Origin of the sequence: Paracoccus acridae (assembly GCF_014642735.1) — a bacterium.
GTDB classification, from domain to species: Bacteria; Pseudomonadota; Alphaproteobacteria; order Rhodobacterales; family Rhodobacteraceae; genus Paracoccus; species Paracoccus acridae.
This window is the reverse complement of sequence record NZ_BMIV01000001.1, coordinates 1-110,940: the sequence shown is the minus strand read 5'-3', so window position 1 is coordinate 110,940 and position 110,940 is coordinate 1. Positions and strand designations below refer to the sequence as shown.

The 110,940-nt window shown below is 67.6% G+C and carries 109 protein-coding genes and 2 pseudogenes (1 of these 111 only partly in view); 64 read left to right on the top strand and 47 right to left on the bottom strand.

The annotated features are described in order from the left end of the window. The 3 genes from recJ to IEX25_RS00545 form a co-directional block, all read left to right on the top strand. Positions 1–1,092, top strand: partial view of a single-stranded-DNA-specific exonuclease RecJ gene (recJ, locus tag IEX25_RS00555; RefSeq protein ID WP_188713602.1) — the 3' portion only. The gene continues 645 nt to the left of window position 1, outside the view; 1,092 of the gene's 1,737 nt are visible here — the last part of the coding sequence; its start codon lies off the left edge, out of view; it ends in the stop codon at positions 1,090–1,092. Between the two features lie 79 nt (positions 1,093–1,171). Then, on the top strand, positions 1,172–1,864 hold the full coding sequence (locus IEX25_RS00550; RefSeq protein ID WP_188713601.1) for a metal-dependent hydrolase: 693 nt from the start codon (positions 1,172–1,174) through the stop codon (positions 1,862–1,864). Next, on the top strand, positions 1,861–3,672 hold the full coding sequence (locus IEX25_RS00545; protein WP_188713600.1) for an aminopeptidase P family protein: 1,812 nt from the start codon (positions 1,861–1,863) through the stop codon (positions 3,670–3,672). The genes IEX25_RS00550 and IEX25_RS00545 overlap by 4 nt, the downstream gene beginning before the upstream one ends. 56 nt (positions 3,673–3,728) lie before the next feature. On the opposite strand, the gene IEX25_RS00540 is transcribed toward IEX25_RS00545, so the two are convergent. The 3 genes from IEX25_RS00540 to gltX form a co-directional block, all read right to left on the bottom strand. Further along, on the bottom strand, positions 3,729–4,379 hold the full coding sequence (locus tag IEX25_RS00540; RefSeq protein ID WP_188713599.1) for an SDR family NAD(P)-dependent oxidoreductase: 651 nt from the start codon (positions 4,377–4,379) through the stop codon (positions 3,729–3,731). Between the two features lie 88 nt (positions 4,380–4,467). Beyond that, positions 4,468–5,760: a citrate synthase gene (gene gltA / locus IEX25_RS00535; RefSeq protein ID WP_103173477.1), complete on the bottom strand. Its 1,293-nt coding sequence runs from the start codon at positions 5,758–5,760 to the stop codon at positions 4,468–4,470. A 77-nt stretch (positions 5,761–5,837) separates the two neighbouring features. Continuing rightward, complete coding sequence (gltX, locus tag IEX25_RS00530) at positions 5,838–7,244, bottom strand: glutamate--tRNA ligase (RefSeq protein ID WP_188713598.1); 1,407 nt, start codon at positions 7,242–7,244, stop codon at positions 5,838–5,840. A gap of 98 nt (positions 7,245–7,342) precedes the next feature. Here gltX and IEX25_RS00525 point away from each other — a divergent pair, with 98 nt between their 5' ends. Then, entirely contained in the window at positions 7,343–9,511 is a 2,169-nt protein-coding gene (locus tag IEX25_RS00525; RefSeq protein ID WP_229664973.1) for a ComEC/Rec2 family competence protein, read from the top strand. Positions 9,512–9,518: 7 nt separating this feature from the next. Here IEX25_RS00525 and IEX25_RS00520 read toward each other — a convergent pair whose 3' ends face one another. From IEX25_RS00520 to smpB, 3 genes are all read right to left on the bottom strand, one after another. After that, on the bottom strand, positions 9,519–10,700 hold the full coding sequence (locus IEX25_RS00520) for an amino acid aminotransferase (protein ID WP_188713597.1): 1,182 nt from the start codon (positions 10,698–10,700) through the stop codon (positions 9,519–9,521). Continuing rightward, the gene (gene sseA, locus IEX25_RS00515) at positions 10,701–11,555 is read right to left on the bottom strand and encodes a 3-mercaptopyruvate sulfurtransferase (RefSeq protein ID WP_188713596.1); all 855 of its coding nucleotides are present in this window, start codon (positions 11,553–11,555) and stop codon (positions 10,701–10,703) included. Positions 11,556–11,617: 62 nt separating this feature from the next. Beyond that, entirely contained in the window at positions 11,618–12,088 is a 471-nt protein-coding gene (gene smpB / locus IEX25_RS00510) for an SsrA-binding protein SmpB (RefSeq protein ID WP_103173481.1), read from the bottom strand. A 106-nt stretch (positions 12,089–12,194) separates the two neighbouring features. On the opposite strand from smpB, the gene IEX25_RS00505 reads away from it, so the two are divergent. The 3 genes from IEX25_RS00505 to IEX25_RS00495 all read left to right on the top strand — a co-directional run bounded on the left by IEX25_RS00505 (position 12,195) and on the right by IEX25_RS00495 (position 15,242). After that, positions 12,195–13,184: a P1 family peptidase gene (locus IEX25_RS00505; RefSeq protein WP_188713595.1), complete on the top strand. Its 990-nt coding sequence runs from the start codon at positions 12,195–12,197 to the stop codon at positions 13,182–13,184. 216 nt (positions 13,185–13,400) lie between these two features. Then, positions 13,401–14,873, top strand: coding sequence for an NAD-dependent succinate-semialdehyde dehydrogenase (locus IEX25_RS00500; RefSeq protein WP_188713594.1), 1,473 nt, complete (start codon positions 13,401–13,403; stop codon positions 14,871–14,873). 111 nt (positions 14,874–14,984) lie between these two features. Then, positions 14,985–15,242 (top strand): GlsB/YeaQ/YmgE family stress response membrane protein, encoded by a 258-nt coding sequence (locus IEX25_RS00495; RefSeq protein ID WP_103173484.1) that lies wholly within the window; start codon positions 14,985–14,987, stop codon positions 15,240–15,242. A 73-nt stretch (positions 15,243–15,315) separates the two neighbouring features. Here IEX25_RS00495 and IEX25_RS00490 read toward each other — a convergent pair whose 3' ends face one another. Further along, a complete protein-coding gene (locus IEX25_RS00490; protein ID WP_103173485.1) occupies positions 15,316–16,062 on the bottom strand; it encodes a DUF1013 domain-containing protein in 747 nt (248 codons plus the stop codon). A gap of 183 nt (positions 16,063–16,245) precedes the next feature. Here IEX25_RS00490 and IEX25_RS00485 point away from each other — a divergent pair, with 183 nt between their 5' ends. Then, entirely contained in the window at positions 16,246–16,881 is a 636-nt protein-coding gene (locus IEX25_RS00485; protein WP_188713593.1) for a ribonuclease T2 family protein, read from the top strand. A 235-nt stretch (positions 16,882–17,116) separates the two neighbouring features. Here the strand turns inward: IEX25_RS00485 and IEX25_RS00480 are convergent, their stop codons facing one another. Further along, positions 17,117–18,112 carry an NAD(P)H-quinone oxidoreductase gene (locus tag IEX25_RS00480; RefSeq protein ID WP_188713592.1) on the bottom strand — a complete coding sequence of 332 codons (996 nt, stop codon included), beginning with the start codon at positions 18,110–18,112 and terminating at the stop codon, positions 17,117–17,119. 14 nt (positions 18,113–18,126) lie between these two features. Beyond that, complete coding sequence (locus tag IEX25_RS00475) at positions 18,127–18,783, bottom strand: COQ9 family protein (RefSeq protein ID WP_188713591.1); 657 nt, start codon at positions 18,781–18,783, stop codon at positions 18,127–18,129. Between the two features lie 93 nt (positions 18,784–18,876). Between IEX25_RS00475 and rpsU the strand changes: the two genes are divergently transcribed. Together rpsU and IEX25_RS00465 are read left to right on the top strand one after the other, a co-directional pair. Next, on the top strand, positions 18,877–19,083 hold the full coding sequence (rpsU, locus tag IEX25_RS00470; protein WP_103173489.1) for a 30S ribosomal protein S21: 207 nt from the start codon (positions 18,877–18,879) through the stop codon (positions 19,081–19,083). A 268-nt stretch (positions 19,084–19,351) separates the two neighbouring features. Next, entirely contained in the window at positions 19,352–19,963 is a 612-nt protein-coding gene (locus IEX25_RS00465; RefSeq protein ID WP_188713590.1) for a DUF8692 domain-containing protein, read from the top strand. Positions 19,964–19,967: 4 nt separating this feature from the next. Here IEX25_RS00465 and IEX25_RS00460 read toward each other — a convergent pair whose 3' ends face one another. Together IEX25_RS00460 and IEX25_RS00455 are read right to left on the bottom strand one after the other, a co-directional pair. Further along, entirely contained in the window at positions 19,968–20,825 is an 858-nt protein-coding gene (locus IEX25_RS00460; RefSeq protein ID WP_188713589.1) for an alpha/beta hydrolase, read from the bottom strand. Position 20,826: 1 nt separating this feature from the next. Then, positions 20,827–21,288: an Lrp/AsnC family transcriptional regulator gene (locus tag IEX25_RS00455; RefSeq protein WP_103173147.1), complete on the bottom strand. Its 462-nt coding sequence runs from the start codon at positions 21,286–21,288 to the stop codon at positions 20,827–20,829. Between the two features lie 131 nt (positions 21,289–21,419). Between IEX25_RS00455 and ald the strand changes: the two genes are divergently transcribed. Continuing rightward, positions 21,420–22,538, top strand: a complete 1,119-nt coding sequence (gene ald, locus IEX25_RS00450; protein WP_188713588.1) for an alanine dehydrogenase — start codon at positions 21,420–21,422, stop codon at positions 22,536–22,538. Between the two features lie 19 nt (positions 22,539–22,557). Here ald and mscL read toward each other — a convergent pair whose 3' ends face one another. From mscL to IEX25_RS00435, 3 genes are all read right to left on the bottom strand, one after another. Then, positions 22,558–23,013, bottom strand: a complete 456-nt coding sequence (gene mscL, locus IEX25_RS00445; protein ID WP_103173127.1) for a large conductance mechanosensitive channel protein MscL — start codon at positions 23,011–23,013, stop codon at positions 22,558–22,560. A 120-nt stretch (positions 23,014–23,133) separates the two neighbouring features. After that, positions 23,134–23,754 (bottom strand): DsbA family protein, encoded by a 621-nt coding sequence (locus IEX25_RS00440; protein WP_188713587.1) that lies wholly within the window; start codon positions 23,752–23,754, stop codon positions 23,134–23,136. After that, the gene (locus tag IEX25_RS00435; protein WP_103173146.1) at positions 23,748–24,299 is read right to left on the bottom strand and encodes a DUF721 domain-containing protein; all 552 of its coding nucleotides are present in this window, start codon (positions 24,297–24,299) and stop codon (positions 23,748–23,750) included. The genes IEX25_RS00440 and IEX25_RS00435 overlap by 7 nt, the downstream gene beginning before the upstream one ends. Positions 24,300–24,384: 85 nt before the next feature. Between IEX25_RS00435 and IEX25_RS00430 the strand changes: the two genes are divergently transcribed. Continuing rightward, the gene (locus IEX25_RS00430; protein ID WP_370463817.1) at positions 24,385–25,410 is read left to right on the top strand and encodes an A/G-specific adenine glycosylase; all 1,026 of its coding nucleotides are present in this window, start codon (positions 24,385–24,387) and stop codon (positions 25,408–25,410) included. A gap of 70 nt (positions 25,411–25,480) precedes the next feature. Continuing rightward, positions 25,481–26,560: an alkane 1-monooxygenase gene (locus IEX25_RS00425; protein WP_229664972.1), complete on the top strand. Its 1,080-nt coding sequence runs from the start codon at positions 25,481–25,483 to the stop codon at positions 26,558–26,560. Here the strand turns inward: IEX25_RS00425 and IEX25_RS00420 are convergent. Together IEX25_RS00420 and ribA are read right to left on the bottom strand one after the other, a co-directional pair. Continuing rightward, positions 26,557–27,051, bottom strand: a complete 495-nt coding sequence (locus tag IEX25_RS00420; protein ID WP_188713585.1) for a L,D-transpeptidase family protein — start codon at positions 27,049–27,051, stop codon at positions 26,557–26,559. The genes IEX25_RS00425 and IEX25_RS00420 overlap by 4 nt on opposite strands. Then, the gene (gene ribA, locus IEX25_RS00415; protein ID WP_188713584.1) at positions 27,048–28,106 is read right to left on the bottom strand and encodes a GTP cyclohydrolase II; all 1,059 of its coding nucleotides are present in this window, start codon (positions 28,104–28,106) and stop codon (positions 27,048–27,050) included. The genes IEX25_RS00420 and ribA overlap by 4 nt, the downstream gene beginning before the upstream one ends. A gap of 136 nt (positions 28,107–28,242) precedes the next feature. Here ribA and IEX25_RS00410 point away from each other — a divergent pair, with 136 nt between their 5' ends. Next, positions 28,243–28,929: a response regulator transcription factor gene (locus IEX25_RS00410; RefSeq protein ID WP_103173122.1), complete on the top strand. Its 687-nt coding sequence runs from the start codon at positions 28,243–28,245 to the stop codon at positions 28,927–28,929. Positions 28,930–29,501: 572 nt separating this feature from the next. Here the strand turns inward: IEX25_RS00410 and IEX25_RS00405 are convergent. After that, positions 29,502–30,476: a glutathione S-transferase family protein gene (locus IEX25_RS00405; RefSeq protein ID WP_188713583.1), complete on the bottom strand. Its 975-nt coding sequence runs from the start codon at positions 30,474–30,476 to the stop codon at positions 29,502–29,504. 51 nt (positions 30,477–30,527) lie between these two features. Further along, positions 30,528–31,844: an MFS transporter gene (locus tag IEX25_RS00400; RefSeq protein WP_188713582.1), complete on the bottom strand. Its 1,317-nt coding sequence runs from the start codon at positions 31,842–31,844 to the stop codon at positions 30,528–30,530. A 149-nt stretch (positions 31,845–31,993) separates the two neighbouring features. On the opposite strand from IEX25_RS00400, the gene IEX25_RS00395 reads away from it, so the two are divergent. The 5 genes from IEX25_RS00395 (at position 31,994) to IEX25_RS00375 (ending at position 35,322) form a co-directional block, all read left to right on the top strand. After that, on the top strand, positions 31,994–32,779 hold the full coding sequence (locus IEX25_RS00395; RefSeq protein WP_188713581.1) for an exodeoxyribonuclease III: 786 nt from the start codon (positions 31,994–31,996) through the stop codon (positions 32,777–32,779). 150 nt (positions 32,780–32,929) lie between these two features. Next, on the top strand, positions 32,930–33,838 hold the full coding sequence (gene trxA, locus IEX25_RS00390; RefSeq protein ID WP_188713969.1) for a thioredoxin: 909 nt from the start codon (positions 32,930–32,932) through the stop codon (positions 33,836–33,838). Positions 33,839–33,842: 4 nt separating this feature from the next. Continuing rightward, complete coding sequence (locus IEX25_RS00385; RefSeq protein ID WP_103173117.1) at positions 33,843–34,469, top strand: LON peptidase substrate-binding domain-containing protein; 627 nt, start codon at positions 33,843–33,845, stop codon at positions 34,467–34,469. After that, positions 34,466–34,657 (top strand): Trm112 family protein, encoded by a 192-nt coding sequence (locus IEX25_RS00380; protein WP_103173116.1) that lies wholly within the window; start codon positions 34,466–34,468, stop codon positions 34,655–34,657. The genes IEX25_RS00385 and IEX25_RS00380 overlap by 4 nt, the downstream gene beginning before the upstream one ends. Then, on the top strand, positions 34,657–35,322 hold the full coding sequence (locus IEX25_RS00375; RefSeq protein WP_188713580.1) for a rhomboid family intramembrane serine protease: 666 nt from the start codon (positions 34,657–34,659) through the stop codon (positions 35,320–35,322). The genes IEX25_RS00380 and IEX25_RS00375 overlap by 1 nt, the downstream gene beginning before the upstream one ends. On the opposite strand, the gene IEX25_RS00370 is transcribed toward IEX25_RS00375, so the two are convergent. Then, on the bottom strand, positions 35,311–35,976 hold the full coding sequence (locus tag IEX25_RS00370; protein ID WP_188713579.1) for a DUF2268 domain-containing putative Zn-dependent protease: 666 nt from the start codon (positions 35,974–35,976) through the stop codon (positions 35,311–35,313). The two genes, IEX25_RS00375 and IEX25_RS00370, sit on opposite strands and share 12 nt — an antisense overlap. 208 nt (positions 35,977–36,184) lie before the next feature. Between IEX25_RS00370 and IEX25_RS00365 the strand changes: the two genes are divergently transcribed. Further along, positions 36,185–36,940 carry a YoaK family protein gene (locus IEX25_RS00365; RefSeq protein ID WP_188713578.1) on the top strand — a complete coding sequence of 252 codons (756 nt, stop codon included), beginning with the start codon at positions 36,185–36,187 and terminating at the stop codon, positions 36,938–36,940. An 11-nt stretch (positions 36,941–36,951) separates the two neighbouring features. On the opposite strand, the gene IEX25_RS00360 is transcribed toward IEX25_RS00365, so the two are convergent. The 4 genes from IEX25_RS00360 to IEX25_RS00345 form a co-directional block, all read right to left on the bottom strand. Then, complete coding sequence (locus IEX25_RS00360) at positions 36,952–39,522, bottom strand: DNA translocase FtsK (RefSeq protein WP_188713577.1); 2,571 nt, start codon at positions 39,520–39,522, stop codon at positions 36,952–36,954. Positions 39,523–39,527: 5 nt separating this feature from the next. Then, positions 39,528–40,736 carry an aminotransferase class I/II-fold pyridoxal phosphate-dependent enzyme gene (locus IEX25_RS00355; RefSeq protein WP_188713576.1) on the bottom strand — a complete coding sequence of 403 codons (1,209 nt, stop codon included), beginning with the start codon at positions 40,734–40,736 and terminating at the stop codon, positions 39,528–39,530. A gap of 164 nt (positions 40,737–40,900) precedes the next feature. Continuing rightward, positions 40,901–42,235, bottom strand: coding sequence for an amidase (locus IEX25_RS00350; RefSeq protein ID WP_188713575.1), 1,335 nt, complete (start codon positions 42,233–42,235; stop codon positions 40,901–40,903). A gap of 2 nt (positions 42,236–42,237) precedes the next feature. Next, positions 42,238–42,429, bottom strand: a complete 192-nt coding sequence (locus IEX25_RS00345) for a DUF1674 domain-containing protein (protein ID WP_188713574.1) — start codon at positions 42,427–42,429, stop codon at positions 42,238–42,240. Positions 42,430–42,516: 87 nt separating this feature from the next. Between IEX25_RS00345 and IEX25_RS00340 the strand changes: the two genes are divergently transcribed. From IEX25_RS00340 to IEX25_RS00300, 9 genes are all read left to right on the top strand, one after another. Then, entirely contained in the window at positions 42,517–43,755 is a 1,239-nt protein-coding gene (locus tag IEX25_RS00340; protein ID WP_188713573.1) for an RsmB/NOP family class I SAM-dependent RNA methyltransferase, read from the top strand. 188 nt (positions 43,756–43,943) lie between these two features. Further along, positions 43,944–45,533: a bifunctional phosphoribosylaminoimidazolecarboxamide formyltransferase/IMP cyclohydrolase gene (gene purH / locus IEX25_RS00335; RefSeq protein ID WP_188713572.1), complete on the top strand. Its 1,590-nt coding sequence runs from the start codon at positions 43,944–43,946 to the stop codon at positions 45,531–45,533. Then, positions 45,533–46,180 carry a signal peptidase II gene (gene lspA / locus IEX25_RS00330; RefSeq protein ID WP_229664971.1) on the top strand — a complete coding sequence of 216 codons (648 nt, stop codon included), beginning with the start codon at positions 45,533–45,535 and terminating at the stop codon, positions 46,178–46,180. Before purH ends, lspA begins: the two co-directional genes overlap by 1 nt. Before the next feature lie 30 nt (positions 46,181–46,210). After that, positions 46,211–46,729 carry a DUF3035 domain-containing protein gene (locus IEX25_RS00325; protein ID WP_188713571.1) on the top strand — a complete coding sequence of 173 codons (519 nt, stop codon included), beginning with the start codon at positions 46,211–46,213 and terminating at the stop codon, positions 46,727–46,729. Beyond that, positions 46,726–47,940 carry a cytochrome P450 gene (locus IEX25_RS00320; protein ID WP_188713570.1) on the top strand — a complete coding sequence of 405 codons (1,215 nt, stop codon included), beginning with the start codon at positions 46,726–46,728 and terminating at the stop codon, positions 47,938–47,940. Before IEX25_RS00325 ends, IEX25_RS00320 begins: the two co-directional genes overlap by 4 nt. A 67-nt stretch (positions 47,941–48,007) precedes the next feature. Next, on the top strand, positions 48,008–49,414 hold the full coding sequence (locus IEX25_RS00315) for a M16 family metallopeptidase (RefSeq protein ID WP_188713569.1): 1,407 nt from the start codon (positions 48,008–48,010) through the stop codon (positions 49,412–49,414). Further along, entirely contained in the window at positions 49,411–50,736 is a 1,326-nt protein-coding gene (locus IEX25_RS00310) for a M16 family metallopeptidase (RefSeq protein ID WP_188713568.1), read from the top strand. The genes IEX25_RS00315 and IEX25_RS00310 overlap by 4 nt, the downstream gene beginning before the upstream one ends. 42 nt (positions 50,737–50,778) lie before the next feature. After that, the gene (gene mutL, locus IEX25_RS00305; protein WP_188713567.1) at positions 50,779–52,599 is read left to right on the top strand and encodes a DNA mismatch repair endonuclease MutL; all 1,821 of its coding nucleotides are present in this window, start codon (positions 50,779–50,781) and stop codon (positions 52,597–52,599) included. Positions 52,600–52,646: 47 nt separating this feature from the next. Then, positions 52,647–53,018: a DUF3775 domain-containing protein gene (locus tag IEX25_RS00300; RefSeq protein WP_188713566.1), complete on the top strand. Its 372-nt coding sequence runs from the start codon at positions 52,647–52,649 to the stop codon at positions 53,016–53,018. A gap of 8 nt (positions 53,019–53,026) precedes the next feature. Here the strand turns inward: IEX25_RS00300 and IEX25_RS00295 are convergent, their stop codons facing one another. Then, entirely contained in the window at positions 53,027–54,226 is a 1,200-nt protein-coding gene (locus tag IEX25_RS00295) for a PQQ-dependent sugar dehydrogenase (RefSeq protein ID WP_188713565.1), read from the bottom strand. A 70-nt stretch (positions 54,227–54,296) separates the two neighbouring features. Further along, the gene (locus IEX25_RS00290) at positions 54,297–55,361 is read right to left on the bottom strand and encodes a saccharopine dehydrogenase (RefSeq protein ID WP_188713564.1); all 1,065 of its coding nucleotides are present in this window, start codon (positions 55,359–55,361) and stop codon (positions 54,297–54,299) included. A gap of 118 nt (positions 55,362–55,479) precedes the next feature. Here IEX25_RS00290 and IEX25_RS00285 point away from each other — a divergent pair, with 118 nt between their 5' ends. From IEX25_RS00285 to IEX25_RS00270, 4 genes are read left to right on the top strand one after another with little or no spacing between them, the layout of a single operon-like run. Continuing rightward, positions 55,480–56,262: an MBL fold metallo-hydrolase gene (locus IEX25_RS00285; RefSeq protein WP_188713563.1), complete on the top strand. Its 783-nt coding sequence runs from the start codon at positions 55,480–55,482 to the stop codon at positions 56,260–56,262. A gap of 39 nt (positions 56,263–56,301) precedes the next feature. After that, entirely contained in the window at positions 56,302–57,243 is a 942-nt protein-coding gene (locus IEX25_RS00280) for an ABC transporter permease (protein ID WP_188713562.1), read from the top strand. Beyond that, complete coding sequence (locus IEX25_RS00275) at positions 57,240–58,052, top strand: ABC transporter permease (protein WP_188713561.1); 813 nt, start codon at positions 57,240–57,242, stop codon at positions 58,050–58,052. The genes IEX25_RS00280 and IEX25_RS00275 overlap by 4 nt, the downstream gene beginning before the upstream one ends. Beyond that, the gene (locus IEX25_RS00270; protein WP_229664970.1) at positions 58,049–59,599 is read left to right on the top strand and encodes an ABC transporter ATP-binding protein; all 1,551 of its coding nucleotides are present in this window, start codon (positions 58,049–58,051) and stop codon (positions 59,597–59,599) included. The genes IEX25_RS00275 and IEX25_RS00270 overlap by 4 nt, the downstream gene beginning before the upstream one ends. On the opposite strand, the gene fnrL is transcribed toward IEX25_RS00270, so the two are convergent. Then, complete coding sequence (gene fnrL, locus IEX25_RS00265) at positions 59,596–60,345, bottom strand: transcriptional regulator FnrL (RefSeq protein WP_188713967.1); 750 nt, start codon at positions 60,343–60,345, stop codon at positions 59,596–59,598. The genes IEX25_RS00270 and fnrL overlap by 4 nt on opposite strands. A gap of 44 nt (positions 60,346–60,389) precedes the next feature. On the opposite strand from fnrL, the gene hemN reads away from it, so the two are divergent. Continuing rightward, entirely contained in the window at positions 60,390–61,745 is a 1,356-nt protein-coding gene (gene hemN, locus IEX25_RS00260) for an oxygen-independent coproporphyrinogen III oxidase (RefSeq protein WP_188713559.1), read from the top strand. A gap of 33 nt (positions 61,746–61,778) precedes the next feature. Here hemN and IEX25_RS00255 read toward each other — a convergent pair whose 3' ends face one another. After that, positions 61,779–62,708, bottom strand: a complete 930-nt coding sequence (locus tag IEX25_RS00255; protein WP_188713558.1) for a cation diffusion facilitator family transporter — start codon at positions 62,706–62,708, stop codon at positions 61,779–61,781. Then, positions 62,708–65,506 carry a DNA polymerase I gene (gene polA, locus IEX25_RS00250; protein WP_188713557.1) on the bottom strand — a complete coding sequence of 933 codons (2,799 nt, stop codon included), beginning with the start codon at positions 65,504–65,506 and terminating at the stop codon, positions 62,708–62,710. The genes IEX25_RS00255 and polA overlap by 1 nt, the downstream gene beginning before the upstream one ends. A 93-nt stretch (positions 65,507–65,599) precedes the next feature. Between polA and IEX25_RS00245 the strand changes: the two genes are divergently transcribed. After that, on the top strand, positions 65,600–65,776 hold the full coding sequence (locus IEX25_RS00245) for a DUF2256 domain-containing protein (RefSeq protein ID WP_188713556.1): 177 nt from the start codon (positions 65,600–65,602) through the stop codon (positions 65,774–65,776). On the opposite strand, the gene IEX25_RS00240 is transcribed toward IEX25_RS00245, so the two are convergent. Further along, complete coding sequence (locus tag IEX25_RS00240; protein ID WP_103173138.1) at positions 65,773–65,961, bottom strand: zinc-finger domain-containing protein; 189 nt, start codon at positions 65,959–65,961, stop codon at positions 65,773–65,775. The two genes, IEX25_RS00245 and IEX25_RS00240, sit on opposite strands and share 4 nt — an antisense overlap. Positions 65,962–66,115: 154 nt before the next feature. Here IEX25_RS00240 and IEX25_RS00235 point away from each other — a divergent pair, with 154 nt between their 5' ends. Together IEX25_RS00235 and IEX25_RS00230 are read left to right on the top strand one after the other, a co-directional pair. Further along, the gene (locus IEX25_RS00235; RefSeq protein WP_188713555.1) at positions 66,116–67,039 is read left to right on the top strand and encodes an ABC transporter ATP-binding protein; all 924 of its coding nucleotides are present in this window, start codon (positions 66,116–66,118) and stop codon (positions 67,037–67,039) included. Between the two features lie 16 nt (positions 67,040–67,055). Further along, positions 67,056–67,502 (top strand): GFA family protein, encoded by a 447-nt coding sequence (locus IEX25_RS00230; RefSeq protein ID WP_188713554.1) that lies wholly within the window; start codon positions 67,056–67,058, stop codon positions 67,500–67,502. Here the strand turns inward: IEX25_RS00230 and IEX25_RS00225 are convergent. After that, positions 67,499–67,882: a histidine triad nucleotide-binding protein gene (locus IEX25_RS00225; protein WP_188713553.1), complete on the bottom strand. Its 384-nt coding sequence runs from the start codon at positions 67,880–67,882 to the stop codon at positions 67,499–67,501. The genes IEX25_RS00230 and IEX25_RS00225 overlap by 4 nt on opposite strands. A 9-nt stretch (positions 67,883–67,891) precedes the next feature. Continuing rightward, positions 67,892–69,465 (bottom strand): annotated as a pseudogene (locus tag IEX25_RS00220) (DUF5928 domain-containing protein). A gap of 127 nt (positions 69,466–69,592) precedes the next feature. Between IEX25_RS00220 and IEX25_RS00215 the strand changes: the two are divergent. Next, positions 69,593–70,411: pseudogene (locus tag IEX25_RS00215) on the top strand (sulfotransferase family protein). Positions 70,412–70,418: 7 nt separating this feature from the next. On the opposite strand, the gene dps reads toward IEX25_RS00215, so the two are convergent. The 6 genes from dps to ndk all read right to left on the bottom strand — a co-directional run bounded on the left by dps (position 70,419) and on the right by ndk (position 75,737). After that, the gene (dps, locus tag IEX25_RS00210; protein ID WP_103173089.1) at positions 70,419–70,892 is read right to left on the bottom strand and encodes a DNA starvation/stationary phase protection protein Dps; all 474 of its coding nucleotides are present in this window, start codon (positions 70,890–70,892) and stop codon (positions 70,419–70,421) included. Between the two features lie 143 nt (positions 70,893–71,035). Continuing rightward, the gene (locus IEX25_RS00205; RefSeq protein WP_089387089.1) at positions 71,036–71,269 is read right to left on the bottom strand and encodes an acyl carrier protein; all 234 of its coding nucleotides are present in this window, start codon (positions 71,267–71,269) and stop codon (positions 71,036–71,038) included. Between the two features lie 147 nt (positions 71,270–71,416). Beyond that, the gene (gene fabG / locus IEX25_RS00200; protein ID WP_188713552.1) at positions 71,417–72,154 is read right to left on the bottom strand and encodes a 3-oxoacyl-ACP reductase FabG; all 738 of its coding nucleotides are present in this window, start codon (positions 72,152–72,154) and stop codon (positions 71,417–71,419) included. 41 nt (positions 72,155–72,195) lie between these two features. Then, positions 72,196–73,122, bottom strand: a complete 927-nt coding sequence (gene fabD, locus IEX25_RS00195; protein ID WP_188713551.1) for an ACP S-malonyltransferase — start codon at positions 73,120–73,122, stop codon at positions 72,196–72,198. Between the two features lie 123 nt (positions 73,123–73,245). Further along, positions 73,246–75,177, bottom strand: coding sequence for a potassium transporter Kup (locus IEX25_RS00190; RefSeq protein WP_188713550.1), 1,932 nt, complete (start codon positions 75,175–75,177; stop codon positions 73,246–73,248). Positions 75,178–75,314: 137 nt separating this feature from the next. Beyond that, positions 75,315–75,737 carry a nucleoside-diphosphate kinase gene (gene ndk, locus IEX25_RS00185; protein ID WP_188713549.1) on the bottom strand — a complete coding sequence of 141 codons (423 nt, stop codon included), beginning with the start codon at positions 75,735–75,737 and terminating at the stop codon, positions 75,315–75,317. A 131-nt stretch (positions 75,738–75,868) separates the two neighbouring features. On the opposite strand from ndk, the gene IEX25_RS00180 reads away from it, so the two are divergent. From IEX25_RS00180 to urtE, 15 genes are all read left to right on the top strand, one after another. Beyond that, positions 75,869–76,930, top strand: coding sequence for an AI-2E family transporter (locus IEX25_RS00180; RefSeq protein ID WP_188713548.1), 1,062 nt, complete (start codon positions 75,869–75,871; stop codon positions 76,928–76,930). A 59-nt stretch (positions 76,931–76,989) separates the two neighbouring features. Further along, complete coding sequence (locus IEX25_RS00175; protein ID WP_188713547.1) at positions 76,990–77,751, top strand: GNAT family N-acetyltransferase; 762 nt, start codon at positions 76,990–76,992, stop codon at positions 77,749–77,751. A gap of 129 nt (positions 77,752–77,880) precedes the next feature. Next, positions 77,881–78,696 (top strand): urease accessory protein UreD, encoded by an 816-nt coding sequence (locus IEX25_RS00170; RefSeq protein ID WP_188713546.1) that lies wholly within the window; start codon positions 77,881–77,883, stop codon positions 78,694–78,696. Positions 78,697–78,698: 2 nt separating this feature from the next. Next, positions 78,699–79,010 carry an urease subunit gamma gene (locus IEX25_RS00165; protein WP_188713545.1) on the top strand — a complete coding sequence of 104 codons (312 nt, stop codon included), beginning with the start codon at positions 78,699–78,701 and terminating at the stop codon, positions 79,008–79,010. Further along, positions 79,011–79,571, top strand: coding sequence for a HupE/UreJ family protein (locus IEX25_RS00160; protein ID WP_188713544.1), 561 nt, complete (start codon positions 79,011–79,013; stop codon positions 79,569–79,571). Positions 79,572–79,583: 12 nt separating this feature from the next. Further along, positions 79,584–79,889: an urease subunit beta gene (locus IEX25_RS00155; RefSeq protein WP_188713966.1), complete on the top strand. Its 306-nt coding sequence runs from the start codon at positions 79,584–79,586 to the stop codon at positions 79,887–79,889. Beyond that, positions 79,886–81,571 (top strand): urease subunit alpha, encoded by a 1,686-nt coding sequence (gene ureC, locus IEX25_RS00150; RefSeq protein ID WP_188713543.1) that lies wholly within the window; start codon positions 79,886–79,888, stop codon positions 81,569–81,571. Before IEX25_RS00155 ends, ureC begins: the two co-directional genes overlap by 4 nt. Positions 81,572–81,579: 8 nt before the next feature. Next, positions 81,580–82,065 carry an urease accessory protein UreE gene (locus IEX25_RS00145; RefSeq protein ID WP_188713542.1) on the top strand — a complete coding sequence of 162 codons (486 nt, stop codon included), beginning with the start codon at positions 81,580–81,582 and terminating at the stop codon, positions 82,063–82,065. Continuing rightward, a complete protein-coding gene (locus tag IEX25_RS00140) occupies positions 82,034–82,690 on the top strand; it encodes an urease accessory protein UreF (protein WP_188713541.1) in 657 nt (218 codons plus the stop codon). The genes IEX25_RS00145 and IEX25_RS00140 overlap by 32 nt, the downstream gene beginning before the upstream one ends. Continuing rightward, positions 82,687–83,322 carry an urease accessory protein UreG gene (gene ureG, locus IEX25_RS00135; RefSeq protein ID WP_188713540.1) on the top strand — a complete coding sequence of 212 codons (636 nt, stop codon included), beginning with the start codon at positions 82,687–82,689 and terminating at the stop codon, positions 83,320–83,322. The genes IEX25_RS00140 and ureG overlap by 4 nt, the downstream gene beginning before the upstream one ends. A 185-nt stretch (positions 83,323–83,507) precedes the next feature. Further along, positions 83,508–84,794: an urea ABC transporter substrate-binding protein gene (urtA, locus tag IEX25_RS00130; protein WP_370463816.1), complete on the top strand. Its 1,287-nt coding sequence runs from the start codon at positions 83,508–83,510 to the stop codon at positions 84,792–84,794. Positions 84,795–84,845: 51 nt separating this feature from the next. Then, positions 84,846–86,756 (top strand): urea ABC transporter permease subunit UrtB, encoded by a 1,911-nt coding sequence (urtB, locus tag IEX25_RS00125; protein WP_370463829.1) that lies wholly within the window; start codon positions 84,846–84,848, stop codon positions 86,754–86,756. Between the two features lie 4 nt (positions 86,757–86,760). Continuing rightward, positions 86,761–87,978, top strand: coding sequence for an urea ABC transporter permease subunit UrtC (urtC, locus tag IEX25_RS00120; protein WP_188713537.1), 1,218 nt, complete (start codon positions 86,761–86,763; stop codon positions 87,976–87,978). Next, entirely contained in the window at positions 87,975–88,715 is a 741-nt protein-coding gene (gene urtD / locus IEX25_RS00115; RefSeq protein ID WP_188713536.1) for an urea ABC transporter ATP-binding protein UrtD, read from the top strand. Before urtC ends, urtD begins: the two co-directional genes overlap by 4 nt. Positions 88,716–88,718: 3 nt before the next feature. Further along, a complete protein-coding gene (urtE, locus tag IEX25_RS00110; protein ID WP_188713535.1) occupies positions 88,719–89,426 on the top strand; it encodes an urea ABC transporter ATP-binding subunit UrtE in 708 nt (235 codons plus the stop codon). On the opposite strand, the gene IEX25_RS00105 is transcribed toward urtE, so the two are convergent. From IEX25_RS00105 to IEX25_RS00085, 5 genes are all read right to left on the bottom strand, one after another. After that, entirely contained in the window at positions 89,427–90,452 is a 1,026-nt protein-coding gene (locus tag IEX25_RS00105) for an acyltransferase family protein (RefSeq protein ID WP_188713534.1), read from the bottom strand. 72 nt (positions 90,453–90,524) lie between these two features. Further along, positions 90,525–91,874, bottom strand: a complete 1,350-nt coding sequence (locus IEX25_RS00100; RefSeq protein ID WP_188713533.1) for a PepSY-associated TM helix domain-containing protein — start codon at positions 91,872–91,874, stop codon at positions 90,525–90,527. Positions 91,875–91,931: 57 nt separating this feature from the next. Beyond that, the gene (locus IEX25_RS00095; protein WP_188713532.1) at positions 91,932–92,303 is read right to left on the bottom strand and encodes a hypothetical protein; all 372 of its coding nucleotides are present in this window, start codon (positions 92,301–92,303) and stop codon (positions 91,932–91,934) included. Positions 92,304–92,359: 56 nt separating this feature from the next. Beyond that, entirely contained in the window at positions 92,360–92,809 is a 450-nt protein-coding gene (locus tag IEX25_RS00090) for a DNA polymerase III subunit chi (RefSeq protein WP_188713531.1), read from the bottom strand. A gap of 4 nt (positions 92,810–92,813) precedes the next feature. Further along, entirely contained in the window at positions 92,814–94,394 is a 1,581-nt protein-coding gene (locus IEX25_RS00085) for a leucyl aminopeptidase (protein WP_188713530.1), read from the bottom strand. Positions 94,395–94,506: 112 nt separating this feature from the next. Between IEX25_RS00085 and lptF the strand changes: the two genes are divergently transcribed. Genes lptF through rsmA form a run of 6 tightly spaced genes read left to right on the top strand, consistent with a single transcriptional unit; the run spans position 94,507 to position 102,238 of the window. Next, positions 94,507–95,634, top strand: a complete 1,128-nt coding sequence (lptF, locus tag IEX25_RS00080) for an LPS export ABC transporter permease LptF (RefSeq protein ID WP_188713965.1) — start codon at positions 94,507–94,509, stop codon at positions 95,632–95,634. Then, the gene (gene lptG, locus IEX25_RS00075) at positions 95,631–96,740 is read left to right on the top strand and encodes an LPS export ABC transporter permease LptG (RefSeq protein WP_188713529.1); all 1,110 of its coding nucleotides are present in this window, start codon (positions 95,631–95,633) and stop codon (positions 96,738–96,740) included. Before lptF ends, lptG begins: the two co-directional genes overlap by 4 nt. Beyond that, complete coding sequence (locus IEX25_RS00070; protein WP_229664969.1) at positions 96,737–99,109, top strand: LPS-assembly protein LptD; 2,373 nt, start codon at positions 96,737–96,739, stop codon at positions 99,107–99,109. The genes lptG and IEX25_RS00070 overlap by 4 nt, the downstream gene beginning before the upstream one ends. Positions 99,110–99,159: 50 nt before the next feature. Continuing rightward, a complete protein-coding gene (locus tag IEX25_RS00065) occupies positions 99,160–100,422 on the top strand; it encodes a peptidylprolyl isomerase (RefSeq protein ID WP_188713528.1) in 1,263 nt (420 codons plus the stop codon). Beyond that, positions 100,419–101,387: a 4-hydroxythreonine-4-phosphate dehydrogenase PdxA gene (gene pdxA / locus IEX25_RS00060; protein WP_229664968.1), complete on the top strand. Its 969-nt coding sequence runs from the start codon at positions 100,419–100,421 to the stop codon at positions 101,385–101,387. The genes IEX25_RS00065 and pdxA overlap by 4 nt, the downstream gene beginning before the upstream one ends. Then, the gene (rsmA, locus tag IEX25_RS00055) at positions 101,384–102,238 is read left to right on the top strand and encodes a 16S rRNA (adenine(1518)-N(6)/adenine(1519)-N(6))-dimethyltransferase RsmA (protein WP_188713527.1); all 855 of its coding nucleotides are present in this window, start codon (positions 101,384–101,386) and stop codon (positions 102,236–102,238) included. The genes pdxA and rsmA overlap by 4 nt, the downstream gene beginning before the upstream one ends. 36 nt (positions 102,239–102,274) lie before the next feature. Here the strand turns inward: rsmA and IEX25_RS00050 are convergent, their stop codons facing one another. From IEX25_RS00050 to speB, 4 genes are all read right to left on the bottom strand, one after another. Further along, a complete protein-coding gene (locus IEX25_RS00050; RefSeq protein ID WP_188713526.1) occupies positions 102,275–103,114 on the bottom strand; it encodes a DUF4167 domain-containing protein in 840 nt (279 codons plus the stop codon). Between the two features lie 262 nt (positions 103,115–103,376). Continuing rightward, on the bottom strand, positions 103,377–104,201 hold the full coding sequence (gene prmC, locus IEX25_RS00045) for a peptide chain release factor N(5)-glutamine methyltransferase (protein WP_188713525.1): 825 nt from the start codon (positions 104,199–104,201) through the stop codon (positions 103,377–103,379). After that, complete coding sequence (gene prfA, locus IEX25_RS00040; RefSeq protein ID WP_103173062.1) at positions 104,198–105,250, bottom strand: peptide chain release factor 1; 1,053 nt, start codon at positions 105,248–105,250, stop codon at positions 104,198–104,200. Before prfA ends, prmC begins: the two co-directional genes overlap by 4 nt. 105 nt (positions 105,251–105,355) lie before the next feature. Next, a complete protein-coding gene (gene speB / locus IEX25_RS00035) occupies positions 105,356–106,315 on the bottom strand; it encodes an agmatinase (protein WP_188713962.1) in 960 nt (319 codons plus the stop codon). A gap of 149 nt (positions 106,316–106,464) precedes the next feature. Between speB and IEX25_RS00030 the strand changes: the two genes are divergently transcribed. The 5 genes from IEX25_RS00030 to bmt all read left to right on the top strand — a co-directional run bounded on the left by IEX25_RS00030 (position 106,465) and on the right by bmt (position 110,109). Next, positions 106,465–107,526, top strand: a complete 1,062-nt coding sequence (locus IEX25_RS00030) for a cytochrome-c peroxidase (protein ID WP_229664967.1) — start codon at positions 106,465–106,467, stop codon at positions 107,524–107,526. A 179-nt stretch (positions 107,527–107,705) separates the two neighbouring features. After that, positions 107,706–108,161: a 30S ribosomal protein S6 gene (gene rpsF / locus IEX25_RS00025; RefSeq protein WP_103173060.1), complete on the top strand. Its 456-nt coding sequence runs from the start codon at positions 107,706–107,708 to the stop codon at positions 108,159–108,161. 2 nt (positions 108,162–108,163) lie between these two features. Continuing rightward, a complete protein-coding gene (gene rpsR, locus IEX25_RS00020) occupies positions 108,164–108,391 on the top strand; it encodes a 30S ribosomal protein S18 (protein ID WP_103173059.1) in 228 nt (75 codons plus the stop codon). 12 nt (positions 108,392–108,403) lie between these two features. After that, on the top strand, positions 108,404–108,982 hold the full coding sequence (gene rplI, locus IEX25_RS00015; protein WP_188713524.1) for a 50S ribosomal protein L9: 579 nt from the start codon (positions 108,404–108,406) through the stop codon (positions 108,980–108,982). A 164-nt stretch (positions 108,983–109,146) separates the two neighbouring features. After that, positions 109,147–110,109 carry a betaine--homocysteine S-methyltransferase gene (gene bmt / locus IEX25_RS00010; protein WP_188713523.1) on the top strand — a complete coding sequence of 321 codons (963 nt, stop codon included), beginning with the start codon at positions 109,147–109,149 and terminating at the stop codon, positions 110,107–110,109. A gap of 79 nt (positions 110,110–110,188) precedes the next feature. Here the strand turns inward: bmt and IEX25_RS00005 are convergent, their stop codons facing one another. Continuing rightward, positions 110,189–110,767, bottom strand: coding sequence for a VPLPA-CTERM sorting domain-containing protein (locus IEX25_RS00005; RefSeq protein ID WP_229664966.1), 579 nt, complete (start codon positions 110,765–110,767; stop codon positions 110,189–110,191). Between the last annotated feature and the right edge of the window lie 173 nt (positions 110,768–110,940).

Below are 110,940 nucleotides of genomic sequence, written 5' to 3'. Positions count from 1 at the left end.
GGCCGCGTCTTGCGCGCGCAGGGGCGGCCGGAACCCAACCTGATGGCGATGCTGGATCTGGTGGCCCTGGCGACCGTGGCCGATGTCGCCCCGCTGGTCGGCGTCAACCGCGCCTTTGTCCGGCAAGGTCTGGCGATCATGGCCCGCAGGCAGCGGCCCGGCCTTGTGGCGCTGTCCGACGTGGCGCGTCTTGACGGCCCGCCAAGCGCCTTTCACCTGGGCTTCCTGCTGGGGCCGCGCATCAATGCCGGCGGCCGCGTGGGCCGCGCCGATCTGGGCGCGCTGTGCCTGTCCTGCCGCGACCCGCGCGAGGCCGGGAGGCTGGCAGCCGAGTTGGACCTGCTGAACCGCGACCGCCGCGCCATCGAAGCCGCCGTGCGCGACGAGGCCCTGGCCCAGGTCGAGGCCCGTGGCGATGCCCGCCTGTCCTGGGCGGCGGGCCCCGGCTGGCATCCCGGCGTCGTCGGCATCGTGGCTGCGCGCGTGAAAGAGGCCACCGACCTGCCCTCGGTCGTGATCGGCGTGGAAAACGGCATCGGCAAGGGCAGCGCCCGGTCGGTTCCGGGCGTCGATCTGGGCCGGGCGATCCACCGGCTGGCTGACGAAGGCCTGCTGATCAAGGGCGGCGGTCACATGATGGCCGCCGGCCTGACCGTGGCCGAGGCGATGATCCCCGCGGCCATGGCCCGCCTGTCCGACCTGATCGCCGCCGATCTGGCGCAGCGGACGGGCGCACGCGATCTGCGCATCTCGGGCCTGATGGAATGCACGGGGGCCACGCCCCAGATGTATCGCCGCCTGGAAGACGCAGGTCCCTTCGGGCAGGCTGCCCCCGCGCCGCGCTTTGCCTTTGCCGACCAGTTGATCGACAGCGCCTCGACCATGGGCGACAATCACCTGCGCTTGTCCTTCCGCAGCGCCGGCGGCCCTGCGCTGGAAGCCGTGGCATGGGGCGCCATGAACGGCCCGCTTGGCCCCGCGCTGATCGGCGCAAGGGGGCGGCGCTTCCATCTGGCGGGCAAGCTGGATCTGTCCACCTGGGGCGGTCGCGAACGGCTGCGCCTGCGGCTGGAGGATGCGGCCCCCGCGTGACCGTATCGGGCCTGACCCCCTCTGGTCACCGCCCGGACCCGCCGCTAACCTGCGCGCGACACTGGCAAAGGGAACCGCGATGAAACTAACCTGGCTTGGACATTCCGGCTTTCGCCTGGAAATCGAGGATGCCGTGATCCTGATCGACCCCTGGATTTCCGGCAATCCGGTCTTCCCCGAGGACCGCCGGGCCGAGGCGATCCAGGGCGCCACCCATGTCCTTCTGACCCACGGCCATGGCGATCATTCCGGCGACACGCTGGCCATCGCCAAGGAGCTGAAGATCCCCGTCGCGGGCATCTATGACCTGGTCAGCCACTGGTCCACGCACCACGACATCGAAGGGATCGGCTTCAACAAGGGCGGCACGGTCGATCTTGGCGGGGCGTCGGTGACGATGGTGAACGCCAGCCATTCCAGTTCGCTGAATGGGGCCGACGGGCCGATCTATGCCGGGCACGAATCGGGCTACATGATCGCGGGCGAAGGGCATGTGATCTATGTCTCGGGCGATACGGACATCATGGCCGACATGGCCTGGATGGGCGAATACCACCACCCCGACATCGGCATCCTGTGCGCGGGCGGGCACTTCACCATGGACATGAAGCGCGCGGCCTGGGCGGCCAGGAAGTATTTCGACTTCAAGACCGTGATTCCCTGCCATTACAAGACGTTCCCCTTGCTGGAACAATCCGCACAAGGGCTGATCGACGGCCTGCCGGGCGTGCGCGTGATCGAACCCCAGATCATGAAGGCGATCGAGCTGTGAGCTTTCAGAAATTCGACGACCCTGCGGGCGATGCGGATCACCCGGCACGACTGGCCCAATTGCGCGCGCGGCTTGCGGCGGATGGGCTGGACGGCTTTATCGTGCCCCGCGCGGATGCGCACCAGGGCGAATATGTGGCCGATGCCGATGCGCGGCTGGCATGGCTGACTGGCTTTACCGGCAGCGCGGGCTTTGCCATCGTCACGGCCGACCGGGCAGGCGTCTTCATCGACGGACGCTATCGCGTGCAGGTCAAGGCGCAGGTGGACCCCCACCACTTCACGCCGGTGCCCTGGCCCGAAACCAAGCCTTCGGACTGGCTGCGCGCGGCCCTGCCCGCCGGCGGGCGCCTGGGCTTCGACCCGTGGCTGCACACCCGCCAGGAAATCGAGACGCTGGAAAAGGCGCTTGCCGACAGTGGCATCGGGCTGATCGCGGTGGACCACAATCCGCTGGATGCGATCTGGACCGACCGACCTGCCCCGCCTGTGGGTCGGGCGCGCGCCCATGACGATGCCGTGGCAGGCGAGACGGCCGCCGAAAAGCGCGCCCGCCTTGCCGCGCAACTGCGCGAGGACGGTCAGGCCGCCGCCCTGCTGACCCTGCCCGACTCGATCTCGTGGCTGCTGAACATCCGGGGCAGCGACGTTCCCAAGAACCCGATCGTGCAATCCTTCGCCGTCCTGTCGGATGACGGCCATCTGGCGCTGTTCACGGATCCCGCCAAGTTCGACGATGCCCTGCGCGCCCATCTGGGCAACCAGGTCGCGATCCTGCACCCCGAAGGCCTGTCGCCGGCGCTTCTGGATCTGGAAGGTCCGGTCCGCATCGACCCCGCTTCGGCCCCCGAGGCCGCCTTCCGCCTGCTGGAAAGCGCGAACACCCAGATCGCCCGCGCGTCCGACCCGGCGATCCTGCCCAAGGCCCGCAAGAACGCGGCCGAACTGGACGGGATGCGCGCCGCTCATCTGCGCGACGGGGTGGCGATGGTACGGCTGCTGGCCTGGTTGGATAGCCAGGAACCGGCCGACCTGACCGAAATCGCCGTGGTCGAGAAGCTGGAAACCTTGCGCCGGGATGCGGGCATCACCGATATCAGCTTCGACACGATCTGCGGGGCGGGACCGAACGCCGCCCTTCCCCATTACCGCGTCACCCGCGCCACCAACCGCCGACTGGCGGCAGGCGAAGTCCTCCTGATCGATTCGGGCGGGCAATATCCCGACGGCACCACCGACATCACCCGCATCCTGCCCCTGGGCGATCCCTCGCCCGATGTCGTGGCCCCCTATACCGCCGTGCTGCGCGGCATGATCGCCATCAGCCGGGCGCGCTTTCCGCAGGGTGTGGCGGGTGCCCATATCGACGCCTTGGCGCGGCAATACCTGTGGTCGCAGGGCCAGGATTACGACCACGGCACCGGTCACGGCGTCGGCGCGGCGCTCTGCGTCCACGAAGGCCCGGTGCGCATCAGCCGCGTCAGCACCCTGCCCTTGGAAGAAGGCATGATCCTGTCCAACGAGCCGGGCTATTACCGCGAAGGCGCCTTCGGCATCCGCATCGAGAACCTGATCGTCGTCACCCCCGCCGAAGCCGAGCCGGGCCGCACCATGCTGGGCTTCGAGACCCTGACCCTGTGTCCCATCGACACAAGGCTGATCGACCTTGCGGCGCTGTCACGGGACGAGATCGCCTGGCTCGACGCCTATCACGCCCAGGTGCGTGACGCGCTGTCGCCGCATCTGGACACGCAGGACCGGGCTTGGCTGGATCGGGCAACCCGGCCGCTTGGCTCATCTTCTGTGTGACAATATCCTCTGGGGGTCCGGGGGGCGAAGCGCCCCCGGCCTCCGCGGGACGCAAATCATAATGCGTCCAGGATCCGCGCCGCCTCGTCCCGGCAAGGCGTCAGCGCCCCCCGGTCCTCGCCCGGAAAGAACCGCGCGCGGACGGCGGTGGGCATCGGCGCGGGTTCCGCAATGATCACGCGCGGGCCGACGGATGCGGCTTCGGCCTGCCAGCTGCGGGCAAGCGCGATCTGGCCAGCCTTGGTCGCGCCGTAAGCGCCAAAGAACTTCTGTCCCGCACGGGGATCATCGAAGAACAGCGCCGTCCCTTGCCGCGCGCGCAACAAAGGTTCCAGCAAGGCGATCAGCCCGCGCGTCACGTCCATGTTGACCAGAACCGATTTCGCCCAGTCCTTGCCATCCACATGCGGCGCAGGGGCCAGGGGCGCCGCGTGGACCGCCGCATGGGCCCACAGATCCAACCCGCCCCAGCGGCCCAGCACGGCTTCCGCCAACTGCTGCATCGCCGGCGCCTCGGCCACGTCCATGGGCGCAAGCGTCGCGCTGCCGCCCGCGCGGCGGATGCGGTCGTCCAGTTCCTCCAGCGCGCCCACCGTCCGGGCCACCGCCAGGACGTGATAGCCGCGCCCGGCCAGATCCTCGGCCAGGGCCGCGCCAAGGCCGCGCGAAGCGCCCGTCACCAATGCGATTTTCTGTGTCTCTGTCATGGCCGATCCCTTGCCACCGGCCCCGCGCCTTCGCAAGACCCGCCATGCAAAAGGGCCCCCGAAGGGGCCCCTGCGAAGCTGCGACCGATCAGCGCGCGCCGACCTCGATATAGTCGCGCTTGCCCTCGCCCACGTACAACTGGCGCGGGCGGCCGATCTTGGCCTGCGGATCGGCGATCATTTCCTTCCACTGCGCGACCCAGCCCACCGTGCGCGACAGCGCGAAGATCGGCGTGAACATCGAGGTGGGGAAGCCCATCGCCTCTAGGATGATGCCCGAATAGAAATCGACGTTGGGATAAAGCTTCTTCTCGATGAAGTACTCGTCCTCGAGCGCGATCTTTTCCAATTCCTTGGCGACCTGCAGCGTGGGGTTGTCGTGGATGCCCAGAAGCTCCAGCACCTCGTCGGCCGATTCCTTCATGACCTTCGCGCGCGGGTCGAAGTTCTTGTAGACCCGGTGGCCGAAGCCCATCAGCTTGAAGGGATCGGACTTGTCCTTCGCCCTGGCGATGTATTCCGGGATGCGGTCCACTGTGCCGATCTCGCGCAGCATCTCCAGGCAGGCCTGGTTCGCGCCGCCATGGGCCGGGCCCCACAGGCAGGCGATGCCGGCCGCGATGCAGGCAAAGGGATTGGCCCCCGACGACCCGGCCAGACGCACGGTCGAGGTCGAGGCATTCTGTTCGTGATCGGCGTGCAGGGTGAAGATGCGGTCCATGGCGCGGGCCAGGGCCGGATCGACATGATATTTCTCGGCCGGGACCGAGAAGCACATGTGCAGGAAGTTGCTGGCGTAATCCAGTTCGTTCTGCGGATACACGAAAGGCTGGCCGATCGAGTATTTATAGGCCATGGCCGCGATGGTGGGCACCTTGGCGATCAGCCGGATCGCCGCGACCTCGCGCTGCCAGGGATCGTTGATGTCGGTCGAATCGTGATAGAAGGCCGACATCGCGCCGATTACGCCCACCATGGTCGCCATGGGATGCGCGTCGCGGCGGAAGCCCCGGAAGAAGTTGTGCATCTGTTCGTGAACCATCGTGTGACGGGTCACGCGACGTTCGAAATCCACCATCTGCTCGGCCGTCGGCAGTTCGCCGTACAGCAGCAGATAGCAGACCTCCAGATAATGGGACTGGGCCGCCAACTGCTCGATCGGATAGCCGCGATACCACAACTCGCCCTTGTCGCCATCGATGAAGGTGATGGTCGAATCGCAGCTTGCGGTCGAGGTGAAGCCGGGGTCATAGGTGAACACGTCCGCCTGCCCATACAGCTTGCGGATGTCCAGGACATCCGGCCCCTGCGTCGGGCGAAGGATCGGAAGCTCGTATTCGGAGTCGTTGATCTTGAGTGTGGCGTTCGTCGCGTCGGCCATCCAAGGCGTCCTTTCCGGCTGGGCCGGGCCGACCTTCGATTGAACGGGGGACGACCCTGGCATGTAAGGGCAGGCCTTCAGCCTGCCAAATCCGTCTGGTCCTGCAACCGGGCCAGCGATTCCTCGCGGCCTAGCGCCGTCATCATGTCAAACACACTGGGGGTCGTCGTGCGGCCAGCCAAGGCTGCCCGCAAGGGTGCCGCAAGCTTGCCCAGGCCCACGCCGTTCTCCTCGGCAACCTGCTTGGCCGCCTGCTCCAGTTCGTCTCGGGTCCAGCTAACATGCTGCACTGCGGCAGTCAACGCGGACAGCATACCACGGGATACCGAATCCAGAGACTTTGATGCTTTTTCATCCGGTTCCACGGGCCGATCGATCAGGGCGAAGCGGGCCTGATCCAGCAGTTGCGGCAGGGTCCTGGCCTTTTCCTTCAGGGCCGGCAACGCCGCCGTGATCCGGTTCCGCTGTTGCGGGGTCAGGGGCGCGGCGTCCGTGTCGGCCAGGAATTGATCCAGAACCAACAGCAGGTCGTCGTCCGCCATGGTGCCGATATGATGGCCGCTGACATGTTCCAGCTTCTTGAAATCCAGCCGGGCCGGCGCGCGGTTGATCCCGGACAGGTCGAACCATTCCCGCGCCTGGGCGTCGTCGAACAGCTCGTCATCGCCATGGCTCCAGCCCAGGCGGGCCAGATAGTTGCGCATCGCCGCCGGAGGATAACCCAGGGCCGCGAATTCGTGCAGGCCCACGGCGCCGTGACGCTTGGACAGCTTCTTGCCGTCCTCGCCATGGATCAGCGGGATATGGGCAAAGACCGGGCGCGGCCAACCCATCGCATCGAAGATCTGGACCTGGCGGAAGGTGTTGGTCAGGTGATCGTCACCCCGGATCACATGGGTCACGCCCATGTCGTGGTCATCCACCACCACCGCCAGCATATAGGTGGGCGTTCCATCGCTGCGCAGGATGATCATGTCGTCCAGTTGGTCGTTGCCTACGCGGACCGTGCCCTGCACCGCGTCCTCGATCACCGTTTCCCCGTCGCGGGGTGCGCGCAGGCGGATGGCATGGGGCGCATCCGGCAGGTCCGTCGCGTCGCGCCAGGGGCTCTGGAAGGACTGGCGCGGGTTCGCCTCGCGCCACTGGGCGATCTCCTCGGGGGTCGAGAAGCATTTGTAGGCGGTGCCCGCCGCCAGCATCTGCAGGGCCACCTCGGCATGGCGATCCTTGCGCTGGAACTGGCTGACCGGTTCGCCGTCCCAGTCCAGGCCCAGCCAGGCCAGGCCCTTCAGGATCGCCTCGGTCGCCTCGGGCGTGGACCGGGCGCGGTCGGTATCCTCGATCCGCAGCAGGAACTTGCCGCCCCGGCCCCGCGCGTAAAGCCAGTTGAACAGCGCCGTCCGCGCGCCGCCGATATGCAGATAGCCGGTCGGCGAAGGGGCAAAACGGGTGACGACGGGGCGGTCTGCGGGTGTGTCGGACATGGCGGCCTTCCTCGGGTCGGTGCGGGCATTAACGCTTTGGTAAGCTGTCCATGCCATCGTTGCCGCAGGAATAGAGAAGCCAGTGCGAAAGGACAAGAATGGCCGCCCAGGGCGACATGACGGCGCTGCCGGGCTTTTCGGGCACGCGGGCGGCCTCGCGGCACGCGACCGTGCGGCCTGCGCGCATGGGGGCCACGTTGCGCGCCGGGCTGTTCGCCTGGGTCCCGGTCTGCCTGGCCGCCGGGATCGCGCTGTGGTTCGCCCTGCCCGCCGCGCCCGGTCGCGGAACATGGTTCACCCTGGGATGTCTGGCCGCTCTGGCATTTGCCGGGGGACGGCTTGCCCTGCCCTGGGCCGAACGGGGGCGCATCGGCTGGGCCTTGGCCGACGGGCTGCGGATCGGCACCGCGGCGGCGCTGCTGGTCATCGCGGGCTTCGGCCTGATCGGGTTGCGATCCGCCATGGTCGCCGCCCCGATCATGGAATGGCGTTATTACGGCCCGGTCGAGGGGCGGCTGGTCGAAATCGACCGTTCGGCCCGCGACCGGATCCGCATCACGCTGGACCGCGTGGTGCTGCGCGACACCGCGCCCGACCGCACCCCCGACAAGGTGCGGCTGTCGCTGATGGACCAGACCGACCCGCTGCCGCCCCTGGGCCAGCGGGTCATGCTGACCGGCCATCTTGGTCCGCCCCCTGCCCCGGCATCCCCCGGCAGCTTCGATTTCCGTTGGCTTGCCTGGTTCGAAAGCCTGGGCGCCGTCGGATATACCCGCACCCCCATCCTGACGGTGGAACCGGCCGAGGGGGGCATGTGGGCCATGCACCGTGCCCGCCTGGCGATCAGCCGGGCCATTCAGGACGGCATCGGCGGGCAGGAAGGCGCGGTCGCATCGGCCCTGATGACCGGCGACCGGTCCGGGATCGAGGAAGCCACGAACGAGGTGATGCGGGCCTCGAACCTGTACCACATCATCTCGATTTCCGGCCTGCACATGTCCATGCTGGCAGGCTTCGTCTATGCCGCCCTGCGCATGGCCCTGGTGCTGGCGCAGGGCCTGGGCGCGCCCCTGCCCCAGGCCGTCCACAAGATCGCGGCGATGGGCGCACTGCTGGCGTCGGCCGCCTATCTGTGGCTGTCGGGCGGCGGCGTCGCCACGGAACGCGCCTTTGTCATGGTCGCGGTGATGCTGCTGGCGATCATGGCCGACCGCCGCGCCATTTCCCTGCGCACCATCGCCCTGGCCGCGACCATCATCCTGATCTATTCGCCCGAGGCCGTGACCCATCCCGGCTTCCAGATGAGCTTTGCGGCCACCGTCGCCCTGATCTTGTCCGCCGGGCCGTGGTCGCGCATTTCGCCGCATGTGCCCTTCTGGCTGCGGCCGGTGGCGATGCTGATCGTATCCTCGCTGGTGGCATCCATCGCGACCTCGCCCCTGGCTGCGGCGCATTTCAACCGGATGGCGCAATACGGCCTGCTGGCGAACCTGCTGGTCGTCCCGGTAATGGGCGCCCTGGTGATGCCCGCAGGCGTGATCGGCGCGCTGCTGGCCCCGGTGGGCCTGGCGGAGCCGGCGCTGTGGGTCATGGGCCTGGGCACCCGCTGGATGCTGTGGGTGGCGGACTGGGTGGCGGGCCTGGGCGGTGCGGTGACGGCCCTGCCGCTGCCGCCCGCGCCGGTGATTCCGCTGATGTGCTTCGGGGCCACGCTGGCGGTGCTGTGTTGGCGCGAAGGCCTGACCGCGCGGCGGCCCGGCCTGCTGGGCTGTGGCTTTCTTGCAGGCATCGCGATGCTGGCGGCATCCACCGCGATCTGGCTGACGGCCAGCCGCCCCTTGGTTCTGATCGCGCCCGAGGGCGAGGCGGTGGGGCTGATGACCATGGCGGGGCGTGCGGTGTCCAAGCCCTCGGGCGGGGCCTTCGTGGTCAGCACCTGGCTGCAGGAAGACGGCGACATGGCCACGCAGGAGGAATCCGCCGCCCGCCCCGCCTGGCAGGGCGACAAGCGCGACCGGATGGCCACCCTGCCGCAGGGTTGGGAAATCTGGCATTTCACCGGAAAGGGTGCGGCCGACCGCGCGCCCGCCGCCTGCCAGGCGAAACGGATGGTGGTCCTGTCGGAAAAGCTTCCCACGCGCGCCGACTGGCCCTGCGTGATGCTGGACCTGGGGCGCCTGCGGATCACCGGTGCCGTGACGGTCGAGATGGGCGACCAGGGCCCCGTCCTGCGCGGCGTCAACCAGATGCTGCGCAGTCCGGGGTGATTGGGCCTCAGATGCCCGCGTCGATGATCGCGCGGGCCAGGACCGGCACGGTATGCTGGTTCAGCCCCGCGATGTTCAACCGCGAATCCCCCACCATGTAGATCGCCGCGTCCGATTTCAGCTTTGCCACCTGTTCCGGCGTGGCCCCCAGACGCGAGAACATGCCCCGGTGCTGACCGATGAAGTCGAAGCGGTCGCTGCCCGACAGGTCGCGCAGTTCCGATGCCAGCTGCGACCGCAGGCCCAGCATGGTGTTCCGCACCTCCTCAAGCTCGGCCGCCCAATCGGCGCGCAGCGCATCGTCGGTCAGGATGGTGCTGACGATCCGCGCACCATGATCCGGCGGGAAGGAATAGTTCTGCCGGTTCAGGAAGGCCATCGACCCCTGGGCCAGATCGCGCGCCGCGGTGTTTTCCGCCAGAGCGAACAGGATGCCGGTGCGTTCGCGATAGATGCCGAAGTTCTTGGAACAGGAGGCCGCGATCAGCACCTCGGGCAGGCGCTGCGCGATCATGCGGGTGGCGGCCGCGTCTTCCTCCAGCCCGTCGCCGAAGCCCTGATAGGCCAGGTCGATCAGCGGGATCGCGCCGGATTTCTCCAAGATCGCCGCGACTTCGTCCCATTGTTCCATGGACAGGTTCGCGCCGGTCGGGTTGTGGCAGCAGCCGTGCAGCAGCACGATGTCGCCCTTGCCCGCCTTGGCGATGTCGGCCTTCAGCCCGTCGAAATCGACGCCCCGCGTTTCCGCGTCGAAATAGCGGTATTCGACGAAGGGCAGGCCCATGAACTTCATGATCGACAGGTGATTGGGCCAGGTTGGGTTCGACACATAGACCGTCACCCCCGGATTGGCGAGCCGCGCCAGTTCCAGCGCCTGCCGGATCGCGCCGGTGCCGCCCACCGTCGCCAAGGACGCCAGCCGGTCCCCCGGCACGTCCTTCAGCACCATCCGGGCCATGGCATTGCGGTATTCGGGTTCGCCCGCCAGGCCGGTATAGGCCTTGGTGGTCTGGCTTTCCCAGATCCGCTGTTCCGCCGCCTTGACCGCCCGCATGACCGGAGTCACCCCCTGGGGGTCCTTGTAGACGCCGACGCCCAGGTCGATCTTGCCCTGCCGGGTATCGGCCTTGAACTCCTCGATCAGCTTCAGGATCGAATCGGGGGCTTGGGGTTTCAGGTTCGACAGCATTCAGGCGTCTCCGGTTGCGATGGGCAGGTCCGGGAAGCTGCCCCATTCGGTCCAGCTTCCGTCGTAAAGCGAGTGGTTGCGGTGCCCGATCCGTTCCAGCGCAAGCGACAGCACGGCGGCGGTGATGCCGCTGCCGCAACTGGTGATGACGGGCTGTTTCAGATCGACGCCGGCGGTTTCGAACTCGGCCCGCAGGGCATCGGGCGCCTTCATGGTGCCGTCCGCGTTCAGCAGCCGCCCGAAGGGGACGTTCTTCGCTCCGGGAACATGGCCGGACCGCAGGCCGGGGCGCGGCTCTGGCGCCTCGCCGCGGAACCGTTCGGGCGCGCGGGCATCGACGATCTGGTGATCGCCCAGCTTGCTGGCCAGGGCCACCTGGGTCACGTCGCGGACCAGCCCCGCCTGGCGCTGCACGGTGATGTGGCGGTCGCGCAGGATCGGGGCCATGTCCTCGACCGGGCGGCCCTCGGCCTGCCACTTGGCGAAGCCGCCATCCAGCACGGCGACATCGGTCTTGCCCATCAGGCGGAAGGTCCACCAGACCCGCGCGGCACTGCGCACGTCGGAATTGTCATAGACCACCACCTGATGCCCGTCGCCCACGCCCATCGCCCGCATCCGGGAAATGAACATTTCGACCGGCGGGGCCATGTGCGGCAGGGCGCTGCGCTTGTCGCTGATCGCGTCGATGTCGAAGAACCGCGCAGCCGGAATATGGGCGGTGTCATATTCGGCCCGCGCATCGCGGCCCGTGGCCGGCATGTGCCAGCTTGCATCCAGGATGCGCAGGTCGGGATCGTTCAGATGCGCCGCCAGCCATTCGGTCGAGACCAGCGTTTTCGGATCGTCCTGCATGGCCCCCTCCGCCTTGGTGCGGGCCTGATCTACAGGGGGCCGGTCCCCCTTGCAATGCCTTGTCAGCCCTGCTTCAGCAGCCGCTGCTTCTGGCGGTTCCAGTCGCGCTTGGCGTCCGTTTCGCGCTTGTCGTGGTTCTTCTTGCCCTTGGCGACGCCGATCTTCAGCTTCACGATGCCGCGGTGGTTGAAATACATCACCAGCGGGATCAGCGTCATCCCCTCGCGCCCGACGGCCTGCCACAGCCGCGCCAGTTCCTTGCGGCTGACCAGCAGCTTGCGCTTGCGGCGTTCCTCGTGCCCGAAGACCCCGGCCTGCTTGTAGGCGGCGATATAGCCGTTGATCAGCCAAAGCTCTCCGTCCTCGACCGAGGCATAGCTTTCGGCGATGTTGGACTGGCCGGTGCGCAGGGACTTCACCTCGGACCCGGTCAGGACGATGCCGACCTCGAGGTCGCTTTCGATGAAGTAATCAAAGCGCGCCCGCCGGTTCTCGGCGATGATCTTGTAGTTCTTGTCGGGATCCTGGGCCATGACGGCGATAGATAGGCAGCGGCAGGGGGCGTGTAAAGGTCGGGAAATCGCCGTTGCCCCCCGTCGGGCGACCGCCTTACCACTGTCGGCAAGCGAAAGGACCGCCATGACCCCTGCCCCGCGCAACCTTGTCACCGACATTCCCGGCCTGCGCGTCGGCAATGCCGCCGATCCGCGCCTGAAATCGGGCGTCACCGTGCTGACCGCCGATATGCCCTTCGCGGCGGCGGTCCATGTGATGGGCGGCGCGCCCGGCACGCGCGAAACCGACCTGCTGGCGCCGGACAAGCTGGTGTCCCAGGTCGATGCGCTTGTGCTGTCGGGCGGGTCGGCCTTCGGGCTTGCCGCCTGCGACGGAGTGATGGCGGGCCTGGCTGCTGCGGGGCGGGGCTTTGCCGTCGGTCCGGCACGGGTACCCATCGTGCCGGGGGCGATCGTCTTCGACCTGCTGAATGGCGGCGACAAGGACTGGGCCGAGAATCCCTATCCGGCGCTTGGCCGGGAAGCCCTTGCCAAGGCGGCGGCGGATTTCGCCATCGGCACGGCGGGGGCGGGAACCGGGGCCAGCACGGGCAACCTGAAGGGCGGGCTGGGATCCGCCTCGGCCCGGCTGTCGAATGGGGTGACGGTGGGCGCGCTTGTGGTGGTCAATGCGCTTGGGCAGGCGACGGTGGGGGGCACGCGAAACTTCTGGGCCGCGCCCTGGGAACTGGACGGCGAATATGGCGGCCTTGGCCTGCCGCCGGCATTTCCCGCCACGGATGAACCTGCGCCGGTGAAACGCCTGGGCGAGGCGACCACGATCGCCATCGTCGCCACCGACGCGGCTCTGGACAAGGCGGGGCTGCAGCGGCTGGCGATTGCCGCCCATGACGGCATGGCCCGCGCGCTTGTGCCCAGCCATACCCCTTTCGACGGGGATCTGGTCTTTGCCGTCTCGACCGGTGCCAGGCCCTTGGCCGATCCCGTTGCCGATCCCTTCCTGCTGGGACATGCCGCGGCCACATGCCTGTCGCGGGCGATTGCGCGGGGCGTGCATGCCGCAAGCCCTGCGCCGGGCGACCTGCAACCCTGCTGGAGCAGTCTTCGGGCATGAGAAAGGGACGGTGCGCGACCGGCGCACCGTCCCAGATCAGAGAGAGGGTCGCCAAGAGGGAAGGCTTAGCGATACCGTTCCAACGCGGCCGGGCGCAAATGGTTCACGGGTTTCGCCCTTGGCGCGATTTTTTTTTGATGCCACGCGTTGCGCCGCCCCTGCTTTGACATCACCATGCCTACGTGCTGATCTTGGGCAACCGATACGGAGCCAGCCATGACCAAACATTCAACCGACCTGAAGACCCTGCTGCGCGATCCGTCGCTGCTGGAAACCCGCGCCTTTGTCGCGGGCGAATGGGTCGATGCGCGGGACGGCGCCACCTTCGACGTCATCAACCCCGCCCGCGGCGATGTCATTGCCAAGGTGGCCGACATGGACCGCCAGGACGCCGCCCGCGCCATCGAGGCGGCGGCCGAGGCGATGAAGGGCTGGGCCGCGCGCACCGCCAAGGACCGCGCGGGCGTGATGCGCAAGTGGTTCGACCTGATGATGCAGAACCAGGACGACCTCGCCCGCATCCTGACCGCCGAGATGGGCAAGCCCTTCCCCGAGGCCAAGGGCGAGATCGCCTATGGCGCCAGCTTCATCGAATGGTTCGGCGAGGAAGCCAAGCGCGTTTATGGCGAAACCATCCCCGGCCACATGCCCGACAAGCGCCTGACCGTGCTGCGCCAGCCGATCGGCGTGGTGGGCAGCATCACGCCCTGGAACTTCCCCAACGCGATGATCGCCCGCAAGGTCGCGCCGGCCTTGGCCGTGGGCTGCGGCTTCGTCGCCCGCCCGGCGGCGGAAACCCCGCTGTCCGCCCTTGCCATGGCGGTGCTGGGCGAACGCGCGGGCCTGCCCAAGGGGATCCTGTCGGTGGTGACCTCGTCGCGGTCCTCCGATATCGGCAAGGAGTTCTGCGAGAACCCGCTGGTGCGCAAGCTGACCTTCACCGGCTCGACCGAGGTGGGACGGATCCTGCTGCGCCAGGCCGCCGACCAGGTCATGAAATGCAGCATGGAACTGGGCGGCAACGCGCCCTTCATCGTCTTCGACGATGCCGACCTGGACGCGGCGGTGGAAGGCGCGATGGCATCGAAGTTCCGCAACAACGGCCAGACCTGCGTTTGCGCCAACCGCATCTATGTCCAGGCGGGCGTCTATGACGCCTTCGCGCAGAAGCTTGCGGCGGCGGTGGACAAGCTGCGCGTGGGCGACGGGCTGGAGGACGGCGTGACCACCGGCCCCCTGATCAACGAGGACGCCGTGGAAAAGGTCGAGGAACATATCCGCGACGTGCTGGACGGCGGCGGCCAGGTCGTCACCGGGGGCGAACGGATGGAGGGGCTGTTCTTCAAGCCCACTGTCGTCACCGGCGTCACCGACCGCATGAAGGTCGCGACCGAGGAAACCTTCGGCCCCCTCGCCCCCCTGTTCCGGTTCGAGACCGAGGAGGAGGTCGTCCAGAAAGCCAACGACACGATCTTCGGGCTGGCGTCCTATTTCTATGCCCGCGACATCGGCCGCATCACTCGCGTCCAGGAAGCCCTGGAATACGGCATCGTCGGCGTGAACACCGGCATCATCTCGACCGAGGTGGCGCCCTTCGGGGGCGTCAAGCAGTCGGGACTGGGTCGCGAAGGCAGCCGCCATGGCATCGAGGACTATCTGGAGCTGAAATACATCTGCCTGTCGCTGTGACAAACCGCAACAATCTCCGACCCTTGCGGGAACGCGGCGCGGCCCTGGCGCATTGATCCCGCAAGACCCGGCCTTTGCGGGTCACGTCGCCAACATGAAAGGGAACACGTCATGGAAGGTATCGGCTGGCTTCTCGCAATCATCCTGGGTGCCATCGCAGGCTGGATCGCCGAGAAGATCATGAAGTCGAACATGGGCCTGCTGATGAACATCGTCGTCGGCATCATCGGTGCCCTGATCGGTAACTTCATCTTCGACCTGATCCTCGGCTCCAGCGCCGAAGGCAGTGTTTTGGGGCAGTTGGTCGTCGCCGTGATCGGCGCCTGCATCCTGATCTGGCTGGTCCGCCTGGTGCGCGGCCGGACCTGATTACCCCCTGAACGGAAAAGGGCCGGTGCGCATCGACGCACCGGCCCTTTTTCATGGTCGTCACCGGCAAGGATCAGCGGCCCTCGTCGTCCTCGTCCTCATCCGCGTCAGGCAGGTTGAAGAAGCTGTCGGCGTCCAGATCGCGCTCGGGCGCCTTGTCCTCGTCCCGCGTTAGCGAGAAATTCTCAAGCCCCGCGATCGAGGAGGGCAGGCGCGGCTCGTCGCTCATCGAGAGCGAGGTCTCGGTGCTGACCAGCTTGCGGCGTTCGTCGTCGCTCATCACCTCGCCGGTGGCGGCGGCCTTCTTGGCGGCCTTCTGGACGGCGGCGTCCAGTTCGGTCTGGCGGCACAGGCCCAGGGCGACCGGGTCGATCGGCTGCATGTTCTGGATGTTCCAGTGGGTCCGTTCGCGGATCGAAGCGATCGTGGGCTTCGTCGTCCCCACCAACTTGGCAATGGCCGCGTCCGGCAGTTCGGGATGGAACTTCACCAGCCACAGGATCGCGTTCGGCCGGTCCTGGCGCTTGGACAGCGGCGTATAACGCGGCCCGCGGCGCTTTTCCTCGCCTTCGGCGGCGGGGTTGTGCTTCAGGCGCAGCTTGTAGGTGGGGCTGGCCTCGCCCTTGCGGATTTCCTCGGGGTCAAGCTGGTGCGAGGCGACCGGGTCATAGCCCTTGACGCCTGCCGCCACGTCGCCGTCGGCGATGCCCTGCACTTCCAGTTCGTGCAATCCGCAGAAATCGCCGATCTGCTTGAAGCTCAGCGTGGTATTGTCCACCAGCCAGACGGCGGTCGCCTTGGCCATCAAAGGCTTGCTCATGTCCATCTCCTTCGTGTGTCTGCCCCGAACAGCAGGCTTCAGGCCGGAAAAACGGCTTTTGGCGGGTGCCATTCCTCGTTTTCGGGGGGAATTGTCGGGTCATATAGCGATTCCGGCGCGCGGGGAAAAGAGGATTCGCGTTGTCAGATGGACGCCAGTCGCCGTGCAGGGCATGGTGTCGCCATGAAGGCCGCATTCCTGATCCCGCTTCTGCTGGCCCTGTGGCCGGTCCCCGCCCCCGCCGATGGGGTGGCGGGCGATTTCGATTACTATGTCCTGGCGCTCAGTTGGCAGCCGGGCTGGTGCCGGGCCACGGGCGATGAACAGGGGGCCCGGGAATGCGACAAGGGCAGCGGCCTGGACTTCACGGTCCATGGGCTTTGGCCCCAATATGAACGGGGATGGCCGGAATATTGCGACACACCGGAGCGCGACCCGTCGCGGCGAGAGGTGCAGGCCATCGGCGACCTGATGGCGCCGGGGCTGGCCCTTTACCAATGGCGAAAACATGGCCGCTGTTCGGGCCTGTCGGCGGCGGAATACCTTTCGACCCTGCGGCAGGCCGCCGAAAGCGTGGAAATCCCCCGGCCGTTCGACGGCCTGCCCCGTGACATCACCCTGCCGCCCGTGGTTGTCGAGGAGGCCTTCATCGAGGCCAATCCCGACCTGACCCCTGCAGGTGTCACCGTCACCTGCAAGGCCGAGGCACTGCAGGAAGTCCGCATCTGCCTGACCCGCGACCTGACGCCGCGGGATTGCGCGCCAGACGTGCGGCGCAACTGTTCCCGGGCACGGGTGCTGATGGAAAGGGTGCGGTAAAAGGGGGCGCTGCCCCCGTCCTTCGGACTCCCCCGGGATATTTTTGCACAAGAGATGGCGCGTGTTCAGCGTTTCTTAAGATCTGCCGCGTTAAGTGGTCGTGCGATACAGGCGGGGACGCCGATGACCGCCACAGGAGATGCCACAGGCCTTGAGGACGGGTGCCCGCAAGGCCTGTTTGCCTGTTCCATCTTCTGTGCTTCAAATATCCCCGCCGGAGGCTTCTGCCCGCGCCTCAGGCACCATCGCCCGCCACTTTCAGGACGATCTTGCCGATATGCTGGCTGCTTTCCATCCGCCGATGCGCCTCGGCCGCGTCCTTCAGGTCGAATTCGCTGTCGATCCTGACCTTGACCGTTCCCGCCGATATCAGCGGCCACAACCGCTTGCGCAGGGCTTCGGCGATCTCGGCCTTGGCGGCGTCCGATTGCGGGCGCAGCGTCGATCCGGTGACGGTCAGGCGCTTGGCCATGATCTGCGCGAAGTTCAGTTCCACCTTGGGCCCCTCCAGGAAGGCGATCATCACCAGACGCCCCTCGAGGGCCAGGGCCTTGATGTTCCTGGGGATATAGCTGCCCCCCACCATGTCGAGGATCAGGTCCGCCCCGTCCTCGGCCGCCATGACCTTGGTGAAATCCTCGGTCCGGTAATTGATCGGATGAGCGCCCAGGGCAGCGATGGCCGCGCATTTCTCGTCGCTGCCGGCGGTGGCGAAGACGCGGGCGCCCAAGGCGCGGGCGATCTGGATCGCCATCATGCCGATGCCGGAACTGCCGCCATGGACCAGGAAGCGTTCGCCCCCCGTCAGCCCGCCGCGCGTGACGACATTCGACCAGATGGTGAAGGCGGTTTCCGGCAGGCAGGCCCCTTCGCGCAGGCCCAGGCCATAGGGGATGCGCAACGCGTGATCGGCATGGCAGGCCACATATTCCGCGTAACCGCCCCCCGGCAACAGCGCGCAGACCTGCTCTCCCTTTTTCCAGCGGGTGACGCCCGCGCCCATGCCCACGATCTCGCCCGAGGCTTCCAGCCCCGGCAGGTCGGAGGCGTCGGGCGGGGGGGCATAGCTGCCCTGGCGTTGAAGCACGTCGGGCCTGTTCACGCCCGCATAGGCCACGCGGATCAGGATCTGGTCGTGGCGCGGCACCGGAACCGGGCGGCTGGTCAGCCGCAGCGCATCGGCATTACCGGGCGCGGCGATCTCGACCGCGTTCATGGCATCGGGAAACATTCCTACTCCTTGCGTCAGGGACGGATGCGGCCGGGCAGGTCGCGCGGTCCGGGCGCGCGGATCCAGCCAAAGGCCATCCGCGCCAACGTTTCCGCACCCGGCAGCTTGCGCAAGGTCGATTTCGCCGATTCGAACCGCATGACCCCGTCGATGCGGCGGTCGATGAAGCCGCGGGTTTCCGCATGGTCGGGTGAATCGTCCCCCAGCCAGAACAGCACCGTGGCGCTGATGACCGCCGACAGGGTGGCGCGTTTCGAATACCAGTTCACGTCGCGCGACGCGTCACCAAGCCCGGTCCAGATCACATCCGCCGTTTCCCAGACCAGCCGGGCCGCCAGCGCGGCATTCTGCGGCAAGGACAAGGTGGCGGCCCCCGCTCGCACCAGTTCCGCATCGACCAGCATCAGGCGGCGCCAGATCGCCTCGGCCACGCGGTCGCGGAAACGCCCGCCCGGCGGGGTTTGCGACAGGCTGTCGCGCAGCATCGCATCCGCCCGGCGGTGATAGGCGGCGGCAAGGCCCGCGCCGCCTTGCGGGAAATGCACACGCGCCAGGTCGGGCGACATGTTCAGGTCGCGGGCGCCCGCCATCAGGGCGCGGTCGTTCATCCCCTCGAAGGGGACATGCGCCAGGGCGGCGTCAAGAAGGGCGTCGCGGTCGGTTCGGGTCATGGGCGGCCTCTCTGGACAAGGGCGCCCGGCTTTGATAGGGGGGCGCATCCTGCAATCTTTGCAACTCTAACCTAGGAAGGTGGTGACAACCACATGCAGGTCAACGTTCGCGACAACAACGTCGAACAGGCGCTTCGTGCCCTGAAGAAGAAACTTCAGCGCGAGGGCGTGTTCCGCGAAATGAAGCTTCGGCAGCATTTCGAGAAACCGTCCGTCAAGAAAGCCCGTGAGCAGGCCGAGGCCGTGCGCCGCGCCCGCAAGCTGGCCCGGAAAAAGGCCCAGCGCGAAGGCGCCCTTTAAGGGTCGCGCCCAGGCGCACTGCAAGACGACGCGACAGCGTTTCATGACAAACCCCCGTGGTGAAAGCCGCGGGGGTTTGCGTTTGGCCCATCCACGACCAAAACGAAGTTGCCTCAACGATCAACGTGTGTGACGTTTTTGTGATCTTCTGTGGTGTATGAGTGTCATGAGTTCAGGAAACGGTTTTCCCAACCGAGGCATATCCCGATTGGCCGCCATCCCTCGCCACACGGGGACAAGGTTTCACGTTCCGATCCTGATGGGGTTCTTGATCGCCGATGCCGTCCTGATCCTGCTTCATTCAGGTCTCGGCTTGCTGTTCCTGCAGGGATCAATTGCCACCTTCCCCGAGATCCTGCGCATCGACCGCGACTGGGCCTTGGGCGAGATACTGAATTATATCAAATGGCTTGCTCTTGCGGGTCTATCAGCGCTGCTGCTGAACAGGCACAGGCAGGTCATTTTCCTGGGGTTTGCCATCTTTTCCGTTGTTGCCTTGCTGGACGACAGCCTCCAACTGCACGAACGCTTTGCTTCGACCTTGGTCGCGGCGATTGCTCCTGGCCTGGACCTCCCGCCGGGGGCTGGAGAGCTGATCTTCATCGCAGCCGAAGGGATTGCAGTTGCCGGAACGCTGGTCTATGGCTGGATCAAGGCCCCCTTCATCATCAGACGCCTAACCGTTCCGCTGTTCCTTTTCCTCGGGGGCGCTGCATTCTGCGCCGGCGCGATCGATTTCCTGCATGTCTATACTCCGGCCTATTCAATACTCGGCGGAATTGCCGGCATTCTCGAGGACGGCGGCGAGATGGTGTTCCTGTCGCTGGCGGTCGGCCATGCGGCCGGCCTGTCCTTGCAAGCCCAAGCGGCACCCGCCTGAGCCGCTACTTCCGCAGATGCAGGTCCAGGGCGTCCATCGTCGATGGCGCCATCAGCGAACCGTGATTTTCTTGGGGATAGGGGCGATACAGGGTCTCGATCCCCCGGATCTGCGACAAGATGCGAATCAGTGATGTCGGATCGTGGGGATGACCCTGGCGTGCCCGTCCCGCCTGCGCGATCATCACGGGGATCGCCGGATCGACGATCCCGCCCGCTGCCGCGACACCGCCCGCGAAAGCCTGCGCCTCTCGCTGCGATTCGCCCGCGTTCCACCAGACGGAAGGATCGGCGGCGACATAGCGGGCGAACAGATGCGGACGGGTGAACAGCGCGTGCAGGACGAACAGCCCGCCCAGCGAATGGCCATAGATGGTCATGTCCTTCCGGTTCAGCGGATAGCGGCGGGCCAGTTCGGGCAGCAGTTGATCGGCGATCATGGACAGGAACGCCTCTCTTCCGCCGGTCAGGCGGTCGGCAGGGGCCGCGCGATAGAACAGGATCGGCTGGACCGGCTTCATCGAACGCGAGGTCAGGTCGCGCCAGCGGCGGATGGCGCCTTCGTATCCGATGGCGAACAGGATCACCGGCGCCTTTGCAGCCCTGGCCTCTCGATGCTGCCAGAATTGCGGAAAGGTCTTGCGGCCGTCCAGCGACAGGATCGCCGAATATCCCTGGGGCGGGGGCGGCGCATCGGGAAGGCCCACATGGATCCGCCATTGCGCGTCCGGTGGGCCGAAGGGGAAATGGCTGGCGCGGGGATGGATGATCTCGTCCACCGGGTCTTGCGGGGCCTGGGCCAGGGACGGCAAGGCCGCGGTGGCGGCCATCAGGGACAGCAGGTGGCGGCGGGCCAGGATCATGTCACACCGGGATCGCGGTCGTGCGGAATACCGTCCGCAGCGCGAAGGACGAATGCATCTGCGCCACGCCCGGCAGACGGGCCAGATGCTGGCGGTGGATGCGGGCGAAATCGTCGGTATCCTCGACCACGATCTTCAGCAGGTAATCGGCGGTCCCCGCCATCAGATGGCATTCCAGCACGTCCGGGATCGCGCGCACGCCCTTTTCGAACGCCTCCAGCACCTCGTCCGCCTGGCCGGACAGGGTGATCTCGACGAAAACCGTGGTCTGGCGGCGCAGCTTTCGCGCATCCAGCAGCGCGACATAGCCGTGGATCACGCCCGTCTCCTCAAGCCGCTGGACGCGGCGGTGGCAGGCGGATGGCGACAGATGCACCCGCAGCGCCAGTTCGGCATTGCTGATTCGACCCTCTTTCTGAAGAAGGGCCAGGATCCGGCGGTCTATTGCATCAAGATCGGACATGACGGGATATTCTTCGACCGCCGCGCCGATTTCCACCTGTTTCTGCGTCTGACCGGGATCATCCGGCCAAACCTTCGCAGCACCTTGCGACAGGCCGGTGCCACACTGGCCCAAAACAAGGGGAGGATGACATGAAGATCGGCTGTCCAAGGGAAATCAAGCCGCAGGAATTCCGCGTGGGCCTGACCCCCGCCGCCGCGACCGAGGCCGTGTCCCGCGGCCACGGGGTCATCGTGGAAAGCGGCGCGGGTCTTGGCGCGGGCTTCACGGACGACGACTATGCGGCCGCGGGTGCCAGCATCGCGCCGGATGCGAAATCCGTCTTCGATGCGGCGGACATGATCGTGAAGGTCAAGGAACCGCAGGCCGCCGAACGCGCGATGCTGCGCGACGGGCAGGTGCTGTTCACCTATCTGCACCTGGCGCCCGACCCCGACCAGACCCGCGACCTGCTGGCCTCGGGCGTGACGGCCATCGCCTATGAAACCGTGACGGATGCGCGCGGCGGGCTGCCCCTGCTGGCGCCGATGTCCGAGGTCGCGGGACGGCTGGCCCCGCAGATGGGCGCATGGGCGCTGCAAAAGGCCAATGGCGGACGCGGGGTGCTGCTGGGGGGGGTGCCGGGCGTCCGGCCCGCGAATGTCGTGATCATCGGCGGCGGCGTGGTCGGCACGGCGGCGGCACGGGTGGCCGTGGGCATGGGAGCCAATGTGACGGTCACGGACCGTTCGGTGGCGCGGCTGTCATACCTCGACGACATCTTCATGGGGCGGCTGACGACGCAATATTCGAACGCGGCCGCCACGGCCGACCTGATCCGCAGGGCTGACATGGTGATCGGCGCGGTGCTGATCCCCGGCGCTGCCGCGCCCAAGCTGGTGTCGCGCGACCAGTTGGGCACGATGCAGCCCGGTGCGGTTCTGGTGGATGTGGCCATCGACCAGGGCGGCTGCTTCGAGACCTCGCGCCCGACGACCCACCAGGACCCCATCTATGAGGTGGACGGGATCGTGCATTACTGCGTGGCGAACATGCCCGGCGCCGTGGCGCGGACCTCGACCCAGGCGCTGGGAAACGCGACGCTGCCCTTCACGCTGGCGCTTGCCGACAAGGGTTGGCGCCAGGCGGTGCTGGAGGATCCCCACCTGCGCGCGGGCCTGTCGACGCATCAGGGGCACTTGACCTCGCCCCCGGTGGGCGAGGCATTGGGGCTGGAGGCGATCACGCCCGACCAGGTGCTGGCAAGCTGAAGCCGGCGCGGCGCTTGGGTCAGATCCGCGGCGCGGGACGGTCGGCCCAAGCGGTCCGATCCGCCAGCAGGTCGCGGATCTGGGCCAGCAATTCTTCTTGCGTGGGGCCGGCCGCGACTTCCTCCTTGGGCCTTACCGCCATGCGTTGCAGCCGGTTCACCGCCTTGACCAGCAGAAAGACCGCCCAGGCGATGATCAGGAAGTTCAGCACCGCCATGGCGAAGGCGCCATAGGCAAAGACTGCCGCACCCGAATCGCGGGCGGCGGCAAGGCTTGCGCCTTCGGGGACATTGCCTGACAGGACGAAATATTTGTTGGTGAAATCCACCCCGCCGGTCAGCAGACCAAGGATCGGGTTTATAAGGTCGGCCACAAGGGAATTCACGATCGCCGTGAAGGCCGCGCCTATGATGATCCCGACGGCAAGGTCGATGACATTGCCGCGGGCGATGAATTCCCTGAACTCTCTGATCATGACAGCTTTCCTGTAAGCCACGCGCCATCCTGACGCCTGCAGATCATGCTGTCCCGACAATCAAAAAGCAATTCCGCGGATGAAACGGCCCGCCCGGTCGCAGGCGGGCCAATTCGCGGCTCAGTTGGTTTCGGCCAGCTTGGCGTCGATGACGCCCTTGATGCCGTCCCAGGGCTGGTTCTGGACCTTCTCGCCGCCGATGATGAAGGTCGGCGTCGCCTCGATCTCGTCGGCGCTGGCGTTCTGCTGGAAGGTCGCAATCAACTGTTCGGCCTTGGCGGTGTCTTCCCAGCAGGCGGTCATCTGTTCCTCGGTCATGCCGGCCTTGAGGCCGATCTTGCGCAGGTTGGCCGCGATCTCCTCGCCAGTGCCGCCGGCCAGCCATTCCTGTTGTTCGTCGAACAGCATGTCGGACACGGCATAGTACTTGTCGTCCCCGCCGCAGCGGGCCAGGACGCCCGCCCACAGGCCTGGCTGGTCGAAATAGACGTCGCGCTGGATGAATTTCACCTTGCCGGTATCGACATATTCGGCCTTCAGCTTCGGCCAGTTTTCCTGGTGGAAATTGGCGCAATGGCCGCAGGTGAAGCTGGCGTATTCGACGATGGTCAGCGGCGCGTCCTGGGCCCCCAGGGCGATGTCCGGCAGCGTTTCGGCCTGTGCGGCAGGGGCGTCCTGCGCCATGGCGGCGGGGGCGGCAAAGGCAAGCGCCAGGGCGGCGGCGGCAGAACGGATCAGCATGGAAAATCCTTTCGGTGGTTCCGGTGTCGTTTGGTTGCGATGTTCACAGCCAGCAGGGCCATCGCCTCGGCCAGCGTGGGATCCTGGAACTGGCGGGCGATCAGGTCGGCCTGTTCGCGGATCTGCGGATCGGGCGGCGCGGCCTTGGGGGGCGCGGCGGCAAAGACCGCCTGCCCTTCGGCAAATCCGCTGGCCGCCGTCTGGGTCAGCACGATGCGCTGCACGGCGTTATAGCCATAGCAGGCGTTTACCCGTTCGCGCAGTTGCGGCAGCTGCATTTCGACCAGCGGCGCGGTCGGACCGGTCGTCAGCAGGGTCAGCGTCGCGCCGAATCCGGTGCGCGCATGGCTGATGCGCACGGGCCGGGTCATGGCCGCAAGCTGGGGTCCGGCGATTTCGGGCCAGTGGGTCAGAAGACGCGCCATGGCGAAGCCCCGCCCCTCGGCCGCCTTCTGGACCCGGTCGGCCAGCAGGATCGCGGCCTGCTGGAAGCCGCGCCTGCGGCGGGCCATGTGTTTCGGATTGTGGTCGGGCGGTCGTGCCATCTTTGCCTGCCGGGCTATCACCCCCATATCCTTATCAGACGCTTTCCCGGATGAAAGCCGGGCAACGGAAACGAGGGACTGATAATTGCGTGACACCAAGGTGATCGCCCCGCGACTGCTGGACTGGTACGACCGCCATGCGCGTGTCCTGCCCTGGCGCATGCCCCCGGGCGGCGGCAAGGCCGACCCGTATCGCGTCTGGCTGTCCGAGGTGATGCTGCAGCAGACCACGGTGGCGGCGGTGAAGGCCTATTTCGAACGCTTCACGACGCTGTGGCCGACCGTGCAGGATCTGGCGGCCGCGCCCGACGCGCAGGTCATGGCCGAATGGGCGGGACTTGGCTATTACGCCCGCGCCCGCAACCTGCTGGCCTGCGCCCGCGCGGTGGCGGCAGCGGGCGGGTTCCCAGAGACGCGAGAGGGGTTGCAGGCGCTGCCGGGGATCGGGGCCTATACCTCCGCCGCGATCGCGGCGATTGCCCATGACGCGCCGGAAACCGTGGTGGATGGAAACGTCGAACGCGTCGTGGCGCGGCTGTTCGCGGTGGAAACGCCCCTGCCCGGCGCCAAGCCCGAACTGGTGGCGCTTGCGGAAACGCTGACCCCACGCTCGCGACCCGGCGATTACGCGCAGGCGATGATGGACCTGGGCGCGACCATCTGCACGCCCCGCAGTCCCGCCTGCGGCATCTGCCCGCTGATCCACGACTGCGACGCCCGCGCCCAGGGCATCGCCGCCAGCCTGCCCCGCAAGGCGCCGAAAGCCGCCAAGCCCGACCGGACCGGCATCGCCTGGGTCGCCCGCCAAGGCGACGCGGTGCTGTTCGAGGAACGCCCGGCCAAGGGACTTTTGGGCGGCACGCTGGCCTTCCCTTCGGCCCTTTGGGACGGGCGCGACCTGCCGCCGCCGGGCGGGGCGCAGTGGCGGGAAATCGGCCATGTCCGCCATGTCTTCACCCATTTCAACCTGTCCCTGCAGGTGATGCTGGGCGATCTGGACGGGCCGCCCGCGCGCGGCCATCTGGTGCCCCTGCGGCATATCGACCGAGAGGCGCTGCCGGGCCTGATGCGCAAGGTCTGGGATATGGCGCGGGCCGAGATCGCCGCATAAGATCGCGGGCATGAGCGATTCAACCCCAGGCAGATTGCCGCCCGCCGCGCCTTTCTGGATGTCCGTGGTCATGCTGCCGCTGGTCGGGGTGGCGGCGGCCTGGGGCGGGTTCTGGTTCATGCTGCTGCCCGCCTATGCCTGGTATCTGACCACCGCCCTGGACGGCGTGCTGGGCAAAAGTGGCGCCAATCCCGACCCCCGGACGGACATCGCGCGGCTTTTCTGGCATCGGGCGATCACGGTGATCTGGTTCCCGCTGCAATTCGCCGCGATCTTCGGCTGCATCTGGTATGCGACCCGTGCGGGCCATCTGACGGCGCCGGAAAAGCTGGGCCTGTTCTTCGGCATCGGCGTTCTGTCCGGCACCATCGGCATGGTCTATGCGCACGAGCTTCTGCACCAGAAGACGGCGGTGGAACGCTGGATGGGCGATCTGCTGCTCGCCTCGACCCTGTATTCCCATTTCCGGACCGAGCATCTGCTGGTCCATCACGCCTGGGTCTCGACCCCCCGCGATGCGGTATCGGCGCGCTATAACGAAGGGTTCTATCGCTTTTTCTGGCGCGTTCTCCTGCAGGGTCCGCGCAGCGCATGGCGGGCCGAACGGCGGTTGCTGGCCCGTGCCGGGCGCAGCCCCTGGGACCGGCGCAATCCGTTCTGGCGCTATGGGATGCTGCAAGGGGGGATGGTCCTGCTAGCCCTGGCCCTGGGCGGTCTGCAGGGGCTGGGACTGTTCGTCTTCCAGGCCTTCGTGGCGATCTGGCAGCTGGAACTGACGAATTATGTCGAACACTATGGCCTGACGCGCAAGCATCTGGGCGAGGGGCGGTATGAACATATCCTGCCGCGCCACAGCTGGAACGCCAGCCACAGGGTGTCGAACTGGCTGCTGATCAACCTGCAGCGCCATTCGGACCACCACTACAAGCCGGACCGGCGCTTTCCCCTGCTGCAAACCTATGGGCAGGACGAGGCGCCGCAACTGCCCCTGGGCTATCCGGCGATGACCTTCGTGGCGATGGTCCCGCCCTGGTGGCGGCGGCGCATGAACCCGCGCGTCCGCGCCTGGCGCAGGCAGTTCTATCCCGAGGTGACGGACTGGGGCCCCTATAACCGGGGCGATCTGCCGATGCCCAGGAACGCCCTTTAGGGCACGATCACCCGCGTGCCGGGCCGCGCATGGCGCGCGATCCAGACCAGGTGCGGACGCGCAAAGGCGATGCAGCCCTCGGTCCCGTATCCCGGCCTTCGCCATTGATGCAGGAAGATCGCCGAGCCCCGGCCCGGCACGGCATCCGGCCAGTTCCAGTCGGTCGTCAGGATCAGATCGTAAAGCGGATCGGCCCGGCGCAGCTTTTCATGGCTGGCTTTCAAAGGTGCGCGGGCATGGTGGTTGTAACCCGGATGGTCCGGCGCGTCGCACCACAGGTCGCCCGGCCCGATGGGTCGCGCCCAGGGGGCGGGCCGCGCCAGCCGGTCGGGACGATACCAAAGCCCGGTGATCCGCATCATCCCGGCAGGCGTGGCCTTGTCGCCCTCGCGCTTGTCGCGGGTGACGCCGCGCTTGCCGATGCTGCACGGAAAGACCCGCCCGCGAAAGCGCACCCCTTGCGGCGTCAGGACCAGATCGTCGGGCCTCACAGCAGATGCCCCGACTTTTCGGCCTTGGTGTCCAGATAAGCCTCGTTGAAGCGGTTGCGGCCCACGACCAGCGGCACGCGTTCCGTCACCGCGATGCCGTGGCTTTCCATCATCGCCACCTTGCGCGGGTTGTTGGTCATCAGCCGGGCTTGCGTGAACCCCATCCGCCGCAGCAGGGCCGCGCCAATGCGGAAATCGCGCTCGTCATCCTCGAACCCAAGCCGGTGATTGGCCTGCACCGTGTCGAAGCCCTGGTTCTGCAACGCATAGGCGCGCATCTTGTTGGCAAGCCCGATCCCCCGGCCCTCCTGGTTCAGATACAGCAGCACCCCCTGCCTCGCCTGCCCCATCGCCGTCAGGGCGGCGTGCAGTTGCGGGCCGCAGTCGCATTTCAGGCTGCCCAGCACGTCGCCGGTGAAGCAGGCCGAATGCAGCCGCGCCAGCACCGGGGCGTCGCGGGGCGGATCGCCGATCTCGATGGCGTAATGCTCGGCCCCGCCGTCGTCGGGGCGGAAGATATGCAGCCGCGACCGTTCCGCCGCCAGCAGCGGCAGATTGGCGGCGGCGACCGGGGCCAGGGCGGCTTCGTGCGCCAGCCGCGCCAGCAAGGGGCCGGGGGCGATCTGCGTCAGGCCCGGCAGGGGTTCCGACGGAACCACCAGCACGGCGGGCAGAAGCTGCGCGGACTTCGCCAGCGCAAGCCCTGCCAGATGCGGGGTGGCATCGCCTTCGCGTTCCGTGAACAGCGGCCCCTTCATCGGCGTCATCAGATCGCCCGAGGGATCGGCAAGCGCCCGCAGCCAGGCATGATCGGCGCTGTCGGGCACGATCACCCGCGCCAGCCCGTCGTCATAGGCCCGCGCCTTCAGCGTCTCGGCCCGCCGTTCGGTCAGCGCCAGCACGGGGCGGCCAAGTGCGCGGATCGCCTCCAGCCGCGGGGGCGCCAGGGTTTCCACCGCCGCGACCAGGCAGGGGCCGATCATCACCGGCAGCCCCATGCGCAGGTCGCTGCGCGCGCGCGACACGGTTTCGGCCAGGGTGGGGATCAGGCTCATCGGCGATCCTGCGAATTTGAAACAATCTGAAACATAAAGGCCCCGGCCGACAACTCCATGTGAGATTTCCGACATGATGCTGGACGGTCGGGCAAGCCTCGCCCACCTACTCGCGCAATGAGATTGAGGAGGCAACATGCCCGGACTGAAAAAGATCCTGCTTGTCGATGACGAGGAAGACCTGCGCGAGGCCCTGGCCGAACAACTGACCGCCACCGACGAATTCGACGTGACCGAGGCCGGCACCGGCGCGGGCGCCGTGGACGCGGCCAAGGGCGCGATCTTCGATCTGGTGATCCTGGACGTGGGCCTGCCCGACACCGACGGGCGCGAATTGTGCAAGAAGCTGCGCAAGCTAAACGTGAAATGCCCCATCGTGATGCTGACCGGCCACGACACCGATGCCGACACGATCCTGGGCCTGGACGCGGGCGCGAACGACTATATCACCAAGCCGTTCAAGTTCCCGGTCCTGCTGGCCCGCCTGCGCGCGCAACTGCGCACGCATGAACAGTCCGAGGACGCGATCTTCCAGCTTGGACCATACACCTTCAAGCCGGCGATGAAGATGCTGATCGACGGCAAGGACCGCAAGATCCGCCTGACCGAGAAGGAAACCAACATCCTCAAGTTCCTGTATCGCGCCCAGGACGGGGTGGTGGCCCGCGACGTGCTGCTGCACGAGGTCTGGGGATACAATGCGGGCGTGACGACGCACACGTTGGAAACTCACATCTATCGTTTGCGCCAGAAGATCGAACCCGATCCCAGCAATGCGCGGCTGCTGGTGACGGAGTCGGGGGGCTATCGGCTGGTAGCCTGACCGGACAAGACCGACCTTGCAGGGCCTGGCATGATGCCGGGCCCTTTGCATGTCCGGCAAGCGCCTTGCGACCCGGATCCATGCGCAGGGGTTCCCGTGAATGCAGCCATCAGGGACAGACAGGCGCCGGATCAGGGCCTTCCTGACCATCCTGTGCCTGCAATGCCCTGACTGGAAAGATCATTGGCGATGTGTTTTTTCGCGGCCTTCGGGGCAAGGCGGCGCGCAATCGTCTGCACCAGGTCGGTCAGCCCCTCTCCCGATCCTTGCTGGTCTCATCCTTCATCATCCCAACCCGATCTGCTGGGCCAGCATCTATCCCTGTTTTCCATTGCGGTTCCGAAGTTCGTGGATGACTGCGCCCGGCATCTGACGGTTGACAGGTCCCTGCCAAGGGTTTCCGCCGCCTGACGATGCCAGCCGCGCACCGGGGTTGCAGGTGGGAACAACACCCTGGAACCTCCGGCACGGCTTTGCGTTCATCCCCCGAAGCCCAGTGGCCGGCGGATGCGGTCACACTCTCTCCCTCCCTCTGATGCCCCGGTGCCTTCCCGCGCCGGGGCTTCGTCTTGTCATCCCCGCCCATGCGGCGCGGTCCAGTCCGCATCGGGGCCGATGGGGATGATGCGATGCGGATTCACCATGTCGTGGCTGAAATAGTAATGGCGCATGAAGTGGTCGGGCCGCACCGTCTCGGCCAAGCCGGGCATCTGATACAGATCGCGCGCCCATCCCCACAGGTTCGGGTAATCGACGATCCGGCGGCGGTTGCACTTGAAATGCGTGTGATAGACCGCGTCGAAGCGGGCGATGGTGGTGAACAGGCGCCAGTCGGCCTCGGTCAGCCGGTCGCCTGCAAGATAGCGGTGCTGGGCCAGGATCCCCTCGATCCAGTCGAGGCTGTCGAACAGGGGGTGGACGGCCTTGTCATAAGCCTCCTGGCTGGTGGCGAAACCGGCCTTGTAGACGCCGTTGTTGACCGTGTCATAGATGCGGTCGTTCAGATGCTCGATCTGATCGCGCAGGTCCTCGGGCCAGTAGTCGTCGCTGTTGCCGGTGATGGTGTCGAAGGCGGAATTGAACATGCGGATGATGTCGGCGCTTTCGTTCGACACGATCCGGTCGGTGTCGCGGTCCCACAGGACCGGCACCGTCACCCGCCCCGAAGCCTGGGGATCGGCGCGGAGGTAAAGCTTGTAGAGATACGGCTCTCCGAACAGCAGGTCGCCGGTCGCGCCGTCGAAATCGGTGCGGAATTCCCAGCCGTTCCACAGCATGTCGGGATGCACGGCCGACACGTCGATGTGATCCTCCAGCCCCTTCAGCGCCCGGAAGATCAGCGTCCGATGCGCCCAGGGACAGGCATAGGAGACATAGAGATGGTATCGCCCGCTTTCCGCCTTGAAGCCGCCCTCGCCGGTCGGACCGGGGCTGCCGTCGGGCGTCACCCAGTTGCGGTGCTTGGACGTGTCGCGAACGAATTCGCCGCCGCTTGATCCCGTGTCGTACCATTCGTCCTTCCAGACGCCGTTGACCAGTTGGCCCATGTTTCATCCTCCGGTGAATCACGGGCCAACGGGCGGCGGGGGCGTCGGGTTTCAGGCGATGGCCTGGTCGCGGGTTTCCGCCTTGACCAGCAGCAGCGCAACCGCGCCCAGCAGCAGCAAGGCCGCGAAGACACCGATGGCGAAGCCGAAGCCCTTGGCGAAGACAAAGGCCAGCAGGCTGGGCGCCAGGATCCCGCCCAGCCGCGCCATGGCGCTGGCGGTGCCCATGCCGGTTCCGCGCAGGTGGGTGGGGTAAAGCTCGGGCGTGAAGGCGTAAAGCGCCCCCCAGGTGCCCAGCAACGCAAAGCTCATCAGGATCAGCGCGGTGGCAACCATCGCGGTGCCGGTCGCCACCGTGAACAGTGCGCAACCGGCGGCGCTGAGCAGCAGGAACCCCAGCAGCGTGGCGCGGCGCCCCACGGCCTCGACCCCCCAGGCGGCAAGCGCATAGCCCGGCACCTGCGCCAGGGCCAGCACCACCAGGAATTCGTATCCGCGCACGAAGCCGAAGCCCTCGGTCGCAAGCTGGCCCGGCACCCAGACGAAGACGCCGTAATAGGACAGCGACACCAGGAACCACACCGCCAGCACGCCGATGGTCCGCGCCCGCAGCAGATCCGAAAAGATCGAGGCCTCGGCCCCCGTCGGCACCGGCGCGGGAACCAGTTCCGCATCGCGCGGCAGCGCCTGCATCCCGTTCGTGACCAGCACCCGGTCGATCACCGCCTTGGCCCCGGCGGCATCCCCCTTGCGGATCAGGTACATGGGCGATTCCGGCACCCACATGCGAAGAAAGATCCCGATCAGCGCCGGGATCGCGGCCACCGCGAAGATCCAGCGCCAGGGCGCCACCGCCCCCTGCGCCACCGCGATCCAGGCGGTCAGGGCCACGACGATGGTGCCCAGGGCCCAGAATCCTTCCAGCCAGACCAGCCAGCGGCCCCGGTTCCGGGGCGGCAGGAACTCCGCCATCATCGCGTAATCCACCGGCAGCGTGCCCCCCACGGCAACGCCCGTCAGGAAGCGCAGCACCAGAAGCAGCGTGAAATCCTGCGCAAAGACCGACGCCAGCCCGAAGATCGCGTCCATGCCCACCGTCAGCACCAGGATGTTGCGCCGCCCGATGCGGTCGGCGATGCGCCCAAAGGCGAAGGCGCCCAGGAACATGCCCGCAAAGAACACCGTGCCGATCTGGAAGGCGGTGATGCGGTCCAGTCCGAAGGTGGCGGCGACGGATGGTGCCGCAAAGCCCACCGCGATCACCTGCATCGCGTCGGCTGCCCAGACCAGCCCGAAGATGCCCAGAAGCCGCCACTGGAATCGCCCGGCCCCGCCGCGCGCCAAAGCCTCGTCCACCGTCAATCGCATCCTGTCCCCCATTGCCGATGGCATTGCTTAGCGGCAGTTGCCCCGATCACCAAGCCGTGACAGAACAGGCGCGGCATTTTCCTGCCCTTGCGTCAACTCGACACCGGCCGCCCCCGAGGCTAGGGTCCCCCCGCCAAAGGAGCTTGCCCATGTTCACCGTCGCCACCTGGAACATCAACTCGGTCCGCCTGCGCGAAGGCCTCGTCGCCCGCTTCCTGCGCGAGGAAGCGCCGGACATCCTCTGCCTTCAGGAATGCAAGTCGCCGGTGGACAAGATCCCCCTGGACCAGTTCCGGGCGCTTGGCTACCACCATATCGTCGCGCGCGGGCAGAAGGGCTATAACGGCGTGGCGATCCTGTCGCGCCTGCCGATCACGGATGCGGGCGACCGCGACTATGCCAGCCTGGGCCATGCCCGCCATGTCGCGGCGCGGCTGGAAAACGGCGTGACGATCCACAACATGTATGTGCCGGCGGGCGGCGACATCCCCGACCGCACCGTGAACGAGAAGTTCGGCCAGAAGCTGGATTTCGTGGCCGAGATGCGCGATGTCTTCCATGCCGACAATCCCCGCAAGTCGATCCTGGTGGGCGACCTGAACATCGCGCCCCTGGAAGAAGACGTCTGGTCGCACAAGCAGATGCTGAAGATCATCAGCCACACCCCCGTCGAGGTCGATCACCTGCTGTCGGCGCAGGATGCGGGCAAGTGGGTGGACGTGACGCGCCAGGACATTCCGTCCGGGCTGCTTTATTCCTGGTGGAGCTATCGTGCCAAGGACTGGGACACCGCCGACAAGGGTCGCCGCCTGGACCATATCTGGGCCAGCCAGGACATCGCCAACGCCGCCCATGCCAGCCGCATCCTGCGCCCCTGCCGGGGATGGGAACAGCCCAGCGACCATGTGCCGGTGCTGGCTTCCTTCGATCTCTGATCCCTTCACTTTGGCGCAAATATCCCACAGGGGGTCTGGGGGACGTGAAGTCCCCCAGCCTTGCCGCCCCAAACAACCCTTCCCCTTGGACGCCCCAGCCCCCATATTGCGCCCAACAGTTTGACCCGAACCTTTGGGGATCCCATGACCATGCTCTTTGACGGCGCCACCGACGCCCCCAAACCCACCGACTTCATCAAGGACGTGACCGAGGCGAACTTCATGGCCGAGGTCGTGCAGGCCTCGATGCAGGTGCCGGTGATCGTCGATTTCTGGGCACCCTGGTGCGGCCCCTGCAAGACGCTCGGCCCGCAGCTCGAGGCCGAGGTCGCGCGCCACAAGGGCCGCGTCCGCATGGCCAAGGTGAACGTGGACGAGAACCAGATGATCGCCGCGCAACTGCGCGTGCAATCGATCCCCACGGTTTACGCCTTCTTCCAGGGCCAGCCGGTCGATGCCTTCCAGGGCGCGATCCCGCAAAGCCAGATCAAGCAGTTCGTGGACAAGCTGGCGGCGCTGTCGGGCGATGACGGCGGCCTGGCCGATGCGCTTGCCGCGGCCGAACAGATGCTGGCCGAAGGCGCCTTCACCGACGCCGCCGAAACCTTTGCCGCCATTGCCGAGGAAGATCCCTCCAGCAACGATGCCTGGGCGGGCCTGGTCCGCGCCCATCTGGCCGCGGGCGACGCGGATGCCGCGCAGGCCGCCCTTGACGCCATCCCCGCCCCTGCCGCGACCAGTGCCCCGGTCGAGGCCGCGCGCGCCCAGTTGCACCTGGCCCGCCAGGCCGCCAAGGCCGGGCCGCTGGATGCCCTGCAAGCCCGCGTCGATGCCGATCCCGACGACCAGCAGGCGCGGCTGGAATATGCTCAGGCCCTGCACGCCGCAGGCCGGGTGGAAGACGCCATCGACATCCTTCTGGACAGCTTCCGCCGTGACCGCGACTGGAACGAAGGCGCGGCCAAGGCGCAGCTGTTCACCATCTTCGACAGCCTCAAGCCCAACGATCCGCTGGTGCAAAAGGGCCGCCGCCGCCTGTCGTCCATGATCTTCGCCTGATCCGATGCGGTTCCGCTTCGACCTGCCCGCGCGCATCCCCCTGTTCCCCCTGGCGGGGGCCGTGCTGATGCCGCGCGCGCGGATCCCGCTGCATGTCTTCGAACCGCGCTATCTGCAGATGCTGGACGACGCGTTGAAGACCGATCACCGCCTGATCGGCCTGATCCAGCCCGAAGGCGAGGGGCTTGCCGCGATCGGCTGCGCGGGTCGGGTGGTGGCCTTTTCGGAAACCGACGACGGGCGGCAGATGATCTCGCTTCTGGCGGTGTCGCGGTTCCGCCTGACCGAGGTGCAGGAGGGTTTCACCCCCTATCTGATGGCCGAGGTGGACTGGTCGTCCTTCGGCCGCGACCTGAAGGGGTCCGAGGAGGATCCGTCGCTGGATCGCGACGCCCTGTTTCCCCTGCTGCGCCGCTACATGGAATCGCACGAGCTTTCGACCGACTGGGATGCCGCCGCCGAGGCCCCGGACGAGGCGCTGATCAATTCCCTGGCGATGGCCCTGCCCTTCTCGCCCGGCGACAAGCAGGCGCTTCTGGAAAGCCCCTCCCTGGCCGACCGGCGCGAACTGCTGCAAGGGCTGATCGAATTCGCCCTTCATGGCGGCGACAACGAGGAACGACTGCAATGAGCCAGACCCCGCCCCCCTTCGACCGCCACATGCTCGAGGCGCTTGTCTGCCCGGTGACCCACGCGACCCTGTCCTATGACGCGGCGCGGCAGGAACTGGTGTCCAGGACGGCGGGTCTGGCCTTCCCGATCCGCGCGGGAATCCCCATCATGCTGGTGTCCGAGGCCCGCCAGATCAAGGCTGATTGATGGTGGCCCAGACCGATCATCACAGCTTTCTGGAATCGTCGGCTCCCCGGCTGCCCTGGTGGGTCAAGGCCGTGATCGTGCTGTGCTGCGGGATCCAGGCGCTGACCATGCTTGCGGATCTGCTGGGCTATCCCGTCGTGCGGCAGGCCGTGGTGATCTTCGGCGGCTTCTGGTCGCCGATCCTGTGGGCGGGGCACGGGGTGTTTCCCGGCCATGTCCTGTCGGTCTTCGTCACCTATGGCTTTCTTCATGCCGGGCTGCTGCACCTGGCCATGAACATGCTGTCGCTGGTGGCGCTTGCGCGGGAACTGAACCGGCTGATCGGCCCGCAGCGCATGGCCCTGGTCTATGCCGTGACCCAGGTTGCGGCGGCGCTGCTGTTTGCGCTGATGGCCCCGGATGGCGGGCCGATGATCGGCGCGTCGGGCGCGATCTTCGGGCTGGCGGGCGCGCTTGTGGGCTATGCCGCCGTGACCGGCTGGCGCCGCCGCCGCCCCTTGGGGCAGTTGTGGCGCGGGGTGGCGGTGATGGTGGTGCTGAACGTGGCGCTGACCGTGCTGATGCCGTCGATCGCCTGGGAAGCGCATCTGGGCGGCGCCTTGGCCGGGCTGGCCCTGGGCGGCTGGATGGCCATGGGCCGCAGCCCTCGTCCGTCAGCCTTCTGAGGGTTCCGCCTCGGCCTGACCCTCGGCGGCCGCGATCCGGCGCAGGATCTGGCGGAACGGCTCGGCCGGCGCGGTCGCCAGGGACGCGGCCGTATCGCCGCCGGCCTGGGCCAGATGCTCGGCGATCATCCGGTGGCCCAAACCGTGCCCGGTGCCGCGGCGCAGATCGCCCTTGCCCCCGAACCAGCGGCCATGATCGTAATCGCGCCGCGCCCATTCGTTCATCGCCTGCCGCATCGCCCCTTGCCCGGGCCGTACGGTGTCAAGGCCGTCGGGCGGACCGCCCATGACCTGCAGCACGAAATGCCCGGCCAATCCCTCGCTGACCAGCACCTCGCCCAGGGACCGGCCATGGCCCGGCCCCTCCTGGCGGAGCAGATGCGCGATCTGGCGGATCAGGGCGCGGCTGAACTGGACAGGGTCGAAGCGGTCGGGGGTCACGGCGATCTCGATGATGCCGGGGGCGGGACAATGGCCCTGGACCGCGCCATCGGGGGACCGGTCCCGATGCGCACGGACGACCAGGTCGAAATCCGGCAGATCGGCATGGCCCGAGGCCCGCGCCACCGCCTCGCGGCTGGCCTGCCGGGCTTCGGACAGGATCCGCGTCAGATCGTGCCGCGCGTTCAGGAAATGGAGTGTCCAGAGGGTCATGGGATGGATATACCGCCTGCCGCTGCCGCAATCCAGAGACTGAGGCGGCAGGCCACATGCGGAACAGGCGGGGCCATGCCCAGCGAATGGACCCGCAGCACCGGCGGCCCGCGCCGCCTGTCTGTTTGGGCTTGCTGCGGCAAGGGCGCCCCGACACTCTTGGCGGCGAAGCCGATGCCCATTCGGCCTTTTCCGGCAGGGAACACCGATGACGCGTTCAAGGCATCTCTCCAGACAGCTTGTGGCGGCAAGGTTGCTTGTCGGCCACCGGCGGTCGCAGGGACGCGACTATGGGCTTGCGCTGTTTCTGGCGCTTGTCGCCGGGGCCTCGAATGCCGGGGGCTTCTTCGCCTTGGCGCAATACACGTCGCACATGACGGGCTATCTTTCGCAGATTGCGGACAATCTGGTTGTGGGGAACCTGGTCGTCCTGGTGACGGCGGTTCTGGCGATCGCTTCCTTCACCACGGGTGCCGCCATCAGCGCCGTCCTGGTCAACTGGGCCAGGGAACGCAGGAAGGGAAAGCATTTCGCGCTTCCGCTGGCGGTGCAGGGAACCTGCCTCGCCTGCTTTGCCCTTGCCGGGGCGTTCACGACCGAAGCCGGCCGGATTTTCGCCCTGGCCTGGCTTTGCGGCATCATGGGGATGCAGAACGCCACGATCACCAAGATATCGGGCGCCAGGATAAGGACCACCCATGCGACCGGGATGATCACGGATATCGGGATCGAAGCCGGACGCGCGATCTATGGCCGGCTTTGGCCGGAAAGCGGGGTGAAGGAAGACCGGGAAAAGCTGCGCATCCTGGTCTTCCTGGTAGGGGCCTATGTCCTGGGCGGGGTGGTGGGCGCCACGGGCTATCTTGTCATGGGCTTCTATTTCGCCCTTCCGCTGGCCGCCCTGCTGCTGGCGCTGTCCTTGCCGTCACTTCTGCGAAGGACGCGCCCGTATCAGCGGCGATAGATGCCGCGGCCTCACAACTCGGGGACCAGCACCTCGCGCTTGCCGACGTGGTTGGCGGCCGAGACCACGCCCTGCTCCTCCATCTGCTCGACCAGGCGCGCGGCCTTGTTATAGCCGATGGCAAGCTTGCGCTGGATATAGCTGGTGGAACATTTGCGGTCCTTGGCGACGATCATCACCGCCTGGTCATACAGCGCGTCGTCCCCGCCATCGCCGCCGCCCAGGCCCAGCACCGCGTCGATGTCGGAGGCCACCTCGTCCTCGGGACCCTCGACCACGCCCGACTTGTAGGACGGCGGGCCGAAGGATTTCAGATGGGTCACGACCTCCTCGACCTCCTCGTCGCTGACGAAGGGGCCGTGGATGCGGGTGATCCGCGCGCCGTTGCCCATGTACAGCATGTCGCCCTGGCCCAGCAGTTGCTCGGCCCCCTGTTCGCCCAGGATGGTGCGGCTGTCGATCTTGGAGGTGACCTGGAAGCTGATCCGGGTCGGGAAGTTCGCCTTGATCGTGCCGGTGATCACATCGACGGAGGGACGCTGCGTCGCCATGATCAGGTGGATGCCGGATGCCCGCGCCATCTGCGCCAGGCGCTGGATGCAGGCCTCGATTTCCTTGCCCGCGACCATCATCAGGTCGGCCATCTCGTCCACGATCACGACGATATAGGGGAAGGTCTCGGGCTTGAACTCCTCGGTCTCGAAGATCGGCTCGCCGGTATCCTCGTCGAAGCCGGTCTGGACGGTGCGCTTGAACATCTCGTTGCGGGACAAGGCCTCGCGGACGCGGCCGTTATAGCCCTCGATGTTCCTGACGCCCATCTTGGACATCTTGCGGTAACGCTCCTCCATCTCGCCCACGACCCATTTCAGCGCGACGACGGCCTTTTTCGGATCGGTGACGACCGGCGACAGCAGATGCGGGATGCCGTCATAGACCGACAGTTCCAGCATCTTGGGGTCGATCATGATCAGCCGGCATTCGTCCGGCGTCAGCTTGTAGAGCAGCGACAGGATCATGGTGTTGATCGCCACCGACTTGCCCGACCCGGTGGTCCCCGCGATCAGCAGGTGGGGCATCTTGGCCAGGTTCGCCACGACCGGATCGCCGCCGATGTCCTTGCCCAGGGCCAGCGGCAGGGGCTGCGTGCCGTCGCCGAAGGCGCGGGATGCCAGGATCTCGCGCAGCAGCACCTTTTCGCGCCGGGCATTGGGCAGTTCGATCCCGATCACGGTGCGGCCCGGCACGGTGCTGACGCGCGCCGACAGGGCCGACATGGACCGGGCAATGTCGTCGGACAGGCCGATCACGCGGGATGCCTTCAGGCCCGGCGCGGGTTCCAGTTCGTAAAGCGTGACCACCGGGCCGGGACGAACCTCGGTGATCTGGCCCTTGACGCCGTAATCGTCCAGCACCGCCTCCAGCATCCGGGCGTTTTCCATCAACACTTCCTCGGACACGGTCTGCTGGTCGCTGGCCGACGGCATGGTCAGCAGCGCCAGCGGCGGGCGTTCATAGGTGTTCAGCACCTCCTCGAACGGCAGGTCGGGTTCGGCCAGGGGCGCAGGCCGCGCCGGCGCAGCCTTCTTCAGCGGCGGCATGGCGACGGGTGCCGCCTCGGCGGCGGGTTCATCGGCAATCTCGCGCGGGGTTTCGCGCGCCAGGCGGGCGGCCACGACCGCCAGGACCGAAGGCTTGCCCGACCGGGTGCGGATCGCGTCGCTGATGCGGCCCTGGACCTCCTCGGCCGAAGGGGCATCGCCGTCATAATCGGCATCGCGTTCGATCAGTTCGGGCTCGGGCAGGTCTTCCTCAAGCTCGAAGACAGGGGCAGCCGACTTGCGCCGGGCCACAACCGGGGCACGCGGGGAGGGCTCGTCCGCCCTGGCCTCGCGCCGGGCGGCCAGGCGGCCCTTCAACCCCGCCGAGGCGGCGGCGCCCTGGCCGATGCCGCGCATCGCCAGATCATGGGCCGTCAGCAGCCCGACCACGAAGCGGCGCCAGAAGACGCGCAGTTCCCTCCGCTCAAAGCCCAGGACGAAGGCCGCCATCGCCAGCGTTCCCAGGGCGACGACCAGACCCGCCACGCGGATCCCGATCTGCGCCTTGACCGGCAGAAGGTTCAGCATCGCGCCCATGACCATGTCGCCGAAATGCCCGCCCAGGCCATAGGTCTGTTCCCAGGCCTCGGCCGGCACCAGCGTGCTGCAATAGACCGAGGCAAGCGCCGCCGCGATGGGGGTGAACAGCGCGCGCATAAAGCGGTCTTCGCCCCGGTGCAGCATGAAGCGCAGGCCCCAGACCAGGGCGGCGACGACAAGCATCCAGGACCCATGGCCCGCGATCATCATCAGAGGGGATGCGACATAGGCGCCGAAGCTGCCCAGCATGTTCTGCGCAGGCTCGTCGGTGGCCGACAGGAAGCTGGGATCCTCGGGCGACCAGCTTGCCAGCATCAAGGCGATCAGGATGCCGACAGTGACCAGCCCCGCGCCCAGCAATTCCTTGCCGCGCCGTTCCAGCGCCGCCTGCGTGGACTGGTCGAACAGCGGATCGCGGTGTTTTGCCTGCCAGCTTGCCATGGTCCCTAGCCTTCCCCGTCCGTCGTTCCATCATACAGCACCGCGCGCAGCCGCCGCAGCGCCGTTTCCGTCTGCTCCGCATCCGCCACCAGGGCGACCCGGATGAAGCCTTTGCCGGGATTGTGCCCGCCGACCTCGCGCGAGAGATAGGCCCCCGGCAGCACCTGGATCCCCGCCTGCGCCCACAGGGTCCTGGCCGCGTCCTCGCCATCCGCGACCGGCAGCCACAGGAAGAACCCGCCCTGGATGGGGCGGTATCCCGGCACGTTGCCCAGCACCCGGTCGGCGATCGCGTATTTCTGCCGGTAAAGGTCGCGGCTGACCGCCACATGCGCCTCGTCCCGCCAGGCGGCCTCGCTGACGGCCTGGGCGGGCAGCGACAGGGGCGCGCCCGCATAGGCGCGAAGGCGGCGGATCTGGGCGATATTCGCGGCGCTTCCCGCCACGAAGCCGGACCGCAAGCCCGGCAGGTTCGACCGCTTGGACAACGAATTGAAGATCACCACCCGGTCGGCCAGTCCCATCGCGGTCGCCACGGCCAGGGCGCCGGGCGGCGGGGCCTCGCGCCAGATCTCGGAATAGCATTCGTCGGCGAAGACCAGGAAATCGTGCCGGTCGGCAAGCGCGATCAATTGTTCCAGGTAATCCCGGTCCGCGATCGCCCCCTGCGGATTGGCGGGCGAACACAGATAGGCGATGGCGGTGCGGTCCAGGACTTCGGGCGCAAGCGACGCGTAATCGGGCAGGTTGCCGGTTTCCGGCATGGCAGGGACGAAGACGGGTTCGGCCTGAACGGCGGCGGCTGCGACCGCATAGACCTGATAGAAGGGATTCGGAATCAGGATCGCCGGCCGCCCGCCGTTCTTCCTTTCGGGGCACAGCGCCAGAGCCGCGTTGAACAGCCCTTCGCGCGTGCCGTTCAGCGCCATGATCCGGTCGGGCGCCACGTCCAGGCCGTAACGGCTGCCCAGCCAATCGCCGATGGCCGACAGCAGGCCGGGCGTGCCCTCGTTCGGCGGATATTTCGCGAATCCCCCGATATTGGCGGCCATCACCTCGGCCACGAAGTCCGGCATGGCATGGCGCGGCTCTCCGATGGTCAGGACCGTCGGGGATTCGCCGTGCTTCAAACCCGGCTCGATGCCGGACAGCAGCGCCCGCAAACGCGGAAACGCATACTCCGGCAGGTTCGAGAACCGCTCGGGGATCGCCATTCTGCCTCGCTTCCAGGGTCTTTGGCCCCGTTTATCACCGGAAAACATTAGCGTGATCGTGCCCTTGCGTCCAGCGAAAGCCGGCCACTCGCCTGGGCAAAACATCCTGGGGGTTGATCGGTCCAAGGGCGGGAAAGGGGCGCCAAGGCCCCCTGCCCGGCCGGTCAGGCCACCGCCAGGGCAGCCTCGGCCCCTGCCGCCACATGCAGAAGATGTCCGTCCCGGCCCGCATGGCCCATGATCGAGATACCGCAGGCGGGATGCCCGGTCGGCAGGGTGCAGACCGGCAGGCCCAGAAGATTGCCGATGCGGGTGTTGCGCAGGGTCAGCAGGTTCGCGCGCACGAACTCGGCCTCGTCCTCCATCAGCCGCGCGGCGTTCGGCGGCAGGATCGGCACCGTGGGCAGCAGGATCGCGTCATGGGCCGAGGCCACCTCCTTGATCCATTTGCGGCGGATGCGGACCAGGCTTTCCCAGGCCGCGACGTAATCCGAGGCGCTGACATCCGCGCCGCTGCGGAACCGGTCCAGGATCGGCTTCCACATCAATTCGGGCGCATCCTCGATCTGCGCGCGCCAGATGCCATAGGCCTCGGGCGCGAACAGCGCCGCCGACAAGGGCATCGCCTTGGCGACCCAATCGCTGGGCACGCGCTGGATCTGCGCGCCCGCGCGGGCCAGCCGGTCCACCGCGTTCTCGAAGGCGGCGACCGGGCCTTCCTCGGCATCGGCGAAGGGCACGCCGTCCAGAACCATCAGCCGCCGTCCCGCGATATCGGCGCCCCGCAGGTCGGCCGCCTTGGTCCCGGACATCAGGGCGAACAGTTCGGCGCAATCCTCGACCGTGCGGGCGATGGGGCCGACGATGTCGAATTTGCGGCACAGGGGCACCACGCCCTTCTCGGGCAGCGAATCATGGCTGGGCTTGAAGCCCACCAGATCGTTCCAGGCGGCCGGCACACGCAGCGATCCGCCGGTATCGGACCCGATCGCGGCCGCCGCCAGTCCCAGCGCCACCGACACCGCGGCCCCGGACGACGATCCGCCGGGCGCAAGATCCGGGTCCAGCGCATTGGGCGGCGTCGCGGTGTTCGGGTTCAGGCCCAGGCCGGAAAAGGCCAGTTCCGTCATATGGGTCTTGCCCAGGCAGATCGTGCCCTGCCGCGCCGCGCGGGCCAGCACGATGGCGTCCTTGCGGGGCACCCGGCCTTCCAGCAGCCTGGACCCGGCCTCGGTGACGGTGCCGCCGCTGTCGATGTTGTCCTTCCAGCTGATCGCCACGCCGTCCAGAAGCCCGCGCCGCAGTTCCAGCTTGGCGCGGTCATGGGCGGCGACCGATTCGGACCGGGCGCGCACATCCGTCACGCGGGCATAGATGCGCCCCGCGTAGGGATGGGCCTTGATCGCGGCCAGATAGGCTTCGGACTGGTCGATGGGATCCAGAAGACCCGCCATGATCGCACGGCCCTGCTGGGCGGCGGGCGCGCGCAGCCAATCCATTCTCAGAAATCCACCGCGAGGCCGTTCTTTTCGTAATCGCCGTATCGCACGGGTTCGGGGCCCTCGCGGCCGCCGTATTCGACGGGCAGGGGCTGGGTCTCTGCGGCGGCCTTGCGGCGCTCGGCAGCCTCGGCCAGGGCGCGCTGTGCGGCGGGCGGCAGGTCGGTGCGGTCCATCGGGGGCTGTTCGCTCATGGAAAGATCTCCCATCCGGGGGTAAGGGGTCCGGGTCAGTCTTCCAACAAGACTTAGGTGAAGGAAAGCGATTTGGCAAAGCGGGGCATGGATATGGCACGGTCGGGCGCATTGCGCCTGCTGGCCGGGGTGCGGGACGGGCTGTCCCTGTCGGATCAGGCGGGCGCGCTGAAGGCGCTGGCGCCGCAGGACCAGGCCCGCGCCGCGCGCCTTGCGGCCGCCGTGCTGCGCCACCAGTCCCGCGCCGATGCGGTGATCGCGGGTTATGTCAGCCGCAAGCCCAGTCCCCAGGTCGCCGACATCCTGCGCCTGGCCACGATCGAGCTTCTGGAATTGGAGGGCGCGGCGCATGGCGTTGTCGATGCCGCCGTCACCCTGACGCGCGGGCTTGGGCAAAAGGGGCAGGCCGCGGCAGGCATGGTCAACGCCGTGCTGCGCAAGGTGGCGGCGCACCGGGGCTGGGCCGACCTGCCGCCGCAGCCGATGCCCGGCTGGCTGCGCGACCCCGTCGCCCTCGCCTATGGAGAGGAGGCCGCCCTCGCCATCGAGGCCGCGCACCAGGCCGGCGCACCGCTGGATTTGACGCCGAAGCCGGGCATTTCGGTCGAGGGTGCCAACCTGCTGCCGACCGGATCCTGGCGCATCCACGGCCCCGCGCAGGTGTCTGCGCTTCCGGGCTTTGCCACGGGCGACTGGTGGGTCCAGGATGCCGCTGCCGCCCTGCCGGTGCGCCTGCTGGACCCGCAGGCGGGCGAAGGCATCGCAGATCTTTGTGCCGCGCCGGGCGGCAAGACGCTGCAACTGGCCGCGGCAGGGGCGCAAGTGACGGCCGTGGACATCACCCCTGCCCGCCTGAAGCGCGTGGCCGAGAACCTGCGCCGCTGCGGCCTAGCGGCGGAACTGGCCGCCGCCGACGCGCTGGAATGGCGGCCCGACGGTCCTCTGGATGCGGTCCTGCTGGACGCCCCCTGTTCGGCCACGGGCACGATCCGCCGCCACCCCGACCTGCCCTTCCTGCGCGACGGATCGGGCATCCCCGCGCTGATCGACCTGCAATCGCGGCTGATCGACCACGCCCTGTCGCTGCTGCCGCCGGGCGGGCGCCTGGTCTATGCCGTCTGCTCCCTGCTGCCCGACGAAGGCGAGGCGCAGGTCGCCGCGGCCCTGACCCGCCATCCGGGTCTGAGGGTCGAGGAGCCGGTTCTGCCGGGGATCGAACCGGACTGGATCACGCCCGAAGGCGGGTTGCGCACGCGGCCCGACCATTGGGCAGACTGGGGCGGGTTGGACGGCTTCTTCATGGCACGGTTGCGCAAGGCCGGATAGGACAAGGGGCGCTGCCCCTCTTGGCCTGCGGCCAATTCACCCCGGGATATTTGGGCCAGAATGAAGACGTTCCTTCACGCTGGTCCAAATATCCTCGGGGGGTCCGGGGGGCGAAGCGCCCCCGGCTTCGCCACTGGACCTTCGGCCCGCATGGCGCTAAGCGACCGCAAACCAGATGCGAGGCCCCCATGTCCCATCCCGTGCCGATCAGACGCGCGCTGATTTCCGTTTCCGACAAGACCGGGCTGATCGACTTCGCCCGCAAGCTGGACGCGCGGGGGATCGAGATCCTGTCCACCGGCGGCAGCGCCAGGACGCTGCGCGAGGCGGGGCTGACGGTGATCGACGTGGCCGACGTGACCGGCTTCCCGGAAATGATGGACGGCCGCGTCAAGACGCTGCACCCGGTCGTTCATGGCGGGCTGCTGGCGCTGCGCGACAATGCCGAACATCAGGCCGCGATGGAGGCCCACGGCATCGGGCCCATCGACCTGCTGGTGGTGAACCTTTATCCCTTCGAGGAAACGGTCGCCAAGGGCGCGTCCCATGACGATTGCATCGAGAATATCGATATCGGCGGCCCCGCGATGATCCGCGCGGCGGCCAAGAACCACGGCTTCGTCACGGTGATCGTGGATGTCCAGGATTACGACGCGCTGCTGGCCGAACTGGACGCCAATGACGACCGCACCACCCTGGCCTTCCGCCAGCGCCAGGCGCAGATCGCCTATGCCCGCACCGCCGCCTATGACGCGGCGGTTTCGACATGGCTGGCAGGTGCCATCGGCGCGGAGACCCCGCGCCGCCGCGCATTCGCGGGCACGCTGGCCCAGCCCCTGCGCTATGGCGAGAACCCGCACCAGTCCGCGGCCTTCTATGTCACCGGGGACAACCGCCCCGGCGTCGCCACCGCGAAGCAGTGGCAGGGCAAGGAACTGTCCTACAACAACATCAACGACACCGATGCGGCCTTCGAACTGGTCGCCGAATTCGACCCCGTTGAAGGCCCGGCCTGCGCGATCATCAAGCACGCCAATCCCTGCGGCGTGGCGCGGGGTGAAACGGCGCTGGAAGCCTACAAGCGGGCCTTCGACTGCGACCGCACCTCGGCATTCGGGGGGATCGTCGCGCTGAACCAGGTGCTCGACGGCCCCACTGCCGAGGAGATCGCCAGGATCTTCACCGAGGTGGTGATCGCCCCCGATGCAGATGAGGACGCCAAGCGCGTCTTCGCCGCCAAGAAGAACCTGCGCCTGCTGACCACCGGCGGGCTGCCCGATCCGCGGGCGCCCGGCCTGTCCTTCCGCCAGGTCGCGGGCGGCTTCCTGGTGCAGGGCCGCGACAACGGCCATGTGAGCCTGTCCGACCTGAAGGTCGTCAGCGACCGCCAGCCGGATGATGCGGAATTGCGCGACATGCTGTTCGCCTGGACCGTCGCCAAGCACGTCAAGTCGAACGCCATCGTCTATGCGAAGGACCGCGCCACCGTGGGCATCGGCGCGGGCCAGATGAGCCGCGTGGACAGCACCCGCATCGGCCGCCGCAAGTCCGAGGACATGGCCGAGGCGCTGGGCCTGGGCCAGCCCCTGACCATCGGCGCGGTCGTGGCCTCGGATGCTTTCTTCCCCTTCGCCGACGGCATCGAGGCCCTGGCGGAAGCGGGCGCCCGCGCCGTCATCCAGCCGGGCGGGTCGATGCGCGACGACGAGGTGATCGCGGCGGCCAACCGCCTGGGCCTGGCGATGGTCTTTACCGGCCAGCGGCATTTCCGGCACTGATGCAGCAGGAACTGCCCCTTGACCCGCCGCCCCCAGCGCCGTCCAGACCGGCGCCCAAGGCGCGGCGCCCGCGCGCGCCGAAAAAGCCCGCGCCCCCGCCCCGCACCGACATGCGGCTGGTGATCTGGATCGCGACCACGATCTTCGTGGTCGATCAGGTGCTGAAATACTGGGTCGTCCATGTGCTGCAACTGGACCGGCTGCGCGAGATCGACGTGCTGCCGCCCTGGCTGAACCTGCGCATGGCCTGGAACCAGGGCGTCAATTTCGGGCTGATGGCGTCGGATACCGATGTGATGCGCTGGGTTCTGATCGCCGTGGCGCTGGCCATCGTGGTCTGGGTCTGGATCTGGATCTGGCGCGCCGATGCCGGAAAGCTGGCCCGCATCGCGGCGGGGCTGCTGATCGGCGGCGCCCTGGGCAATGTGATCGACCGGCTGCTTTACGGCGCGGTCGCGGATTTCCTGAACATGTCGCTGCCCGGCTGGCAGAACCCCTACAGCTTCAACGTGGCCGACATCGCCATCTTCGCAGGGGCCATCGGGCTGGTTCTAGTGCCGCAGAAGAAGGACCCCGTGGCGCCTGCCCGCAAGCCGCGCACCAAGGCCTCGGACAATCCCCGTGACGGGACCGGCAAATCCGGCTAGAACGGGGCGCAAGAAACGAGGGGACAGGACATGCAGGCTTTCGTCAGGGGCATTGCGGCAGCGGCCGTCATGGGGCTTTCGGCCTGCGGCAGCAACCAGTTGATGAACATCGAAACCGGCCAGAACAGCCCGGACGAATTCGCCATCCTGCCCACCCGCCCCCTGACCATGCCGCCCGATCTGGCGCTGCTGCCCGCCCCCACGCCGGGCGGGGCCAACATGACCGATCCGAACCCCAACGCCGATGCGGTGGCGGCCCTGGGCGGCAATCCGGCGCGCCTGTCCGACCAGGGCATCGCCGCGGCGGATGGTGCCCTGGTCGCCCATGCCACGCGCCGCGGCACCGATCCGGCCATCCGCGAACGCCTGGCGGACGCGGATGCCGAATGGCGGTCGCGCAACAAGCGCCGCCCGCTGGAGGCGCTGTTCGGCACCACCGTCTATCAGCGCGCATATCGCCCCCTGGCGCTTGATTCGCAGGCCGAACAGCAACGTTGGCAGCGGGCCGGCGCGATCACCCAGACCTCTCCCGCGCCTGTTGAGGAATGACGGCGCATTTCGATCCGGCGCAGCCCGGTTTCGGCAAGGACCCCTGGCCGCATTACGCCCGCCTGCGGGCGACGCCCGGCCTGCCCGACTGGCAGGGCTTCCGCCTGGCGTCCCGCTTCGACGACGTGCGCGCCATCGCATCGGACCGCCGCATGGTCCGGGGCACCGCCTTTCTTCCGCCCGAGGAAAGGCGGCGTATCCAGATGGCCGAGAATTTCCACGACATGCCGTTCCACGAACGCTTCGTGCAGACCTCGATGCTGGAACTGGACGGGCCGGATCACGACCGGTTGCGGCGCGCGGTGTTTCCCTTCTTCACGAAGACCCGGCTGGAAAGCCTGCGTCCTTTCATCACCGGGTGGGTCGATGCCGCGCTGGACCGGCTGATCCCGCAGGGCCGCTTCGACTTCATCGCGGATCTTGCCGCCCATCTGCCGGGGCAGGTGATCGGCCATCTGATCGGCACCGATCCCGCGCTTGCCCCGCAGATGACCCTGTGGTCCGAGGAAACCGTCAGCTATTTCGACGTGAGCCGCCGCACCCCCGATCGCAAGGCGCGGGCCGAGGACGCGGTGCGCCTGTTCCATGACGCGCTGCAGGACCTTCATGCCGCGCGCAAGGCCCGGCCCCGCGACGACCTGATGTCGGCAATGATCGGGGCCGAGGATGCGGGGCTTCTGACCCATGACGAACTGATCGCGACCGTCATGCAGATCCTGCACGCCGGGCATGGATCGACCATCGACGTGATGGGCAGCGGGCTTCATGCGCTGCTGGCCCATCCCGACCAGATGGCGCGTCTGCGCGCCGATCCCGGCCTGATGCCCCTGGCCGTGCAGGAGATGTTCCGCTTTGCCCCGCCGCTGGTCTTCTTCCACCGCCATGCGTCCGAGGATCTGGCGATCTGCGGGCAGGATTGGCCCAGGGGAACGACCTTCGGGCTGCTTTACGCCAGCGCCAACCGCGACCCCGATGCCTTCCCAGATCCCGACCGCTTCGATGTCGGGCGCAGGCCGAACCTGCACCTTGCCTTTGGCGCGGGTCCCCATGTCTGCCTGGGCAACAACCTGGCGCGGCTGAACATGGAGGTGCTGTTCACCGCCCTTCTGGACCGCACGGAAAGCATCCGCATCGACGGTCCCGTTGCCTGGAAGTCCGGGCTTCAGGCGCATGGCCCCTTGTCCCTGCCCATCACTGTCGCGACACATTAGCGTGTGACAGGTTGCGCGGCCTGTCGTCATTGGTCAGATTTGCCTCGACCAAGGAGGTTTCGCCCCCATGCTTAGACCGACCCTGCCCGCGCTGCTGGCCCTGACCCTGGGCGCGATGCCCGTCCTGGCCGAGACGACCACCCCCGAGAATAACGGCATCACCCATTTCACCCTTCCGAACGGCCTGGAAACCGTGGTGATCCAGGATCATCGCGCCCCGGTCGTGGTCCAGATAGTCTGGTATCGCATCGGATCGGCGGACGAACCGCCCGGCAAGTCGGGCATCGCCCATTACCTGGAACACCTGATGTTCAAGGGCACCGACAAGCTGGAACCGGGCGAGTTGTCGAAGACCGTGACCGCTAATGGCGGCATGGACAACGCCTTCACCTCCTATGACTACACCGCCTATTTCCAGCGCATCGCATCCGACCGCCTGTCCCTGGTGATGGAGATGGAGGCCGACCGCATGGCCAACCTGCGCATCGGCGAGGATGACTGGCAGGCCGAACGCCAGGTCGTGCTGGAGGAACGCGCCCAGCGGGTGGACAGCGACCCCGGTTCCCTGTTCGCCGAGGAACGCTATGCCACGCTTTACTACAACCACCCTTATGGCCGCCCCGTCATCGGCTGGCGCGCCGAGATGGAGGGCCTGACCCGCGAGGATGCGCTGGAATGGTATGACAACCATTATTCCCCCAACGAGGCGATCCTGATCCTGGCGGGCGACGTGACCCCTGAACGCGCCCGCGAACTGGCCGAGCAATACTATGGCCCGATCCCCGCGAAGGGAGAGGCAGAGCCGCGCATCCGCCCCCAGGAACCCACCCAGCGGTCGCCCCGCCGGATGGAGATGAGCGATCCACGCGTCCCCCAGCCGGTGATGTCGCGCAGCTACATCGCGCCCGAACGCAACCCCGGCGACCAGGCGGATGCCGCCGCGCTGACGGTTCTGGCGGAACTGCTGGGCGGTTCGATGCAGACCTCGATCCTGGGTCGCGAGCTGGCGATGCAGGGCAAGGCGCTGTGGGTGAACGCGGGCTATGACGGCTTTTCCGTTGATCCGACCAGCTTCGGCATCTCTCTTGTTCCCGCCGACGGCATGACGCCCGAGGATGCCGAGGCGGAACTGGACAAGGTCCTGGCCCGCTTCCTGGAAACGGGCCCCGACCCCGCCGACCTGGACCGCGTGAAAACGCAGATCGAGGCCGCGCGGGTCTACAAGCTCGATTCGGCGCATGGCCGGGCCTATGACTATGGGCAGGGACTGGCGACGGGGCTGTCGGTCCAGGACGTGAACGACTGGCCCGACAGCCTGGCCGCCGTCACGGCCGATGACGTGATGAGGGTGGCCAGGACCGTTCTGGACAGCAAGGCCAGCGTCACCGGCTGGCTGCTGCCGGCCGAGCCGGCGCCCGCCGCCGCCGAAGCGCCCGCCTCCACCGACACCCCCAGCCCCGAGGTGCAAGGATGATCCGCGCCGCCATTGCCCTTTTCCTTGCCGTTCTGGCGGTTCCCGCCCATGCCATCGACATCCAGGACGTCACCTCGCCCGGCGGCATCAAGGCCTGGCTTGTCCAGGACGACAGCATCCCCTTCGTCGCGGTGCAGTTTTCCTTCAAGGGCGGCGCCAGCCTGGACGCCGAAGGGAAGCGCGGCGCCATCAACCTGATGACCGCCACGCTTGAGGAAGGCGCGGGCAACCGTGATTCGGTGGCCTTTGCCCAGGCGGTCGAGGGGCTGGGCGCGCAGTTTTCCTTTGACGTGGGCGACGACGCGCTGACCGTGGGGATGCGCGCCCTGAACGAGAACCGCGACGAGGCCGCGGCCCTTCTGGCCGAGGCGCTGACCCAGCCCCGCTTCGACGACGACGCCATCGAACGCGTCCGCGCGCAGGTGCAGTCGATCATCCGGTCCGAGGCGACCGATCCGCAATCCATCGCCGCCAAGGAAATGGCACGCCAGGCCTGGGGCGACCATCCCTATGCCACCTCGATCAACGGCACCATGGATTCGGTGGCGGCCCTGACGCGCCAGGATCTGGTCGCGGCCAAGAACCGCGTATTGGCCCGCGACCGCGTGGTGGTGGGTGCGGCGGGCGACATCACGCCCGAGGAACTGGGCCAGCTTCTGGACACCGTGCTGGGGGGCCTGCCGGAACAGGGCACCGCGCCGCTGCCGCAACCGGCGGACCTGCAACTGACCGGCGGGGTCACCGTCATCGACTGGGACAGCCCCCAGACGGTCGTCAGCTTTGCCGGTCCGGGCCTTGCCATCGACGATCCCGATTACTTCGCGGCCTTTGTCGCCAACCACATCCTGGGCGGCGGCGGCTTCAGTTCCCGCCTGATGGAGGAGATCCGCGAAAAGCGCGGCCTGACCTATGGCGTCGGCACGACGCTTGCCACCGGCGTTTACGGCCAGACCTGGCAGGGCGGCATGGCGGGATCGAACGCCACCACCGGACAGGCGGTCGATCTGATCCGCCAGGAATGGGACCGCATGGCCGAGGGCGGCGTCACGGACCAGGAATTGAACGATGCCAAGACCTATCTGACGGGCGAATACCCGCTGCGCTTCGACGGCAACGGCAGCATCGCGGGCATTCTGGCCGGGATGCAGCTGATCGGCTTTCCCATCGACTATGTGAACACCCGCAATGAAAAGGTCGAGGCGGTGACGGCGGAGGACGTCAAGCGCGTGGTGGGCCGCCTGCTGGATGCCGACGACTTGCGCTTCGTGCTGGTCGGCCGCCCTGAGGGGATCGCCGGAACAGATCCCGCCCCCACCAACTAGAATCGCTGGCGACAGGGGACGGTGGCTGCTAGATTTGGGGGCATGAACAGCCATGCCCCCCATATCCGGCCCGTGATCCGCCAGTTGGACGAAGCCGTCGCCAACCGCATCGCGGCGGGCGAGGTGGTCGAACGGCCTGCATCGGCGGTCAAGGAACTGGTGGAAAACGCCCTGGATGCGGGGGCCAGCCGCATCGACATCGCCATCCAGGACGGCGGCAAGCGGCTGATCCGGGTTTGCGACGACGGCTGCGGCATGGCGCCCGAGGATCTGCCCCTGGCCCTGTCGCGTCATGCGACCAGCAAGATCGACGGCACCGACCTTCTGGCGATCCGCAGCTTCGGCTTCCGGGGCGAGGCGCTACCCTCGCTGGGGGCAGTCGGACGGCTGACGATCACCTCGCGGATGCGGGGCGGCGACGGCGCGGTGATCGCGGTGGAAGGCGGGCGCGCCGCGCCGGTGCGGCCCGCCGCCGCCAATCCCGGCACGGTGGTCGAACTGCGCGACCTGTTCTTCGCCACCCCCGCGCGTCTGAAATTCCTGCGCGGCGACCGGGCCGAAACGATGGCGGTGGCCGAATGCGTCCGCCGCCTGGCCATGGCCGAACCTTTCGTGGGCTTCACCCTGACCGCCGACGGCAAGGAGATCTTTCGCGCCGATGCCGAACAGGGCGAATTGTTCGACGCCCTGACGATCCGCCTGTCGCGCGTCATGGGCCGGGATTTCATCGACAATGCGATCCCCCTTGACGCCGAACGCGACGGGCTGCGGCTTTCGGGGCTTGCGGCGCTGCCCACCTATTCGCGCGGGGCGGCGGTGGCGCAGCATGTCTATGTCAACGGCAGGCCGGTGCGGGACAAGCTGCTGACCGGGGCGCTGCGGGCGGGCTATATGGACGTGCTGGCATCCGGGCGCCATCCTGCGGCGGTGCTGTATCTTGCCTGCGACCCGCAGCTTGTCGATGTGAACGTCCACCCCGCCAAGGCCGAGGTGCGTTTCCGCGACCCGCAAGGCGCGCGGGGGCTGGTGGTCAGCGCCTTGCGGCACGGGCTGGCGACGGCCGGGCATCGCGCGTCATCCACGATGGGCGACGCGACGCTGGCGGCCTTCCGGGCCGAACCCGCCGCCGCCCCTGCCCCTGCCGCCCCGCGCACCTATCAGATGGACTATCGCCCCTCGGCCACGGCGATCCGCGCCAGCCTGGATCTGCAAGCCCCCACGATGGGATTTGCCGAGGCCCCTTCGGCCCGTGCCGAGGAGGAAAGCGCCGCGCCCCTCGATGCCCCCCTGGGGGCCGCACGGGCGCAGATCCACGAAAACTACATCATCGCGCAGACCGAAGACGGGCTTGTCATCGTCGATCAGCACGCGGCGCATGAACGGCTGGTCTATGAACGCCTGAAGGTCCAGGCCGCCGCGACGGGCATCGCCCGCCAGGCCCTGCTGATCCCGGAGATCGTGGAACTGCCCGAAGCCGATGCCGCGCGCATCCTGTCCATCGCGGGCGATCTTGCCGAACTTGGGCTGGTCATCGAACCCTTCGGCGGGGGTGCCGTCGCGGTGCGGGAAACCCCGGCCATGCTGGCCCGTCTGGACGCCCGCGCCCTGATCCGCGACATCCTGGACGATCTGGCGGATCAGGGCGCCTCCGACCGCCTGCGCGGACGGCTTGACGCGGTGCTGTCCTCAATGGCCTGCCATGGATCGGTGCGGTCGGGGCGGCGCATGAACGCCGACGAAATGAACGCCCTGCTGCGCGAGATGGAACGCACGCCCCGGTCCGGCCAGTGCAACCATGGCCGCCCGACCTGGGTGAAGCTGCGCCTGTCCGACATCGAAAGGCTGTTCGGACGCAAGGATTGACCGGCGCCCCGAACGGCGCGACAGTCGCGCCAGCGAAGGAGCCAACCATGCTGCAGATCAGCCCCGACAAGATCGCCCATATCATCATCCGCGCCCGCGAATACGACAGCGGCGTCAACCCCTGGGCGCATTCGGGCAGCAGGCCGCAGCACGGTGTCCGGTCCGAACTGCACGACTTCATCGCCAACCTGAACGAGGATGAACAGGCATCCTTGGTGGCGGTCATGTGGATCGGGCGCGAAAGCTTCGAGCCCGAAGAGCTTGAGGAAGCCATCGAGACCGCCCGGATCGAGCGCACCACCCCCACCGAGGATTACCTGATGGGCGAACCGCGCCTGGCCGATCTGCTGGAATCGGGGCTGGAAGCCCTCGGCATCTCGCCCGAGGATGCCGAGGACGACGTGACCCGCCCGGTCTGAGGGGCGTTCTAGCTCTCGCTCTGCGCCGGGGTGACGCGGATCAGGCGGCCGTTGTCTTCATCGGTCAGCAGCATCAGGGCGCCGTCGCGGGCGACCTCGACCTCGCGCACGCGGCCGATGCCTTGCAGGTGGCGCGCCTCGCCCGTCACCCGGTCGCCGTCCAGTTCCAGGCGCACGAGGTCGTTCGACTTCAGCCCTCCGATCAGCAGGTCGCCCTGCCAGTCGGGGAACATCTCGCCGTCATAGAAGGTCATCTGGCCGGGTGCGATCACCGGATCCCAGTAATAGACGGGTTGTTCGGTGCCCTCCATCTGGGTGACGCCTTCCTCGACCGGGTCGCCGCTGTATTCCACGCCATAGGTCACGCGCGGCCAGCCATAGTTGCGGCCCGCCTGAGGCAGGTTCAATTCGTCGCCGCCCTTGGGACCGTGTTCGATGGTCCACAGCCTGCCCTGGCCGTCAAGCGCCGCGCCCTGGATGTTGCGATGACCCCAGGACCAGATCTCGGGCAGCGCCTCGGCCACGCCGGGATCGCCCATCGGCGCGCCGGTTTCGGGGTCGATGCGGACCACCTTGCCCAGCGTGGTTGTGACATTCTGGGAATAGACGCGCGCATCGGGGACCGAGCGTTCGCCGGTGGTCACGAACAGCCCGCTCTGCCCGTCATGGATCAGGACCGACCCGTAATGCTTGGTCGAATCCCAGGCGGGCTGCTGCTGCCAGATGACCTCGGTGCCTTCCAGGGTGCTGTTGTCGGCCGACAGGGTGCCGGTCGCGACGGCGGTGGCGGTCTTGCCGTCTTCGCGGGGCTGGGCAAAGCTGATCCAGACGCGGCGCGTGTCGGCGAAATCATTGGCCACGGTCACGTCCAGAAGGCCGCCTTGGTCGCGGGTGTCAAGCTCGGGCAGCCCGCCGATCGGATCGGACAGGGTGCCGTCCGCCCCCACCAGCCGCAGGTTGCCCGCGCGTTCCGTCACCAGCCAACTTCCGTCCGGCAGTTCGGCCAGACCCCAGGGATGATCCAGCCCATCCGCGATGACGGTCTGGTTCAGCGCCACGTCGCCCGCCAGCACCGGGGCGCGGGTCTGGTTTTCGAAGGCGGGCTGCTGATCGGGTGCGTTCGGCGGCACGGCATTGAAATCCTGCGCAAGCGCGCCGGTGGCCAGCAGGCTTGCCGAAGCGGCAAAAGTCGTCAGGCGGATGAACATGCGGTCCTCGTGCAGATGACAGGGATGCCCGTCCAACACGCCATCCCTATCCCCGTTCCGACACGGCGCATCACGTCTGTGTCAGGCGGTCCCGATGGTCCCGGAACAGCGCCCCGGCCCTGCCCCAGGGGCCTTCGTCGATCCGGTCAAGCTGCATCAGCACCGGCAGCAACTGGGCGGCATAATCTTCGGAACTTTCGCGCGGCAGCATGGAGGGCAGGTTGTCGATGGCCATCACGTCCAGCGGCGGCTGTTCGGCCACGCGCAAGACCGGCTGGTCCCAGCTTGTCGTGCGGTCATAGACCTTGATCGGGGAAAAGTCGCTGGTCGGATCGCAGGCCACGTCGCCGATCACCGTCAGCCGCCGCCCCGGCGCCACCGCGCTTGCGGGGACGAAGACCGGCGCGCCGGGCTGGGCCAGGATCGCGTTGATGAACAGGTCATGGACCAGCACTTCCGGGAAGGGGCCGCCATGCGCGGTTTCCGCCATGTCCCAGCGGGTGACGGGCACGCCCAGGGCCACCAGCAGATCCGCCGCGCCCGTCCCCACGCGTCCCTTTGCGCCGATCACCAGGGCCTGCGGGCGCGGGCGGCCCGTGGCGTCCAGTTGCGCGCGCAATTCGTCCAGCAACAGGTCCTTGTCGGCATAGGCGTGGATGGGGGCGCAGATGCCGCCCCCCTGCTGTGCCGCCCAGGCCTTCAGGCTGACCGCGGCCCCCGCATAACCCGCCCAATAGCCGAAGGCGGCCAGGCGGCGGCCCGCGTCATCCGTCAGGTATTCCAGGTCATAGAGCGTGCCGCCCCCTGCCTGGAACCGGCGCAGCAGCACCTGTCCCGCGGGCTGGCCCTTGAAGGCATGGCCGAACATGATGTGCCGATGGCGCAGGGGCATCCCGTCTTCGGGCAGTTCCTTCAGGCCGAAGACAATGGCGTCGTCGGGGGCCGTAGGCCAGCTTCCCTGCGGCGCGATGGCGGCCCCTGCGCGGGCATAGGCGTCCGTCGCAAACACCCGGCGGGGGCTGTCCTCGACCGTGACGGTGAAGCCCTTGCCGATCAGCGCCGCCACGCCCTCGGGGGTGATGCCTGTCCGATCCTCGTTCGGGCGGCTTTCGGCCCGCAGCCACAGATGCGTCATCGTTTTCCCCCGGTTCTGCCGTCCCGTCGTCTTAACCTGCGCCACGGCGCAAGGGGAACCCCGTCGCCACCATCCGTGTTCCACCCCGTTCCCATCACTCTTGTTCCGGAGAATCAACATGATCCTCAGCCGCCGCGCCAGCCTGATGCTGGGTCTTGCCGCAGCCAGCGTGACCCTCATGCCTCGCATCACCCTTGCCCAGACCGCCGCCGCGCAAACCTCGTTCGTTTATCCGGTCGAAGGCGGGCAGGTCGTGTTCCATCCGGTCGATCACGCCTCGATGGTGGTCGAGACGCCGGGCGGCGTGATCTATGTCGATCCGGTCGGCGGCGCGGATCTGTATGCCGGCATGCCGCAGCCCACACTGATCCTGATCACGCACGAGCATGGCGACCATTACGATCTGCCGACCCTGCAGGCCCTGCCCGCCGTGGCGATCATCGCCAACCCCGCCGTCCACGCGATGCTGCCCGCCGAGATGCAGTCCCGCGCGACCGCCATGGCCAATGGAGACCAGGCCCAGGCCATCGGCATCGGGATCGAGGCCGTGCCCGCCTATAACACCAGCCCCGACAAGCAGCAGTTCCACCCCCAGGGGCGCGACAACGGCTATGTCCTGACCATCGGCGGCAAGCGGTTCTATATCGCCGGCGACACCGAGGACACGCCCGAGATGCGCGCCCTGGAAAACATCGAGGTCGCCTTTCTGCCGATGAACCTGCCCTATACCATGACGGTGCAGCAGGCGGCGGATGCGGTGGCCGATTTCCGGCCCGTCTCGGTCTTTCCCTATCACCACCGGGGCAGCGACGTTCAGGAATTCGCGCGCCTCGTCGGGGCGTCTGACGCGGGCAGCCAGGTGGTCATCGCCAACTGGTATCCGCGCGGCGAGGCAGGCTGACGCTTTACCGTCCCGGCGCGGCAGGATAGCAAGGCCGCCATGCTGCGATACCTTCTGCGCCGGATGATCGTGATGGGGGCAAGCCTGCTTGCCGCCTCGGTCGTGATCTTTTCGGTGGTGGAACTGGTGCCGGGCGATCCGGCCAGCTTCATGCTGGGCACTGGCGCCCAGCCCGAAACCCTGGCCGCGCTGCGCCAGCAGATGGGCTTGGACGATCCCCTGCCCTTGCGATACGCGGCTTGGCTGGGCGCGATCCTGCAGGGGGATTTCGGGACCAGCTTCACCTACAAGACCCCGGTCGCGCCGATGATCGGCGAACGGTTGCAGGTGTCGCTGCCCCTGGCGGTCCTGGCGCTTGTGCTGGCCGTGGCCCTGGCCCTGCCGATGGGGCTTCACGCGGCGGCACAGCGGGGCCGCGTGGGCGACGGGCTGGCGATGGGGGCGGCGCATCTGGGCATCGCGCTGCCGAATTTCTGGCTGGCGATGCTGCTGGTCCTGGTCTTTGCCGTTCACCTGCGCTGGCTGCCCGCAGGCGGGTTTCCGGGATGGTCCGATCCCCTGGCCGCGCTGCGTTCCCTGATCCTGCCCGCCATCGCCCTGGCCCTGCCCCAGGCCGCGATCCTGGCGCGCGTCCTGCGGTCGTCCCTGGTCGAGACGATGGGCCAGGATTACATCCGCACCGCCCGCGCCAAGGGGCTGTCACGCGGCCAGACCCTGCGCCGCCATGCGCTGCGCAACGCGCTGATCCCGGTGCTGACCATCCTGGGGATGCAGTTCAGCTTTCTTCTGGCGGGCGCCATCATCATCGAGAACGTGTTCTACCTTCCCGGTCTGGGACGGATGATCTTCCAGGCGATCACGCAGCGCGACCTGATCGTGGTGCAGTCTGCGGTGCTTGTGCTGGTGGCCGCCGTGATCGCCGTGACCTTTCTGGTCGATCTGGCCTATGCCGCCGTGGACCCCCGGCTGCGCCGCGCATGAGAACGGGGCTGATCCTGGGGGCCCTGCTGGCGGGGCTGGCGCTGGCGGCGGCGGTGCTGTCGGCCTTCTGGACGCCCCATGACATCGCCCGGCTTGCCATTGCCGAGAAGCTACTGCCGCCATCGCCCGCGCATTGGTTCGGCACCGACCATCTGGGCCGGGACATCCTGTCGATGGCGATGCGGGGGGCGCAGACCTCGATGGTGGTGGCGCTTGTGGCGGTCGCCATCGGCATGGGGCTGGGGGTGCCGCTGGGATTGCTGGCGGCGGCGCATCGGGACCGCTGGCCGGACGATCTGGTGATGCGCGGCAACGACCTAGTCTTCGCCTTTCCGTCCCTGGTGATCGCGATCCTGATCACGGCGGTCTTCGGCCCCTCGGCGGTGAATGCCATCATCGCCATCGGCATCTTCAACATCCCGGTCTTTGCCCGCGTCACGCGGGGTGCGGCGCTGCCCATCTGGACGCTGGATTACATCCGCGCGGCGCAGGTGGCGGGCAAGGGCCGGGCATTGATCAGCCTGCAGCATGTCCTGCCCAACATCGCCAGCCTGCTGATCGTGCAGGCCACGATCCAGTTCAGCCTGGGCATCCTGGCCGAGGCCGGGCTGTCCTATGTGGGCCTTGGCGCGCAGCCCCCCACGCCAAGCTGGGGCCGGATGCTGGCCGAGGCGCAGACCATGGTGACGCTGACCCCGCATGTGGCCGTCATCCCCGGACTATGCATCGTGCTGACGGTTCTGGGCCTGAACCTGCTGGGCGACGGGTTGCGCGACGCCCTGGATCCCCGGCTGCGGGTGCTGCGGTGATCCGCCTAGAGGATCTGTCCCTGTCCATTGGCGGATGGCCTGTCCTGGACAGGGTGTCGCTGGATCTGCAACCGGGCATCACCGGCCTGGTGGGCGAATCCGGCAGCGGCAAGTCGATGACGGCCCTTGCGATCATGGGGCTGCTGCCGGAACGAACGGTGACATCGGGCAAGGTGCTGCTGGACGGGATGGACCTGCTTGCGCTGCCCGAACGCGCCATGCGCGCCTTGCGCGGCAAGCGTATCGGAATGATCTTCCAGGAACCCATGACGGCGCTGAACCCGCTGATGACCATCGGCGACCAGGTGGCCGAGGTGCTGCGCATCCACGAAGGCCTGGATCGCCGTGCCGCCCTGGCCCGCGCACGCGAAGGGCTGGACCGCGTCGGCCTGCCGGCGCCGCGCTTTCCGCTGACGCTTTATCCCCACGAATTGTCGGGCGGGCAGCGCCAGCGGGTCGCCATCGCCATGGCGATTGCCCTGCGCCCCGATCTGCTGATCGCGGACGAACCCACCACCGCCCTGGACGTGACCACCCAGGCGCGGATCCTGGATCTGCTGCGGGATCTGGTGCGCCAGGACGGCATGACGCTGCTGTTGATCACCCATGACCTGGCCGTGGTGGCGGGCATGGCCGACCGGGTCGCCGTGATGCAGGCCGGCCGGATCGTGGAAAGCGGTCCGACCGAAGCCGTGTTCCGCAGCCGCAGCCACCCTTATACGCGGCAACTGTTCACGGCCTCGGGCCACCGACCCGGCCGCCAGCCCCCGCCCCCGGCCGGGCCGCTGCTTCAGGTGACGGGGGCCGTTCGCGAATACCGCGCTGCCGATGGCGGGCTGCGCGCCCTGGACGGGGTCGGCCTGACCATCGGGCGCGGCGAAAGCGTCGGCCTTGTGGGCGAATCGGGCTGCGGGAAATCGACCCTGGCCCGCGCGATCCTGGGGCTGGATCCCTTGCAGGCCGGACAGATCCGGCTTGAGGGACAGTCGATCGGCCCCGGCCACCGGATGCCGCGCGATTTGCGGGCGAGGATGCAGGCGGTGTTCCAGGATCCCTTCGGCAGCTTCGATCCCCGCTGGCGCGTGGACCGGCTGCTGGCCGAGCCCTTCCACCTGACCGGCCGCCCGGCCGACTGGCGCGACCGTATCGGCGCGGCCCTGGCCGAGGTGGGCCTGCACCCCAACAATGCCCGCAAGTTCATCCACGAATTCTCGGGCGGCCAGCGGCAGCGCCTGGCGATCGCCCGGGCCCTGATCATCCGCCCGTCCCTGATCGTCCTGGACGAGGCCGTCAGCGCCCTTGACGTGCAGGTCCGTGCGCAGGTGCTGGACCTGCTGGCGCGGTTGCAGGCCGATCACGGGCTGGCCTATCTGTTCATCAGCCACGACCTGTCGGTGGTGCGCGGCATCACCGACCGCATCCTGGTCATGCAGGCAGGCCGCATCGTCGAGGAAGGCCCGACCGACCGCATCATCGACGCACCCCGGCACGACCATACGCAGGCCCTGGTCCGCGCGATGCCGAAGATCCCGGCCGACTGGTCCTAGCTGAAGTATCCGCCATCCGAATCGTCGCCCGATTCCTCGACCAGGCGGCTGAAGTCGGGCAGGATGATGGCGCGCTTGCCCACCAGTTCGATCACGCCCTCGCGCTTCAGGGCGCTGATCTGGCGGCTGACGGTTTCCAGGGTCAGGCCCAGGTAATCGGCCATCGCCTCGCGCGTCAGGGGCAGGTCGATCTGCATCCGCCCGCCCGGATCGCGCTTGTGCAGCGCGGCTTCGCGCCGGGCGATGATGGCGATGAAGGAGGCGATCTTTTCACGCGCGGTCTTGCGGCCCAGAAGCAGCATCCATTCCCGCGCCGCGTCCAGTTCGTCCAGCGTCATTTCCAGCAGACGATGCGCGACATGGGGCGTGCTGCGCATCATCTGTTCGAACGGCTTGCGGCGGAAGCAGCACAGCACGACCTTGGTGGCCGCGGTGGCGTTATAGGCGGCGATCTCTCGGTTGGGGCGGCCCAGGAAATCGCTGGGCAACAGCAGGCCCACCATCTGCGTGCGCCCATCCTCCAGCGTCTGCGTCAGCGCGGCGACGCCGGTGACGACCGATCCCACGAATTCCATCCGGTCGCCTTCCCAGACGATCGGCTGGCCGGGATCGAAGGTCCGGTAGAATTTCAGATCCTCCAGCAGCGCCAGTTCGTCCGTTTCGCAATGCGCGCAAACGGCGCGATAGCGGATCGGGCAGTCGCCGCAGCGTTCCCCGCTGTCGTGACTGGGGGTTTTCTGGTTGATCTGGGTCAAGGCATTCTCGCGCGTTATCACTTAATCCTACCCACATGAGCAATGTTTCGCAACTAAAGCGGCTGGGTCTCTTCGATTCGCGCGTTCCGCGCTACACGAGCTATCCCCCCGCGACACAATTCAAACCAGGCATGAATGCCAATATGGTCTCGGGTTGGCTGGATTCCATACCCGAGGGCGCAGCGATTTCGCTGTACCTTCATGTGCCGTTCTGTCGCAGGCTGTGCTGGTTCTGCGCCTGCCGGACCCAGGGCACCAAGACGCTGGATCCGGTGATTGCCTATGTGGACACGGTTCTGGCGGAACTGGCGCTGCTGCGGCGCCACCTGCCGCGCGGGGTGCGGCTGTCGCGGCTGCACTGGGGCGGGGGCACGCCCACGCTGCTGCCGCCCGACCAGATGGGGCGCGTGGCGGACGCGATCTTCGACGTGGTGCCGATGGCCGAGGGGGCCGAGTTCTCGGTCGAGATCGACCCGTCGGAAATCGACGCCGCCCGCATGGCCGCGCTTGCGGCTTCGGGGATGAACCGCGCCTCGATCGGGGTGCAGGACTTCGATCCGAAGATCCAGGACGCCATCGGCCGCCAGCAATCGTTCGAACTGACCGGCCAGGCGGTCGAGTTGATCCGCAGCCACAACATCGCCAGCCTGAATGCCGACATCCTGTATGGCCTGCCGCACCAGGACCGGACCCGGATTTCCGAAACGGTGCAGAAGCTCTTGGCCCTGTCGCCCGACCGGGTGGCGCTTTACGGCTATGCCCATGTGCCCTGGATGTCCAAGCGGCAGGTGATGATCCCCGAGGATGCCCTGCCCGGCAACGAGGATCGGCTGACCCTGTTCAACACCGCCCGCGACCTGTTCGTGGCCGATGGCTATGCCGAGATCGGCATCGACCACTTCGCCCGACCCGGCGACGGGTTGGCGGTGGCCGCAAGGACGGGCAAGCTGCGGCGCAATTTCCAGGGCTATACCGATGACGGGGCGCAGGTGCTGCTGGGCCTTGGCGCGTCGTCGATTTCCCGCTTCCCGCAGGGCTATGCGCAGAACGCGCCCGCGACCGGCGCCTATACCGCCCATGTGCGCGAGGGCCGCTTGCCCCATACCAAGGGCCATGCCTTCACGCCCGAGGATCTGTGGCGCGGCCGGATGATCGAACAGGTGATGTGCGATTTCCGGGTGGATGCGGCGGAAATGCAGGCGGACTATGGCCTGACCGCCGTTCAGCTTCAGGAGGTCTTCGATCCGGTGATCGGGCAATTCGGCAGCATGGTCGAGGTCGGCCCCTGGGGCCTGCGGATCACGCCCGAAGGCCGCCCGCTGGCCCGGATGGTGGCGAACATGCTGGACGCTTATATGGCGGCGCCGACCAGCCATTCGTCCGCCGTCTAGCCGTGGAGGGTGCGTGTCCACACGCACCCCATGTCACGCGTGGCGGTGGTCCTTGTGGTCGGCGCAGGCGCCCGACGGCTCGATCTCGATGGTGGCGTGGGGAATGTCGAAGCGCTGCGCCAGCATCGCCTTGGCCGCGCGGGTGACGGCGAAGGGGTCGCCGGTTTCCACCACGAGGTGAACCGAGGCCGCCGCGCGCTTTTCGTCGATCTGCCACAGGTGCAGGTGATGGGCATCGCTGACGCCCGGCAGCGCGCGCAGAGCTGACAGGACCGCGCCCGGATCGCTGCCCGGCGGGGCGGCCAGCATCAGCATCCGGAAGACCGGCCCGATCTCCAGGACGATATGCCACAGGATCACGACGGAAATCGCCAGCGTCAGGATCGGGTCGGCCAGGTTCCAGCCGAAAGCCCAGATCAGCAACCCACCCCCGATGACGGCCACCGACACGCCCGCATCCGCCAGGTTGTGCAAAAAGGCCGCGCGGATATTGGCGCTGTCCCTGGCCGCGCGCCAGACAAGCGCCGCCGTCGCCAGATCGACGACCAGGGCAAAGGTCGCCAGCCCCATGACCAGCCCGCCCGCTACCTGCGGGGGGTCGGACAGGCGGCCAAGCGCCTCGACCGCCAGCCAGATCGAGATGGCGATCAGCGCCAGATAGTTGACGAAGGCCGCGACGATTTCCGCCCGCCCCCAGCCATAGGACCAGTCGGGCGTGGCCTCTCGCCTGGCAAGGCGACGCGCGCCGAAGGCCAGCACAAGCGCCAGGGCGTCGGACAGGTTGTGGATGCCGTCGGCGATCAGGGCGGTCGAATCGGCGGCGTATCCGCCGATGATCTGCGCCGCCGTCAGCGCCAGGTTGACGATGACCGCCCAGCCGATCGCCGCATCGCCGTGGCCGTGGTGATGGCCGTGGTGATGGCCGTAGGAATGGCCGTGCGCGTGCGAATGGCCGTGGCCCATCAATGCGCCTCGGCCCAGTTCATGCCCGTGCCCGCATCGACGACCAGCGGCACCGACAGCTTCACGGCGGGTTCGGCGGCGTTTTCCATAATTCCGCGGGCGACCGTGATCAGGTCGTCCACGGCATCCTCGCGCACCTCGAAGACCAGTTCGTCATGGACCTGCAGCAGCATCCGCGCGGGCAGATGCGCAATGGCCGCAGGCATCCGGATCATGGCGCGGCGGATGATGTCGGCGGCAGCCCCCTGGATCGGGGCGTTGATCGCCGCCCGCCGCGCGCCCCCCGCCGCAGGCCCGGACTGGTTGATGCCCGGCGTGTTGATGCGCCGCCCGAACAGGGTGCGCACGCTGCCGTCGGACTTCGCATCGGCGATGGTGCGGTCCATATAGGCGCGGATTTCGGGGAAACGCTGGAAATAGGTGTCGATGAACTCCTGCGCCTCGGCGCGCGGGATGCGCAGGTTGCGCGACAGCCCGAAGGACGAGATGCCATAGATCACGCCGAAGTTGATCGCCTTGGCGCGGCGGCGGATCATCGGGTCCATGCCCTCAACCGGGACGCCGAACATTTGGCTGGCGGTCATGGCATGGATGTCGATGCCCTCGCGGAAGGCCTGCTTCAGCGCCGGGATATCGGCCACATGGGCCAGGATCCGCAACTCGATCTGGCTGTAATCCAGGCTGACGAGGCGATGCCCTTCGGCGGCGATGAAGGCCTCGCGGATGCGGCGGCCTTCCTCGGTCCTGACGGGGATGTTCTGCAGGTTGGGGTCGGTGGATGCCAGCCGCCCGGTCTGCGCCCCCGCGATGGAATAGCTGGTATGGACGCGCCCCGTCTCCGGGTTCACGAAGGTCGGCAAGGCGTCGGTATAGGTCGATTTCAGCTTGGAGATCTGGCGCCAGTCCAGGATCCGCGACGGCAGGTCATGGCCCTCGGCGGCCAGATCCTCCAGCACGTCGGCGCTTGTGGAAAAGGCGCCGGTCTTGCCGGTCTTGCCGCCGGTCATGCCCATCTTGTCGAACAGGATCTCGCCCAGCTGCTTGGGGCTGCCGATGGTGAATTTCTGGCCCGCGAGGGCGTAGATCTCATCCTCCAGCGCCGCCATCTTCTGCGCGAAGGCGCCAGACATGCGGCGCAGCACCTCGGCGTCGATGCGGATGCCGGCCATCTCCATCTCGGCCAGGACGGGGATGATGGGTCGTTCGGTCAGTTCATAGGTCGTCGTGACGCGTTCCACCGGCAGCAGCGGCGCGAAATGCTGGAACAGGCGCAGCGTGACATCGGCGTCCTCGGCGGCATAGGGGGCGGCCTTGTCGATGGGCACCTGGCCGAAGTTGATCTGCGACTTGCCGCTGCCGATCAGGTCCTTGATCGGGATGCACTTGTGGCCCAGGTAACGTTCAGCCAGTTCGTCCATGCCGTGGTTGTGCGTGCCCGCGTTCAGGGCATAGGACATCAGCATCGTGTCGGCCAGGGGCGCCATGCGGATGCCGTGGCGGGCCAGCATCTTCCAGTCGTATTTGAGGTTCTGGCCGATCTTCAGGATCGCCGGATCCTCCAGCAGGGGCTTGAGGGCCGCCAGCACATCGGCCAGCGGCAACTGGCCCGCGACCAGGGCCGACTGCCCGAACAGGTCGTCGCCCCCCGCCATGTGGCCTACGGGGATATAGCAGGCGCGGCCCGGCGCCACGGCCAGGCAGATGCCGACCAGATCGGCCTGCATCTCGTCCAGGCCGGTGGTTTCCGTGTCGATGGCGACCTGGCCCGTGTCGCGGATCAGTTGCACCCAGCGATCCAAGGCCGCGCGGTCGGTCACCGTTTCATAGACGTCGCGGTCGATGGGCGGCAGGTCGGGGGCGGCAGGCGCGTCGCGCACCGGGGCGGACACCACGGCCGGGGCCTCGGCCCCCAGGCGTTCGGCCACGCGGGCGGTCAGGGTGCGGAACTCCATTTCCGACAGGAAGGTCAGCAGGGTCGGCGCGTCGGGCGCGCGCACCTCCAGGCTGTCCAGCGTGAAATCCAGGGGCGTGTTGCAATCCAGTTCCACCAGCCGCTTGGAGATGCGGATCTGTTCGGCATGGTCGATCAGGGTCTGGCGGCGCTTGGGTTGCTTGATCTCGCCCGCCCGCGCGAGTAGGGTTTCCAGGTCGCCGAATTCGGTGATCAGTTGCGCGGCCGTCTTGATGCCGATGCCCGGCGCGCCCGGCACGTTGTCCACGGCGTCCCCCGCAAGCGCCTGCACGTCCACCACGCGGTCGGGCCAGACGCCGAACTTCTCGAACACCTCGTCGCGGTCGATGGGCTTGCCCTTGATGGGGTCCAGCATCTGCACGCCGTCTCCCACAAGCTGCATCAGATCCTTGTCGCTGCTGATGATGGTGACCGACCCGCCCGCGTCGCGCGCGCGGCAAGCCAGCGCGGCGATGATGTCGTCGGCCTCGTATCCTTCTGTCTCGATGCAGGCGATGTTGAAGGCGCGGGTGGCGTCGCGGGTCAGCGGAAACTGCGGGCGCAGATCCTCGGGCGGTTCGGGGCGGTTGGCCTTGTAGGCGTTGTAGATCTCGTTGCGGAAGGTCTTGGACGAATGGTCGAAGATCACCGCCGCATGGGTGGGCGCGTCCGAGCCCCGTTCGTCGGACACGTATTTCCACAGCATGTTGCAGAAACCCGCGACCGCGCCCACGGGCAGCCCGTCGGACTTGCGCGTCAGCGGCGGCAGGGCGTGATAGGCCCGGAAGATGAAGGCCGATCCGTCGATCAGGTGCAGGTGGCAGCCCTTGCCGAAGCCGTCGCTCATCGCCATGTTCCTTTTCGGTTCCGGCCCCGGTTCTGGCACGATCGCGCCGTGGTTTCCAGACGCGCCTTGGTTGGCGGAATGCAGAAGGTGGCAATGCCCAGGATGGTTCGCAAGGGCGACCTGCCCAGCAAGATCTGCGCCTGCTGCGGGCGGCCCTTCACCTGGCGCCGCAAATGGGCGCGGGACTGGGACCAGGTCCGCTATTGCTCGGACCGCTGCCGGGGGACCAAGGCCCCCCGCCTATCCAAGCCCTCGTGGTCCCAGCCCTAGTGGTCGCCCCCGGCGTGATCGCGGTCGATCACGAAGCGCTTGTCGCAATAGCCGCAATCGACAAAGCCCGTTTCCGGGGAAATCGCCAGCCAGACGCGCGGATGGCCAAGCCCGCCCGCATCGTCCCCGTCGCAGGCGACCTTCCAGGCGGTGACGATCTGGGTCGCGGGCGCGGGCAGCTTCAGTTCCGACAGATCCGTCTGTTCGGTGGACAGCGAGTTTTCCGGGATCACATATTGCGTCATGGCTGGCCTTCTTGTGGCGGCGGGCGGTATCTGGTCTTATCTCCCATTACCGCAGCGCCGCCTGCCTTCGCAAGCTGTCCGGGGGACAAGACCCATGCCCAACGCCATCGAGATCGCAGGTCTGCGCAAGACCTATGCCGCCCAGGGGTCCGCCCCTGCCAAGCAGGCGCTGAAGGGCATCGACCTGACGATTCCCGCAGGCAGCATCTTCGGCCTGCTGGGTCCGAACGGGGCGGGCAAGTCCACGATGATCAACATCCTGGCCGGGCTGGTGAACAAGACGGCGGGCAAGGTCACGATCTGGGGCTTCGACCAGGACGTGAACCCGCGCCAGTCGCGCGCGGCCATCGGGGTGATGCCGCAGGAGCTGAACATGGACCCGTTCTTCACCCCCCGCGCCAGCCTGGAGGTGCAGGCGGGCCTTTACGGCGTGCCGAAATCCGAACGCTGGACCGATGAACTGCTGGAACTGGTGGGCCTGACAGACCAGGCCAATGCCTATGCGCGCAACCTGTCGGGCGGGATGCGGCGGCGCCTGCTGCTGGCCAAGGCCTTGGTCCACCGCCCGCAGATCCTGGTCCTGGACGAACCGACGGCGGGCGTGGACATCACCCTGCGCGAGATGCTGTGGAACAACGTCCGCGACCTGAACCGCCAGGGCATGACCATCATCCTGACCACCCATTACCTGGAGGAAGCCGAACAGATGTGCGACGAGATCGCCATCATCAACCACGGCGAACTGGTGGTGCGCCAGGACACGCGCAGCCTGCTGTCGCGGGCCGACGGCAAGACGCTGGTGCTGGACACGGGCGGGCGGATCGCCCTGCCCCCGCTGCCCGATGGCGCGCATCCCGAATGGCGGGGCGACGGGCGGCTGGCGATCAGCTATCCCCCGTCGCGCGTCCGTGCCGACCAGCTTCTGGATGCGCTGCGCGGCGCGGGCGTCCCCATCCTGGATGTCGCGACCGAGCAGCCGGATCTGGAGGATGTGTTCGTGGAAATGACGCGAGCCTAGCCGCACGGGGGAAGGAATGGACGCTGACAGACAACATGGCGGATGCCGATGCGGACGGGTCACGATCGCAGTGTCGGGGCCGCCCCTGCTGACCATGGTCTGCCATTGCCGGGGCTGCCAGCAGATGACCGCCAGCGCCTTTTCGCTGAGCAGCCTTTACGCGCAGGATGCCGTTTCCATCGAAGGCGAAACCATCCTGGGCGGGCTGCGGGGCGAACTGCGCCACCATTGCTGCGCCTTCTGTCTGTCCTGGACCCATACCCGGGCCGATTTCCTGGGCCCGCTGGTCAACATCCGCAGCACCATGCTGGAGGGCGGCAGCGACCAGCCGCCCTTCATCGAATGCTGGCTTGAGGAAAAGCTGCCATGGGTGAGCGTCGGTGCCACCCATGGCTTTGCGCGCTTTCCGCCGATTGAAGGCTTTGCCGCGCTGATGGCCGATTTCGCGGCCCGGCGCCCCTAACCCTGGCGCGGCAGCATCGGCCCCATCACCCGCCCTCCCAGGATGTGCAGGTGGTAATGCGGCACCTCTTGCACGCCATGGGGGCCGGTATTGGCGATGGCGCGGAAGCCCTGGTTGCCGTCGTCCAGGCCGACGCCCTCGGATGCGCAGACCCGCGCGCAAAGTCGCATGAAATCCACGATTTCCGCGTCCGAGGCATTGGCCGCGAAATCGTCGAAGCTGACATAGCGGCCCTTGGGGATCACCAGCACATGCACCGGCGCCTGCGGACGGATGTCGCGAAAGGCCAGGGCGTGATCGCTTTCGGCGACCTTGTCGCAGGGGATTTCGCCCCGCAGGATCCGGGCGAAGATGTTGGTGTCGTCATAATCGAAGGCCATGGGCATTCCTCAGTCGGTGAACAGATGCGGCGTCCGGGCCAGATCATGCGCGACCTGGGGGGAAACATCCAGAAACCGCGCAATGGCTTGGGCATTCGCCTCGGGGGTGGCGTCGGACGCGATGGTGGCGAAGCGGGCAAAGTCCATGTCGCGCAGTCGTTCGACCTCGTGGGCCAGATCGCCCGCGACGATCGGCAGCAACTGTTCGATCACCGTGTCGGGCGTGCCATCCCCCGCCAGGCCGGTGCGGCGCATGTGGCCGCGCAGATAGGCGTCGTCAAAGGCGGTGTCGATGAACAGGATCCGCGTCTCGGATCTGTCGGCCGCGAAATCGGCGATCAGAGACAGGGCCGAGGGATCGAGGCACAAGACCAGATGTTGCGACCCGAAATCGTCGAAAAGCAGCCGGACCAGGGCCCGGCGATGCCGTTCCCGCTTGGCCACGGTCGAGGCGATCCCCCCCAGGTCGGGCAGTCCCGCATCGCGTTCGTTGAAGATGTAATCGACCGCCGGGATGTCGGTCAGCGCCCGGATGGCTGCCGTCAGGCGCTTGGCGACATGCCATTTCTTCGACACGATCAGGCAAAGGACATGGTTGCGCGACGCACCCTGATCTTCCCAGAAGCGGGGCGCGAAGCGGCGGCCCACCCGGCCGCGGCCGGTCAGGAAGCGGAACAGGCGGGGCGCCTCGTTCGTGATGGCGAAGCTGACGCCCTCGGCCAGCCACAGCGCGCCCAGCTTGGCCCGCAATTCCTGCGCCTCGGCGCTGATCTTGCGGGCGAACAGGTAATCCTGGCGCGTCAGCAGGTCGTAATGGTCGTTGTAGAAGGTCACCGGCATTCCATAATCGGTGAACATCAGGCAGGTGGGCGACCGGCGGCGGATCTGCGCCTTGGGCACCAGATGGGCAACCAGGGTCTGGAAGAAGGTCTCGTCCGGGATCCAGGTGCTGCGGAAAAAGCGCGGCAGGTCGGGGCGTTCCGCGATCAGCGCCAGCAGCGCCTCGACCGTGTGGCGGCGCAGGCACCACCATTGCGACCCGATCATCACCTGGATGCCGGGGGGAGCGGCCGTTCAAGGCCAAGCCATTGCTGCGCCCGCAGGCTGGCATAGAACAGCCGCTTCGACTTTCGTTCGTTGAACCAGTGGCGATAGGCCAGCCGTTCGCCCTTGATGCCGGTCTTGATCCAGTCGCTGTCGAAGAAGTCGAAGGCTTCGATATAGTCGCATTCGTCCCGGTCCAGGAAGGCGCGGGCATATTCGGCCGACTTGATGGGCATGCAGTCGCCCGACAGCATGTAGAAATGCGTGGCCTGGGGAAAAAGACGCTCGGCCTCGCGCAGCGCCGACAGGGTGGCGGCGACCAGCGACCATTCGCCCCAGCCGCATCGGTATCGCCGGGGTGCGAAGCCGACCCTCGGCGCGTCCGCCAGCAACTGCCGGATCCGGCGGTAATCATCGGCCGGCGCATTGCGGTCATAATGGATGACGACATGATCGCCGCTTGCCGTCAGGCGCCGCGCCTGATCCACCACGCCTTGCGGATCCTTGTGGGTCAGAAGGATAAAGGCGATGCGGGCCATGGATCCAAGGTCTTCAAGGTGCTGCGGCAAGAAAGGCGACAGTGCTTGCACCCTTCCCGGTTTCTGTGTGTAAACGCCTTTGACGCGCGCCGACAAGCCGGGTTGCAATCTGAGGAAGTGGGGCACGATGGGCTTTCCCGGGGTCTGGATGACCGAAAGCAAAAGCATGATCTATCGGGTGGTGCCGAAATGCGCCTGTTCGACCATCGGGCAGATCATGTTCTATTCCGACCATGGGCGCTTCTTCGACGGCGACATCCACGATGCGGCCGAAGGCCTGCACAAATGGTCCCAAGACCACAGCAAGCCCCTGATCGAGGCCGCCGTCGCCGGGCACGAGGCCGTGACCTTCACCTGCGTGCGCAACCCTTATGCGCGGATTCTGTCGTCCTTCTTCGACAAGATCGCCGGGATCCAGCGGAACGGGCGGCGCTATCGCGGCAATCTGGTCCCGCAACTGGCGCAGCAATACGGCATCGACGTAGGCGGGCCGGAAAACAACTTCGATTTCGACCAGATCGCCAGCTTCCGCCGCTTCCTGCTGTTCGCGCGCGACACGATCCGCTGGCGCCGCCCGATGGATCCCGACATCCACTGGTCGGCCATCTCGGGCCATGTCGGCACCTTCATCGCCAATGGCGGCCGCTATGACCGCATCTTCTTCACCGAAGCCTTCAACGACGGGATGGCGCAGGTTCTGGACGCGGCGACGATCCCCGTGCCGGTCGATCCGGCATCCGTGCCCCGGTTCAACGAATCCGAAGGGCACGGGCCGAAGCGGGCGCACAAGGTCAGCGACTACTTCGACGACCTGTCACGGCACCTGATCTGAGAAATCTACAAGGACGATTTCCAACTGTTCCGATACGATTTCGACAACCCCGACAACAAGCTGCCCCTAGGCGACATCGACCTGGACGAGGTTCACGCGAAGCTGGGCCGATAAGGCGCCGTCACTCCAGATGGCTTTCCAGGAACCACAGGTCCTTGTCAGCGCTGCGTGACGCGGCCGTAAGGATGTCGGCGGTATCGGCATCGCCCGCCTCGTCCGTGGCGTCGATGGCGGTGCGCAGCTTTTCCCCGTGATCGCGATAACGGTCGCACAGGGCACGGATATGATCCTCGGCCTTGGTCAGGTCGGTCGGATATTCGGCCAGGGTGGTGCTGCCCGACACCTTCTCGACGGTGCCCAACGCCACCCCGTCCAGCTGCTGCACGCGTTCGGCCATGACGTCTATCTGCTCGCGCAGGTTGTTGTGCAGCATGTCAAGCAATTCGTGGACAGCGATGAAATTGCGTCCCTTCACGTTCCAATGCGCCTGCTTGACCGCCAGCGCCAAGGCGATTGAATCGGCCAGCCGCCCGTTCAGTTCCGAAATCGCGGTCTTGCGGGCATTGTCGGTCAGGCCCCTCAGTTCGACAGCCATGATCTGCTCCTTCCATGTTGCGCGGCCCCAACGGCGCGCGACTGTGCGCGGTTCCGGCAAGGCCGCCATGCGCCAATGGAAAACGGCGTTCCTGCTGGTGCAGGAACGCCGTCTGGATGGTGCCGGTGATCGGCAGGTGCGGATCAGACCGCGCCCTTGATGAAGGTCACGGCGTCGCCCACGGTCTGGATGGTTTCGGCGGCATCATCGGGGATCTCGATCCCGAATTCTTCCTCGAACGCCATGACCAGCTCGACGGTGTCGAGGCTGTCGGCCCCCAGGTCGTCGATGAAGGACGCGGATTCGACCACCTTGTCCTCCTCGACGCCCAGATGCTCGACCACGATCTTCTTCACGCGATCAGCGATATCGCTCATGTCACATCCTCATTCTCGCGGGCATCCGCCCAATTTTATACGCGAATGTATAATTCGCCTTGGCACAGGGCGGTTTCCCTGCTGCTCAAGCCGGGGATATAGCACCCGTGAACCCTCTTGCAACCGCTTTTGCGTGGCCGACCTGCGTCAGACCATCGCCATGCCGCCATTCACATGCAGCGTGGCGCCGGTGACATATGCCGCCTCGGGACTGGCAAGATACAGCACCGCCGCCGCGATCTCCTCGGGGCTGCCCATGCGGCCTGTGGGGATCTGGGACAGGATCTTGCCCTTCTGGTCGTCGGTCAGGCTGTCGGTCATGGGCGTGGCGATGAAGCCCGGCGCCACGCAGTTCACGGTGATGCCGCGGGAAGCCACCTCATAGGCCAGGGACTTCGACATCCCCACCAACCCAGCCTTCGCGGCGGCATAATTGCCCTGCCCCGGATTGCCCGTGGCCCCCACAACCGAGGTGATGTTGACGATCCGCCCCCAGCGGGCCTTCATCATGCCGCGCAATGCCGCGCGCGACAGGCGGAAGACGCCCGTCAGGTTCACGTCCATGACCTGCTGCCATTCCTCGTCCGACATGCGCATGAACAGGTTGTCGCGCGTGATGCCCGCGTTGTTGACCAGGATGTCGACCGACCCCATGGCGGCCGCGGCATCCTTGATCAGCCCCGCGGCAGCTTCAGCATTCGACAGGTTCGCGGGCACCACATGCGCCCGATCCCCCAGGGCCGAGGCCAGGTCGTTCAGCGGCTCCTCGCGCGTGCCCGACAACGCAACCGTTGCGCCCGCGCCGTGCAAGGCCTGGGCGATGGCGCCGCCGATGCCGCCCGATGCGCCCGTCACCAGGGCCGTCTTGCCTGTCAGATCGAACATGGCTGATCCTTCTTCGTTGTCCAAATACCCAAAAGGCCCCGTCAGCCCTTCAGCGCCGCGATATCCACGGGGGCGCCCACATTGTGCACAGCCGCATCCTTGGCGATGCGCTTGATCATGCCCGACAAGGCCTTGCCTGCGCCGATCTCCCAGAACTCGGTCACGCCGGCCTCGGCCATGTTGGCGATGGATTCGCGCCAGCGGACGGTGCCGGTCACCTGTTCCACCAGCAGGCGGCGGATCGCGCCGGGTTCAACCACCGCCTCGGCCCGGACATTGGCGACCAGGGGCACGGCGGGGGGATGGATGTCCACGCCCGCCAGCGCGTTGGCCATCACCGCCGCCGCAGGCTGCATCAGCACCGAATGGAAGGGCGCGGAAACCGGCAGCATCAGCGCCCGCTTGGCGCCTGCTGCCTTCATCGCGTCCGCGGCGCGTTCCACCGCGCCCTTGTGCCCGGAAATCACCACCTGCGCCGGATCGTTGTCATTGGCGGCCTGCACCACCTCGTCGCCCGCCACCTCGCGCGCGATGTGCTCGACGGTGGCGAAGTCCAGGCCCAGGATCGCCGCCATGGCCCCCTGGCCGACCGGCACCGCCTCTTGCATGGCCTGCCCGCGCAGGCGCAAAAGCCGCGCCGTGTCCTCAAGCGTCAGCGCTCCTGCCGCGCACAGCGCCGAATATTCCCCCAGCGAATGCCCCGCGACGAAATTGGCGTCCTGGATGCCGAAGCCTTCCGTTTCCAAGGCCCGGAACGCCGCGATCGAGGTCGCCATTAGCGCCGGCTGCGCGTTCTGCGTCAGGGTCAGCGTGTCGATGTCGCCGTTCCAGACCAGATCCGACAGCTTCTCGCCCAGGGCCTCGTCCACCCGTTGGAACACCTCGCGCGCGGCGGGATAGACCTCGGCCAGTTCGCGTCCCATGCCCACGGTCTGCGCCCCCTGGCCGGGAAAGACGAATGCGCGCATGGGGGCCTCCTGCATGGTGTTGGGTCACAAGGGGATAGCGCGGATGGGGGTCGGGGCGCAACGGGGGCATTCCTCAAGGTCCCGACCCGTCCCCTGCCCCGCCCCTGCCCCTGCCCCTGCCCCTCAGATATTCATCTGCTGTCCCAGTTCCACGACCCGGTTCGACGGCAGGCGGTAATAGTTCGTCGGCTCGGATGCCGACCGGTAAAGGGTCACGAACACCCGCGCCATCCAGTGGGGCATCAGCGTTCCCCGCCCCGCACGCAGGGTGCGGCGGTTCAGGAAATAGGATGTGGACATGATGTCGAACTTCTGTCCGACATGACGCGCCTGGGCCAGGGCGCGCGGCACGTTCGGCTGTTCCATATAGCCGAAGACCAGCCGGGCGCGCCAGAAACCGGGGGCGATGTCCTGAAGATGCAGGCGGGCGTCCTCGGGGACGCGGGGGGTGGTGGCGCTTTCGACCTTCACGATGAAGTTGCGCTGATGCAGCACGCGGTTGTGCTTCAGGTTGTGCAGCAGGGCTGGCGGCGCGACCGCCGGGTCGGCGGTCAGGAAGACCGCGGTGCCCGGCACGATCATCGGCGGCGACTTGGAAAGCTTGGCCGCAAAGACATCAAGGGGCACGCTGTCCTGCGCCAGCCGTTCCTGAAGCCGTCGCATCCCTTCGACCCAGATCACCATCGCCGCAATGGCGACCGCCGCAAACAGCAGCGGGATATATCCGCCGTCCAGCAGCTTCAGCAGGTTGGCCGAGAAGAAGATCAGCTCGATCCCCAGGACCGGGACCATCACAACGGCGATCAGCGGCCAGCGCCAGTTCCAGGCCCAGCGGAACACCACCACCGCCAGAATGGACGTGATGACCATGTCCCCGGTCACCGCGATGCCATAGGCGCTTGCCAGCCGCGCCGAGGATCCGAAGGACAGCACCAGCGCCACGACCCCGAACATCAGGATCGAGTTGACCTTGGGCAAGAAGATCTGGCCCGCCTGCCGGTCCGAGGTGTGGTTGATGTGCAGGCGCGGCAGGATGCCCATCTGCACCGCCTGCGCGGCCACCGAGAACGCGCCCGAGATCACCGCCTGGGACGCGATCACCGTGGCCGCCGTGGCCAGGATCACCAGCGGCGCCAGGAACCAGGACGGCGCCATCAGGAAGAACGGGTTCGACACGGTTTCGGGATGCGCCAGGACCATCGCCCCCTGCCCCAGATAGGACAGCGCGAGGGCGGGGAAGACCAGCACGCTCCAGGCGATGCGGATCGCGCTGCGGCCGAAATGGCCCATGTCGGCATAAAGCGCCTCGGCCCCGGTCACGGCCAGAAAGACCGATCCCAGGACAGGCATGGCGGCGATGCCGTAATCGGCCAGGAACGCCGCCGCCCGCAGGGGGTTGAGCGCCTGCAGGATCCGGGCGTCATCCGCGATATGGCTGATGCCCAGGACCGCCATCGTGGAAAACCAGACCAGCATCACCGGCCCGAACAATCGCGCGATCCGGTCCGTGCCGCCGCGCTGCACCCAGAACAGGACAATCACGATCGCCAGCGTGACAGGCACCACCCAGGCCTGGAAGCCCGGCTCGATCAGGGCCAGCCCCTCGACCGCGGACAGGACGGAAATCGCGGGGGTGATCATGCTGTCGCCGAAGAACAGCGACACCCCCACGATCCCCAGCAGCATCAGCAGGCGGCGGCTTTTCGATCGCGGCCCCTTCTTCAGCGCGCCCTGGGCCTTGGCGACCAGCGACAGGGTTCCGCCCTCGCCGTTGTTGTCGGCGCGCAGGATCAACACCACATACTTGATCGTCACAATCAGGACGACCGTCCAGAACAGCAGGGACACGATGCCGATGACCGAGCTTTCGGGCAGGCCCTCCTCGTGCGCGTGAACCAGCGATTCGCGCAGCGCATAAAGCGGCGAGGTGCCGATGTCGCCATAGACGACCCCAAGGCAGGCCAGCACAAGCGCGGGACCGGCCTTGGAATGGGAATGATCTTCAGACACTGGGTCTGCCGCGGAATGATCGCGCGCGGCGCCGTCGCTTGCCATATGGCACCCCGTCAGGGACTTTGCGCCGGTATGCGCCTGCCACCATCGCCGTTCAAGGAAAATGTCGGCCCCGGCTTGGCGCCAACGAAAAAGGGGCCGCGACGGCCCCTTTTCCCGGCATCCTGGCGTCTGGCCGATCAGCCGACCAGTTCAAGGCCCGAGAAGAAGAAGGCGATTTCTTCCTTGGCGGTTTCCGGCGCGTCCGAACCGTGGACCGAGTTCTCGCCCACGGACAGCGCGAATTCCTTGCGGATGGTGCCCTCGTCGGCCTGGGCCGGGTTGGTGGCGCCCATCACTTCGCGGTTCTTGGCAATGGCGTTCTCGCCTTCCAGGACCTGCACGACGACGGGTTCGGATGCCATGAACTCGACCAGCTCGCCATAGAAGGGGCGGTCCTTGTGGACTTCGTAGAACTTGCCGGCCTGGGCGGGCGACAGGTGGATGCGCTTCTGCGCGACGATGCGCAGGCCCGCTTCCTCTAACTTGGCGTTGATCTTGCCGGTCAGGTTGCGACGGGTGGCGTCGGGCTTGATGATGGAAAGCGTGCGTTCGATGGCCATGAGGCGTCCCTTTTGCTGTGGCAGGCGGGACAGTCCCGCCCGGTCAAGACATCCGCGCCCGGTTATCAGGGATGGTATCTGCGGGCAAGCCGGGGGCATGATGCCCGCAAAACCGACGAAAGGCCCGATCCATGACCGACCGTCCCGACGCCCCCGCCCCGCAGCCGCGCCTGCATCCCGGCCCCATCGCCATAGCCTTCGCGACGGCGATCCTGCTGGCCGCCGCCTGGATGTGGTCGAACATGCTGCTTCTGGGGTTCGGCGCTATCCTGATCGCCATCGCGCTTCGGGCAGGGGGGACGTTCCTGCAGCAGCGCACGGGCGTCGGCATCAAGACCGGCGTGCTGCTGTCGGCTCTGGCGGCCGTCCTGGTCATCGCGGGGATCGTGGCCTGGGCGGGGCCGGCGATCTCGGACCAGTTCCGGCAGCTGATCGGCAGCCTGCCCGACGCCTGGGAACAGGTGAACGCGTGGCTGGGCGACAGCTCGTTCGGGCAGTTCCTGGAACGGCAGGTGAAGGACGCCTCGACCGGCGGCGAGGCGTCGCCCTCGGGCCTGCCCTCGATGTTCAGCTATCTGACCGGGACGCTGACCACGGTCTTCGGCGGGGTGGCGAACCTGGTGCTGCTGGTGACGGTGGCGATCTTCCTGGCGCTGGATGCGGGGATGTACCGGGGCGGAGCCTTGCGCCTGGTGCCGCCGTCCTATCGCCCCCGCGCGGGCGGGATCGCAAACGAACTAGCCCGCGCCCTGGCCCGCTGGATGGGGGGGCAGGCGCTGGACATGGTGCTGGTGGCGCTTGTGACGGGGCTGGGCCTGTGGCTGCTGGGCGTGCCGCTGGCCCTGGTGCTTGGCCTGATCGCCGGGCTGACCAACATCATCCCGGTGGTCGGGCCGTTCCTGTCGGGGGTGCCCGCGGTGCTGTTCGCGCTGACCCAGGGCTTCGACATGGCGGTCTATGTCGCGCTTCTGTTCGTGGTGGTCCAGCAGGTCGAGGGAAACCTGCTGATGCCCCTGATCCAGAGATTCGCCGCCGACCTGCCGCCCGCGCTGACGGTGCTGGCGATCCTGGCCTTTGGCAGCCTGTTCGGATTCGCGGGCATCATCCTGGCTACGCCGCTGCTTCTGGTCGGCATCATCCTGGTCAAGCGCATCTATGTCGAGGACATCCTGGGCGACCGGCAGGACGATTGAAACTTCGCAGATCGCTCACGACATCGCGTCATGATGGTTTCCGCTGACAGGGGCGTCACATGCAATCCTTGTGCAAGGGCCGATACCTGGCCCGACTGGCCCGGACATCCGACGACCTGCGCGCGGCGCAGCGTCTGCGCTGGCTGTGCTTCGTCGCGCGCAACGGCGCGGCGGACGGGCCGGATGGCGGCGGGCTGGACGCCGACGGCCTGGACGCCGCCTGCCGCCACATGCTGGTCGAGGACACATCGACCGGCCGGCTTGTCTGCTGCTTCCGCTTCCTGCCGCTGGCAGGGGGCGGCGACATCGCCCGCAGCTATTCGGCGCAGTTCTACGACCTGTCGGCGCTGGAATCCTTCGATGCCCCGCTGTTGGAGGTCGGGCGCTTCTGCGTCCATCCGGGCACACAGGACCCCGACATCATCCGCACCGCCTTGGCCGCCCTGTCCCGCATCGTCGAGGAGAACGGGATCAGGATGCTGTTCGGCTGTTCCAGCTTCATGGGAACCGAACCGGCCCTTCATGCCGACGCTTTCGCCATGCTGCGCGCCCGCCACCTGGCTCCGCGCCGCTGGCTGCCGCGCGTGAAGGCGCCGAACGTCTTCCGCTTTGCCCGCGCGCGACTGTCGGGCCCGCCCGACGCAAGGCGGGCCATGGCCGCGATGCCGCCCCTGCTGCGCAGCTATCTGGCATTGGGCGGCTGGGTCAGCGACCATGCGGTCGTCGATCCCGTGCTGCGCACCATGCATGTCTTCACGGGGGTCGAGGTCGGCGCGATCCCCCCTGCGCGCCGCCGTCTGCTGCAAAGGGCGGCAAGCTGATTTCAGAACTGCCCGCACCTTGGGCGAAACGCCTGTCGGATGGGCAGAAACCCGGGCAATAAGCGAAGGGGACAAAGCCCCTTGTGGCGCCGGATTGACCTTTGGCCGGTCCGGCCGCCCCTTCAAGGCATGTTCGACACAGCCCCTCCAGCCCCTCGTCTTCAGCGCAGCACAGGCGCCGCGCATGTGGTCATGGGCCCGCGCGGGCTTGCCGATCTGGCGCAGTCGGGTTCAGCCAAGGCCATGCTGCCGCGCATGACCGCCGGCCTGCCCGAGATCGCCTTTCTGAACACCTCGGGCGGGCTGGCCTCGGGCGACCGGCTGTCCTTCGCCCTGACCCTGCGGCCCGGCGCGCGGGTGCTGGCGACCACCCAGACCGCCGAACGCGCCTATCGCGCCAAGGCGGCCTCGGCGCGGGCCGAGGTCCGGCTGACCGTGGGCGCGGGCGGCTGGCTGGACTGGCTGCCGCAGGAAACCATCTTGTTCGAGGGCAGCGCGCTTTGCCGCGACACGCAGGTGGATCTGGCCCCCGGCGCCGGCTGCCTGCTGCTGGAAATGATCGTGCTGGGCCGCCTGGCCATGGGCGAGGATCCGTCCCGCATCCGCCTGCGCGACCGCCGCACCGTGCGCCGGGACGGGCGGCTGATCCATCACGACGCCCTGGCCCTGGACGAGGCCGCGCTGCTTCGGCGGCACGGGACGGCCCTGCTGGGCGATGCCCGCGCGCTTGCGACGCTGGCGGTGGTCGCGCCCCATGCGCCCGACCTTCTGGCGCGCGCCCGCGCCGTCCTGGACGAGCCCGGCGTCACCGGCGCGGCAAGCGCCCCGCCGGGGCGGCTGGTGATCCGCTGCCTGGCCCGCGACGACTGGCCGCTGCGCCGCCAGGTCATCCGCCTTCTGGCCGCGCTGCGGCCCGATCCCCTTCCCCGCATCTGGCAGGTCTGACGATGAACCTTTCCCCGCGCGAACGCGAAAAGCTGCTGGTCTCGGTCGCCGCGATGGTGGCGCGCGGCCGCCTGGCCCGAGGCGTCAAGCTGAACCACCCCGAGGCGATCGCGCTCATCACCGATTTCGTGGTCGAGGGCGCGCGAGACGGGCGCAGCGTGGCCGACCTGATGCAGGCGGGCGCGCATGTCATCTCGGCCGGGCAATGCATGGAGGGCGTTCCCGCCATGATCGAGTCCGTCCAGGTCGAGGCCACATTCCCCGACGGGACCAAGCTGGTCACCGTCCACCACCCGATCCGCCAAGAGGCCTGAATGAAGAAGATCCCCTTTGCCGCCGCCCTTCTGCTGCCGCAGGCCGCCCTGGCCCATGTCGGCCATCACGACCAGGGCCAGTTCCTGTCGGGCCTGTCGCATCCGCTGGGAGGCGCCGATCACCTGCTGGCGATGGTGGCGCTTGGCCTGTTGGCCGCGCAAGCCGGCGGCCGGGCGCTTTGGGCGCTGCCGCTGGCCTTTGTCGGCAGCATGATTGCGGGCGGATTCGCGGGCTTTGCCGGGCTGCCCTTTCCAGGGGTCGAGCCGATGATCCTGGCCTCGGTCGTGATCCTGGGCGCGCTTGTCGCGATGGCCGCGCGCCTGCCGCTGGCGGCGATGGTCCCCGGCGTGGCGCTGTTCGGCATGGCGCATGGCTGGGCGCATGGGGCGGAAGGCCCCGCGGCGGGGCTGGCCGCCTATGCGGCGGGCTTCGCGGTGGCAACACTTGCGCTGCATGGGGTGGGCATCGGCGCGGCGCGGATACTGGAACGCGGCACGGCCCTGCGCGCCTTGGGTGGCGGGACGGCGGCGGCGGGCCTAGCCCTAGCGATGGTGGGCTGAATGATCCGCAGGATTGTTCCGGGCGAAATCCTGCCCGCCCCCGGCGAGATCGTCCTGAACCAGGGGCGCGATCCCGTCACGGTCATGGTGGCCAACACCGGCGACCGCCCGATCCAGGTCGGAAGCCATTACCATTTCGCCGAAACCAACCCGGCCCTGCGCTTCGACCGCGCCGCCGCGCGCGGGATGCGCCTGTCGATCCCCGCGGGCACCGCCGTCCGGTTTGAGCCCGGCCAGTCGCGCGAGGTGCGCCTGATCCCCTTCGCGGGCGACCGCATCGTCCAGGGCTTCCGCAAAGACGTCATGGGGGTGCTATGACCCGCCTGTCCCGCGCCGACTACGCTGCGCTTTACGGCCCCACCACGGGCGACCGCATCCGGCTGGCCGATACCGAGTTGCTGATCGAGGTCGAGCGCGACCTGACCATCCCCGGAGAGGAGGTCAAGTTCGGCGGCGGCAAGGTCGTCCGCGACGGCATGGGCCAGTCCCAGGTCACGCACGAAGGCGGAGCCATGGACACGGTCATCACCGGCGTCGTGGTCTTCGACCACCAAGGCATCGTGAAGGCCGATGTGGGCCTGCGCGACGGCCGCATCGCGGGCATCGGCAAGGCGGGCAATCCCGACACGCAGCCGGGCGTGACGCTGGTCATCGGTCCTGGCACGGAAATCATCGCGGGCGAAGGGCGCATCCTGACGCCCGGCGGCTTCGACTGCCACATCCACTACATCTGCCCGCAGCAGGTGGACCATGCGCTGCATTCCGGCGTCACCACGCTGCTGGGCGGCGGCACCGGCCCCGCGCATGGCACGCTTGCCACCACCTGCACCCCCGGCCCCTGGCACATCGCCCGGATGATGGAGGCCTGCGCCGACCTGCCCGTCAACATCGGCATCGCCGGCAAGGGCAACGCCAGCGTCCCCGCGCCGCTGGAGGAACAGATCCGCGCCGGCGCCTGCGCGCTGAAGCTGCACGAGGACTGGGGCACCACCCCCGCCGCCATCGACAACTGCCTGACGGTGGCCGATGCCATGGACGTTCAGGTGATGATCCACACCGACACGCTGAACGAATCCGGCTTTGTCGAGGACACGATGGCCGCCATCGCCGGCCGCACCATCCACGCCTATCACACCGAAGGCGCGGGCGGCGGCCACGCCCCCGACATCATCCGCATGGTCGGCATGGGCAATGTCCTGCCATCCTCGACCAACCCGACGCGGCCCTATACGGCCAACACGGTCGAGGAACATCTCGACATGCTGATGGTCTGCCACCACCTCGACCGCCGCGTGCCCGAGGACGTGGCCTTTGCCGAATCCCGCATCCGGCGCGAGACCATCGCGGCCGAGGACATCCTGCACGACCTGGGCGCGTTCAGCGTCATCTCGTCCGACAGCCAGGCGATGGGCCGGATCGGAGAGGTGATCATCCGCACCTGGCAGACGGCCGACAAGATGCGCCGCCAGCGGGGCCGTCTGCCCGAGGAAACGGGCCAGAACGACAACCTGCGCGCCCGCCGCTATATCGCCAAATACACGCTCAACCCGGCTATCGCGCATGGCGTATCCGCCCATATCGGCAGCGTCACGCCGGGCAAGCGCGCCGACCTGGTGCTGTGGTCGCCCGCCTTCTTCGGCGTGAAGCCGGAAATGGTTCTGGTCGGCGGGCAGATCAGCGTGGCGCAGATGGGCGATCCCAACGGCTCGATCCCCGTGCAGCCGATCTTCAGCCGCCCGATGTGGGGGCATACGGGCCGGGCGTCCGCGCTGTTCGTGTCAAAGGCGGGCCTGCAAAACGGCGCGGGGGACAACTTGCACAAGACCCTGATCGCGGTCGAGAACACCCGAGGCATCGGCAAGGCCGACATGGTCCTGAACGCCGCCATGCCCGCCATCGAGGTGGACCCGGAAACCTACGAGGTCCGCGCCGACGGGCAGCTGCTGACCTGCGAACCGGCTACGGAATTGCCCATGGCCCAACGCTATTTCCTGTTCTGAGGGACCCCATGATCACCGCCACCCGCATCATCCGCAACGCCCCCGCCCCCTTTGACGGCGAAATCGCGCTGGACTACGAAGGCCGCCTTCTGCGACGCAAGAAGCTGGCCAGCGGCACGGGCGACTTCCTGGTCGACCTGCCCGAGGTGACGAGCGTCGAGGACGGCGATGCCTTCGAACTGTCGGACGGCCGCCGCATCGTGATGCGCGCCAGGCCCGAACCGGTGCTGGTCATCCGCGGCCACCTGGCGCGGCTGGCCTGGCATATCGGCAACCGCCACACCCCCTGCCGGATCGAGGCCGACCGCCTGATCATCCGCCAGGATCATGTGCTGGAAGCCATGCTGCGCCAGCTGGGGGCAGAGATCCAGCACGCGGACCTGCCCTTCCGTCCCGAAGGCGGCGCCTATGGACATGGCCGGACCTTCGGGCACGACCACGGTTCCTCGCACGATCACGCGCATGACCACCGCCACGCCCATCACCACGCCTGAAGCCGCGCGCCTGCATCTGGCCCAGGTCCTGTCGCCCGCCTTTCCGGTGGGCGGCTTCGCCTGGTCTCAGGGGCTGGAATGGGCCATGGACGCGGGCGTCGTCACCCGCGCCACCTTGGCCCAATGGCTTGCCGACTGGCTGGACTTCGGCGCGGGCTGGACCGATGCGGTGCTGGTCGCGCTGTCGCTGCGCGCCGCCGATCACGCGGCCCTGGACGACCTGGCCCGCGCCGCCTGCCCGACCTTGCAACGCCTGACCGAGACGGTCGAACAGGGCACCGCCTTCGCCGCCAATATCGCCGCGCTGACCGGACGGCATCAGCCCCCCGTGGCGTTGCCCGTGGCCTTCGGGCGGGCTTGCGCCGCCATGCCCCTGCCGCACCCGGAGATCATCGCGGCCTTCCTGCAGGCCCAGGCTGCTGCCTTGATCAGCGCCGCCGTCCGCTTCATGCCGCTGGGCCCGGTCGAAGGCCAGCGGATGCTGGCGGCGCTTCAGCCCGCGATCCTTGCCGCCGCCGCGCGCGCCGCCACGGCGACCGGGGACGACCTCGCCTCTGCAAGCTGGGGCGCCGACATCGCCGCCATGCGCCACGAAACCATGCCCGTCAGGATATTCAGATCATGACCAACACCGGCCCCCATCATGGACCCTTGCGCGTCGGCATCGGCGGCCCCGTCGGCGCGGGCAAGACCACGCTGACCGAGCAACTGGCCCGGGCACTTGCGCCGCGCCTGTCCATGGCGGTCGTCACCAACGACATCTACACCCGCGAGGATGCCGAGGCGCTGATGCGCGCCCAGGTCCTGCCCGCCGAACGCATCCGGGGCGTGGAAACCGGCGGCTGCCCCCATACCGCGATCCGCGAGGATGCCAGCATCAACCTGGCCGCCATCGCCGACCTGAACGCGGCCTTTCCAGACCTGGACCTGGTGCTGATCGAATCGGGCGGCGACAATCTGGCCGCGACCTTTTCGCCGGAACTGGCGGACCTGACGATCTATGTCATCGACACGGCGGCGGGTCAGGACATTCCCCGCAAGCGCGGGCCGGGACTGGCGCGGTCGGATCTGCTGGTGGTGAACAAGACCGACCTTGCGCCCCATGTCGGCGTGGATGCCGCCTTGCTGGAACGTGATGCGCGAACGGCGCGCGGCCCCCGCCCGGTGATCATGGCGCAACTGCGCCACGGCCAGGGGGTGGACCGGATCGTCGATTTCCTGATCGACCAGGGCGGATTGCAGCCGCGCGCAGCCTGAACCTGCCTGCGGCGCGGGCAACTGCCCGCAGGGTTGCCCAGGGTCCACCCAGTTACCGCATCCCCCGCCCGAAACCCTGCCCAAGGCCTGTTCAGCCCCGGCAAATCCCGTCTTGCTGCAGGTGCGAAGGCCCCGCGCCTTCACGGGAACAACAGGGACACAGGGCCGAACGGCCGGGGAAGGTGATGATGAACAAACTGTCCGCGATGCTGGCGCTGACCACCGCCATGGCATTGGCAACGGGCGCGTTGGCGCAGGACGGCGAGCCGATCAAGATCGGCGTGCTGCATTCGCTGTCGGGCACCATGGCGATCTCGGAAACCACGCTGAAGGACACGGTTCTGATGATGGTGGAACGGCAGAACGCCAAGGGCGGTCTTCTGGGTCGCCCGCTGGAAGCCGTGGTGGTGGACCCCGCGTCCGACTGGCCGCTGTTCGCCGAAAAGGCGCGCGAATTGCTGACCGTCAGCGAGGTGGACGCGATCTTCGGCTGCTGGACCAGCGTCAGCCGCAAATCCGTGCTGCCGGTGATCGAGGAACTGAACGGGTTGCTGTTCTATCCCGTCCAATACGAAGGCGAGGAGTCGTCCAGGAACGTGATCTATACCGGCGCCGCGCCGAACCAGCAGGCGATCCCGGCGGTGGATTACATGGCCGAGGAACTGGGCGTCGAGAAATGGGCGCTGCTGGGCACCGACTATGTCTATCCGCGCACCACGAACAACATCCTGGACGCCTATCTGAAGGACAAGGGCGTGGCGGAAGGCGACATCTTCGTCAACTACACCCCCTTCGGCCATTCGGACTGGTCCAAGATCGTGGCCGACGTGGTGGCGCTTGGCGCGGACGGCAAGAAGGTCGGCGTGGTCTCCACCATCAATGGCGACGCCAATGTGGGCTTCTACAAGGAGCTGGCGGCGGCGGGCGTTTCGGCCGACGACATCCCGGTCATGGCCTTCTCGGTCGGCGAGGAGGAACTGGCGGGCCTGGATACCGCGAACCTGGTCGGGCACCTGGCCGCCTGGAACTATTTCCAGACGGCCGAATCGGATGCCAACACCGCTTTCATCGAGGAATGGAAAACCTTCATCGGCGACGAGGACCGCGTGACCAACGACCCGATGGAGGCCACCGTGATCGGCTTCAACGCCTGGGTCGCCGCCGTCGAAAAGGCCGGCACCACGGATGTCGATCCCGTGCTGGACGCCATCGTCGGCGTCACGGTTCCGAACCTGACCGGCGGCACCGCCATGGTCCTTCCGAACCACCACCTGACCAAGCCGGTCCTGATCGGAGAGATCCGCGAGGATGGCCAGTTCGACATCGTCAGCCAGACCGAACCCGTGCCGGGCGATGCCTGGACCGACTTCCTGCCCGAATCCGCCAAGCTGGAAGCCGACTGGCCGGGCAAGGACTGCGGCATGTTCAACACCCAGACGAACGCCTGCGTGCAGGTCCAGTCGAACTATTGACCCTTGCGGGGGCGGCCCTGCCGCCCCCTTCGTCCAAGGAACGCGCCCATGATCCGCTCCCTCCTCGCCCTTGCCCTGACGCTGCTTCTGGCGATGCCCGCCAGCGCGAACCCCGCGCTTCAGGCGGTGGTGGCCGAGAACCTGGACCAGATCGAAAAGCCCTCGCGCCGCACGGTCGAACCCTTGGTGGCGCAGATCGCCGCCACCGGACCCGAGGGGCTGGCCCTGCTGTCCGCCTGGGCCGACCGCTCGCTGGGGGTGACGGATGACGGGCGGCTGCTGATCGTGGACGGCGACGCCGCCACCGATGCCGTGACCGGCCAGCCCGTTCCCGGCGCCGATCCCAAGATGCTGCGCCCCAATTCCGGCGTGCGCGGCATCATCGAATCCGCCCTTGTCGCCGGAGAGATTTCCAGCCCCGATCCGGCCCGCCGCGCCGCCGCCCTGGCCAGCATCGCCCGCGACGGCACCGCCGAGCATCTTGCGGCTCTGCGCGCCGCCCCGGCCGAGGCCGATCCTGCCCTGGCCGCGCAGCGGGACCGGGTGACGGCCCTTCTGGCGATCCGCTTCGATCCCAACCCCGCCGCACGCGTCGCGGCGATCGAGGCGATGTCTGGCGATGTCGGCCTGGATTTCCGCGCCGCGCTGAACCCGCTGCTGGCGACGACCCGCGTCGCCGCCCCCACCGAGCCGCAGGCTAACATCGCCCGCGAACTGACGGTGGGCCAGGCCGACTTCCCGCGAGAGGCCGCCATCGCCCTGCTGACCAGCCAGGGCGTCCTGCAACCCCGCCTGACCCCCGCCGATCAGCGCAACGCGCTTGCCGCCAATATCGTGGACGGAAGCGTGGGCGGCGTCCCGGTGGCCGAGCTTTCGGATCCGGCAGCCCGCGACCGCGCCTACGAGGCGCTTGAAGCCTCGGGCGCCGTGCCCCCCGCTGCGACCGAGGCCGAGGCCGAGGCAGCCCTTGCCGCCCACCGTTTCTTCGAAATCTATGCCGAACCCGACAGCGACGTGACCGATGCCGCCCGCGCCGCGCAGACCGGCGCGCAGGTGCGGCTGGCGGCGATGACCGGCATCGATCTGGGGCTGGACGCGCTGTCCCTGGCCTCGATCTATTTCCTGGCGGCCATCGGGCTGGCCGTCACCTTCGGCGTGATGCGCGTCATCAACATGGCGCATGGCGAATTCATCATGATGGGCGCCTATACCGGCTATGTCGTCCAGACCCTGGTCGCCAACCGCACCCTGTCGCTGGTCCTGGCCCTGCCGCTGGCCTTCGCCGTGACCTTCGGCGCGGGGGTGTTGCTGTATCGGCTGGTCATCCGCCACCTGGCGCATCGCCCACTGGAAACGCTGCTGGCGACCTTCGGCGTGTCCATTGCGCTTCAGCAGCTTGCCAAGAACATCTTCGGCACGCAGGCCCGCCCGCTGACCGCCCCCGCCTGGCTGGAAGGCGCCATCACGATCAACGACGTGATCTCGATCAGTTCCATCCGGGTGGCGATCTTCGTGCTGGCGCTGCTGTTCCTGGGCCTGTTCCTGTTCATCATGAAGCGCACCCGCCTGGGGCTGGAGGTCCGCGCGGTCACCCAGAACCCAGGCATGGCGGCGTCGATGGGGATCAACCCCGACCGCATCGCGATGATGACCTTTGGCCTTGGCTCGGGCATCGCGGGCATCGCGGGCGTGGCCATCGGGCTGTTCGCGCAGGTCACGTCCGAACTGGGCCAGCACTACATCGTGCAAAGCTTCATGACGGTGGTCGTGGGGGGCGTCGGCAACATCTGGGGGACGCTGGCGGGCGCCGCGCTGATCGGCGGGCTGTCCAAGGTGATCGAGGCCCTGAACCCCGCGAACACGCTCGCCGCCCAGACCTTCATGATCCTGTTCATCATCATCTTCATCCAGTTCCGGCCGCGCGGCATCATCCCGCAGCGCGGCCGCGCGGCAGAGGCGTGACCCCATGACCGAAAAGCTGACCCGGCAGCCCTTCATCCTGCGCAATCCCTCCATCCTGGTCGTGCTGGCGGTCCTGGCCGTCTTCACGGTCGCCGTTACCCTGCTGAGCCAGGCCTATGGCAGCGGCACCGTCCCGACCTCGACCGTGAAGGTGCTGGGCAAGACGCTGTGCCTGGCGCTTGCGGCGGTGGCGATGGACCTGGTCTGGGGATACCTGGGCATCCTGTCGCTGGGGCAGATGGCGTTTTTCGCCCTTGGCGGCTATCTGATCGGGCAGTGGCTGATGTATGCCCGGACCGAAGGCATCGTCGCAGCCTCGCTGGCCCAGAACCCGATCCCGCCCACGACGGCGGAACTGCAGGAAGGCGTCGCCAACCAGATCTTCGGCGTCGTCGGATCGTCCGACCTGCCGCTGGTCTGGTCCTTCGCCCATTCGCTGCCGATCCAGCTTTTGCTGGTCCTGGCGGTGCCCGGCCTGCTGGCCCTGGTCTTCGGCTGGCTGGCCTTCCGCAGCCGCGTGAACGGGGTCTATCTGTCGATCCTGACCCAAGCCATGACGCTGGCCTTGGCCCTGTGGCTGTTCCAGAACGACAGCGGGTTCCGGGGCAACAACGGGCTGTCAGGCCTGCAGAACATCCCCGGACTGGACGCGGTGGATCAGGCGACGCTGTCGGTCTGGTTCCTTTGGGCCTCTGCCCTGGCCCTGGGCTTGGCTTACGTGCTGGCGGCCTGGCTGGTCAGCGGCAAGTTCGGCAGCGTGGTCCGGGCCATCCGCGACGACGAAACCCGCGTGCGCTTCCTGGGCTACCCGGTCGAGGGGTTCAAGCTGGTGGTCTTCACCCTGGCCGCGATGATCACCGCCGTGGCCGGGGCGCTTTATTATCCGCAGGCCGGGATCATCAACCCGGCGGAACTGATGCCCATTGCCTCGATCTACCTGGCCGTCTGGGTCGCGATCGGCGGGCGGGGCAGGCTTTATGGCGCGATCATCGGGGCGGTCTTCGTCTCGCTGCTGTCAAGCTGGTTCACCGGCGGGCGGGCGCCGGGGATCCACCTGCCGGGATACACGGTCAACTGGGTGGACTGGTGGCAGGTGGCGCTTGGCTTGGGCTTCGTGCTGGTCACGTTGTTCGCGCCCAAGGGCATCGCCGGGGTCGTGGACCGGATCGGCCCGCTTCGCGCCCCTTCCCCCGAACGACATGCCAAGGAGGCCAAGGCATGAGCGCCCTTCTGGAGGTGGACAGCATCTCGGTCAGCTTCGACGGCTTCAAGGCCATCGACAACCTGTCCTTCAACATCGGGGACGCGGAACTGCGCGCCGTGATCGGCCCCAACGGCGCGGGCAAGACCACCTTCATGGACATCGTGACCGGCAAGACCCGGCCCGACGCGGGTGACGTGAAATGGGGCACACCGCCGAAATCCCTTCTGAAGATGAACGAGGCCCAGATCGCCCGCGCCGGCATCGGCCGCAAGTTCCAGCGCCCCACCGTCTTCGAGGACCAGACCGTCGCCGACAACCTGACCATGGCGCTGAAGGCCAATCGCAACCCCTTCGCGGTACTTGGCTGGCGGCCGTCGGTGGACTCGACGGGCAAGGTGGCCGAACTTGCCTCCGAAGTCGGATTGGCGGCCCAGATCACCCGCAAGGCGGGCGAGTTGTCGCACGGCCAGAAGCAATGGCTGGAGATCGGGATGCTGCTGGCCCAGGAACCGCGCCTGCTGCTGGTCGACGAACCCGCCGCCGGCATGACCCTGGCCGAACGCGAGCAGACCACCGCGCTGCTGGTGCGTCTGGCGCAGACGCGGGCCGTGGTGGTCGTGGAACATGACATGGACTTCGTGCGCCGCCTGAACTGCAAGGTCACCGTGCTGCACCAGGGCTCCGTCCTGGCCGAGGGGTCGCTGGACCATGTGACCCGCAATCCCGATGTCATCGAAGTCTATCTGGGGCGATAGGACATGCTGGAAGCCACCAACCTGACCCTGCATTACGGCAGCAGCCAGATCCTGCACGGGATCGACATCGCCGCGCGTCCCGGATCGGTCACCTGCGTGATGGGCAACAACGGCGTGGGCAAGACCTCACTGATGAACCTGCTGGCCGGGCGGCATCAACGGTCCGGCGGCGACATCGCCTTCGACGGCAAGCCCTTGGGCCGCGTCACGGCCCAGCAGATGGCGCGGCTGGGCGTGGGCTATGTCCCGCAAGGCCGCGCGATCTTTCCCATGCTGACCGTGCGCGAGAACCTGGAGACGGGCTTTGCCTGCCTGCCCCGCGCCGACCGCCGCATCCCGGAGGAGATCTTCGACAGCTTCCCCGTCCTGGCTGAAATGGCGCACCGCCGCGGCGGCGACCTGTCGGGCGGCCAGCAGCAGCAGCTTGCCATCGCCCGCGCGCTGATCACCCGCCCCCGCGTCCTGCTGCTGGACGAACCGACCGAGGGCATTCAGCCCAACATCATCAGCCAGATCGGCCGCGTCATCGCCGCCCTGCGTGACCGGGGCGACATGACCATCGTGCTGGTGGAACAGTTCTTCGACTTCGCCTGGGATCTGGGCGACGACTTCCTGGTGCTGGAACGGGGTCGCGCCGTCATGCAAGGCCCCAAGGCCAGCCTGCGCCGCGCCGATCTGCATGCCCGGCTGGCAGGTCACGTGGCGGCGTGATCATTCCGCCGCAATGTCAAGCGGCCGCGACTTCGGCTGGAAAAGCTGCCCCTCCCATCTGCGCGCGCGCGTGATGAAGAACCGTTCGATCGTGAAGGTGGTCGCATGCGCGAACAGGAAGCTGAGTGCGATCGCGGTCGGACGCTTGACCCCGTAGAAGAAGGCGGTCGAGCCGCGCTCGCCCAGCCATCCCAGCCGGAACAAGGGGTGCCAGATGTAAAGCGCATACGAAATCTTGGCGATATAGGCGAAGACCCCTAATCGCAGGAACCGGCGGATCGGGCCTTCCTGATGTTCCAGGACCGCAGCGAGGACGCAGAACCCCAACAACGGGCGCAGATACATCAGCGGCCCCGAAACGTCGTGACAAGACGCCAGCAGAAGCACGACCCACAACCAGAAAAGCTTGCCGATCGTCCGCAGGATCGAAACGGCAACGGGATGGGTGCGGTTCTGCCAAAGCAGCGCGACCATCCCCCCGGCGAAAATCTCATCCACCCGCATCAGCGTGCGGATGCTCTTGTAGGCCCCGGCATCGATCCGCAGGACAAGGATCGCCAGCATCATCATGGGGATGATCCAGAGTCCTTTTCGTCCGAAGGCCCATACCGTCAGGCCGATGAACAGGTAGAAGTGAAACTCGACGCAGATCGACCACAGATGGCTCATCCCCGGCAGGATCAATGGATCGCTGTAGTTGAGGGTGAAGAACGCCACGGCAAGGAAGCTGTCCCATCGCCCATGGATCAGAACCGCAACGATCAGCGCATAAAGCCAAAGCAGCGGCAGGATACGCGCTGAACGCCGCAGGAAGAAGGCCCCGATCTGGTCTGGCGAACGATAAAGGAAGGTCGTGATCAGGAAGCCGGACAATCCGAAGAAAAGGCTCATTCCCAAAAGGCCGGAGACGCTGTTCAGGCTCAGGATCTTGGGGCCCAGGGGCAGCAGATGGGCAGCGAGCACCAGAAGGATGCTGATCGCCCGCAGGCCGTCAAGTTCCCGAATATAGTCCGCACGATCACCCATCCCGTTCACTCGTTTCTATCGAAAACACCTGCATTCGTCGGTATCATCGACAGGACCAGCGAAGAACGCGTTTTATGACAGTTGGTTAATTCTTCTCCCCCGCAACAGGTCAATCGCCAGGAAGAAGGCCAGGCTGACGCCCAGCACCGGCAGCGCCCAGCCAAGGGCGACGGCTAGGCCCGCCCAGACCAGGCGCTGCACCGCCGACAGGCGGCGCCAGCTGGCCCACAGCGGCTCGGCCGTTGCGGGACGGCGCGCCCACCACATCCGATAGCCATAGACGATCATCGCCATCAGCCCGATCGCCAGGGCCGCCATCAGGATCTGGTTCGGCAGGCCGAACAGCACGCCCATATGCGCGTCGATGCCCCAGCGGACCAGCTTGGGGATCAGCGTGAAATCCGCGAAATCGGCGCGGCTGGTGATCTGCATCGTGTCGGGATGGATCGCCACGGTGTCCACCTGGGTGGGCCAGCTGCGGTCGTATTCGCGCACCACCCAGGCTTGTTCCGGCTTGGGCAGGCGGATCTCGATCAGCGGGGAATCGATCCCGCCCGCCCGGGCGGCGGCGGCCACGGCGTCAAGCTGGTCCAGCCGGTCTTCCCGAACCGCCATGCCATGTCCCGCGTGATCGCCATGGTCCGACGCGGGCACCGCAGCCCCTTCAAGCGCCGTGCTGGCCGAGGGCGTGACCCAGCCCAGTCCGGCGCGCAAGGCGTCGATCCGCGCGCCGCCCTGCTGCGACCAGGTCAGGCCGGTCAGCGACACGAACAGCAACGCCAGCGACAGGACCAGCCCGATGGTGGAATGAAGCCAGCGGCGGCGCTGCGGGGCGGGCATCTCGGCGACCGTCCGGCGGCGGCGCGGGCCGCTGGCCCACAGCGCGACCCCGCCAAGAACGGCGACCCACAGCCAGCTTGCGGCCAGTTCGCTGTAATATCGGCCAAGGCTGCCCAGCATCATGTTGCGGTGCAGGTAATCCAGCGCGATGCGGAAGGGCAGGATCCCGGTGGTGCCATAGGTCGTCAGGTCGCCCCGCACCTCAAGCGTGGCGGGATCGACGAACAGCGTCCGGTTTTCGGATTCGCCAAGCGAGGGGTCGGAAAACATGATCCGCGTGGTGGTGCCGGGCGCCGTGGCGGGGCGGACGGCGGATACCGCAAGCCCTGTGCCCAGGGCCGTGCGCGCGGCCAGGGCCTGATCGGCCAGGCTGCGGGCGGGACCGGTGCTGTCGGTGTAAAGCGCGTCCCGATACAGCCAGGATTCGATCTGCGGCGTCAGGACGTAAAGCAGCCCGGTCAGGGCCGCGACGAAGATGAAGGGGCCGACGAACAGCCCGACATAGAAATGCATCCGCAGCAGGAATGGACGCAGCGCGGTGCGGGCGGCAACGGCCCGGGGGGAATCGGTGATATGGGACATGGACAAGACCTGAAGGACAAGAGCATGTGCCACCCTTTCGGGAGGCGCGGCTTTGATTCAGATCAGGTGGGGCGGGCCACGCTTCGGAAGGGCGGGATCGCGCGCATGACCCGCCGCCCGACGGATCTGCGGCAGCACGATCCGGGCCAGGATGCGCTGTTCGACCGTCAGCAGGGACGGCGCGACCACGGGCAGGCCCGATGGCGCTGGCAGGTTGCACAAGGGACAGTGCCCGCCGTGGCCCCGATTGCCATCGCCGTGGTCCTCGCACAGGATCTCGTCCAGGCTGACGCCCGCCATGGTCCAGGCCTGAAGCCGCAGGTCCATCTCTGAGGGAAGGGGACGCGCCGACAGCCCCGCCGCCAGGGCAAGGGTCAGCAGGGCCAGAAAGGCCATGCCGAAAAGCCGGGGGGACAATCTGTGCCACATGGGCTCCGCGATGCCAGATCCGGTCCCCGCGTGGCAAGCGTTATCTTGACGCAGCCCTAGCGCTTGCGTTCCCAGCGGCCGGATTCCTCGGACCAGTATTCGGCCGCCACGCCCGCGCCGGTCAGCACCCGCCACTGATCGCGCGCCCGCGCCGTGGCGGTGGCATCGCCGCCGTCGAAGATGATGCAGGTGCGGGTCAGGGCCTGGCATTCGGCGGGCGCCACCTCGGCCCCGTCAAGCGCCATCAGGCAGGCGGGGGCATTGGCGGCCCCCTGCCCCGCCAGCGTCAGCAGGACAGGCTGGCGCGCGTCATGCGGCCCGCCCGCCAGCCCGTGCGGCAAAAAGCCGTCGCCCTGCCACAGGTGCAGATCCAGCCGTTCCATCCGCGCCGGATCGGTGCCGCGCAGTTCCACCTGCCAGCCCGCCGCCAGCGACTTGCCGATCAGAACCGGCAAGAGGCTTTCGGCCGGGGACCGGGTCAGGTGATAGAACAGCGCGTTGCCCATGGGGCTATTTCGCCTCGTAGCTGTCGCGGATCAGGCGGTCCAGCGTCATGACCCCCCAGCCCGTCGCGCCCTTCGGCGCCAGGTCGGTCGCAGCCGGCGGCAGGGCCACGCCCGCGATGTCGATATGCGCCCAAGGGGTGCCCTTGCGGATGAAGCGTTGCAGGAACTGCGCGGCCGTGATCGACCCCGCCGCCCGCCCGCCGGTGTTCTTCATGTCCGCGAGGCGCGACTTGATGAGGTTGTCATAGGGCTGACCCAGCGGCAGACGCCATGCCCCCTCGCCCTCGGCCCGCGCGGCGGCCAGGATGTTGTCGGCAAGCGCGTCGTCATTGGCAAAGACGCCCGCATTGTCGTGCCCAAGCGCGATGATGACCGCGCCGGTCAGGGTCGCCAGGTCGATGACGGCGGACGGGTTGAAGCGGGTTTGGGCATACCACAGCACGTCGGCCAGGACCAAGCGCCCTTCGGCATCGGTGTTGATGACCTCGATCGTGTCGCCCTTCATCGACCGCACGATGTCGCCCGGACGCTGGGCCTTGCCGTCGGGCATGTTTTCCACCAGGCCCACCAGGCCCACCACATTGGCCTTGGCGCGCCGCAGGGCCAGGGTGCGCATGACGCCCGCGACGACGCCCGCGCCGCCCATGTCCATCGTCATTTCCTCCATCCCCGCGGCGGGCTTGATGGAGATGCCGCCGGTGTCGAAGACCACCCCCTTGCCCACCAGGGCCAGGGGTGCTTCCTGCCCGCCGCCATTCCAGTGCATCACCACGACCTTGGAGGGGCTTTCCGACCCCTGTCCCACGCCCAGCAGCGCGCGCATTCCCAGGTCGGCCAACTGGTCCTCGTCCAGAACCTCGACGGTCAGGCCGATCTCCTCCATCGCCTTCAGGCGGTCGGCGAAATCGCTGGTGGTCAGGACATTGGCCGGCTCGTTCACCAGGTCGCGGGTGAAGAACACGCCCTCGGCCACGGCGGCGGCGTCCTGGGCGGCCCTGGCCAGGGTTTCGGGATCGGCGGCCATGAAGGTCACGCGGGCCTTTTCCGACACCGGCTCGGCCGGGGTTTCGGGGGCGCTGTCGGCCTGGGCATCGGCAAGGACGGCGTTTTCGGGTTCATGCGTGACGCTTTGCGGGATCGGGTCGGCGCCTGCATCCCCGTCGCCATCCGCGGGCTTGGTCTGGTAGACCGAGAAGTCGTATCCGCGCAGCGCGATGCCAAGCGCGATCTCGTTCGCCAGCGGATGCGCGCCCGCCAGCACCAGCGTATGGGCCTTGCCCAGCTTGGCGCCGATGGCGGCGCCCGCCTTGCGCGCCTGCGCCACCTTGGCGTCATCGGGCAGCGCGACCAGCATCAGCGCATCGGCCGCCATGCCCGCCGGAAAGGCCAGTTCCAGCGCTGCGCCGGGTTTCAGCGCCTTGCCCGCCTTCGATTCCATCGCCCGCTGCGCCGCCTGATGGGCCGCCTCGGGCAGGCCCGGCGGCAGATCACCCCCCGGCGCGACGATCATCGCCACCCGTCCCTGATGCCCGGCCAGACGGTCGGTTGCGGTTTCGGTAAAGGTGATCTCGACAGGGTGGGTCATGGCGTCCTCATCATTCTGCGCAAGAAAGCCTAGTCGCCCCGCGCACCCTTTTCCAGAGCCGCCCTTGCCGCTAAGCAAGTATGTGACCGCCGCCCAAGGACATCCCGCCGACATGCCCCGGATCGACCGCTATATCCTCAGCCAGTTGCTGACCCTGTTCGGCTTCTTCGCGCTGGTGCTGGTGTCGGTCTATTGGATCAACCGCGCCGTCAGCCTGTTCGACGACCTTCTGAGCGACGGGCAGACCGCGCTTGTGGTGCTGGAATTCACGGCGCTGACCCTGCCCCTGGTGATCTCGGTCGTCCTTCCGGTGGCGGCCTTCGCGGCCACGGCTTACGGGACGAACCGGATGGCGGGCGAATCCGAACTGGTGGCGATGCAGGCGGCGGGGCTGTCGCCCTGGCGGCTGGCGCGGCCGGTGCTGGTCTTCGGGGTCTTCGTGGGACTGATGGTGGCGGTGCTGGTGCATGGCCTGGTGCCCATGGCCCGGGCGCGGCTGGCCGACCGGCAGGCGGAACTGGCCCAGGACGCGACCGAACGGTTCTTGCGGCCCGGCAGCTTCCAGTATCCGGCGGACGGCATCACCCTGTTCATCCGCGACATCGCGAGCGACGGCCGCCTGCTGGATCTGTTCATCGAGGATGCGCGCGATCCCGCCAACCAGGTGATCTACACTTCCGAGGAAGCCCTGGTCGTGCGCGCGGAAACCGGGCCGGTGCTGATCCTGCTGCGCGGCCTGTCGCAGAACCTGCGGCAGACGGGGGACCGCCAGTCGCTGGCCGTCACGCGCTTTGCGGAATTCAGCTATGACGTGGGGGCGATGCTGTCGGGCGGGACGCGAAAGGGCCGCGATCTGCGCGATTACGGCACCTTGCAATTGCTGAACCCGGACGCCGCGCTGCTGGCCGCGACCGGCGCCACGGCCCCCGACGCCCGGCGCGAGGCGCATGAAAGGATCGCCCAGCCCCTGTTGTCGCCCGTTGCGGCGATGATCGGCTTTGCCACGCTGCTGATCGGCGGCTATTCGCGTTTCGGCGTCTGGCGGCAGGTGCTGTGGGCGATCCTGGGGCTGATCCTGGTGCAGTTCCTGACCAATGCGGCGGCGAACCAGGCCGGGCGCGATCCGTCGCTGTGGCCCCTGCTTTATGTCCCGGCGGCGGTGGGGGCGGTCATGTGCGCCGCCCTGCTGTGGATCGCGGGCAGGCCGCGGCGGCTCAGGCAGGGGGGCGCCCCGGCATGATCCTTGCCCGCTATGTCGCGCGCCGCTTCCTGCGGTCCTTCGTCACCATCACCGGGGTTTTCCTGCTGATCCTGCTGCTGATCGACATGATCGAGATGATCCGCCGGTTCTCCGACCGCGACATCGGCCTGGGCGGCGCGCTGGGGCTGGCGGCGCTGAATGTCGCGTCCAGTTTCTATTCGATCCTGCCGCTGCTGACGGTGCTGGCGGGGATCGCCCTGTTTCTGAACCTGGCGCGCACGTCCGAAATGGTGGCGATCCGGGCATCGGGACGTTCGGCGCTGAAGGTCGTGACCGCGCCCGCCGTCACCGCCATCCTGGTCGGCGCGCTGACGGTGGCCGTTCTGAACCCCCTGGTCGCCGTCACCGGCGCCCGCTTCGACGAGGCCGTGGCCGAGATCGACCGAAACAGCCGCCAGACCGTATCGGTGGGCGACAGCGCCGTCTGGCTGCGCCAGGCCGTGGCCCAGGGCACCGAGGAAGCGGGCCAGATCGTCATCCGCGCCCGCCGCGCCAGCCCCGACGCCACGACGCTTTACGACGCGACCTTCATGGTCTTCGACGAGGCGAAAGGCCCCGTCCGCCGGATCGAGGCCAGGGAGGCGCGCCTTGCGCCCGGCCGGTGGGAACTGTCCGACGTGCGCGACTATCCCCTGTCCGACACCAATCCCGAGGCCGCCGCCACATCGGCCGACCGGATGGAACTGGCCTCCGACCTGACCGCGCAACGCATCCGCGAAGGCTTCGGCCGCCCCGAGGCGGTGCCGGTCTGGAACCTGCCGGGCTTCATCGCGGGCCTTGAACGGGCAGGCTTTTCCGCCGCCCGCCACAAGGTCTGGCTGCACATGGAACTGGCGCGGCCCTTCCTGATGGCCGCCATGGTGCTGATCGCCGCCGCCTTCACCATGCAGCATGTGCGCGGCCGCAATACGGGCGGCGCGGTGCTGCTGGCCTTCGGGGCCGGGATCGGGCTGTTCTTCCTGCGCAATCTGGCGCAGGTTCTGGGCGACAATGGACAGGTTCCGCCCTGGCTTTCCGGGTGGACGCCGCCGTTGGTGGGGGGTCTGCTGGCGCTGACGCTGATCCTGGCGCGGGAGGACGGATGAAAACGCGCGTGCTGACATGGGGGATCTGCGGGGCCGTGCTGATGATGGCGCCGTCCCTGGCCCTTGGCCAGACGATGCTGAGCCAGGATCCGGGCCTTGGCGCGGGCGGCATGGGCGGTGCCAGCGGCTTTCGCTGGAACGACGAGGCCGCCCTGGCGCCCACCGCCGATCCCCTGGGCGATGCCATCCTGGGCGACCGCACCCCTTATGCCCCCAGGTTGCAGGCCGCGGCGCCCGACGCCGACGTCACCCTGCCCGCCCGCGACCCGGGCGGGCCGGAAGACGACGCCGCCACGGTCCTGGCCGACAGCATGGTCCTGCAAGGGGACCGGACGCTGATCGCGGCGGGGGGCGTCGTCGTCTGGTACCAAGGCGCGCGGCTGGTGGCATCGCGCATCGTCGTGGACGGGCCGACGGGAACCCTGACCATCGAAGGCCCGATCCACCTGTCCCGACCCGGCGCGGCCGACCCCGATGCCGAGGCCGTGCTGATCGCCGACAGCGGCCAGCTTGACCGCGAATTGCAGGACGGCATCATCCGCGGCGCCCGCCTGGTGCTGGCGCGCGAATTGCAGCTTGCCGCGACCGAGGCGACGCGCACCGGCAATGGCCGGACGACCACCCTGCGCCAGGTCGTCGCCTCGTCCTGCCAGATCTGCGCCAGCGACCCGACGCCCTTGTGGGAAATCCGCGCCCGCAGCATCACCCATGATGCGGAAACGCGGCTGCTGACCTTCGATCGCCCGCAGTTCCGCGCCTTCGGCGTGCCGCTGGCCGCCGTGCCCTTCACCGTGACGGCGCCCGATCCCACCGTCGAACGCCGCACCGGATTCCTGCGGCCCCAGTTCCGCACCACCTCCAGCCTGGGCTTCGGGGTCAAGGTTCCCTACTTCGTCACCCTGGGCGATCATGCCGACGTGACGGTGACGCCCTATGTCTCGGCCGATCGCACAAGGACGCTGGAACTGCGCTATCGCCAGGCTTGGACAAAGGGCGTCACCGAATGGAACGGCGCGATCACCCGCGACGATATCCGGCCGGGCGAGACACGGGGATACCTGTTCGGCAATGCCCTGTTCGACCTGCCGCGCGGCTATCGGCTGGGGGTGCAGGTGCAGGCCGTGTCCGAACGCGCCTATCTGCTGGATTACGACATCACCGATGCCGACAGGTTGTGGAGCGGGTTCACGCTGGAACGCGTGACCCGCGACCGGCTGTTCTTCGGCCGGGTCGGAAACTATCGCTCGCTGCGCGAGGACGAGGACAACAGCACCTCTCCCGCGCAGGTGGCCGACGTGATCTGGCAGCGCCGCTTCACGCCCGATTACATCGGCGGGCAGGGGCTGCTGGAATGGTCGGTCCACGCCCATCGCCGCCCCTCGGACCAGGATCAGCTGGGTCGCGACATGGCCCGCGCCTCGGTCGGGCTGGACTGGCGGCGCAGCGAGATCCTGCCCGGCGGGGTGGTGGGCGCCGCCCTGGCCGGCCTGAACGCGGACATCTATCGCATCGCGCAGGACAGCGGCTATGACGACCTCGAGGCCCGCGCCGATCCCATGCTGGGCGTCGAACTGCGCTGGCCCCTGATCGGCGGCAGCGACGGGGCCACGCATATGGTCGAACCGGTGGCGCAGATCCTGTATTCCCCCCCCGGAGGAGACGGGGACATCCCCAACGAGGACAGCCGCCTGATCGAGTTCGACGAGGGCAACCTGTTTTCCGAAAGCCGCTTTCCCGGCTGGGATGCCCGCGAAAGCGGCCTGCGCGCCAATCTTGGCGTGACCTGGACGCGCCTCGATCCGACCGGCTGGTCGCTGGCCCTGACCGGCGGGCGCGTCTTCCGCACCGAAGCCGACCTGGACTTTCCCCCGAATTCCGCCCTGTCGGGGACCAGTTCCGACTGGCTGGTCTCGGCCCAGTATGACAGCGGCACCGGCCTTGCCATCGCCAATCGGGCGCTGTTCAACGACGACCTGGACATGTCGCGCAACGAATTGCGGCTGGGCTGGCTGCGCGACGACCTTCAGCTTTCGGCGGGGCATCTGTGGCTTGACGGCTATGCCCAGGACGACACCGCCGTTCCGGACATCAGCGAACTGGTCGCCAATGTCGGCTGGCAGATCCGCGACGGCTGGTGGGGCAGCGCCGAGACCCGCTACGATTTCGTGGCCGACCAGGCGCAACGCGCCTCGCTAGACGTCACCTATCGCAACGAATGCCTGACCGTCGAAATGGGCGTGTCCCGGCGCTTCACCAGTTCGGACAACGTGAACCCCGAAACCAGTGTCGGATTCTCGGTCCGGCTGGGCGGCTTCGGGATGCAGGAAGATCTGCCGGGCACGGTGGCGCGCCGATCCTGCATACGCTAAGCTTCGCGCCAAGAAACGAACACGCCAACAAAAGACACGGGGGCCAGCAGATGCGGCATTTCCTTTCCGGCTTCGCCCTGACGGCGGCGCTTGCGGCAGCGGCACCGGCCCTTGCGCAGAACCCGTTCGAGCCGGTGATCTATATCAACAGCGCCGCCATCACCCGCTATGAGGTGGAACAGCGCCAGCGTTTCATGCAGATCCTGGGCGCCCCCGGCACCACGGCCGAACAGGCGCAGCAGGCGCTGATCGACGACCGGCTGCGCAACCATGCCGCCCGGCAGCTTGGCATCGTGCCGACCGACGAAGGCCTGCAGAACGGGCTGGAGGAATTCGCCGGCCGCGCGGGCCTGTCGGCGGCCGAATTCACCGCCGCGCTGGAAGGCGCCGGTGTCGAACCCCAGGCCTATCGCGATTTCGTCAGCGCCGGCCTTGTCTGGCGGCAGGTGATCCGCGAACGCGTCGTGCCCCGGATCAAGGTGTCCGAGGCCGAGGTCGATCAGGAACTGCGCCGGGTGATCGAGACACCGATCCTGTCGCGGGTGCTGATTTCCGAACTGATCATCCCCGCGCCGCCGGGCCAGGAGGAACAGGCGCTGAACCTTGCACGCCAGATCGCCGGGGCGGGCCTTTCGTCCGACGAATTCGAGGCGGCGGCACGGCAGTATTCCGCCGCCGATTCGGCCCAGTCGGGGGGCCGCCTGGCCTGGGTGAACATCGACAACCTGCCGCCCAGCCTGCGCCCGGTCATCACGGCCCTGCAACCCGGCCAGACGACCCAGCCCCTGACCGTCGAGGGCGCGGTGGTGTTGTTCCATCTGCGCGACAGCCAGGGCACGCTGCGCCCCGGCGCCACCGAACAGGTGATCGACTATGCCACCCTGCGCCTGCCCACGGCGGCGGATGCGGCGACCCTGGGCGCGCGGACGCGGTCCTGCGACGACCTTTACGTCCAGGCGGGCGCCCAAGCGGGCCAGGTCCAGCGCCAGACCGTGCCGCAGGGCGCCGTCCCCACGCTGATCGCGCAGCGTCTGGCAACGATGGACGCGAACGAAACAGGCGTGGTCGATTACGGCAACGGGGCCGATCTGGTGATGCTATGTTCCCGCCAGCCCGCCCTTGCGGCCGACCTGTCCGATGACGTGGCCACCACCGCCCTGCCTGATGACGGGGTCGAGGCTGCAATCCCCGACGCCAACGCCCTGCCCACCCGCGAAGCCGTCCGGGACGAGATCTTCAACCGCAAGGCCAATGCCGCAGCCGAGGCCTATCTGGCCGAACTGCGCGCCGAAGCCCTGATCCGCCGACCGTGACGGTGCGGCGCATCATCCTGACCTGCGGCGAACCGGCAGGCGTCGGGCCGGAACTGGCCCCGCAGGCGCTGGCGTCTGGCGTCGATTTCGCCTGGATGGGCGATCCCCGGCACCTGCCGGCAGGCACGGCCTTCACTGAAATCGCCCGCCCCGACGACCCGGTTCCTGCGGGCCACCTGCCTGTCCTGCGCCACGACTTCGCCGTCCCTGCGGTTCCGGGTCGCCCCGATCCCGCCAATGCGGCGGGCGTGATCGCCGTGATCGCCCGGGCGGTCGATCTGGTATCGGCGGGACAGGCGGCGGGCATCTGCACCCTGCCGATCAGCAAGCAGGCGCTGAAGGAAGGCGCGGGCTTCGCCTTTCCGGGCCATACCGAATACCTGGCCCATCTGGCGGGGGGCGTGCCGGTGGCGATGATGCTGGCCTCGACCACGGTGGAACCGCCCTGCCGCGTGGTGCCCGCGACGATCCACATTCCCTTGCAGGACGTGCCCGCCGCCTTGACCGACGGGGTCCTGGAACAGGCGATCCGCATCACCCATGCCGCGATGATCCGCGACTTCGGCATCGCCGCGCCGCGCCTGGCGGTGGCGGGGCTCAACCCCCATGCGGGCGAGGGCGGCACGATGGGCCGCCAGGAAACCGACTGGATGGCACCGCTGCTTGCGCGCCTGCGGGCCGAAGGCTTCGACCTGTCCGGCCCCTTGCCTGCCGACACGATGTTCCATGCCCCCGCCCGCACCCGATACGACGCGGCGATCTGCGCCTATCACGACCAGGCGCTGATCCCGATCAAGACGCTGGATTTCGCGGGCGGCGTGAACGTCACGCTGGGCCTGCCCTTCATCCGCACCTCGCCCGACCACGGCACGGCCTTCGACATCGCGGGCAAGGGCATTGCCAGCCCCGCATCCACCATCGCCGCCCTGCGCATGGCCCGCGACATGGCCGTGGCGCGGGCATGAGCACCATCGACAACCTGCCGCCCCTGCGCGAGGTGATCGCCCGCCACGACCTGCGGGCGAAGAAGCAGCTTGGGCAGAACTTCCTCTTGGACCTGAACCTGACCGCCAAGATCGCGCGCCAGGCGGGCGACATGACCCAGTGCGACGTGCTGGAGATCGGCCCCGGCCCAGGCGGCCTGACCCGTGGCCTGCTGGCGGAAGGCGCGCGCCATGTCCTTGCCATCGAAAAGGATGCCCGCGCCCTGCCCGCCCTGCAGGAAATCGCCGACCGCTATCCGGGTCGCCTGACGGTGATCCACGGCGATGCGCTTCAGGTCGATCCCCTGGCCCATCTGACCCCGCCGATCCGAATCGCCGCGAACCTGCCCTACAATGTCGGGACAGAATTGCTGATCCGCTGGCTGACGCCATCGGACTGGCCGCCCTTCTGGCAGTCGCTGACGCTGATGTTCCAGAAAGAGGTCGCGGAACGCATCGTCGCCGCGCCCGGCAGCAAGGCCTATGGCCGCCTTGCGCTGCTGGCCCAGTGGCGGGCGGATGCCCGCATCGTGATGACCCTGCCGCCCGAGGCTTTCGTGCCCGCCCCCAAGGTCCATTCGGCGGTGGTCCAGCTGACCGCCTTGCCCCAACCCCGCCATCCCGCCGATCCGGCGGTCCTGTCGCAGGTCACGGCAGCGGCCTTCAACCAGCGGCGCAAGATGCTGCGCGCATCCTTGCGCGGCCTGCATCCGCAGATCGAATCGCTGCTGGAACAGGCGGAGATCCCGCCCACCGCCCGCGCCGAGGAGATCGACCTCGAACGGTTCTGCGCCTTGGCCCGCGCTTTGCAGGATGCCCGGCAAAGCCAATGAAAAGGGCCGCTGACGGTTCGTCGCGGCCCTTCGATCCTATTCGTCGCCGGCAGGGGTTTCCTGGGGCGCGGGTTCGCCCTCGGCCGACTTGCGACGGCCGCGCGGGGCGCGAGGCGCTGCGGGCTTGTCGCCGCGCGGGGCGCGGGGGGTGCGGGTGCGGGCGGGCTTGGCCGCCGCCTCGGGCGTCTCGACCGGGCCGGTGGCTTCATCCTCCGAAGTGGTCACCGCGTCAGGCAACCCCCCGGCATCGGGTGCCATGACCGGATCGGGCTGCGAGGGTTCCTGCGGCGCGGGCTCCGGCTGGGTCGAAGCGGGTTCGGGCTGCATATCGCGCCGTTCCTCGGGCGCCGGCTCGGGCCGGGCATGTTCGCGCTGGCCCTGGTCGCGGTTACCGCCCTGGTCGCGGGACCCGTGGTCGCGCTGCTGGCCTTGATGACCGTTGTCGCGCCCGCCTTGATCGCGGCGCCCCTGGTCGCGGCCGTTGCCATTGTCACGGTTGTTGTCGTCGCGGCTGCCGTGGTCGCGCGCAGCCTGCTCGCGGTGCTGGTGGCCGCCATTGCCGTTCGCCGGGACATCGCGCCCCTCATCCCCGTCCTGACGGGGCTGGTGGAACTGCTGGCGTTCGGCCATTTCCTTCTGCGCCTCGCCCAGCATCCGCGTGTAATGCTCGGCGTGCTGCAGGAAGGACTGCTCGGCCACCCGGTCCCCGGACAACTGCGCGTCGCGGGCCAGGGTCAGGTATTTCTCGATGATCTGCTGGGGCGTGCCACGCACCTTGCCCTCTGGGCCAGAGCTGTCGAATACGCGGTTGACGATATTGCCCAGCGAACGCTGGCGGTTCGACTTGTTGCGCGAACGGGATTTCGATGATCTCATCAGTTTGTCTGTCGTGATTCCAGTGTAATCCGGGATCCAGTGATCTGGACGGCATCGCGGGCGGCACGGGCGTCACAAATATGGACTTTGCTGTTCAGCCCAGGACCTTCGCCCGAACAAACGCGATCGGCGTTCATCAGGGAAACGGCTTTTGCAGGCAGACCCGTGCGTTGGCATCGCTGCCCCCTGCACAAGGGCGACTAATCATGCCCCGCGCGGGCTGACAAGTGAAAACTTGCATGAATGCGGCGATTCACGGGTTTCAGGCGGAAAAACGGGCCAGAACGACACGGTCGCGACCGTCCAGATCGCGGATCACCCGTGTCTCGGCCCCTGCTTGCGCAAACATCGCGGCCACGGCCTGGCCCTGGGTCGGACCGATTTCCACCAGCACATGCCCGCCGGGCGACAGGTGGTCCGTAGCCCCCGCCGCAATGGCGCGATAGGCCGTCAGCCCGTCCGCGCCATCGGTCAGGGCCGAATGGGGTTCCCAATCCCGCACATCGTCGGAAAGGCCGGCCATCTCGTCCAGGGCGATATAGGGCGGGTTCGATACGATCAGATCGAAACGGCCGGTCACGCCGCCATACCAGTCCGACAGGGTGAAATCCGCCTCAACCCCGATCCGGGCCGCATTCCCCCGCGCAACCTCCAGCGCCGCGGCCGAGATGTCCGTCCCCAGCCCTCGCGCCCCCGGACGTGCCGCCAGCAGGGATATCAGGATCGCCCCGGTTCCCGTGCCCAGGTCCAGGACGCTTTTCCAGGGCAGGCCAAGCGCCTGATCCACCAGCACCTCGGTTTCCGGGCGCGGGTCCAGGGTGTCGGGGGTGACGCGGAAGCGATGGGCATAGAAGTCGCGAAAACCGACGATCTGCGCAACCGGCTGGCGCGCGCTGCGGGCGGCCAGGCCCCGGTCCAGCCGGTCCATCTCGTCACCCGTCAGGGCGCGGTCGTCCAGCAACCGCAGCCGCCCCGGCTCGATCCCCAGAACCGCAGCCAGGATCCGGTCGGCGTCGCGGGCCGCACCTTCGATCCCCGCCGTCGTCAGCCGCCGGGCGGCATCGCGCCGTGCCTCGGACAGCCTCATCCCTCGGCGGCCAGGCGCGCCGCCTGGTCATGGGCGGTCAGCGCGTCGATGATGTCCCCCAGATCGCCCGCCATGATCCGGTCCAGCGCGTAAAGCGTCAGGTTGATGCGGTGATCCGTCATCCGCCCCTGCGGGAAATTATAGGTGCGGATCCGTTCGCTGCGATCGCCCGATCCGACCTGCGACTTGCGGTCCGCCGCCCGTTCGGCATCGGCGCGCGAACGCTCCATGTCGTAAAGCCGGGCGCGCAACACGGCCATGGCGTTGGCACGGTTCTGGTGCTGGGACTTCTCGCTGCTGGTGACGACGATGCCGGTGGGCAGGTGGGTGATGCGCACCGCCGAATCGGTGGTGTTCACATGCTGGCCGCCCGCACCGCTGGCGCGCATGGTGTCGATGCGGATGTCGCCGGCGGGGATGTCGATATCGACCTCCTCGGCCTCGGGCAGGACCGCCACGGTCGCGGCACTGGTGTGGATGCGCCCGCCCGATTCGGTTTCGGGAACCCGCTGGACGCGGTGGACGCCGGATTCGTATTTCAGCCGGGCAAAGACGCCCTCGCCCTCGACGCGGGCCACGGCTTCCTTGACGCCGCCCAGTTCGGTTTCCGTCAGGTCCAGCATCTGGAAGGTCCAGCCCTGCTGTTCGGCATGGCGGCGATACATCGACAGAAGATCGCCCGCGAACAGCGCGGCCTCGTCCCCGCCGGTGCCGGGGCGGATCTCGATGATGGCGGGGCGGGCATCGGCCGCATCCCTGGGCAGCAGGGCGATGCGCAGCGCCTGTTCCAAGGCCGGCATCTCGTCCCGCAGGCGGGCCAGTTCGTCGGCGGCAAGGTCGCGCATCTCGGGATCGGCCAGCATGGCCTCGGCCTCGGCCAGGCCGGCCCCGGCCTCGCGCCAGCGGGCGATCTGCTCGACCACGGGCTTCAGTTCGGCATATTCGCGGCTGATCCGGGCGATCTGGTCGGGGGCCGCGCCGGCGTTCAACTGCGCTTCGAGAAACTCGAACCGCTGGACGATCTGGGACAGGCGATCTTCGGGCAACATGGCAGGGGATTACCCGCGCCCGATCAGGCAAACAAGGACTTCTTCGTTGCCGAAATACCCTCGGGGGTCCGGGGGCAGACAGCCCCCGCTGCCGCTGGACCGAGGTCAGCGCCGCGTCCAGCCGTAAAGCGCGATCAACTCCATCGCCACATGCGCCCCGGCGATCGCCGTGGCCCCGGTCGTGTCATAAGGGGGCGAGACCTCGACCACATCGCCGCCGATCAGGTCCACCCCCGCCAGCCCGCGCAGCAGCGCCGCCGCCTGCCAGCTTGCCAGCCCGCCCCAGACCGGCGTGCCGGTGCCGGGCGCGAAGGCCGGATCCAGCGCGTCGATGTCAAAGGTCACATAGACCGGACGCTCGCCAATCACCTGCTGGATCCGGGCCAGCGTGGCGTCCACCCCGTCGCGATGCACCGACGGCGCGTCAAGGATCGTCACGCCCAGCGTATCGGGATTGTCGGTGCGGATGCCGATGCTGACGCTGGCCGCAGGATCCACGGCTCCCTCGCGGATCGCCTTGTAGAGGAACGTCCCGTGGTCGATCCGGTCCGGGTCGTCATCCACCCATGTATCAGAGTGGGCGTCGAACTGGATCAGCGCCACCGGTCCGCGCCGGGCCGCCACCGCGCGCAGGATCGGCAGGGTGATGGAATGATCACCCCCCAGCGTGATCGGGGCGGCGCCCGCGTCCAGGATCGTGCCCAGATGCGCCTCGATCCGCGCAGGAACCTCTCGCGTGTTGGCGTAATCGAAGGCCATGTCGCCGTAATCCACCACCGTCAGAACGGACAAGGGGTCATAGCCCCAGCCATAGGGCGCATCGAAGGCCTGCAGCGTTGAAGCCTCGCGGATCGCGCGGGGGCCGAAACGCGTGCCGGGGCGGTGCGTCACCGCCTGGTCAAAGGGGATGCCCGTCACCGCAACATCGACGCCCGCCAAATCCTTGCTGTATCGCCGGCGCAGGAAGCTGGTGGCGCCGCCGAAGGCGTTCTCGAAGGACAGGCCGCGCGGGTCCTTCCGGGTAAAGGCCTGATCGACCTGGTTCTTTGCATCCTCAAGTGCCATCCAAGCCATCCCGCCCTGCTGCCATGCGGCATCGTGGCGCAGCGCCGGGCGCATCGCAAGCGTCCCGGTTTGATCTGCATCAGGGCGGCGGGCGCGAATGGCTGACATCATCCATCCCGGGCGCGCGAGACATGAAACGAGAGACAGCCATGAAGACATCCCTTCTTGCCATCGCCGCACTGGGCGCGCTTGCGCAGCCCGTGCTGGCCCAGACCGCGCTTCCGCCGGATGCCGACCTGCGAGCCGCCGCCCTGGAATGGTTCGAGCCCATTCCCCAGACGCCCCAGGCCCCGGCCAACAACGTGCTGACCCCGGAACGGGTGGATCTGGGCGCGATGCTGTTCTTCGATCCGCGCATGTCGCTGTCGGGCCTGTTTTCCTGCCAGACCTGCCACAACGTGGGCTTGGGCGGCGTTGACGGGCTGACCACCTCGATCGGCCATGGCTGGCAGCAGGGGCCGCGCAACTCTCCGACCATGCTGAACGCGATCTTCAACATCGCGCAGTTCTGGGACGGCCGCGCGCCGGACCTTGCCGAACAGGCGAAAGGCCCCGTCCAGGCCGGGGTCGAGATGAACAACACCCCCGAAAACCTGATCGGCACGCTGAACTCGATGCCCGGCTATGTCGAGGCCTTCGAGGCGGCCTTCCCCGACGAGGCGACGCCCGTCAGCTTCGACAACTTCGCCCGCGCGATCGAGGCGTTCGAGGCGACCCTCATCACCCCCGACAGCGCCTTCGACCGCTATCTGAAAGGCGATGACGCGGCGATGACGGAACAGGAAAAGCGCGGCCTTGCGGCCTTCATGGACACGGGCTGCACCGCCTGCCATTCCGGCGTGAACGTGGGCGGCCAGGACTATTATCCCTTCGGCGTGGTGGAACGGCCCGGCGGATCGGTCCTGCCCGAAGGCGACCGGGGCCGCTTCACCGTGACGCAGACGGCCAGCGACGACTATGTGTTCCGGGCAGCACCGCTGCGCAACGTCGCGCTGACCGCGCCCTATTTCCATTCCGGCGCCGTCTGGGACCTGCGCGAGGCGGTGCAGATCATGTCCTCGTCGCAGCTTGGCACCGAACTGGCCGAAGCCCAGACCGACGAGATCGTGGCCTTCCTGGGCACACTGACGGGCAAGCAACCGCAGGTGGTCCACCCGATCCTGCCGGTGCGCGCGTCCGACAGCCCGCTGCCCCAGCCGATGGTGCAATGACACCCGGCCCGGTCCGGCGATAGCCGGGCCGGGTTCCCCGAATCGCCTTGCATATGCGGCATTCGCCGCTATAAGACCCCATCCTTCCGCCGAGATCTTGCAACCGGCGCAGCCTCTCGTGACGGGTGCGGAAGGATTGCCCGTCGATGAAATGCGCCCGAAAAACTGAAAGGGATGCCATGCCTCTGTACGAGCATGTGCTGATCGCCCGCCAGGACCTGTCGAACACGCAGGCCGAAGGGCTGATCGAACATTTCGGGACCGTGCTGGCCGACAACGGCGGCCGGGTCATCGAAAACGAATACTGGGGTGTCCGCACCCTCGCCTACAAGATCAACAAGAACCGCAAGGGCCATTATGCCTTCCTGCGTTCGGACGCGCCTTCGGCCGCCGTGCAGGAAATGGAACGCCTTGCCCGCCTGCATGACGATGTGATGCGCGTCATGACCGTGCGCGTGGACAAGCACGAGGAAGGCCCCTCGGTCCAGATGCAGAAGCGCGAAGAGCGCGGCGAGCGTGGTGACCGCGGCGATCGTGGCGACCGCCCGCGCGGCGATCGCGACCGTGGCGACCGTGATCGCGGTGGTGATCGTGGTGACCGCGGCGAACGCCGCGAGCGGACTGAAAGGATCTGATCATGGCGAACAAACCGTTCTTCCGCCGCCGCAAGGTTTGCCCGTTCTCGGGCGAGAATGCGCCCGCGATCGACTACAAGGACACGCGTCTGCTGCAGCGCTACATTTCCGAGCGCGGCAAGATCGTGCCCTCGCGCATCACCGCCGTGTCCGCCAAGAAGCAGCGTGAGCTGGCCCGCGCCATCAAGCGCGCCCGCTTCCTGGCGCTGCTGCCCTATGTCGTGAAGTAAGGAGACGAGGACATGCAAGTCATCCTGCTGGAACGCGTGGCCAAGCTTGGCCAGATGGGCGAAGTCGTCAACGTGAAAGAGGGCTTTGCCCGCAACTTCCTGCTGCCGCAGGGCAAGGCGCTGCGCGCATCGGACGCCAACATCAAGGCATTCGAAGGCCGCAAGGTGCAACTGGAAGCGCAGAACGCCGAAACCAAGGCCGAAGCGCAGAAGATCGCCGACAAGCTGGACAGCCAGACCTTCGTGGTCATCCGTTCCGCCTCGGACGCCGGTGCGCTGTATGGTTCCGTGACCACCCGCGACGCGGCCGAAGCCGCGACCGAGGCCGGCTTCACGCTGGACCGCAAGCAGGTCGTGCTGAACAACCCGATCAAGGAACTGGGCCTGCACGAGGTCAACGTCGTGCTGCACCCCGAGGTCGAGGCGACCATCCTGCTGAACGTCGCGCGTTCGCCCGAGGAAGCCGAGCTTCAGGCGCAGGGCAAGTCGATCCAGGATCTGGCCGCCGAAGCCGATGCCGCGGCCGAGTTCGAGATCGCCGAACTGTTCGACGACATCGGGGCAGCCAACGACAGCGACGACGACCGCTAAGGGTCCGCCCGCACACGCAAAGTTCAGGGCCGCGGCGGGAAACCGTCGCGGCCTTTGCTTCGTTCTGGTCCAAATCGTTTCCCGCCGGAACCAGACGTATCATGGACTTGATGATTGGCAGCCGTCCCCGGACGGATTTTTCGCATTACTCCGCAGGACACCCGATGCCTGATTCCCTTTCCCAGCTTCTTGCCAGCCGCGACTGGATCATGGCCGACGGGGCGACGGGGACGAACCTGTTCAACATGGGCCTGCCGTCGAATGTCGCGCCGGAATTGTGGAATGCCGACCGCCCGGATGCGGTGCGGCGCCTGTACCAGGACGCGGTGGATGCCGGGGCCGACCTGTTCCTGACCAACACCTTTGGCGGCAATGCCAGCCGTCTTCGCCTGCAAGGGGCTGCGCATCGCGTGCGCGAGCTGAACCTTGCCGGCGCCGCCATGGCGCGGGACGTCGCCGACGCCTCGGGCCGCAAGGTCGTAGTGGCGGGCAATATCGGCCCCACGGGCGAAATCATGGCGCCCATCGGAACCCTGTCCCATGCCCGCGCGGTCGAGATGTTCCACGAACAGGCCGAGGCCTTAAAGGAAGGCGGCGCCGATATCCTGTGGGTGGAAACCATCAGTTCCGAACAGGAATTCCGCGCCGCCGCCGAGGCTGCCCGCATGGCCGACATGCCCTGGTGCGGCATGATGAGCTTTGACACCGCCGGCCGCACGATCATGGGCGTGACCTCGGCGCAACTCTCGGCCCTCGTGGAACGACTGCCCAATCCGCCCGTCGCCTATGGCGCGAATTGCGGCGTGGGCGCGGCGGACCTGCTGCGGACGGTGCGCGACTTCGTGGCCTCGGGGAACGAACGGCCGATCATCGCCAAGGGCAACGCGGGCATCCCGCATCTGGAAGCCGGCAGCCTGCATTACGACGGCACGCCCGAAATCATGGCGGATTACGCCTGGCTGGCCCGCGACCTCGGGGTGCGGATCATCGGCGGCTGCTGCGGCACCACTCGCGACCACCTGCGGGCCATGCGCGACGTCCTGGAATCGCGTCCCGCAGGCCCCCGCCCGTCGCTTGAGGAAATCGCCGGACGGCTTGGCGGCTTCAGCGCCATCCAGACCATCTGAGGGGCGGCGACGCATAGCCCGGCCCGGCAAAAAAGAGGCCGAACATCATGTTCGGCCCCTTTTCAGTCCATCCCGCGGATCAGGCGGTGCGCTGCCTGCGACGGTTCAGGACTGCCAACCCACCCAAGGCGCCCAGCATCAGCATCCCGGCGGCAGGCAGCGGCACGGGCGCGATCTTGACGGCCGCAAGCGCGGCATCGGGCCGACCGATATTGTCGTTTCCGGTCGGATCCACGAAGAACGAGAAGGTGGTCCCGATCAGCCGGAAGCCTTCAGCCTTGCGATAGCCGTTCCCGCCCGGATAAACCTTGTCGGCGACCACCGTCACATCGGGAACGCCACCGGGGGTTCCTGCCGTGATATAGGCGATCTCGGCGCTGCTGCCATCCTGGGCAACGAACAGGTCAAGAAACCAGGTCGCCACCAAAGCCACGCTGCGCGAAAAGACGATCTGGATATAGTTTGCGGGGTTGCCCACGATCTCGGACCCCGAGATGCCCAGGCCGTCGTTCACGCAGGCCAGTTCAGGCACCGGAGAGGTGCAAGCCTCGGGGGCGCGAACCTCGCCCCGAGAGGAGGTCAGCGTCCAGTCGATCGAGCCCACACTGCCCGTCAATGTTCCAGAGGTTCCAACAGGATAGGCCGTGAAATCGATCATCGCAGCCTTGGCAGGCGCTGCGACAGCCATCAAGGCCAATGCTGCGACTGCTATACCCTTGACATTTCTTAGTCCGGCCTGAACAACTTCTACTGCATTGATTTTGTGTGCTGAAGCTGCGGTTTTGTTGGCTTTGAATTGCAGGGTTTCGTATGCTTTTGCCAGAAACCCTG

What these genes read in the sequence shown, in the direction of transcription:
- IEX25_RS00550 (WP_188713601.1), top strand. Translation starts at nt 1,172, where the DNA reads ATGAAACTAACCTGGCTTGGACATTCCGGCTTTCGCCTGGAAATCGAG.
- IEX25_RS00540 (WP_188713599.1), bottom strand. Translation starts at nt 4,379, where the DNA reads ATGACAGAGACACAGAAAATCGCATTGGTGACGGGCGCTTCGCGCGGC.
- gltA (WP_103173477.1), bottom strand. Translation starts at nt 5,760, where the DNA reads ATGGCCGACGCGACGAACGCCACACTCAAGATCAACGACTCCGAATAC.
- gltX (WP_188713598.1), bottom strand. Translation starts at nt 7,244, where the DNA reads ATGTCCGACACACCCGCAGACCGCCCCGTCGTCACCCGTTTTGCCCCT.
- IEX25_RS00525 (WP_229664973.1), top strand. Translation starts at nt 7,343, where the DNA reads ATGGCCGCCCAGGGCGACATGACGGCGCTGCCGGGCTTTTCGGGCACG.
- IEX25_RS00520 (WP_188713597.1), bottom strand. Translation starts at nt 10,700, where the DNA reads ATGCTGTCGAACCTGAAACCCCAAGCCCCCGATTCGATCCTGAAGCTG.
- sseA (WP_188713596.1), bottom strand. Translation starts at nt 11,555, where the DNA reads ATGCAGGACGATCCGAAAACGCTGGTCTCGACCGAATGGCTGGCGGCG.
- smpB (WP_103173481.1), bottom strand. Translation starts at nt 12,088, where the DNA reads ATGGCCCAGGATCCCGACAAGAACTACAAGATCATCGCCGAGAACCGG.
- IEX25_RS00505 (WP_188713595.1), top strand. Translation starts at nt 12,195, where the DNA reads ATGACCCCTGCCCCGCGCAACCTTGTCACCGACATTCCCGGCCTGCGC.
- IEX25_RS00500 (WP_188713594.1), top strand. Translation starts at nt 13,401, where the DNA reads ATGACCAAACATTCAACCGACCTGAAGACCCTGCTGCGCGATCCGTCG.
- IEX25_RS00495 (WP_103173484.1), top strand. Translation starts at nt 14,985, where the DNA reads ATGGAAGGTATCGGCTGGCTTCTCGCAATCATCCTGGGTGCCATCGCA.
- IEX25_RS00490 (WP_103173485.1), bottom strand. Translation starts at nt 16,062, where the DNA reads ATGAGCAAGCCTTTGATGGCCAAGGCGACCGCCGTCTGGCTGGTGGAC.
- IEX25_RS00485 (WP_188713593.1), top strand. Translation starts at nt 16,246, where the DNA reads ATGAAGGCCGCATTCCTGATCCCGCTTCTGCTGGCCCTGTGGCCGGTC.
- IEX25_RS00480 (WP_188713592.1), bottom strand. Translation starts at nt 18,112, where the DNA reads ATGTTTCCCGATGCCATGAACGCGGTCGAGATCGCCGCGCCCGGTAAT.
- IEX25_RS00475 (WP_188713591.1), bottom strand. Translation starts at nt 18,783, where the DNA reads ATGACCCGAACCGACCGCGACGCCCTTCTTGACGCCGCCCTGGCGCAT.
- rpsU (WP_103173489.1), top strand. Translation starts at nt 18,877, where the DNA reads ATGCAGGTCAACGTTCGCGACAACAACGTCGAACAGGCGCTTCGTGCC.
- IEX25_RS00460 (WP_188713589.1), bottom strand. Translation starts at nt 20,825, where the DNA reads ATGATCCTGGCCCGCCGCCACCTGCTGTCCCTGATGGCCGCCACCGCG.
- IEX25_RS00455 (WP_103173147.1), bottom strand. Translation starts at nt 21,288, where the DNA reads ATGTCCGATCTTGATGCAATAGACCGCCGGATCCTGGCCCTTCTTCAG.
- ald (WP_188713588.1), top strand. Translation starts at nt 21,420, where the DNA reads ATGAAGATCGGCTGTCCAAGGGAAATCAAGCCGCAGGAATTCCGCGTG.
- mscL (WP_103173127.1), bottom strand. Translation starts at nt 23,013, where the DNA reads ATGATCAGAGAGTTCAGGGAATTCATCGCCCGCGGCAATGTCATCGAC.
- IEX25_RS00440 (WP_188713587.1), bottom strand. Translation starts at nt 23,754, where the DNA reads ATGCTGATCCGTTCTGCCGCCGCCGCCCTGGCGCTTGCCTTTGCCGCC.
- IEX25_RS00435 (WP_103173146.1), bottom strand. Translation starts at nt 24,299, where the DNA reads ATGGCACGACCGCCCGACCACAATCCGAAACACATGGCCCGCCGCAGG.
- IEX25_RS00425 (WP_229664972.1), top strand. Translation starts at nt 25,481, where the DNA reads ATGCTGCCGCTGGTCGGGGTGGCGGCGGCCTGGGGCGGGTTCTGGTTC.
- ribA (WP_188713584.1), bottom strand. Translation starts at nt 28,106, where the DNA reads ATGAGCCTGATCCCCACCCTGGCCGAAACCGTGTCGCGCGCGCGCAGC.
- IEX25_RS00410 (WP_103173122.1), top strand. Translation starts at nt 28,243, where the DNA reads ATGCCCGGACTGAAAAAGATCCTGCTTGTCGATGACGAGGAAGACCTG.
- IEX25_RS00405 (WP_188713583.1), bottom strand. Translation starts at nt 30,476, where the DNA reads ATGGGCCAACTGGTCAACGGCGTCTGGAAGGACGAATGGTACGACACG.
- IEX25_RS00400 (WP_188713582.1), bottom strand. Translation starts at nt 31,844, where the DNA reads ATGCGATTGACGGTGGACGAGGCTTTGGCGCGCGGCGGGGCCGGGCGA.
- IEX25_RS00395 (WP_188713581.1), top strand. Translation starts at nt 31,994, where the DNA reads ATGTTCACCGTCGCCACCTGGAACATCAACTCGGTCCGCCTGCGCGAA.
- trxA (WP_188713969.1), top strand. Translation starts at nt 32,930, where the DNA reads ATGCTCTTTGACGGCGCCACCGACGCCCCCAAACCCACCGACTTCATC.
- IEX25_RS00385 (WP_103173117.1), top strand. Translation starts at nt 33,843, where the DNA reads ATGCGGTTCCGCTTCGACCTGCCCGCGCGCATCCCCCTGTTCCCCCTG.
- IEX25_RS00380 (WP_103173116.1), top strand. Translation starts at nt 34,466, where the DNA reads ATGAGCCAGACCCCGCCCCCCTTCGACCGCCACATGCTCGAGGCGCTT.
- IEX25_RS00375 (WP_188713580.1), top strand. Translation starts at nt 34,657, where the DNA reads ATGGTGGCCCAGACCGATCATCACAGCTTTCTGGAATCGTCGGCTCCC.
- IEX25_RS00370 (WP_188713579.1), bottom strand. Translation starts at nt 35,976, where the DNA reads ATGACCCTCTGGACACTCCATTTCCTGAACGCGCGGCACGATCTGACG.
- IEX25_RS00365 (WP_188713578.1), top strand. Translation starts at nt 36,185, where the DNA reads ATGACGCGTTCAAGGCATCTCTCCAGACAGCTTGTGGCGGCAAGGTTG.
- IEX25_RS00360 (WP_188713577.1), bottom strand. Translation starts at nt 39,522, where the DNA reads ATGGCAAGCTGGCAGGCAAAACACCGCGATCCGCTGTTCGACCAGTCC.
- IEX25_RS00355 (WP_188713576.1), bottom strand. Translation starts at nt 40,736, where the DNA reads ATGGCGATCCCCGAGCGGTTCTCGAACCTGCCGGAGTATGCGTTTCCG.
- IEX25_RS00350 (WP_188713575.1), bottom strand. Translation starts at nt 42,235, where the DNA reads ATGGATTGGCTGCGCGCGCCCGCCGCCCAGCAGGGCCGTGCGATCATG.
- IEX25_RS00345 (WP_188713574.1), bottom strand. Translation starts at nt 42,429, where the DNA reads ATGAGCGAACAGCCCCCGATGGACCGCACCGACCTGCCGCCCGCCGCA.
- IEX25_RS00340 (WP_188713573.1), top strand. Translation starts at nt 42,517, where the DNA reads ATGGATATGGCACGGTCGGGCGCATTGCGCCTGCTGGCCGGGGTGCGG.
- purH (WP_188713572.1), top strand. Translation starts at nt 43,944, where the DNA reads ATGTCCCATCCCGTGCCGATCAGACGCGCGCTGATTTCCGTTTCCGAC.
- lspA (WP_229664971.1), top strand. Translation starts at nt 45,533, where the DNA reads ATGCAGCAGGAACTGCCCCTTGACCCGCCGCCCCCAGCGCCGTCCAGA.
- IEX25_RS00325 (WP_188713571.1), top strand. Translation starts at nt 46,211, where the DNA reads ATGCAGGCTTTCGTCAGGGGCATTGCGGCAGCGGCCGTCATGGGGCTT.
- IEX25_RS00320 (WP_188713570.1), top strand. Translation starts at nt 46,726, where the DNA reads ATGACGGCGCATTTCGATCCGGCGCAGCCCGGTTTCGGCAAGGACCCC.
- IEX25_RS00315 (WP_188713569.1), top strand. Translation starts at nt 48,008, where the DNA reads ATGCTTAGACCGACCCTGCCCGCGCTGCTGGCCCTGACCCTGGGCGCG.
- IEX25_RS00310 (WP_188713568.1), top strand. Translation starts at nt 49,411, where the DNA reads ATGATCCGCGCCGCCATTGCCCTTTTCCTTGCCGTTCTGGCGGTTCCC.
- mutL (WP_188713567.1), top strand. Translation starts at nt 50,779, where the DNA reads ATGAACAGCCATGCCCCCCATATCCGGCCCGTGATCCGCCAGTTGGAC.
- IEX25_RS00300 (WP_188713566.1), top strand. Translation starts at nt 52,647, where the DNA reads ATGCTGCAGATCAGCCCCGACAAGATCGCCCATATCATCATCCGCGCC.
- IEX25_RS00295 (WP_188713565.1), bottom strand. Translation starts at nt 54,226, where the DNA reads ATGTTCATCCGCCTGACGACTTTTGCCGCTTCGGCAAGCCTGCTGGCC.
- IEX25_RS00290 (WP_188713564.1), bottom strand. Translation starts at nt 55,361, where the DNA reads ATGACGCATCTGTGGCTGCGGGCCGAAAGCCGCCCGAACGAGGATCGG.
- IEX25_RS00285 (WP_188713563.1), top strand. Translation starts at nt 55,480, where the DNA reads ATGATCCTCAGCCGCCGCGCCAGCCTGATGCTGGGTCTTGCCGCAGCC.
- IEX25_RS00280 (WP_188713562.1), top strand. Translation starts at nt 56,302, where the DNA reads ATGCTGCGATACCTTCTGCGCCGGATGATCGTGATGGGGGCAAGCCTG.
- IEX25_RS00275 (WP_188713561.1), top strand. Translation starts at nt 57,240, where the DNA reads ATGAGAACGGGGCTGATCCTGGGGGCCCTGCTGGCGGGGCTGGCGCTG.
- hemN (WP_188713559.1), top strand. Translation starts at nt 60,390, where the DNA reads ATGAGCAATGTTTCGCAACTAAAGCGGCTGGGTCTCTTCGATTCGCGC.
- IEX25_RS00255 (WP_188713558.1), bottom strand. Translation starts at nt 62,708, where the DNA reads ATGGGCCACGGCCATTCGCACGCGCACGGCCATTCCTACGGCCATCAC.
- polA (WP_188713557.1), bottom strand. Translation starts at nt 65,506, where the DNA reads ATGAGCGACGGCTTCGGCAAGGGCTGCCACCTGCACCTGATCGACGGA.
- IEX25_RS00245 (WP_188713556.1), top strand. Translation starts at nt 65,600, where the DNA reads ATGCCCAGGATGGTTCGCAAGGGCGACCTGCCCAGCAAGATCTGCGCC.
- IEX25_RS00235 (WP_188713555.1), top strand. Translation starts at nt 66,116, where the DNA reads ATGCCCAACGCCATCGAGATCGCAGGTCTGCGCAAGACCTATGCCGCC.
- IEX25_RS00230 (WP_188713554.1), top strand. Translation starts at nt 67,056, where the DNA reads ATGGACGCTGACAGACAACATGGCGGATGCCGATGCGGACGGGTCACG.
- IEX25_RS00225 (WP_188713553.1), bottom strand. Translation starts at nt 67,882, where the DNA reads ATGGCCTTCGATTATGACGACACCAACATCTTCGCCCGGATCCTGCGG.
- dps (WP_103173089.1), bottom strand. Translation starts at nt 70,892, where the DNA reads ATGGCTGTCGAACTGAGGGGCCTGACCGACAATGCCCGCAAGACCGCG.
- IEX25_RS00205 (WP_089387089.1), bottom strand. Translation starts at nt 71,269, where the DNA reads ATGAGCGATATCGCTGATCGCGTGAAGAAGATCGTGGTCGAGCATCTG.
- fabG (WP_188713552.1), bottom strand. Translation starts at nt 72,154, where the DNA reads ATGTTCGATCTGACAGGCAAGACGGCCCTGGTGACGGGCGCATCGGGC.
- fabD (WP_188713551.1), bottom strand. Translation starts at nt 73,122, where the DNA reads ATGCGCGCATTCGTCTTTCCCGGCCAGGGGGCGCAGACCGTGGGCATG.
- IEX25_RS00190 (WP_188713550.1), bottom strand. Translation starts at nt 75,177, where the DNA reads ATGGCAAGCGACGGCGCCGCGCGCGATCATTCCGCGGCAGACCCAGTG.
- ndk (WP_188713549.1), bottom strand. Translation starts at nt 75,737, where the DNA reads ATGGCCATCGAACGCACGCTTTCCATCATCAAGCCCGACGCCACCCGT.
- IEX25_RS00180 (WP_188713548.1), top strand. Translation starts at nt 75,869, where the DNA reads ATGACCGACCGTCCCGACGCCCCCGCCCCGCAGCCGCGCCTGCATCCC.
- IEX25_RS00175 (WP_188713547.1), top strand. Translation starts at nt 76,990, where the DNA reads ATGCAATCCTTGTGCAAGGGCCGATACCTGGCCCGACTGGCCCGGACA.
- IEX25_RS00170 (WP_188713546.1), top strand. Translation starts at nt 77,881, where the DNA reads ATGTTCGACACAGCCCCTCCAGCCCCTCGTCTTCAGCGCAGCACAGGC.
- IEX25_RS00165 (WP_188713545.1), top strand. Translation starts at nt 78,699, where the DNA reads ATGAACCTTTCCCCGCGCGAACGCGAAAAGCTGCTGGTCTCGGTCGCC.
- IEX25_RS00160 (WP_188713544.1), top strand. Translation starts at nt 79,011, where the DNA reads ATGAAGAAGATCCCCTTTGCCGCCGCCCTTCTGCTGCCGCAGGCCGCC.
- ureC (WP_188713543.1), top strand. Translation starts at nt 79,886, where the DNA reads ATGACCCGCCTGTCCCGCGCCGACTACGCTGCGCTTTACGGCCCCACC.
- IEX25_RS00145 (WP_188713542.1), top strand. Translation starts at nt 81,580, where the DNA reads ATGATCACCGCCACCCGCATCATCCGCAACGCCCCCGCCCCCTTTGAC.
- IEX25_RS00140 (WP_188713541.1), top strand. Translation starts at nt 82,034, where the DNA reads ATGACCACCGCCACGCCCATCACCACGCCTGAAGCCGCGCGCCTGCAT.
- ureG (WP_188713540.1), top strand. Translation starts at nt 82,687, where the DNA reads ATGACCAACACCGGCCCCCATCATGGACCCTTGCGCGTCGGCATCGGC.
- urtA (WP_370463816.1), top strand. Translation starts at nt 83,508, where the DNA reads ATGATGAACAAACTGTCCGCGATGCTGGCGCTGACCACCGCCATGGCA.
- urtC (WP_188713537.1), top strand. Translation starts at nt 86,761, where the DNA reads ATGACCGAAAAGCTGACCCGGCAGCCCTTCATCCTGCGCAATCCCTCC.
- urtD (WP_188713536.1), top strand. Translation starts at nt 87,975, where the DNA reads ATGAGCGCCCTTCTGGAGGTGGACAGCATCTCGGTCAGCTTCGACGGC.
- urtE (WP_188713535.1), top strand. Translation starts at nt 88,719, where the DNA reads ATGCTGGAAGCCACCAACCTGACCCTGCATTACGGCAGCAGCCAGATC.
- IEX25_RS00105 (WP_188713534.1), bottom strand. Translation starts at nt 90,452, where the DNA reads ATGGGTGATCGTGCGGACTATATTCGGGAACTTGACGGCCTGCGGGCG.
- IEX25_RS00100 (WP_188713533.1), bottom strand. Translation starts at nt 91,874, where the DNA reads ATGTCCCATATCACCGATTCCCCCCGGGCCGTTGCCGCCCGCACCGCG.
- IEX25_RS00095 (WP_188713532.1), bottom strand. Translation starts at nt 92,303, where the DNA reads ATGTGGCACAGATTGTCCCCCCGGCTTTTCGGCATGGCCTTTCTGGCC.
- IEX25_RS00090 (WP_188713531.1), bottom strand. Translation starts at nt 92,809, where the DNA reads ATGGGCAACGCGCTGTTCTATCACCTGACCCGGTCCCCGGCCGAAAGC.
- IEX25_RS00085 (WP_188713530.1), bottom strand. Translation starts at nt 94,394, where the DNA reads ATGACCCACCCTGTCGAGATCACCTTTACCGAAACCGCAACCGACCGT.
- lptF (WP_188713965.1), top strand. Translation starts at nt 94,507, where the DNA reads ATGCCCCGGATCGACCGCTATATCCTCAGCCAGTTGCTGACCCTGTTC.
- lptG (WP_188713529.1), top strand. Translation starts at nt 95,631, where the DNA reads ATGATCCTTGCCCGCTATGTCGCGCGCCGCTTCCTGCGGTCCTTCGTC.
- IEX25_RS00070 (WP_229664969.1), top strand. Translation starts at nt 96,737, where the DNA reads ATGAAAACGCGCGTGCTGACATGGGGGATCTGCGGGGCCGTGCTGATG.
- IEX25_RS00065 (WP_188713528.1), top strand. Translation starts at nt 99,160, where the DNA reads ATGCGGCATTTCCTTTCCGGCTTCGCCCTGACGGCGGCGCTTGCGGCA.
- rsmA (WP_188713527.1), top strand. Translation starts at nt 101,384, where the DNA reads ATGAGCACCATCGACAACCTGCCGCCCCTGCGCGAGGTGATCGCCCGC.
- IEX25_RS00050 (WP_188713526.1), bottom strand. Translation starts at nt 103,114, where the DNA reads ATGAGATCATCGAAATCCCGTTCGCGCAACAAGTCGAACCGCCAGCGT.
- prmC (WP_188713525.1), bottom strand. Translation starts at nt 104,201, where the DNA reads ATGAGGCTGTCCGAGGCACGGCGCGATGCCGCCCGGCGGCTGACGACG.
- prfA (WP_103173062.1), bottom strand. Translation starts at nt 105,250, where the DNA reads ATGTTGCCCGAAGATCGCCTGTCCCAGATCGTCCAGCGGTTCGAGTTT.
- speB (WP_188713962.1), bottom strand. Translation starts at nt 106,315, where the DNA reads ATGGCACTTGAGGATGCAAAGAACCAGGTCGATCAGGCCTTTACCCGG.
- IEX25_RS00030 (WP_229664967.1), top strand. Translation starts at nt 106,465, where the DNA reads ATGAAGACATCCCTTCTTGCCATCGCCGCACTGGGCGCGCTTGCGCAG.
- rpsF (WP_103173060.1), top strand. Translation starts at nt 107,706, where the DNA reads ATGCCTCTGTACGAGCATGTGCTGATCGCCCGCCAGGACCTGTCGAAC.
- rpsR (WP_103173059.1), top strand. Translation starts at nt 108,164, where the DNA reads ATGGCGAACAAACCGTTCTTCCGCCGCCGCAAGGTTTGCCCGTTCTCG.
- rplI (WP_188713524.1), top strand. Translation starts at nt 108,404, where the DNA reads ATGCAAGTCATCCTGCTGGAACGCGTGGCCAAGCTTGGCCAGATGGGC.
- bmt (WP_188713523.1), top strand. Translation starts at nt 109,147, where the DNA reads ATGCCTGATTCCCTTTCCCAGCTTCTTGCCAGCCGCGACTGGATCATG.
- IEX25_RS00005 (WP_229664966.1), bottom strand. Translation starts at nt 110,767, where the DNA reads ATGATCGATTTCACGGCCTATCCTGTTGGAACCTCTGGAACATTGACG.